The 115343-nt window shown below is 42.0% G+C and carries 85 protein-coding genes, 4 tRNA genes and 3 rRNA genes (2 of these 92 cut by a window edge); 59 read left to right on the top strand and 33 right to left on the bottom strand.

All coding sequences use genetic code 11. From position 1 onward, the window contains the following. From rpsK to Bovatus_RS13390, 6 genes are all read left to right on the top strand, one after another. Positions 1-386, top strand: partial view of a 30S ribosomal protein S11 gene (rpsK, locus tag Bovatus_RS13415; protein ID WP_004296327.1) — the 3' portion only. Its footprint begins 4 nt before the window's first position; only the last 386 of its 390 coding nucleotides appear in the window; its start codon lies beyond the left edge, outside the window; its stop codon occupies positions 384-386. A gap of 118 nt (positions 387-504) precedes the next feature. Beyond that, on the top strand, positions 505-1110 hold the full coding sequence (rpsD, locus tag Bovatus_RS13410) for a 30S ribosomal protein S4 (protein WP_004296326.1): 606 nt from the start codon (positions 505-507) through the stop codon (positions 1108-1110). An 11-nt stretch (positions 1111-1121) separates the two neighbouring features. Continuing rightward, entirely contained in the window at positions 1122-2114 is a 993-nt protein-coding gene (locus tag Bovatus_RS13405) for a DNA-directed RNA polymerase subunit alpha (RefSeq protein ID WP_004296325.1), read from the top strand. 3 nt (positions 2115-2117) lie between these two features. After that, positions 2118-2621, top strand: a complete 504-nt coding sequence (gene rplQ / locus Bovatus_RS13400) for a 50S ribosomal protein L17 (RefSeq protein ID WP_004296324.1) — start codon at positions 2118-2120, stop codon at positions 2619-2621. A 147-nt stretch (positions 2622-2768) separates the two neighbouring features. Beyond that, complete coding sequence (locus tag Bovatus_RS13395; RefSeq protein ID WP_004296323.1) at positions 2769-3164, top strand: hypothetical protein; 396 nt, start codon at positions 2769-2771, stop codon at positions 3162-3164. Between the two features lie 112 nt (positions 3165-3276). Next, entirely contained in the window at positions 3277-3819 is a 543-nt protein-coding gene (locus Bovatus_RS13390) for a hypothetical protein (RefSeq protein WP_004296322.1), read from the top strand. Positions 3820-3971: 152 nt separating this feature from the next. Here Bovatus_RS13390 and Bovatus_RS13385 read toward each other — a convergent pair whose 3' ends face one another. Then, positions 3972-5786 (bottom strand): MutS family DNA mismatch repair protein, encoded by a 1815-nt coding sequence (locus Bovatus_RS13385; protein ID WP_004296321.1) that lies wholly within the window; start codon positions 5784-5786, stop codon positions 3972-3974. 318 nt (positions 5787-6104) lie between these two features. Between Bovatus_RS13385 and Bovatus_RS13380 the strand changes: the two genes are divergently transcribed. From Bovatus_RS13380 to Bovatus_RS13315, 14 genes are all read left to right on the top strand, one after another. Further along, positions 6105-6749: a DUF6563 family protein gene (locus tag Bovatus_RS13380; RefSeq protein ID WP_004307524.1), complete on the top strand. Its 645-nt coding sequence runs from the start codon at positions 6105-6107 to the stop codon at positions 6747-6749. A 377-nt stretch (positions 6750-7126) separates the two neighbouring features. Next, positions 7127-9124: a urocanate hydratase gene (locus Bovatus_RS13375; RefSeq protein WP_004296319.1), complete on the top strand. Its 1998-nt coding sequence runs from the start codon at positions 7127-7129 to the stop codon at positions 9122-9124. Between the two features lie 165 nt (positions 9125-9289). Then, the gene (gene ftcD / locus Bovatus_RS13370) at positions 9290-10192 is read left to right on the top strand and encodes a glutamate formimidoyltransferase (protein WP_004296318.1); all 903 of its coding nucleotides are present in this window, start codon (positions 9290-9292) and stop codon (positions 10190-10192) included. A gap of 109 nt (positions 10193-10301) precedes the next feature. Continuing rightward, on the top strand, positions 10302-11555 hold the full coding sequence (gene hutI, locus Bovatus_RS13365) for an imidazolonepropionase (RefSeq protein ID WP_004296317.1): 1254 nt from the start codon (positions 10302-10304) through the stop codon (positions 11553-11555). Positions 11556-11601: 46 nt separating this feature from the next. Continuing rightward, positions 11602-12231 (top strand): cyclodeaminase/cyclohydrolase family protein, encoded by a 630-nt coding sequence (locus tag Bovatus_RS13360; RefSeq protein ID WP_004296316.1) that lies wholly within the window; start codon positions 11602-11604, stop codon positions 12229-12231. Then, positions 12228-13727, top strand: a complete 1500-nt coding sequence (hutH, locus tag Bovatus_RS13355) for a histidine ammonia-lyase (RefSeq protein WP_004296315.1) — start codon at positions 12228-12230, stop codon at positions 13725-13727. Before Bovatus_RS13360 ends, hutH begins: the two co-directional genes overlap by 4 nt. A 349-nt stretch (positions 13728-14076) precedes the next feature. After that, positions 14077-14727 carry a TetR/AcrR family transcriptional regulator gene (locus Bovatus_RS13350; RefSeq protein WP_004323670.1) on the top strand — a complete coding sequence of 217 codons (651 nt, stop codon included), beginning with the start codon at positions 14077-14079 and terminating at the stop codon, positions 14725-14727. Positions 14728-14782: 55 nt separating this feature from the next. Then, positions 14783-16129: a TolC family protein gene (locus Bovatus_RS13345; protein WP_004296312.1), complete on the top strand. Its 1347-nt coding sequence runs from the start codon at positions 14783-14785 to the stop codon at positions 16127-16129. Between the two features lie 33 nt (positions 16130-16162). Continuing rightward, positions 16163-17188: an efflux RND transporter periplasmic adaptor subunit gene (locus Bovatus_RS13340; protein WP_004296311.1), complete on the top strand. Its 1026-nt coding sequence runs from the start codon at positions 16163-16165 to the stop codon at positions 17186-17188. A 59-nt stretch (positions 17189-17247) separates the two neighbouring features. After that, the gene (locus Bovatus_RS13335) at positions 17248-20406 is read left to right on the top strand and encodes an efflux RND transporter permease subunit (RefSeq protein WP_004296310.1); all 3159 of its coding nucleotides are present in this window, start codon (positions 17248-17250) and stop codon (positions 20404-20406) included. Positions 20407-20418: 12 nt separating this feature from the next. Then, positions 20419-20712, top strand: a complete 294-nt coding sequence (locus tag Bovatus_RS13330) for a PG0541 family transporter-associated protein (RefSeq protein ID WP_004296309.1) — start codon at positions 20419-20421, stop codon at positions 20710-20712. A 115-nt stretch (positions 20713-20827) separates the two neighbouring features. After that, positions 20828-22219 carry an SGNH/GDSL hydrolase family protein gene (locus Bovatus_RS13325; RefSeq protein ID WP_004296307.1) on the top strand — a complete coding sequence of 464 codons (1392 nt, stop codon included), beginning with the start codon at positions 20828-20830 and terminating at the stop codon, positions 22217-22219. After that, complete coding sequence (locus Bovatus_RS13320) at positions 22206-23123, top strand: SGNH/GDSL hydrolase family protein (RefSeq protein WP_004296306.1); 918 nt, start codon at positions 22206-22208, stop codon at positions 23121-23123. Before Bovatus_RS13325 ends, Bovatus_RS13320 begins: the two co-directional genes overlap by 14 nt. Continuing rightward, positions 23110-24597: an MBOAT family O-acyltransferase gene (locus Bovatus_RS13315; protein ID WP_008997841.1), complete on the top strand. Its 1488-nt coding sequence runs from the start codon at positions 23110-23112 to the stop codon at positions 24595-24597. Before Bovatus_RS13320 ends, Bovatus_RS13315 begins: the two co-directional genes overlap by 14 nt. Before the next feature lie 86 nt (positions 24598-24683). Here Bovatus_RS13315 and Bovatus_RS13310 read toward each other — a convergent pair whose 3' ends face one another. From Bovatus_RS13310 to Bovatus_RS13285, 6 genes are all read right to left on the bottom strand, one after another. Then, on the bottom strand, positions 24684-27032 hold the full coding sequence (locus Bovatus_RS13310; RefSeq protein ID WP_052587835.1) for a glycosyl hydrolase 115 family protein: 2349 nt from the start codon (positions 27030-27032) through the stop codon (positions 24684-24686). 46 nt (positions 27033-27078) lie between these two features. Further along, on the bottom strand, positions 27079-28452 hold the full coding sequence (locus Bovatus_RS13305; protein ID WP_170834898.1) for a family 43 glycosylhydrolase: 1374 nt from the start codon (positions 28450-28452) through the stop codon (positions 27079-27081). A gap of 23 nt (positions 28453-28475) precedes the next feature. Continuing rightward, complete coding sequence (locus Bovatus_RS13300) at positions 28476-30167, bottom strand: polysaccharide deacetylase family protein (protein WP_004296302.1); 1692 nt, start codon at positions 30165-30167, stop codon at positions 28476-28478. A 116-nt stretch (positions 30168-30283) separates the two neighbouring features. After that, positions 30284-32335 (bottom strand): RagB/SusD family nutrient uptake outer membrane protein, encoded by a 2052-nt coding sequence (locus Bovatus_RS13295; RefSeq protein ID WP_052587834.1) that lies wholly within the window; start codon positions 32333-32335, stop codon positions 30284-30286. A 28-nt stretch (positions 32336-32363) separates the two neighbouring features. After that, the gene (locus Bovatus_RS13290) at positions 32364-35699 is read right to left on the bottom strand and encodes a SusC/RagA family TonB-linked outer membrane protein (RefSeq protein ID WP_004296300.1); all 3336 of its coding nucleotides are present in this window, start codon (positions 35697-35699) and stop codon (positions 32364-32366) included. 234 nt (positions 35700-35933) lie between these two features. Next, positions 35934-37892 (bottom strand): DUF4978 domain-containing protein, encoded by a 1959-nt coding sequence (locus Bovatus_RS13285; protein WP_004296299.1) that lies wholly within the window; start codon positions 37890-37892, stop codon positions 35934-35936. Positions 37893-38100: 208 nt separating this feature from the next. Between Bovatus_RS13285 and Bovatus_RS13280 the strand changes: the two genes are divergently transcribed. From Bovatus_RS13280 to Bovatus_RS13190, 19 genes are all read left to right on the top strand, one after another. After that, positions 38101-42156, top strand: a complete 4056-nt coding sequence (locus tag Bovatus_RS13280) for a hybrid sensor histidine kinase/response regulator transcription factor (protein ID WP_052587833.1) — start codon at positions 38101-38103, stop codon at positions 42154-42156. A 119-nt stretch (positions 42157-42275) separates the two neighbouring features. Further along, complete coding sequence (locus Bovatus_RS13275; protein ID WP_004296297.1) at positions 42276-43286, top strand: aldo/keto reductase; 1011 nt, start codon at positions 42276-42278, stop codon at positions 43284-43286. A 1287-nt stretch (positions 43287-44573) separates the two neighbouring features. Beyond that, positions 44574-44921: a hypothetical protein gene (locus Bovatus_RS13270; RefSeq protein WP_004296294.1), complete on the top strand. Its 348-nt coding sequence runs from the start codon at positions 44574-44576 to the stop codon at positions 44919-44921. A gap of 865 nt (positions 44922-45786) precedes the next feature. Next, a 16S ribosomal RNA gene (locus tag Bovatus_RS13265) occupies positions 45787-47311 on the top strand. A gap of 184 nt (positions 47312-47495) precedes the next feature. After that, a tRNA-Ile gene (locus Bovatus_RS13260) sits at positions 47496-47572 on the top strand. Between the two features lie 58 nt (positions 47573-47630). Then, a tRNA-Ala gene (locus Bovatus_RS13255) sits at positions 47631-47707 on the top strand. A gap of 157 nt (positions 47708-47864) precedes the next feature. Beyond that, positions 47865-50744: ribosomal RNA gene (locus Bovatus_RS13250) — 23S ribosomal RNA — on the top strand. 77 nt (positions 50745-50821) lie between these two features. Beyond that, positions 50822-50932: ribosomal RNA gene (gene rrf / locus Bovatus_RS13245) — 5S ribosomal RNA — on the top strand. Together the 16S, 23S and 5S rRNA genes with 2 tRNA genes alongside form the textbook arrangement of a ribosomal RNA operon. Positions 50933-51180: 248 nt before the next feature. After that, positions 51181-51618 carry a hypothetical protein gene (locus Bovatus_RS25685; RefSeq protein ID WP_004296289.1) on the top strand — a complete coding sequence of 146 codons (438 nt, stop codon included), beginning with the start codon at positions 51181-51183 and terminating at the stop codon, positions 51616-51618. A gap of 154 nt (positions 51619-51772) precedes the next feature. Next, a complete protein-coding gene (locus Bovatus_RS13235; protein ID WP_004296288.1) occupies positions 51773-52570 on the top strand; it encodes a MotA/TolQ/ExbB proton channel family protein in 798 nt (265 codons plus the stop codon). 33 nt (positions 52571-52603) lie between these two features. Then, complete coding sequence (locus Bovatus_RS13230) at positions 52604-53209, top strand: ExbD/TolR family protein (RefSeq protein ID WP_004296287.1); 606 nt, start codon at positions 52604-52606, stop codon at positions 53207-53209. Between the two features lie 15 nt (positions 53210-53224). Further along, on the top strand, positions 53225-53878 hold the full coding sequence (locus Bovatus_RS13225; protein WP_004296286.1) for an ExbD/TolR family protein: 654 nt from the start codon (positions 53225-53227) through the stop codon (positions 53876-53878). Between the two features lie 26 nt (positions 53879-53904). Continuing rightward, positions 53905-54720 carry an energy transducer TonB gene (locus tag Bovatus_RS13220; RefSeq protein WP_004296285.1) on the top strand — a complete coding sequence of 272 codons (816 nt, stop codon included), beginning with the start codon at positions 53905-53907 and terminating at the stop codon, positions 54718-54720. Positions 54721-54723: 3 nt separating this feature from the next. Then, complete coding sequence (locus Bovatus_RS13215) at positions 54724-55668, top strand: PstS family phosphate ABC transporter substrate-binding protein (protein WP_004296284.1); 945 nt, start codon at positions 54724-54726, stop codon at positions 55666-55668. A 21-nt stretch (positions 55669-55689) separates the two neighbouring features. Continuing rightward, positions 55690-57156: a tetratricopeptide repeat protein gene (locus Bovatus_RS13210; RefSeq protein ID WP_004296283.1), complete on the top strand. Its 1467-nt coding sequence runs from the start codon at positions 55690-55692 to the stop codon at positions 57154-57156. A gap of 173 nt (positions 57157-57329) precedes the next feature. Beyond that, positions 57330-58175 carry an ABC transporter ATP-binding protein gene (locus Bovatus_RS13205; RefSeq protein ID WP_004296281.1) on the top strand — a complete coding sequence of 282 codons (846 nt, stop codon included), beginning with the start codon at positions 57330-57332 and terminating at the stop codon, positions 58173-58175. Between the two features lie 6 nt (positions 58176-58181). Next, positions 58182-59003 (top strand): hypothetical protein, encoded by an 822-nt coding sequence (locus tag Bovatus_RS13200; protein ID WP_004296280.1) that lies wholly within the window; start codon positions 58182-58184, stop codon positions 59001-59003. Between the two features lie 11 nt (positions 59004-59014). Beyond that, positions 59015-59383, top strand: a complete 369-nt coding sequence (locus Bovatus_RS13195; RefSeq protein WP_004296279.1) for a GntR family transcriptional regulator — start codon at positions 59015-59017, stop codon at positions 59381-59383. Between the two features lie 17 nt (positions 59384-59400). Then, positions 59401-60207: a hypothetical protein gene (locus tag Bovatus_RS13190; protein ID WP_004296278.1), complete on the top strand. Its 807-nt coding sequence runs from the start codon at positions 59401-59403 to the stop codon at positions 60205-60207. A 145-nt stretch (positions 60208-60352) separates the two neighbouring features. Here Bovatus_RS13190 and Bovatus_RS13185 read toward each other — a convergent pair whose 3' ends face one another. From Bovatus_RS13185 to Bovatus_RS13175, 3 genes are all read right to left on the bottom strand, one after another. After that, positions 60353-61990 (bottom strand): alpha-galactosidase D, encoded by a 1638-nt coding sequence (locus tag Bovatus_RS13185; protein ID WP_004296277.1) that lies wholly within the window; start codon positions 61988-61990, stop codon positions 60353-60355. Positions 61991-62098: 108 nt separating this feature from the next. Then, positions 62099-62171 (bottom strand) — tRNA-Pro (locus tag Bovatus_RS13180). Between the two features lie 13 nt (positions 62172-62184). Beyond that, positions 62185-62257: transfer RNA gene (locus Bovatus_RS13175), tRNA-Phe, on the bottom strand. A gap of 199 nt (positions 62258-62456) precedes the next feature. On the opposite strand from Bovatus_RS13175, the gene Bovatus_RS13170 reads away from it, so the two are divergent. Next, on the top strand, positions 62457-63725 hold the full coding sequence (locus Bovatus_RS13170) for a sensor histidine kinase (RefSeq protein ID WP_004296276.1): 1269 nt from the start codon (positions 62457-62459) through the stop codon (positions 63723-63725). A gap of 231 nt (positions 63726-63956) precedes the next feature. Here the strand turns inward: Bovatus_RS13170 and gadC are convergent, their stop codons facing one another. Then, positions 63957-65684 carry a putative glutamine/gamma-aminobutyrate antiporter GadC gene (gene gadC, locus Bovatus_RS13165; RefSeq protein WP_004296275.1) on the bottom strand — a complete coding sequence of 576 codons (1728 nt, stop codon included), beginning with the start codon at positions 65682-65684 and terminating at the stop codon, positions 63957-63959. Positions 65685-65900: 216 nt separating this feature from the next. On the opposite strand from gadC, the gene Bovatus_RS13160 reads away from it, so the two are divergent. Then, positions 65901-66683 (top strand): potassium channel family protein, encoded by a 783-nt coding sequence (locus Bovatus_RS13160; protein ID WP_004296272.1) that lies wholly within the window; start codon positions 65901-65903, stop codon positions 66681-66683. Between the two features lie 410 nt (positions 66684-67093). On the opposite strand, the gene glsA is transcribed toward Bovatus_RS13160, so the two are convergent. Together glsA and Bovatus_RS13150 are read right to left on the bottom strand one after the other, a co-directional pair. Then, positions 67094-68059, bottom strand: coding sequence for a glutaminase A (gene glsA / locus Bovatus_RS13155; protein WP_004296270.1), 966 nt, complete (start codon positions 68057-68059; stop codon positions 67094-67096). Positions 68060-68067: 8 nt separating this feature from the next. Then, the gene (locus Bovatus_RS13150; protein WP_004296269.1) at positions 68068-69510 is read right to left on the bottom strand and encodes a glutamate decarboxylase; all 1443 of its coding nucleotides are present in this window, start codon (positions 69508-69510) and stop codon (positions 68068-68070) included. Positions 69511-69998: 488 nt separating this feature from the next. Here Bovatus_RS13150 and Bovatus_RS13145 point away from each other — a divergent pair, with 488 nt between their 5' ends. Both Bovatus_RS13145 and Bovatus_RS13140 read left to right on the top strand, forming a co-directional pair. Continuing rightward, entirely contained in the window at positions 69999-71255 is a 1257-nt protein-coding gene (locus tag Bovatus_RS13145; RefSeq protein WP_004296267.1) for an MFS transporter, read from the top strand. Between the two features lie 3 nt (positions 71256-71258). Beyond that, positions 71259-72158 carry a DMT family transporter gene (locus Bovatus_RS13140; protein ID WP_004296266.1) on the top strand — a complete coding sequence of 300 codons (900 nt, stop codon included), beginning with the start codon at positions 71259-71261 and terminating at the stop codon, positions 72156-72158. 73 nt (positions 72159-72231) lie between these two features. Here the strand turns inward: Bovatus_RS13140 and Bovatus_RS13135 are convergent, their stop codons facing one another. From Bovatus_RS13135 to Bovatus_RS13120, 4 genes are all read right to left on the bottom strand, one after another. Beyond that, positions 72232-73893: an IS1182-like element ISBf3 family transposase gene (locus tag Bovatus_RS13135; protein WP_004296258.1), complete on the bottom strand. Its 1662-nt coding sequence runs from the start codon at positions 73891-73893 to the stop codon at positions 72232-72234. 139 nt (positions 73894-74032) lie between these two features. Then, complete coding sequence (locus tag Bovatus_RS13130) at positions 74033-74425, bottom strand: HIT family protein (protein WP_004296262.1); 393 nt, start codon at positions 74423-74425, stop codon at positions 74033-74035. 51 nt (positions 74426-74476) lie between these two features. Beyond that, complete coding sequence (gene greA / locus Bovatus_RS13125) at positions 74477-74941, bottom strand: transcription elongation factor GreA (protein ID WP_032844195.1); 465 nt, start codon at positions 74939-74941, stop codon at positions 74477-74479. A gap of 181 nt (positions 74942-75122) precedes the next feature. Next, positions 75123-76274 (bottom strand): DUF4369 domain-containing protein, encoded by a 1152-nt coding sequence (locus tag Bovatus_RS13120; protein WP_004296260.1) that lies wholly within the window; start codon positions 76272-76274, stop codon positions 75123-75125. Between the two features lie 196 nt (positions 76275-76470). Here Bovatus_RS13120 and pnp point away from each other — a divergent pair, with 196 nt between their 5' ends. Further along, entirely contained in the window at positions 76471-78597 is a 2127-nt protein-coding gene (pnp, locus tag Bovatus_RS13115) for a polyribonucleotide nucleotidyltransferase (RefSeq protein ID WP_004323285.1), read from the top strand. A 94-nt stretch (positions 78598-78691) separates the two neighbouring features. On the opposite strand, the gene Bovatus_RS13110 is transcribed toward pnp, so the two are convergent. Both Bovatus_RS13110 and Bovatus_RS13105 read right to left on the bottom strand, forming a co-directional pair. After that, positions 78692-80353 carry an IS1182-like element ISBf3 family transposase gene (locus Bovatus_RS13110; RefSeq protein WP_004296258.1) on the bottom strand — a complete coding sequence of 554 codons (1662 nt, stop codon included), beginning with the start codon at positions 80351-80353 and terminating at the stop codon, positions 78692-78694. A gap of 556 nt (positions 80354-80909) precedes the next feature. Then, positions 80910-81173, bottom strand: coding sequence for a hypothetical protein (locus tag Bovatus_RS13105; RefSeq protein ID WP_004296257.1), 264 nt, complete (start codon positions 81171-81173; stop codon positions 80910-80912). A 219-nt stretch (positions 81174-81392) separates the two neighbouring features. Between Bovatus_RS13105 and Bovatus_RS13100 the strand changes: the two genes are divergently transcribed. Together Bovatus_RS13100 and Bovatus_RS13095 are read left to right on the top strand one after the other, a co-directional pair. Beyond that, entirely contained in the window at positions 81393-81866 is a 474-nt protein-coding gene (locus Bovatus_RS13100) for a helix-turn-helix domain-containing protein (protein ID WP_004296256.1), read from the top strand. A 29-nt stretch (positions 81867-81895) separates the two neighbouring features. Next, on the top strand, positions 81896-83653 hold the full coding sequence (locus Bovatus_RS13095) for an ATP-binding protein (RefSeq protein ID WP_004296255.1): 1758 nt from the start codon (positions 81896-81898) through the stop codon (positions 83651-83653). Positions 83654-83866: 213 nt separating this feature from the next. On the opposite strand, the gene Bovatus_RS13090 is transcribed toward Bovatus_RS13095, so the two are convergent. The 3 genes from Bovatus_RS13090 to Bovatus_RS13080 all read right to left on the bottom strand — a co-directional run bounded on the left by Bovatus_RS13090 (position 83867) and on the right by Bovatus_RS13080 (position 88612). Next, positions 83867-86149, bottom strand: coding sequence for a GH92 family glycosyl hydrolase (locus Bovatus_RS13090; protein WP_004296254.1), 2283 nt, complete (start codon positions 86147-86149; stop codon positions 83867-83869). Between the two features lie 416 nt (positions 86150-86565). Next, positions 86566-87627 (bottom strand): butyrate kinase, encoded by a 1062-nt coding sequence (buk, locus tag Bovatus_RS13085; RefSeq protein WP_004296253.1) that lies wholly within the window; start codon positions 87625-87627, stop codon positions 86566-86568. Between the two features lie 25 nt (positions 87628-87652). After that, positions 87653-88612, bottom strand: coding sequence for a phosphate acyltransferase (locus Bovatus_RS13080; RefSeq protein ID WP_004296252.1), 960 nt, complete (start codon positions 88610-88612; stop codon positions 87653-87655). Positions 88613-88791: 179 nt separating this feature from the next. On the opposite strand from Bovatus_RS13080, the gene Bovatus_RS13075 reads away from it, so the two are divergent. From Bovatus_RS13075 to Bovatus_RS13060, 4 genes are all read left to right on the top strand, one after another. Continuing rightward, a complete protein-coding gene (locus Bovatus_RS13075) occupies positions 88792-89595 on the top strand; it encodes a glycoside hydrolase family 16 protein (protein ID WP_004296251.1) in 804 nt (267 codons plus the stop codon). Positions 89596-89603: 8 nt separating this feature from the next. Further along, positions 89604-90512, top strand: coding sequence for a S66 peptidase family protein (locus tag Bovatus_RS13070; protein ID WP_004296250.1), 909 nt, complete (start codon positions 89604-89606; stop codon positions 90510-90512). Between the two features lie 70 nt (positions 90513-90582). Beyond that, the gene (locus Bovatus_RS13065; protein ID WP_004311944.1) at positions 90583-91578 is read left to right on the top strand and encodes a M20 family metallopeptidase; all 996 of its coding nucleotides are present in this window, start codon (positions 90583-90585) and stop codon (positions 91576-91578) included. A 109-nt stretch (positions 91579-91687) separates the two neighbouring features. Continuing rightward, a complete protein-coding gene (locus Bovatus_RS13060; protein ID WP_004296248.1) occupies positions 91688-92113 on the top strand; it encodes a SufE family protein in 426 nt (141 codons plus the stop codon). 13 nt (positions 92114-92126) lie between these two features. Here the strand turns inward: Bovatus_RS13060 and Bovatus_RS13055 are convergent, their stop codons facing one another. The 5 genes from Bovatus_RS13055 to Bovatus_RS13035 form a co-directional block, all read right to left on the bottom strand. Next, positions 92127-92906, bottom strand: coding sequence for a CPBP family intramembrane glutamic endopeptidase (locus Bovatus_RS13055; protein WP_004296247.1), 780 nt, complete (start codon positions 92904-92906; stop codon positions 92127-92129). 102 nt (positions 92907-93008) lie between these two features. Further along, the gene (locus tag Bovatus_RS13050; protein WP_004296246.1) at positions 93009-93956 is read right to left on the bottom strand and encodes a bifunctional riboflavin kinase/FAD synthetase; all 948 of its coding nucleotides are present in this window, start codon (positions 93954-93956) and stop codon (positions 93009-93011) included. A gap of 10 nt (positions 93957-93966) precedes the next feature. Further along, on the bottom strand, positions 93967-94590 hold the full coding sequence (locus Bovatus_RS13045; protein WP_004296245.1) for an HAD family hydrolase: 624 nt from the start codon (positions 94588-94590) through the stop codon (positions 93967-93969). Beyond that, positions 94580-97285 (bottom strand): calcium-translocating P-type ATPase, PMCA-type, encoded by a 2706-nt coding sequence (locus Bovatus_RS13040; RefSeq protein WP_004296244.1) that lies wholly within the window; start codon positions 97283-97285, stop codon positions 94580-94582. The genes Bovatus_RS13045 and Bovatus_RS13040 overlap by 11 nt, the downstream gene beginning before the upstream one ends. Before the next feature lie 90 nt (positions 97286-97375). Continuing rightward, positions 97376-98551: a sensor histidine kinase gene (locus Bovatus_RS13035; protein ID WP_004296243.1), complete on the bottom strand. Its 1176-nt coding sequence runs from the start codon at positions 98549-98551 to the stop codon at positions 97376-97378. Between the two features lie 222 nt (positions 98552-98773). Between Bovatus_RS13035 and rd the strand changes: the two genes are divergently transcribed. Then, entirely contained in the window at positions 98774-98938 is a 165-nt protein-coding gene (gene rd, locus Bovatus_RS13030; protein ID WP_004306971.1) for a rubredoxin, read from the top strand. Positions 98939-99053: 115 nt separating this feature from the next. After that, positions 99054-99776 carry a hypothetical protein gene (locus tag Bovatus_RS13025; RefSeq protein ID WP_032844196.1) on the top strand — a complete coding sequence of 241 codons (723 nt, stop codon included), beginning with the start codon at positions 99054-99056 and terminating at the stop codon, positions 99774-99776. Positions 99777-99865: 89 nt separating this feature from the next. Here Bovatus_RS13025 and Bovatus_RS13020 read toward each other — a convergent pair whose 3' ends face one another. Then, positions 99866-101563: a Na/Pi cotransporter family protein gene (locus tag Bovatus_RS13020; protein ID WP_004296240.1), complete on the bottom strand. Its 1698-nt coding sequence runs from the start codon at positions 101561-101563 to the stop codon at positions 99866-99868. 82 nt (positions 101564-101645) lie between these two features. Here Bovatus_RS13020 and Bovatus_RS13015 point away from each other — a divergent pair, with 82 nt between their 5' ends. Together Bovatus_RS13015 and Bovatus_RS13010 are read left to right on the top strand one after the other, a co-directional pair. Continuing rightward, the gene (locus Bovatus_RS13015; RefSeq protein WP_004296239.1) at positions 101646-103319 is read left to right on the top strand and encodes a nucleoside kinase; all 1674 of its coding nucleotides are present in this window, start codon (positions 101646-101648) and stop codon (positions 103317-103319) included. A gap of 217 nt (positions 103320-103536) precedes the next feature. After that, a complete protein-coding gene (locus Bovatus_RS13010; RefSeq protein ID WP_004296238.1) occupies positions 103537-103938 on the top strand; it encodes a hypothetical protein in 402 nt (133 codons plus the stop codon). Between the two features lie 4 nt (positions 103939-103942). On the opposite strand, the gene Bovatus_RS13005 is transcribed toward Bovatus_RS13010, so the two are convergent. Both Bovatus_RS13005 and Bovatus_RS13000 read right to left on the bottom strand, forming a co-directional pair. Further along, positions 103943-105253, bottom strand: coding sequence for an acetylxylan esterase (locus Bovatus_RS13005; protein WP_004323281.1), 1311 nt, complete (start codon positions 105251-105253; stop codon positions 103943-103945). 218 nt (positions 105254-105471) lie between these two features. Beyond that, positions 105472-106845 carry an aminopeptidase P family protein gene (locus Bovatus_RS13000; protein ID WP_004296235.1) on the bottom strand — a complete coding sequence of 458 codons (1374 nt, stop codon included), beginning with the start codon at positions 106843-106845 and terminating at the stop codon, positions 105472-105474. A 138-nt stretch (positions 106846-106983) separates the two neighbouring features. On the opposite strand from Bovatus_RS13000, the gene rpoN reads away from it, so the two are divergent. The 5 genes from rpoN to Bovatus_RS12975 all read left to right on the top strand — a co-directional run bounded on the left by rpoN (position 106984) and on the right by Bovatus_RS12975 (position 112059). Next, positions 106984-108471: an RNA polymerase factor sigma-54 gene (gene rpoN, locus Bovatus_RS12995; protein WP_004296234.1), complete on the top strand. Its 1488-nt coding sequence runs from the start codon at positions 106984-106986 to the stop codon at positions 108469-108471. A gap of 64 nt (positions 108472-108535) precedes the next feature. Next, the gene (locus Bovatus_RS12990) at positions 108536-109207 is read left to right on the top strand and encodes a phosphatase PAP2 family protein (RefSeq protein ID WP_004296233.1); all 672 of its coding nucleotides are present in this window, start codon (positions 108536-108538) and stop codon (positions 109205-109207) included. A 29-nt stretch (positions 109208-109236) separates the two neighbouring features. Then, positions 109237-109617, top strand: a complete 381-nt coding sequence (gcvH, locus tag Bovatus_RS12985) for a glycine cleavage system protein GcvH (RefSeq protein ID WP_004296232.1) — start codon at positions 109237-109239, stop codon at positions 109615-109617. Positions 109618-109708: 91 nt separating this feature from the next. Next, positions 109709-110218 (top strand): 5-(carboxyamino)imidazole ribonucleotide mutase, encoded by a 510-nt coding sequence (purE, locus tag Bovatus_RS12980; protein ID WP_004296231.1) that lies wholly within the window; start codon positions 109709-109711, stop codon positions 110216-110218. Beyond that, on the top strand, positions 110218-112059 hold the full coding sequence (locus Bovatus_RS12975; protein WP_004296230.1) for a 4-hydroxy-3-methylbut-2-en-1-yl diphosphate synthase: 1842 nt from the start codon (positions 110218-110220) through the stop codon (positions 112057-112059). The genes purE and Bovatus_RS12975 overlap by 1 nt, the downstream gene beginning before the upstream one ends. Positions 112060-112151: 92 nt before the next feature. Here Bovatus_RS12975 and Bovatus_RS12970 read toward each other — a convergent pair whose 3' ends face one another. The 3 genes in view from Bovatus_RS12970 to Bovatus_RS12960 are tightly spaced (at most 5 nt apart) and all read right to left on the bottom strand, a layout consistent with a single transcriptional unit that may run on beyond the window. Beyond that, the gene (locus tag Bovatus_RS12970) at positions 112152-114200 is read right to left on the bottom strand and encodes a glucosidase family protein (RefSeq protein ID WP_004296229.1); all 2049 of its coding nucleotides are present in this window, start codon (positions 114198-114200) and stop codon (positions 112152-112154) included. Between the two features lie 4 nt (positions 114201-114204). Continuing rightward, complete coding sequence (locus Bovatus_RS12965; protein WP_004323277.1) at positions 114205-114618, bottom strand: CBM35 domain-containing protein; 414 nt, start codon at positions 114616-114618, stop codon at positions 114205-114207. 5 nt (positions 114619-114623) lie between these two features. Next, positions 114624-115343, bottom strand: partial view of an alpha-galactosidase gene (locus tag Bovatus_RS12960; protein WP_004296227.1) — the 3' portion only. Its footprint extends 678 nt past the window's final position; the window shows 720 of its 1398 coding nt (coding positions 679-1398); its start codon lies beyond the right edge, outside the window — the gene reads right to left on this strand; its stop codon occupies positions 114624-114626.

Raw genomic sequence — 115343 nt, 5'->3', positions numbered from 1 at the left:
CAAAAAAAACAGTTGCAGCTAAAAAGAGAAATGTGAAAGTAGACGCTAATGGACAGTTGCATGTTCATTCATCTTTCAACAATATTATTGTTTCTCTTGCAAACAGTGAAGGGCAGATTATCTCTTGGTCATCTGCTGGTAAAATGGGATTTAGAGGTTCTAAAAAGAATACTCCTTATGCAGCGCAGATGGCTGCCCAGGATTGTGCAAAGATTGCATTCGATCTTGGCCTGAGAAAGGTAAAAGCATATGTGAAGGGTCCAGGTAACGGACGTGAGTCTGCTATTAGAACTATCCACGGTGCTGGTATCGAAGTTACTGAAATCATTGACGTGACTCCGCTTCCACATAATGGTTGTCGTCCTCCGAAAAGACGTAGAGTTTAATTTACCTTTAACTTACACAATGATCTTGATTTTGTTTTTGGATTACATTTAATTTCTCTCTGTAATCGCGGCTGCAACAAATTAAGTTCATGAATAAACAATTAAATATTTAAAAGAAATGGCTAGATATACTGGACCAAAATCGAGAATCGCCCGTAAATTCGGTGAAGGAATCTTTGGAGCTGACAAAGTTTTGTCAAAGAAGAACTATCCTCCCGGACAACATGGTAATTCAAGAAAAAGAAAAACTTCTGAATATGGTGTGCAACTTCGTGAAAAGCAGAAAGCTAAATACACCTATGGAGTTTTAGAAAAACAATTCCGCAATTTGTTTGAAAAAGCAGCTACTGCTAAAGGTATTACCGGTGAGGTACTCCTTCAATTGTTGGAAGGCCGTCTTGACAACGTAGTATTCCGTTTGGGAATTGCTCCTACACGTGCTGCTGCTCGTCAGTTGGTTAGTCACAAGCACATTACTGTAGATGGTGAAGTGGTAAACATCCCTTCATTTGCAGTAAAACCAGGACAATTGATTGGTGTTCGTGAAAGATCTAAATCTTTGGAAGTAATTGCTAATTCTCTTGCAGGTTTCAATCATAGCAAGTATGCTTGGTTGGAATGGGACGAAGCTTCTAAGGTTGGTAAAATGTTGCACATACCTGAAAGAGCAGACATTCCTGAGAACATTAAAGAACATTTGATCGTTGAATTGTATTCTAAATAATAATTAATTTCATGGCGATATTAGCATTTCAAAAACCTGATAAAGTATTAATGTTGGAGGCGGACTCCAGATTCGGTAAATTCGAATTCCGTCCGTTGGAACCGGGTTTTGGTATTACTGTAGGTAATGCATTACGCCGAATCCTTCTTTCTTCATTAGAGGGTTTTGCTATCACTACTATCAGAATCGATGGTGTGGAGCATGAATTTTCTAGTGTACCTGGAGTAAAAGAGGATGTTACCAACATTATCTTGAATCTGAAACAAGTGAGATTCAAGCAAGTAGTTGAAGAGTTCGAGAGCGAAAAAGTGAGCATCACTGTCGAGAATTCCAGTGAATTTAAAGCAGGTGACATAGGTAAGTATTTGACTGGATTTGAAGTGTTAAATCCGGAATTAGTTATTTGTCATTTAGATTCTAAGTCAACTATGCAGATTGATATTACAATTAACAAAGGCCGTGGTTATGTACCTGCTGATGAGAATCGCGAGTATTGCACGGATGTTAATGTAATTCCAATCGACTCTATTTATACACCGATACGTAATGTCAAGTATGCTGTAGAAAACTTCCGTGTAGAACAGAAGACTGACTACGAAAAGCTAGTACTTGAAATTAGTACCGACGGTTCTATACATCCGAAAGAAGCGCTGAAAGAAGCTGCAAAAATTCTGATTTATCACTTCATGTTGTTCTCTGACGAGAAGATCACGCTTGAAAGTAATGATACTGATGGCAATGAAGAGTTTGATGAAGAAGTATTGCACATGCGTCAGCTGTTGAAAACTAAACTCGTTGATATGGACTTGTCAGTTCGTGCCCTCAATTGCTTGAAGGCTGCTGACGTAGAAACTCTCGGCGACTTGGTACAATTCAACAAAACTGACCTGCTAAAATTCAGAAACTTCGGAAAGAAATCGCTTACCGAGCTTGATGATTTGCTGGAAAGTCTGAATCTGTCGTTTGGAACCGACATTTCTAAATATAAATTAGATAAAGAATAAAAAATGAGACATAATAAAAAATTCAATCATTTAGGTCGTACTGCTTCTCATAGAAGCGCTATGTTATCTAACATGGCTTGCTCTTTGATCAAGCACAAAAGAATCACTACGACTGTTGCAAAGGCGAAAGCTTTGAAAAAGTTTGTTGAGCCTTTGATTACTAAGTCTAAAGAAGATACTACGAACTCTCGTCGTGTTGTATTTAGCAACTTGCAAGATAAGATTGCAGTAACAGAGCTGTTCAAAGAAATCTCTGTTAAGATTGCTGATCGTCCGGGTGGTTATACTCGTATTATCAAGACTGGTAACCGTTTGGGTGACAATGCAGAAATGTGCTTCATCGAGTTGGTTGACTACAATGAAAACATGGCTAAGGAAAAAGTTGCTAAGAAAGCTACTCGTACTCGTCGTTCGAAGAAAGCTGCTGAAGCTACTCCTGCTGCTGTTGAAGCTCCTGCAACTGAAGCTCCTAAGGCTGAAGAACCAAAAGCTGAATCAGCTGAATAATTTTACAGTTATTCTTATAGATATAAAAAAGGCTACCCTCACAGGTAGCCTTTTTTGTTTGTCTGCCGTTTACTAATACTAAGATACATTAAAATATATCTTAATAGAACTTTTCATAGAGAGAATCTGTTATATTTGCAGGTGAATATGGCAAAATTTGTAAAGGTAATATTGTTTCTGTTGCTGACTGTTGCTTTTCATAGCATAGCAGGCAATGTTTCTACTGCGAAAGTGGTGGATGAACAGGAGCGTGCTATTACATATGCAATGAGACAGCATGGGGAAATCAGCGCACCGGATCTTCCTGGTAAGCCAGTGGCTGAACTGAACAACTTGCAAAGCCATCAGATATCTGTAACACGTATTCAACGTGTACAACTTGGAGAATATTTCTTTTCTTTAAAAAATGCGCTACAATGTTGTGCTGATCGTGATAACTCACTTTCACAACACTGGGGGCGGATTTATGGTACAACAACTTCCTATTATTGCCAGCCATCAAGTGAATACTATGTATATACTTTGAGGCGTATAATTATTTAGTAGTCTATTTATTGGTATTGTTTATTTTGTGGTTACTGGTATCTTCTGTAATACCGGTGACTATATCCTTTTTATCTTTATATTTTTACTAATAATTTAAACTTTAAATATTATGGCAACTACTCAAACGATTGATGCTACTATCTTCGCATCTTCACACCCCGATATCGCAAAACGTACAAGTGTTTCAGGAGTTTTAATTTCTTCTGTAATGTTATTGGTCGGTATTTTAGCTTTTGTTTCCACTTTCGAATTGGATGATAAGTCTTCTACGGTTAGTATGGCTTTGATGGTTCTGGGAACAGGTTTATTCCTTATGGGGATTTTCCGTCTCTTCTGGAAATCAAAAGAAGTTATTTATTTGCCAACCAAAAGTGTGGCTAAAGAGCATAGTATATTCTTTGATTTGAAACACATGGATGCTTTGAGGAATCTTGTGAATTCGGGTTCATTCTCAGCAGGTTCGCATATAAAGAGTGAGGCTAGTGGTAATATACGTATGGATGTAATACTTTCTGCTGATAAAAAGTTTGCAGCTGTACAGTTATTCCAGTTTATACCTTATACATATCAGCCAATAACGTCAGTGCAGTATTTCACTGATGAACAAGCTTCAGCGGTAATAGCGTTTCTGACAAAAAGTAAAATGCAGTAAAAGTATCTCTACAAAATCTGTTTGACTTAGTTTTTTCCGACACATTAAAACAGGTAGCTTGAAGTTTTATATTCAGTTTGCTGCTACTAAATAAAGCAGGTTTTGGATGTTACTACAATAGAAAACTTTGATTTTTATACAAGGAATGGGGATTAGTCGTTAATGACGGCGATCCCCATTTTCTTCATTAAGAAGCAGGCATTCATATTTTGCGCAACTCCGTTTCTCATTTGGTAAGAGAAGGTGAGTTCGTTGTTCGTAATGTCAGCTTCGAAACAGTAATTCCGGATATTTTGTGGGAAGGAGTCCACTAAAGTTCCTAGCAACAAGTCATGAGTGGCGATGATGCCATTGGTATTCATGTGCATGAATTGTTTGATGAGGGCGAAAGAACCTTTCTGTTTATCCATAGAGTTTGTACCTTTCAATATTTCATCAAGGATGATGAAAAGTTCTTCTCCTGCTTCAAGCTTATCTATGATTAATTTAAGTCGCTTGAGTTCGGCAAAAAAATAAGATTCGTTGTCGGTTAAGGAGTCACTGGTCCGAAGGCTGGTGACGAGGCGAGCCGGATATATTTCCATCCGCTTTGCCCAAACGGGAGCCCCTATACATGCTAGTAGATAGTTCACTCCTACAGTACGTAAATACGTGCTTTTTCCTGCCATATTGGCTCCTGTGATAATAATAAAGAAAGGACGTCTTTCAATGTCTATTCCGTTGCGTACACATTTGTTGCGATCCATTAAAGGATGCCCCAAAGCTTCAGCCTGCAGATGGAAAGATTGAGCAGCAATGGTAGGATAGATGTAATCCGGATGATTATATGCGAATGTTGCCAGAGAACAATAAGCGTCAATTTCTCCGATGGTTTCTATCCAGCGGGGAAGGTCAGATGCGTGGATTTCTTTCCACTTCTCGATTCGCATCACTTGGCGCAGCTCCCAGAATATCAGTCCATTGAGTATCGTGCTTATTAGCAGATTGCTTCGTTGATCGAGCGCGTTCATCAGTTTTGAAAGCTGGCGTACTGCTTGAGAAGCGGTTTGATTCTGACTTGTAAGTTCCGTTTTTAACTTTTGCAGTATATGACTTTGCATTTCTTTCTGTTCAGTGAGAAGAATCTGGTCAGCGTATGTCGAAAGAATTTGTAGCTTTTCTCCGTAGGTCGTTTGTAGTTTAGTGATTCCTTTAGAAAAAATAGTGCTGAATAATACAAAGCCAACAAACACTCCTCCTGCAATACTGGCCGAGATAATACCTAAAATGGCTAGACCTATACATAAGAAATTAATGATCGTTACCGCTGTCGGGAGGATGCGTAGAAGTGTACGCTTCCGATAATAACTTGGACTGTTTGCCCATTCTTTGATTTCGGTGGTATCGGCAGGTTTTCCTTTATAGAGTAAGCCGAGTAAGCGGATTTGTTGGCGATATTCTAAGTCTGTGGACAATTCATGTATAGCTTCCTGGCGATGTTCAATAGCTTCTTTGTTTTCCAGATGTGCATTGAACCAGTTTGCAAGATGCAGTTTGCCAATAGGCGTTGCAGTGCGGTTGATGTATTGGAAAAGAGAATGTTCGCCAAATACGTCTAAATCAAGAGTGTAGAGATGAGATGGATTAACAAATTCTTTTCCATCATCAAAATCAGAAAAGTCATATTGCATGGCACGTAGCTCCTGCTCATTGATTTCTATTTTCTTTTTCAGAAAGTCTTTTCGGTAGAACCAGAAATTATGGCGTTTTACCAGCCAGATGAATAAGATAAAAGGTAAGATAGCGAAAGCAGAGAGACATAGCCACCCATCAGACCAAAAGATAATGGCATTTGCTACAGCTCCTACGAATAAGATCAGGCGGAGAAGACTGATATAATAGATACGTTTCCGTGCATTCTGTAACTCCAGTTCTGTTTTCTGAATGATTTGCTGATATGTAGTAATGATCTGTTCTTGTTTTTCCATGACAAATTTAATTCTTTTCCACAAAGGTAATATAATTCATGACGGTCGGGATAAGAGCTTGTTTTTGTCGAGAGCAGATTTACTGTTTATTAACGGAAGATAGAAAGGAATAACAAGCTCATATTATGACTTGTCTGGATAATGCCTTTACTAGCTGTAAGGAATGGGGTATATAAGTTCTGTTTCCGTTTAATAAGAGTAGGGGGCATTTCCTGGTAGCAGCTTTTTTTCAATATTTCTTTCCTCATTCTTGCATTTATCCGCTAAAATTTATAACTTTCCACTCGAAAAGGCGTTAGACAGGAAAGGAGGATGCTTATGAAGAAAGGATGTATCTTATGTTTGCTGATAAGCGTGATTAGCCTTCCGTTAATTGCGCAGAATATTATTTATTCCAACCTGAAAGAGTTGCTGGCTCAACATGGTGATACAACAGCCGTGTTGCGTGTAGAAAAACGTTCCAGAAATCAGATTGTATTGACAGGAGGGGCTGATTACCGGATAACGGCCGGTGATGACGAGTCGATGTGTCGACGCTTGAAGAAGCGTTGTTTTGCCGTGCGTGACGAAAAAGGAGATTTATATTTGAATTGTCGTAAGTTGCGCTATAAAAAGTTACGCTTTGGAGCATGGTATGCCCCTGCCGTTCAATTGGGTAAAAATATCTATTTTTGTGCCATGCCTCTAGGTTCGGTTATCGGAGGAAACTTTGTAGAAGAGGATGACGTAAAACTGGGAGGGAATATTGGCGATGCTCTTGCCGCTTCAAGTTTGGTTACGAAACGCGTCTGTTATGAGCTAAATGGTGAAACAGGAAAAGTCGATTTTCTAGGAAAAGATAAAATGCTTCAATTATTGAAGAATTATCCGGAACTGAAACAGGCATATTTGAAAGATGATAGTCAGGAGGCGAAGCATACCTTTAAATATTTGTTGGAGTTGCGGAATAAACAAAAAAAGTAATTTTGTCGATCTCTGTTGGTATAGCAGAGAAAGAGTATGTTCATAATACAATCATGGTCATAGTGATATGATTAGGGTGCGGATTATGCAAATAACACAGAACTCATAGCTTTGATTTAATGGAAAAATCCGCTATCCATTTTAATAAAAGCCCTACTAGTCCGTTTGGATAAAAGACCTGCATTTGTATCTGTATAAAAGCATAAGAGACTCCTGACATTGCCTGTATCTTACCATTCTATTAAGCAGTAAATGTAATAATGCCTTTCTGATAATAAATCTGTTATTTCTCTTGTCTTTTATCTTCTTTTTTTCTATATTGCGAAGAGTTATAAGACTGTATTGCTTACAGTTTGTAATCCTTAATTCTGTTTATTATGAGAATAACTCTTGGCAACACGCTACCTCCTTATCCGGATTTTGTAGAAGGTATCCGGAGAGCTCCCGACCGTGGTTATACACTTACCCCGGCGCAGACCATCACAGCTTTAAAAAACGCTTTGCGTTATATTCCCTCCGAGTGGCACGAACAACTGGCTCCTGAATTTATGGAAGAACTACGCACTCGCGGGCGGATTTACGGATACCGTTTCCGTCCTGCCGGAGACTTGAAAGCAAAGCCGATTGATGAATATCAGGGGCAATGTATTGAAGGCAAAGCCTTTCAGGTAATGATTGACAATAACCTTTGCTTCGATATAGCCTTATATCCCTACGAACTTGTTACTTATGGTGAAACCGGGCAAGTTTGCCAAAATTGGATGCAATATCGACTGATTAAGCAATATCTGGAAGAACTTACCCAGGAACAGACACTGGTTATTGAATCCGGACATCCATTGGGGCTTTTCCGCTCCCGTCCCGATGCTCCCCGCGTTATAATTACCAATTCGATGATGATCGGACAATTCGACAATCAACATGATTGGCATATTGCCGCCCAGATGGGAGTTGCCAATTACGGACAGATGACAGCTGGTGGTTGGATGTATATCGGTCCTCAAGGCATTGTGCATGGCACTTTCAACACCCTCCTGAATGCCGGACGATTGAAACTCGGAATTCCACAAGACCAAGATTTGCGGGGACACTTATTTATTTCTTCCGGTTTGGGAGGAATGAGTGGTGCACAACCTAAAGCAGCCGAAATAGCAGGAGCAGTCTCCATCATAGCCGAAGTAGATCGTTCACGCATTGAAACACGCTACCGCCAGGGATGGGTAGGGCATGTGACTGCAGATATCATAGAAGCATACCGGATGGCAACTGAAGCAATGCGACGTCGTGAACCTTGTTCCATTGCCTATCATGGAAATATAGTAGACCTGCTCGAATATGCCGAGCGCGAAAAGATTTTGATCGAACTATTATCCGATCAAACCTCCTGTCACGCCGTTTACGAAGGCGGATACTGCCCAGCCGGACTGACTTTCGAGGAACGCACACGCCTTCTTCACGAATCGCCGGAGCAATTCCGTCACTTGGTAGACATATCTCTGCGCCGTCATTTCGAAGTCATCAAGAAATTGGTAGCCCGCGGAACTTATTTCTTTGATTATGGAAATTCTTTTATGAAAGCCATATACGATGCCGGAGTAAAAGAAATCTCCTATAATGGTGTTGATGAAAAAGACGGATTTATCTGGCCGAGTTATGTCGAAGATATTATGGGACCCCAACTCTTTGATTACGGCTACGGTCCGTTCAGGTGGGTCTGCTTGAGTGGTAAACACGAAGATCTGATAAAAACAGACCATGCGGCTATGGAGTGTATCGACGTCAATCGGCGCGGTCAGGATCTGGACAACTATAATTGGATACGGGATGCAGAAAAGAATCAACTCGTGGTGGGTACACAGGCACGTATTCTTTATCAGGATGCAGTTGGGAGAATGAAGATAGCCCTCCGTTTCAATGAGATGGTTCGCCGGGGTGAAGTAGGCCCTATTATGCTGGGACGAGACCACCACGATGTTAGCGGTACGGATTCTCCTTTCCGGGAGACGTCAAATATCAAAGACGGAAGTAATGTGATGGCAGATATGGCTGTGCAATGCTTTGCCGGAAATTGTGCCCGTGGGATGAGTCTGGTAGCCTTGCATAATGGAGGTGGAGTCGGTATCGGCAAAGTAATCAATGGCGGTTTTGGTATGGTATGCGACGGTAGCGAACGGGTAGATGAAATACTCCGTTCGGCAATGCTTTGGGACGTGATGGGAGGAGTAGCCCGCCGTTCGTGGGCGCGTAATCCGCATGCGATGGAGACGAGTGAAGCATTTAATGAGTCTCATGCTGGAGATTATCAGATAACAATGCCGTATGTGGCGGACGAAGAATTAATAAAGAAGATAGTTCCATCTATTGTAGGAAAGTAGTCTCACAATATAAGAGAAAGCGTTCCCATAATATGAAGGAATAAATTCCTACAATATATGGAACAGTTTAAACATGCAGTTATTTCGGATAAACGATGTGGCTATTTGATGTAAAACATATAGTTATTCAGTAAAGTATAACCTCTATAATAATAGATATTTGATATGAGTTGGAATAAGATTATTGAATGCGTCCCCAATTTTAGCGAGGGACGTGATTTGGAGAAAATAGATCAGATAGTAGCCCCTTTCCGTGGTAAAGCCGGAGTAAAACTGCTTGATTATAGTAATGATGAAGATCATAACCGTCTGGTTGTCACACTTGTGGGAGAGCCGGAAGCACTGTGTGAAGCAGTAGTTGAAGCCGTTGGTGTAGCTGTCCGTTTGATCAACCTGAATCAGCACACCGGGCAACATCCTCGTATGGGAGCGGTAGATGTAATTCCTTTCATCCCGATTAAGAACACCAGTATGGAAGAAGCCATCGAACTCTCTAAAAAAGTAGCAGCGAAAGTTGCGGAGCTATATAATCTTCCCGTCTTCCTGTATGAGAAGTCGGCTACTGCACCACACCGGGAAAATCTCGCCTCCGTTCGTAAAGGCGAATTTGAAGGAATGGCCGAAAAGATCAAACTACCCGAATGGCAACCTGACTTCGGACCTGCTGAACGACATCCGACCGCAGGTACCGTAGCAATCGGAGCCCGTATGCCACTCGTAGCTTACAATATTAATCTAAGTACAGATAATCTGGAAATAGCCACTAAGATAGCGAAAAATATCCGCCATATCAATGGAGGACTTCGTTATGTAAAAGCAATGGGAGTGGAACTGAAAGAGCGAAACATTACCCAAGTATCCATTAACATGACCGACTATACCCGTACCGCACTCTACCGTGCCTTCGAATTAGTACGTATCGAAGCCCGTCGTTACGGTGTTACGATTGTAGGTAGTGAAATAATCGGTCTTGTACCGATGGAAGCTCTGATTGATACCGCTTCCTACTATCTCGGACTCGAAAACTTTACCATGCAGCAAGTGCTCGAAGCTCGTATCATGGAATAGTCAATAAGAAAATAGAATGAATCACAATTGCTTTATGGCAAACATCATTCTAAAAAACGTCCCATTCATATCTCCATTTATTATATGAACTAATTATGATGAACTATTTATGAGTGAAAACCTAATCATATTTAACGCCCGTATCGTAACCCCCATCGGCTTTTCCGCCCGTAAAGGAGAGGAAATGTCTCAACTGCAAATCATAGAAAACGGAACCGTGGAAGTGACCAAAGGAATCATTACCTACGTTGGTGAAAACCGTGGTGAAGATCGGGATGGTTACTACCAGCACTATTGGCATTATAACGCTCGCGGACATTGCCTTTTACCCGGTTTCGTCGACTCCCATACCCATTTTGTATTTGGCGGAGAACGTTCCGAAGAATTCTCCTGGCGTCTGAAAGGTGAAAGCTATATGTCAATCATGGAGCGGGGAGGGGGAATTGCAAGTACCGTAAAAGCCACCCGGCAAATGAACTACCTTAAACTTCGTTCAGCCGCCGAAAGCTTCCTGAAGAAGATGAGCACCATGGGAGTAACCACCGTAGAAGGTAAAAGTGGCTACGGCCTGGACCGGGACACAGAATTACTACAACTAAAAGTAATGCGCAGCCTGAATAACGCTGAGCATAAACGCGTCGATATAGTCTCCACTTTCCTCGGCGCCCACGCCCTTCCCGAAGAATATGCGGGGAGAAGCGACGAATACATCGATTTCCTGATTCGTGAAATGCTTCCCCTTATCCATTCCGGTAAGTGGGCAGAATGTTGTGATGTCTTTTGCGAACAAGGCGTTTTCTCTATCGAACAATCCCGTCGCCTGCTTCAGGCAGCCAAAGAGCACGGTTTCCTGTTGAAACTCCATGCCGACGAAATCGTCTCTCTCGGCGGTGCCGAACTGGCAGCCGAACTCGGAGCACTGTCTGCCGACCATCTCCTGCACGCTTCCGATGCCGGCATCCGTGCAATGGCCGATGCCGGAGTAGTAGCCACTCTGTTACCTCTGACAGCTTTCGCCTTGAAAGAACCCTACGCGCGAGGTCGTGAAATGATTGACGCCGGTTGTGCTGTGGCACTTGCCACCGACCTGAATCCCGGCAGTTGTTTCTCCGGTTCCATCCCGCTGACCATTGCTCTGGCCTGCATCTATATGCAAATGAGCATCGAAGAAGCCATCACTGCTCTCACCCTGAACGGAGCCGCCGCCCTTCAACGAGCCGACCGTATTGGAAGTATCGAAGTAGGTAAACAAGGTGATTTCATCCTCCTCAATTCCGACAACTATCATATTCTACCTTACTATATAGGCATGAATTGCGTAATCATGACTATTAAAGACGGTATACTTTATCCCGTCGCTTAATAGTTGAGAAACTCTCATTCATTAATCACTTAAAAAACAGAATACCATGTTAGCAGATTTAACCGTAAAAGATTTCTTAGATAAAGTAGCTTGCAGTGACCCTGTGCCCGGTGGCGGTAGTATTGCCGCTTTGAATGGAGCGCTGGCTTCCTCCCTTTCTACGATGGTGGCACGGCTGACCGTAGGAAAAAAAGGATACGAAGTCAGTGAAGAAGTAATGCAGCACGCACAAACCATCACCCTCCGTTTGCTGGACGAATTTATGGCACTTATAGACAAAGATTCAGCTGCCTACAACGAAGTATTTGCCTGCTTTAAACTACCTAAAACAACCGACGAAGAGAAAGCCGCCCGAAGTGCCGCTATCCAGAAGGCAACCAAACAAGCCGCCCTCGTTCCGTTGGAAGTAGCCCGCAAAGCACTGGATATGATGTCCGTTATAGCAGATGTTGCCCGTCTTGGTAACCGGAATGCTGTCACAGATGCCTGTGTAGCAATGATGTCCGCCCGTACCGCCGTATTGGGAGCCTTACTGAATGTCCGTATCAACCTCGGTTCGCTCAAAGACAGAGATTTTGTCCTCCAGCTGCAAACCGAAGCCGATGCCATCGAGCAAACCGCCTGTCAGAGAGAAAAAGAATTGTTGGATGCCGTAAATCAAGACCTGCGCGTATGAGTAAGAATGTATACCATATCGGTTCCGGAGCACTGACCTTCGAAATCATCGAACGAATTATAAACGAAAACCTGAAACTGGAACTAGCTCCCGAAGCCAAGTTACGCATCCAGAAATGTCGCGACTACCTCGACCAAAAAATAGCTTCTTCCGAAGAACCATTATACGGCATAACAACAGGTTTCGGCTCTCTATGCACTAAAAATATATCTCCCGATGAATTGGGAACCCTCCAGGAGAACCTGATAAAAAGCCATGCTTGCAGCGTAGGCGAAGAAATTCGTCCTGTCATCATCAAACTGATGATGCTTCTCAAAGCCCACGCCCTCTCATTGGGACATAGCGGTGTACAAGTTATCACCGTGCAACGCATCCTCGATTTTTTCAATAATGACGTCATGCCAATTGTCTACGACCGCGGTTCCCTTGGAGCCTCCGGCGACCTGGCACCGCTCGCCAATCTTTTCCTTCCTCTGATAGGTGTCGGTGATGTCTACTATAAAGGAAAAAAGTGCGAAGCCATCAGCGTACTCGACGAATTTGGCTGGGAACCGGTCAAACTAATGAGTAAAGAAGGACTAGCCTTGCTGAACGGCACCCAATTTATGAGTGCCAACGGTGTGTTTGCTATGCTCAAAGCCTTCCGCCTCTCGAAAAAGGCCGACCTGATAGCCGCCCTTTCCCTCGAAGCCTTTGACGGCCGTATCGACCCGTTTATGGACTGCATCCAGCAAATTCGTCCCCATCAGGGACAGATTGAGACAGGCGAAGCCTTCCGCAAACTACTGGCAGGCAGCGAACTAATCGAACGCCACAAGGAACATGTGCAAGATCCCTATTCCTTCCGCTGCATCCCGCAAGTACATGGCGCCACCAAAGATGCCATCCGCTACGTTGCCTCCGTACTGCTGACCGAAATCAATTCCGTCACGGACAACCCCACCATCTTCCCTGATGAAGACCGGATCATCTCCGGCGGAAACTTTCACGGGCAACCGCTTGCAATCTCTTATGACTTCCTCGCCATAGCCCTGGCCGAATTGGGAAATATCTCCGAACGCCGTGTCTCCCAACTGATTATGGGACTCCGTGGACTACCTGAATTTCTCGTAGCCAACCCCGGTCTGAACTCCGGCTTCATGATTCCCCAGTATGCCGCCGCCTCCATGGTCAGCCAGAATAAAATGTACTGCTATGCAGCTTCGAGCGACTCCATCGTCTCCTCCAACGGACAGGAAGACCATGTAAGCATGGGTGCCAATGCCGCCACCAAACTCTATAAAGTGATGGACAACCTGGAACATATCCTTGCCATCGAACTGATGAACGCCGCACAAGGCATCGACTTCCGCCGCCCGCAGAAAACCTCTCCCGTTCTTGAGCGTTTCCTCCATGCCTATCGGAAAGAAGTGCCTTTTGTAAAAGATGACATCGTGATGTACAAGGAAATACATAAAACAGTCGCCTTCCTGAAGAGGACACAGATTGAATACTGACAATAAATTGACCCTTTTTCGCTTTTCGTTAATAATGGTGACTGTTATTGCCGGGTAAGTGTCGATTCTTATCGATATTTATCCGGCATTTATTGGCTCCTATCTCTTCTATTAGCGATAAAACTTTACTTCCTATATTCCCTCCTTTTACCTTTCCTCTGTGTTTGTTCCAAATTTCCTATTAACACTTGTTTTCATTTCACTCTATTGAATGATAATAAATCCCAAATGGACTATAAATAGCTGGAAACTTAATTTGTTAATTGAGTTTTCTGTATATCTTTGTTCCGTTTTTCCTTTGGAAATGAAGAGAAAACGAAAACTGCATTTTAATAAAATAGAAAAACGGATGATGACAGAGCATGGAAAGGACGCTTCCCAACGGGTAGAGTTAAGAGAACGGATCATAACGGCGGCAACAGAAGCTTTTACTTCGAAAGGCATCAAGAGTATTACAATGGATGACATTGCAGCAGCATTAGGAATTTCCAAACGTACGCTCTACGAAGTCTTTTCGGATAAAGAATCGTTGTTGAAAGAATGCATACTGAAGGCACAGGCAGACAGAGACAAGTATTTGCAGAAAGTCTTTGAACAGTCGCACAATGTGTTGGAAGTGATACTTGCAGTCTTTCAGAAAAGCATTGAGATGTTTCATCAGACGAACAAACGCTTTTTTGAAGACATTAAGAAATACCCCAAAGTATATGAGATGATGAAGAATCGGCAGGACAGCGATTCGATGAAAACCATGTCCTTCTTCAAAACAGGAGTAGAGCAGGGCATCTTTCGTTCGGATGTAAACTTCGCTATAGTCAATTTGCTGGTACGTGAGCAATTTGATGTGCTTTTGAATACGGACATCTGTAATGAATACCCTTTCATTGAAGTGTACGAATCCATCATGTTTACTTATATACGCGGTATCTCCACCGAAAAAGGAGCAAGGGTACTGGAAGACTTTATACAAGAATATCGCAAGAACCGCATCGAAGACTAGAGTAAAAGTGAGGTTCTATTGACAAACAATTAAGATTAAATTAGAAATTCAGTTTATGAACAAGATGAAAAGATTGACAGGTCGGAAGATCCTTCTGGTAGCTGTGGCATTCTGTGCATTTGGTTTTGCAAAGGCGCAGGACACGCAGACGGAGAAGAATACCCTAACCTTAACCTTAGACAAAGCCTTGGAAATTGCATTGGATGAGAATCCGACAATGAAAGTGGCAGCGGAAGAAATCGCCTTAAAGAAAGTTGCCAGCAAGGAAGCCTGGCAAAGTCTGTTGCCGGAGGCCAGCATTGCCGGTTCCTTAGACCATACAATTAAAGCGGCTGAAATGAAATTGAACGATATGTCGTTCAAGATGGGGCAAGACGGTTCGAACACCGCCAATGCCGGGTTGAGTATTAACCTGCCACTCTTTGTGCCGGGTGTTTACCGTGCTATGTCGATGACAAAGACGGATATTGAACTGGCAGTAGAGAAGTCACGTGCTTCCAAACTGGATCTGGTGAATCAGGTAAGCAAGGCTTATTATCAGTTAATGCTTGCACAGGATAGCTATGAAGTGCTTCAAGGCAGCTATAAACTGGCAGAAGATAATTACAATGTAGTGAATGCCAAATATCAGCAGGGAACTGTGAGCGAATATGACAAGATCAGTGCGGAAGTACAGATGCGCAGCATTAAGCCGAACCTGATTGCAGCAGCCAATGCGGTGACTTTGGCTAAATTACAGTTAAAAGTTCTGATGGGCATCACTGCCGATGTGGAGATAAAGATTAATGATAATCTGACTAACTATGAGACGACCATGTTTGCCAATCAGTTGAAAGAAGAGAATGTGAATCTGAACAACAATACCACCATGAAGCAGTTGGACTTGAACATGAAGTTGCTCGAAAAGAATGTAAAGTCTTTAAAGACGAACTTTATGCCGACTCTTTCCATGAGCTTCTCCTATCAATATCAGTCATTATATAATCCGAATATCAATTTCTTCGATTATAACTGGAGCAACAGTTCCAGCCTGATGTTCAATATCAGCATACCTTTATATAAGGCAAGCAATTTTACGAAAGTGAAATCTGCCCGTATCCAGATGCGCCAGCTCGATTGGAATCGTATCGATACGGAAAGACAGTTGAATATGCAGATTGTCAGTTGTCGCAATAATATGAGTGCCAGCACAGAGCAGGTAGTCAGCAACAAGGAAAATGTGATGCAGGCAAAGAAAGCGGTGGTGATTGCCGAAAAACGTTATGATGTAGGTAAGGGCACGGTGCTCGAACTGAACAGTTCCCAAGTGTCACTGACACAGGCGCAACTCACCTACAATCAGTCCATATACGATTACCTGGTTGCTAAGGCAGACCTCGATCAGGTTCTGGGAAAAGAATAAAGATAGACAACTAAAAAATTACAAGTAAGGAATATGAAAAGAAGTATCCAATTGGTAGCCCTGCTGTTAACTGTGTTTATGGGCTCATGTACAGGTGGAAAAGACAAAGCTGCTGCGGAACATGTGGACGCAAAGCCTATTGTGAAGCTGGCAGACGTAAAAGCCCGCCCCGTAGATCAAATACAGGATTACACAGCAACGGTGGAAGCCGAAGTAAAGAATAATATTGCGCCTTCGTCTCCCGTACGTATCGATCAGATTTTCGTAGAAGTGGGCGACCGCGTATCCAAAGGACAGAAACTTGTGCAGATGGATGCAGCCAACCTGAAACAGACGAAGCTGCAACTCGACAATCAGGAAATAGAGTTCAGCCGTATCGACGAACTATATAAAGTGGGCGGTGCGTCCAAATCAGAATGGGATGCTTCGAAGATGCAACTCGATGTGAAGAAAACCGCTTATAAGAATTTGCTGGAGAATACCTCTTTGCAAAGCCCTATCAATGGTGTAGTGACTGCACGCAATTATGATAACGGCGATATGTACAGTGGTGGAGAACCGGTTCTGGTAGTAGAGCAGATCACTCCCGTGAAACTCCTGATTAATGTGTCCGAAACCTACTTTACGAAAGTGAAGAAAGGTACGCCTGTCGACGTGAAACTCGATGTATATGGTGATGAAGTTTTTACAGGAACCATCAACCTGATTTACCCGACTATAGATGCTACTACCCGTACATTCCAGGTAGAGATCAGACTGGACAATAAAGACCAGCGTGTACGTCCGGGCATGTTTGCCCGTGCCACATTAAACTTCGGAACGGCAGAAAATGTCGTTGTTCCCGATTTGGCAATCGTTAAGCAAGCAGGTTCAGGCGACCGTTATGTATTCGTTTATAAAGACGGCAAAGTGTCTTATAATAAAGTCGAATTAGGTAGACGCATGGGTACAGAGTACGAGTTGAAATCCGGTGTACCTGATAATTCACAGGTTGTAGTTGCCGGACAGTCGCGTTTGGTGAACGGTATGGAAGTAGAGGTAGAAGCTTCTTCTAAATAGAAGGTGCAAACGACCTTTCGCCTAATGCTTTAATTAATTAACCAGATTTATAAAACAACATGAGTTTATACGAAGGTGCGGTTAAGAAACCGATTATGACCTCCCTCTGCTTCCTGGCAGTAGTGATTTTTGGTCTTTTCTCTTTGTCCAAGTTACCTATCGACTTGTATCCGGACATTGACACGAATACAATCATGGTGATGACCGCTTATCCCGGCGCAAGTGCCTCGGATATAGAAAATAATGTGACTCGTCCGCTCGAAAATACGTTGAATGCGGTGAGTAACCTGAAACATATTACCTCCCGTTCTTCCGAGAATATGTCATTGATTACATTGGAGTTCGAGTTTGGTAACGATATTGACGTGCTGACCAATGATGTGCGCGATAAACTCGACATGGTAAGCTCACAGCTTCCCGATGATGTCGAGAATCCGATCATCTTCAAATTTAGTACGGACATGATTCCGATCGTGTTACTTTCCGTACAGGCCAATGAAAGCCAGTCGGCACTTTATAAGATATTGGACGATCGTGTGGTAAACCCGCTGGCACGTATTCCGGGAGTCGGAACCGTGTCTATCAGTGGTGCACCGCAACGTGAGATTCAGGTATATTGCGACCCTAACAAACTGGAAGCCTATCATCTGACTATCGAAACAATCAGTTCCATTATCGGAGCCGAGAACAAGAACATTCCCGGTGGTAACTTCGATATTGGTAGCGAAACCTATGCACTGCGTGTAGAAGGTGAGTTTGATGATTCCCGTCAGTTGGCAGATGTAGTGGTGGGAACACACAATGGGGCGAATGTCTTTTTGCGTGATGTAGCCCGTATTGTCGATACCGTGGAAGAACGTGCACAGGAAACCTATAATAATGGTGTGCAAGGTGCTATGATTGTAGTTCAGAAACAGTCGGGAGCCAATTCGGTAGAAATCTCCAAGAAAGTGGCCGACGCGTTGCCGAGACTTCAAAAGAACCTGCCGAGCGACGTGAAGATTGGTGTCATTGTCGATACCTCGGACAACATTTTGAACACCATCGACAGTTTGACGGAAACCGTTGTTTATGCCTTGCTCTTTGTTGTCATCGTCGTATTCCTCTTCTTGGGACGTTGGCGTGCGACGCTGATTATCTGTATCACCATTCCGCTTTCATTGATTGCCTCGTTCATTTACCTGGCGGTTAGTGGAAATACAATTAATATCATCTCGCTTTCGTCACTTTCTATCGCTATCGGTATGGTAGTGGATGATGCGATTGTGGTACTTGAAAATGTAACGACTCATATCGAGCGTGGTTCCGACCCGAAACAGGCAGCCGTGCACGGAACCAATGAAGTGGCAATCTCTGTAATTGCTTCTACATTGACCATGATTGCCGTGTTCTTCCCATTGACGATGGTAAGCGGTATGTCCGGTGTACTTTTCAAACAGTTGGGTTGGATGATGTGTGCCATCATGTTTATTTCTACGGTCGCCGCACTATCCTTGACTCCAATGCTCTGTTCCCAATTGCTTCGTTTGCAGAAGAAGCCGTCGAAGATGTTCAAGCTCTTCTTTACTCCGATTGAGAAAGCGCTCGACGGACTCGATACTTGGTACGCGAAGATGTTGAACTGGGCTGTACGTCATCGTCCGATTGTGATTGTGGGATGTATCGTTTTCTTCGTTATCAGTTTGCTGTGTGCAAAGGGTATCGGTACAGAGTTCTTCCCGGCACAGGATAATGCCCGTATTGCCGTACAGTTGGAACTTCCAATCGGTACACGAAAAGAGATAGCGCAGGAATTATCTCAGAAGTTAACCAACCAATGGCTGACGAAGTATAAAGACATCATGAAAGTCTGTAACTATACTGTCGGTCAGGCTGACTCCGATAACACCTGGGCATCTATGCAGGACAACGGCTCACATATTATCTCGTTCAACATCAGTTTGGTAGACCCGGGCGATCGTAACGTTTCTTTGGAAACAGTCTGTGATGAGATGCGTGAAGATTTGAAAGCCTATCCCGAATTCAGTAAGGCGCAAGTAATTCTCGGAGGTAGTAATACAGGTATGTCCGCACAGGCAAGTGCCGACTTTGAGGTTTATGGATACGATATGACAGTAACCGATAGCGTGGCAGCCCGCCTGAAACGTGAGTTGTTGAAAGTGAAAGGCGTGACCGAGGTAAATATCAGCCGTAGTGACTACCAGCCTGAATATCAGGTAGACTTCGACCGTGAGAAACTGGCCATGCATGGTTTAAATCTTTCAACTGCCGGTAACTACCTGCGCAACCGTGTCAATGGTGCGGTAGCATCTAAATATCGGGAAGACGGAGATGAATATGATATCAAAGTGCGTTACGCACCTGAATTCCGTACAAGTCTGGAAAGTCTGGAAAATATCCTCATTTATAATGCACAAGGACAATCCGTTCGTGTGAAAGATGTCGGAAAGGTAGTCGAACGTTTTGCACCTCCTACCATCGAACGTAAAGACCGTGAACGTATCGTGACCGTTTCTGCTGTAATCTCCGGAGCTCCGCTGGGCGACGTAGTGGCTGCCGGAAATAAGGTGATAGATAAAATGGATCTTCCGGGAGAAGTCACTATCCAGATTTCCGGTTCGTACGAAGACCAGCAGGATTCATTCCGCGATTTGGGAACACTTGCCATCCTGATTGTCATTCTCGTATTTATCGTGATGGCAGCACAGTTCGAGTCACTGACTTATCCGTTCATTATCATGTTCTCCCTGCCGTTTGCATTTAGCGGTGTCTTGATGGCATTGTTCTTCACAGGCAGTACATTGAGTGTCATGAGTTTGTTGGGAGGTATCATGTTGATTGGTATTGTGGTAAAGAATGGTATTGTGCTTATCGACTACATTACCCTCTGTCGAGAGCGTGGACTGGCGGTTATCAATTCAGTAGTGACATCTGGTAAGAGCCGTCTTCGTCCGGTATTGATGACTACGGCTACCACTGTTCTCGGTATGATTCCGATGGCTATCGGTGGCGGTCAGGGTTCTGAAATGTGGAGCCCGATGGCGATTGCCGTAATCGGTGGTCTGACGGTATCTACTATCTTGACATTGATTTTGATTCCTACTTTGTACTGTGTATTTGCAGGAACAGGAATCAAGAATCGTCGTCGTAAACTTCGCCATCAACGCGAATTGGATGTTTACTTCCAGGAGAATAAAGACAGCATTATAAAGAAATAACAGAAAAGAAATATGAAATCAGTATTGATAACATTCGACCAGGCTTATTACGAACGAATCATGGCATTGCTCGACCGTTTGGGTTGTCGTGGTTTTACCTACCTCGAAAAAGTACAGGGACGTGGCTCGAAGACAGGCGATCCGCATTTCGGAAGCCATGCCTGGCCAAGTATGTGCTCGGCTATCCTGACAGTAGTAGACGACAGCAAAGTCGATCCGTTGTTGGACACCTTGCATAAAATGGACCTGGAAACACAACAATTAGGCTTGCGCGCATTTGTGTGGAACATTGAACGGACCATTTAAAAACGATCCGGTAGATAGATAAAAAGGAAAGGAGAATCTAATAAATAATGTAGATTCTCCTTTCTTTTTGTGGCTTTTGTCTATCTTTGCGGTCGTTTTGGATTTTAGGAACATTATGGAGATAATAAAGAATTATTTGAAATATTCGTTGTGGTTCGTACTGATTGTATTTGCAGCCTTACTCGGGCTTCATTGGCTTCCAGTATTGACTATTGACGGACACACGATGAGGCGTGTAGACCTTTTGAGCGATCTTCGTTACCCCGAATCGGAGACTGCTGCAGCTGATTCGGACAGCATCCCTTTGCCTTCTGTTGTAAAACCGGCTTTTGTAGATACCTGCCGCGCAGGCATGACCTGCATTGAAGATTACAGCGATTCCACCCTTCGGGGGATGACTCCTTTCTACAAAGCACTCGACCGTGTCTCTTCCACTGACTCTGATGACAAACAGGTACACATTGCCGTATTCGGAGACTCCTTTATCGAAGCGGATATATTTACAGCCGACTTGCGCGAAATGCTTCAGAAACAATTCGGCGGTTGCGGTGTAGGTTTTGTTACCATCACTTCCATGACAAGCGGTTACCGTCCTACGGTACGGCATACATTTGGCGGATGGTCCAGCCATGCAGTAACAGACAGTATCTATTTCGATAAGAAGAAACAAGGCATTTCCGGACACTATTTTGTCCCCCGGAACGGAGCTTATGTAGAACTACGCGGACAAAATAAATACGCCTCCCTGCTCGATACTTGCCAACGTGCTTCTATCTTCTTCTATAATAAAGATTCCGTTCTTCTTTCTGCCCGTGTGAACAAAGGAGAAAACAAGAATTACTCTTTAGGCCCTTCTGATGGATTACAACAAGTTCAGGTGGACGGACGCATCGGTTCTATCCGTTGGACAGTAGATCGTGCAGACTCTACCCTGTTCTATGGCTTGGCAATGGATGGAAAGAAAGGAATCATTCTCGATAACTTCTCGTTGCGTGGCAGTTCCGGTCTTTCCCTGCGCGGTATTCCGGTACAAACGTTGAAGCAGTTTAACCGCCAGCGTCCTTACGACCTGATTATCCTCGAATATGGCTTGAATGTAGCTACCGAACGGGGACGCAATTATGATAATTACCAGAAGGGATTGATTACAGCTATCGAGCATCTGAAAGAATGTTTCCCACAAGCGGGAATCCTGTTATTGAGCGTTGGCGACCGTGATTATAAGAACGAAAACGGCGAACTCCGTACCATGCCCGGTGTCAAGAATCTGATTCGTTATCAGCAGAACATTGCTGCTGAAAGCGGCATTGCATTCTGGAATATGTTTGAAGCAATGGGCGGAGAGGGCAGTATGGCAAAACTCGTCCATGCCAAACCCTCTATGGCGAACTACGATTATACGCATATAAACTTCCGTGGCGGTAAGCATTTGGCAGGATTGCTTTATGAAACCATGATCTATGGTAAGGAACAATACGACAGGAGGCGTGCTTATGAGAAAGAGTAACCTGCTGTCCATCTTTATTCTCATTCTCGCCGGTATGTTGAGTGTCCCTTGTTTTCTTACAGAAACAATCGCGCAAGACCGTATGCCTGTATGCTCTCCATTGGGAAAGACTGCAAAGCGGATAAAGCCTTTACGGGAAATGAACTGGGCGAATGATACGATCAACGTACAAGTAGCCTTCCCTGCTGCTTTTCGCGAAACCGGACGGAATGAGATTATTGACAGCATTGCTCTGCTGGCTCCCGTCTTTGAACATCTCCGTCAGGTACGTGCAGGACTCTCCGAAGATACAGTCCGCATCGTTCATATTGGCGATAGCCACGTGCGTGGACATATCTATCCCCAAACCACCGGTGCCCGTTTGACAGAAACCTTTGGTGCCATTTCTTATATTGATAAAGGCGTCAACGGAGCTACTTGCCTAACATTTACCCATCCGGATCGTATTGCCGAAATTGCTGCCTTGAAACCTGAATTGCTGATTCTCTCTTTCGGAACCAATGAAAGCCATAACCGGCGTTATAATATAAATGTGCACTACAATCAGATGGATGAACTTGTGAAACTGTTGCGCGACAGTCTTCCTAACATCCCCATTCTTCTGACTACCCCTCCCGGTTCCTATGAAAGTTTCCGGCAACGGAGGCGTAGACGCACGTATGCCATCAATCCCCGTACGGCAACAGCAGCGGAAACCATCCACCGTTATGCAAAAGACCATCGCCTGCTCGTGTGGGATATGTATGATGTAGTCGGAGGGAAGCGTCGTGCCTGCACCAACTGGACGGAGGCAAACCTGATGCGTCCCGATCATGTACATTATTTACCTGAAGGATACATCCTGCAAGGAAATTTATTATACCAAGCACTTATACAAGCATATAATGACTATGTTTCCCATTGATATAGATTTCAGTAGACTAAAAGAGGTACTTACCTACGATCCGCAAGCCCCGATGATATTCAGCAGCGGTATCTTCCTTTGGCTGTTCGCTGCTTTCATGGTAGTGTATGTGTTGTTACAACGTAAATACACTGCCCGTATCTTGTTTGTCACCCTCTTTTCTTATTATTTCTACTACAAGAGTAGCGGCACATACTTTTTCCTGCTTGCTATAGTCACCGTTGCCGACTTCTTTCTTGCACAGCTAATGGATCGTGCAGAGGGGTATTGGAAACGTAAAGGATTAGTAGTTTTGAGTCTGAGTATCAATCTGGGACTTCTTGTCTATTTCAAATATACCAATTTCCTGGGTGGAGTGATAGCGTCATTGATGGGAGGAGAGTTTACCGCTCTTGATATATTCCTGCCGGTCGGTATCTCCTTCTTTACTTTCCAGTCGCTAAGCTACACCATCGACGTTTACCGGAGGGACATAAAGCCATTGACGAATCTTTTGGACTACGCTTTCTATGTATCTTTCTTCCCCCAGTTGGTGGCAGGACCTATCGTGCGTGCCCGCGACTTTATCCCGCAAATCCGGAAACCTCTCTTTGTTTCGCAGGAGATGTTCGGCCGCGGAATCTTTCTGATCGTATCCGGTCTTTTCAAGAAAGCCATTATCTCCGATTATATCAGTATCAACTTTGTAGAACGTATTTTTGATAATCCTACTCTCTATTCAGGTGTTGAGAATCTGATGGGAGTGTATGGTTATGCTTTACAGATTTACTGCGACTTTTCCGGATATAGTGACATGGCTATCGGTATCGCTTTATTGTTAGGCTTTCATTTTAATCTCAACTTTAATTCTCCTTATAAGTCTGCCTCCATTACCGAATTCTGGCGTCGTTGGCACATCTCTTTGTCCAGTTGGCTGCGGGATTATCTGTATATTTCTTTAGGAGGAAACCGAAAAGGTAAGTTCCGGCAATATCTGAATCTTATCATTACCATGTTTCTGGGTGGATTGTGGCATGGAGCATCTTGGAACTTTGTTCTTTGGGGAACCTTCCATGGTGTTGCTTTAGCATTGCATAAAATGTGGATGACCATCACCGGACGTAAGAAAGGAGAACAAAGTCATGGTTGGCGGCGTGTGTTCGGAGTGATTATTACTTTCCATTTTGTCTGCTTCTGCTGGATTTTCTTCCGTAATGCCGATTTTCAGAACTCAATGGATATGCTGGGACAGATATTCACTACTTTCCGTCCGCAACTGTTCCCACAGTTACTTGAAGGATATTGGAAAGTATTCGCATTAATGTTGCTCGGCTTCCTGCTTCATTTTGCTCCCGATAGTTGGGAAAATGCAGCTTGTCGGGGAGTGACCCGTTTACCGTTCGTAGGAAAAGCAGTATTGATGGTAGCTTTGATTTACCTTGTTATTCAGATGAAGAGTTCGGAGATTCAGCCGTTTATCTATTTCCAGTTCTGATTGGTTTCTCTTGTGTGGAGATATGCAACAAAAGCTATGAGTAAATATCTCATAGCTTTTGTTGCATAAAGTAGAATCTCTTAATTCTATAGAGTATATACTTCTATTTGATCTAATACAATACCTTCATCCAAGGCTTTTATAGCTAATAGATGCTTTTTCTTCTCTTTCACAGGGAATGTTACCTGTCGGATAGCTTGATTGCGTAAAACATTCTCTTTCCATTCTTCGCTGCGTCCTTTGGTTTCATAAGATATGACTGAAGATTCTTTCTTATCTAGTGAAATAGAGAATCGTAGTTGCCCACTATTCATTGGATGATTGGGTAATAGCCGTATTTCTATCTTTATGGAGTCGGTCGGACAGTGATCAAAGTTGAAAATTAGCTCCTGACCTTTTTTCAACATTGCTGCTTTTCCTTCGTATCCTAGTTCTTCACAGAGAATCGGAGTACCTTCAGTACATTCTGAACCATTCCATTTATAGAGACTTTGCCCTCTTTCCGCTAGCGGCTCGCTAATATATGATCTGTCTACAGGTTCAAATACAGGCAGTCTGCGTGGTTGGTGGTCCATCATGCGATGCCATTTTCCATTGTTATTGATTCCTGTATTATAAATACGGGTTAATGATACAATGCTGTCATACGCGGCATCACTTTTGTCCCAGTTCATTTCGCCATGTCGTGCCAATTGAGCATATAGCATTTTCTTATTCATTTCAGCAGCAGCTTGTACCGGGTATTTCACTAAATGAAAATAAGTATCTTGCCTGTTTGGTTCGATTAGTGCAGTAAGGTTCTCTACTTTGTCGGATATGGACAGATAATCTTCCAAACGTTTGTTAATATATTGTTTGCTCCATGGCATGTCTTTGACTATCCGATAGGCATTGGTATGGTATTCTTCCTCCCGGGTATTTCCCATAAATTCAGGTTTACGGATATAGGCTAAGCGATAATGTTCCTGCATAACAGGAAGTAGCTTTTCCCCAATAGAATTACCAAATTCACGTTTCAGAAACTTTCCTAAATGGTTACTGATTCCTTTTTGAACGACTTCATCTATGTTCCATGCCATATCCAGAAAAAGCTCCGTTTGATATTCTATGGGTTTAATATCTCCTACGTTCAGTATCCACATTTTCTGTATGCCGTGCTCGTATGCCTCTTTCATTTGCTGGTATAATAAAGCCGGACTGAATGTTCCCAGCCAAAGATAATCGTGAGGGCGTCCCCAATAAGAAACATGATAATAAATTCCGTTCCCTCCTTTGCGGGTGCGTTCTTCGTCGCTTGGGAAGTGACGTATATAACCATAATTATCATCACACCACATTAATGTAATATCTTCCGGTACTTGTAATCCTGCACGATAAATGTCAAGTACTTCTTTATAAGGAATAAACACTTGAGGAACAGATGTTACATCTTTATTAACGTATTCTTGCAATAAATGGCGTTGATCTTTTAAAACACGTTCCAATATCACCTTTTGTTCTTCTATAGTTTTGGCACCTTGCATCTGACCATCATGCACTCCACGCATGCCAACAGTATAGAGAATCTCTTGCCCGGCTACTTCTTTTACCCTGTCTTCCCAGAAACGATATACCGAGTTGCTATTATTTACATAATCATAATCACCTTTTCCTCTGCGGCTCCATTCTCCGGCGGCATTACATGCCATAGGTTCACAATGGGACGAGCCGATGTAAATGCCAAACTTCTCGGCTATTTCGCGATTTCCTTTTGTCAGGAAGAAAGGAACGGTACATTCGTGCATGGCAGGCCAATATGTATTAGCACGTAATCGTAAGAGTAGTTCAAAGATACGCTCATTCGTACGCGGCCCGATACGACCTGCTTTATACCACGGTTCGTAATTTAGACTGCTCCATTGCATCATCCCCCAGTCTTCGTCGTTAATGAATATACCGCGATATTCTACAGAAGGAGATTGCAACATCTTAAAGCCAGCTTCCAACTGGAAAGATGCTCTTTTTTCCGGAATGGCATCTGCCCACCATTCCCACGGAGAAACTCCTATCAGTCTGGAAATCTCCATAATGCCATAGGCTGTCCCGTGCTTGTCACTTCCGGCTATGACTAGCTTTCCTTCTGCTGAAACAGTGAGTAGAAATGCCTGTTTCTTATTACTTAGAACAGAAGTGTCGATTCCATAGTCTGCAAACAATGAACTTTTTCCAACTGTACCGACAATGATGTCTCCCTTTTGAGTGTCTTTTGTTGTTGGTGATGAAAATACAGCCAAGCAATCACGTTTGAATAATTCCAAGGCGGTCTGTACCACTTGTTCTTCCGCCGGGTCACAAGCAATTGTGATTGTTTTTTCTGCTTGTAAATTAAAAGATGCCTGCGCCCAAATGTGTGGTGCGAGTACTAAACAGAGAAATCCTGCTAAGTATCTTTTCATGTGAAAATAATATTTATGTATCTTTTTAGATTTCATCATACTATAATTATTGGAAAGAAAGAATGCGATCTATCGTGACAAATGTATTGTCGCTTCCATAGATCGTTTTTGTTTTGTCTGTCCATACAGGCTTTATACCACTTACCTCAACCAACAAGGTATATTTGTCTTTGGTGAGTTTCGGGGTAATGATACGAGTAGCTTTTTCTGGATATTTACTGTAGAAATCCACTAATGAAGAATAGATCGTATCATTTTGGGTGTTTACTATACTCACTTTGGCGTAACCACTGTGCCTGTTAGATTCTCCGATAACGGCAACTTGACTTCCTTCGAAAGACACTTTCAGTATGCCTCCTTTTGTGTTTGAAACGAGTCTTCCTTTAGCCTCTTTCCAATCATTGGTAAACTTTATCTGTTTTACAGGAACAGTCTTTCCATGCGATAGAATATCTACAGGTTTTATGCTGTTAATATCCCAATATTGCCAGTATTCCGGTATGGATATTTGTGTCCCTTCCACTTCTATAGGCATCCATACGTAGGTAGCGGCCGAGGCTTGATGAGGATAAGACCATCGATCACCCATATACATTGGTATGGTATCATTTCCCCGTTTCAATGGGAAAACAAAAGTGCTTTGCGAGTTATATGTTAGTTTTCCTTCCGGACAAAATACTCCTTGTTTCGTCCATGGTCCTTCGATCTTTGGAGCTGTAAAATAAAAATTATCGTTTTTCTCCCAGCTTGTAAGGTTGGAGTATAGCATATAATACATGCCGTTTTTTTTGAACATGGCAGGTGATTCGCCTGAACCTTTGACATGGGCTACTTGTGTTTCTATAGAACGATAGTCGTCACTTAACTTATAGATAGGACCATGATGAATAAGTAGATAACCTTTACCGTCCGTGTCTTGAAAAGTACCCATATCCCAACGTTTGATAGGATTACCTTTATAAAGTAATGGTCCTTGTAGCTTGTATTCTCCGTTAATTGTTTTACAAGTAGCGTAACCAATATAGGGATCCTTATATCCCATATCATCGGCGTGCATGAACATAACATATTCACCAGTAGAGGGACATTTCATAACTTTTACACGTTCACCCACACGATTAGGACCTAATATTCCGTCGGGTTGCAAGGGTAATACCACCCGTTCAAATCTCCAGTTTACCAGATCATCCGACGAATAGCAAGAGAACCCCGGGAAAGCGTTGCTTTGGTCGGATTTCCATTCTCCGAAAAGATAATACCGTCCATTATCTTCTACGATGCAAGCTCCATGTGCATTGACTATATCACCATTGTTGTCAAACCAGGGAAGTCCATTACATACAACCTTTTCGGAGTTTTGTGCGAAACATATCGTTCCGGTTCCTCCAAAGAGGAATAATAATAAAAAAATGATTTTCATGATACTTACTGTTGCCATGTTAATTAAAAACTAATATCTATCACTCCACCGTACGGATTAAAGTCGAATAATATTTCATCTCCAACCATTTTTACGGTTAACTTTTTGTTATCTTGCTTTACTCTGATTTTTGTTTTACTGCCATCATTCTTTATCACCATTGTCAATGGTTCCGAGAATAATTCTGGTATCAATGCCAAATATGGAACTATTTTATAAGATGATTTCTCTTTCACAATACTCAGTTGGATATTCCTTCTTTCTTTGATGTAGGCTCCTACTTCGGCAAATGTTCCTGTCCAGATTTTATCTTCTTGTGCTTTCACCTTTTTTAGATGGTTCCAAAATATATCCGGTTGTGAGAAATTGTCGTATCCATGTGTTATTCCATGTGTCATACTGACACCCCAACCCTCTGCAATAAGAAGTTCATCAACCCATTTCTCCAATATTTCAGGTGTTCTTTTGCTTTTCTCTCCTCCCAAGGCATATTGCTCCGTACGTGTAGCTATTTTACCTTCAGACGCAATACTAAGTATTCTGTTGTCAAAATAATTTCCTGGATAGCAGAACGTTTTTGGTCTTTTCCCTATATAGAGTTGTATAATGCTGTCATTTTTGTCAATTTCTTCTCTTATTTTTTCATAACTAAGATGTTTGAAATTAGGATGCGACCAACTATGGTTGGAAATCTCATGTCCTTTGTCAGCCATTTCTTTCATCTGTTTCCAAGTCATGCGAGACTTTCCCAAGTTGGCCTCTTTATATTCGATAATTTTTCCACATATCCAGAAAGTTCCTTTTAATCCTAATTCTTCCAATTTAGGATATACCATGGTATAATGTTCTTCTAAACCATCGTCAAATGTATAACTGATAGCACATTTTTTATTATTTTTATAATCGGCTACATATATATCTGTATCGTAGTGACGGAGATATTTACCTAGATCCGGTACAGCTTTTCCTATTGCTTCTGCCGCTATCCGGGCAATGACTTTACTGCCGTATATGTTTAAATGGGTGTTGTCTGTCTTACCTTTCGGATAACGGCTATATTTGCCGATAGGTACCCACATGAATAGTTTTTTAGATTTTTCCGGTCCCATTTGCGAAACTAGATCATGCGTGAGCCGGGCCATATCTATAAACGGTACATTCATCTCTTTTGCCACTTTGCGTGGTGAGTTTATATATTCTCCGTGTGAATTGACAAGAATATTACCTTCCTTTTCATATACATATTGAAACTTTATGTTCGGGCTCGGAGGATAGTTACGTCGCACAATAGAATTCATTAAAATAGGTTTAGCGCCTTTATCACGTGATTCTCGGATAAATTTTCGTAAGTTATCATCGAATGAGCTACCGGGTAGAGTATGCAATGTCGTGTCTGTTTTTTCATCATTATGTCCGAACTGGATAATTACATAATCTCCGTCTTTTAATTTTTCGAGTACGGTTTGCCAGCGTCCTTCGTTAATGAAGCTTCGTGTACTACGGCCACATGCAGCATGATTGTCTATTGAAACGTCTTCTGTAAAGAAGCGGGATAGCATTTGTCCCCATCCACGTTCCAGGTTTCCTTCTCCGACAGTTCTGTCTGCCATGGTAGAATCGCCTATCATGAAAATGGTGACAGGCATATCTTTTTTCGGACTAAAGCTAGAAAGAAGAAGGAGTGCAAGTAAGGATAAAAATATCTTGGACTTCATTTTTTATAAATATGATCAGATTTAAAAGAGGGAGTGTACTCATGCATGAACAATTCAACAGATTGCTATTGAAATACACCCCCATTTTCCCAAAAAACATCTTACCTTAAATCTTTTTATTTTTCGGCAGGAAGATTGGCTGTTGTAGGCCAATAGGGATTTTGGTAGAGAGGTGACTGGCTAAGTGACTGCCCGTCTACAGATGTAATAAGAAGTTCTCCTGCTCCTATAGGTTCTAAGTAATGAGCCATTTTCCAAGTATAACCGTAATAACCGTTTTGTGTTTTGCGTACTTGGAACGGGCGCACATATTCGCTGTTGCTTGCCGGAGACATATTAGCTTTGGTAGAACCGTCGGTAATAAGTTTTCCACTGGCATACAAGCTTTCCATAGGAGTATTCCATAAATGAATTCCTTCTGGTATATAGGGCTTGCTGATGAGTTGGTCCATTGCACGCCAACGGCATAAATCCATATAACGAAACCCTTCGGAGAGTAACTCGCAGCGTCGTTCACGTCTTATGTTATAAAGAATTTTGTCAGTGAGCAGACTACCACCCGAATAAGCGCCCCAGTCATTTGCTGCTTCCTTATTCATATCCGTAGTCTCTATGGTCTTGTCAATATCATTGCTCATACCTGCATTGCGGGTTCTTATTAATCTCCAGTATTCTTTAGCCGTATCATCAAGACGTCCTCTAAGTTCATAACTCGCTTCTATATAATTGAGCAAAGCTTCTACCGAACGCATCATTATATAGCCTGTAGAACCTGAATTTATATCTGGATATTGTGCTGCATCTTGAGAACCTCCTTTACGTATGGTGTAGCCTGTCACGTAATGTTTCTGTCCGGTAGCATCGGTGAAATTGGGCGCAGGTACGGTTTTGTCTATACCAGCTTTCACAGTGCCTTTAACATTGGTTTGCCCATTCACTTTCAAGAAGAGAGTCAGCCGCGGATCGCGGTTTACCACTACAGTAGCCAACGTGTTATCTCCTTTGTAGAGGTCGGTGTTGGAAAGCGGCTTGCCATAGTCATCATTTTGAATATGCGTGTATACTGGCGTGCCGTCATTCATCAGGAAGTTTTGTACACATCCACGTGTTAGTCCAAGTCCCCAGTTGCCATCGGTGGCACCGGCATTTATTTGATGCATACGTACACCGGAAGCGAACTGTCGCCAGAAAAGCACCTCTTTTATACTTGAAAGGTTTACAGTACAATACATATTATAATAAGGATTTGTCACATTGGCATAAGCACCGTCCTGATAGTATCCTGTATTTTTTATAAGCTCATTTTTATATGCATCGCCCACTTCCTTTGCTGCATTCATGGCTTGCTCCAGAAACCAATTACTTTGAGCTTCTATGCTTCCTTTCGGGAATTGATAATCAGCACTGTAATCTTTCTTTTTACCGGGCCATCCTTCACCGCCGGGAACAAAAGCCGATCCTTTGAAGTATTTTAGCCATGTACCTTCATAGAGGGCTACACGACTTTTCAACAGCATCACTGAATGATAATTCAGACGGGTAGTGATAATATCGTTGCCCTGCATATAACTGGCGGCTTTATCGAGATCAGACATGATAAAACGGGCTACGCTATCTCTTGGCATTCGTTTACTCGCTTCTATCAGTTCTTCACGATTATCATTCAGAGGTTCTGTAATAATGGGGAAATCACCAAATTTCTGGTAAAGCCTGAAATATTCCACAGCTCTCAAAGCATACATTTCGCCTATCAGATGTTTTATATTTTTCAATGTTCCGGTAATAATATTCTCTGTTCCATTGATATCATTGCCATAGCGAGGCATGACGAAACTTAGGAATGCATTGATGCGATAGATGTCGGCAAAGTCCCAGTTCGCATTATCCTGTGCCACTCGCCAGCCACCCTCATAGTAGCGTTCGGGAGCAGTTTCGGGTATTTGGTCGTCACTAATGTCTACCTCTGTCTTCGGGTCATAATACCCTTTGCTCATAAGTGTAAATACACTTTCATAACTTTTCAGTGTATAAGCTTCAAGCTGAGATTCAGTTTTAAAATAAGCTTCCGGAGGAATTGTTGATGACGGTTCTTTGTCTAAATAATCATCACACGAGCAGAAACCTGCGACAATCAGCAATGTGAAAAAGAGTTTATATAAAGTTTTCATATTCGATAGATAAGTTATATAATAATTATTAGAAAGTGACATTCAGTCCGCACGACCATGTGCGTGAAAGAGGATAAGCATTACCACCGACGCCACCAGAACAGGTTTCCGGGTCAAACAGCTTGCTAAGCGAGGTGATGGTGAATACATTTTCTGCCGAGACAAATATGCGGCATTTCGAGATATTCATTTTTTCTATCCATGCTTTGGGCAATGTGTAGCCTAGTTGCAAGTTCTTTAATCGGACATAGGCGGCATTTTGCATATATCGGCTTTGTATATACTGATTTTTATATCCTTTTTCGTTATTGAAAAGAGGACGTGGGTAATAGCTGTCAAGATTTGCCGGAAGTTTATATCCGTCAAGACCTGTTTCTTCAGTGCGGAAATAATTCTGATGTTCCGTGAATCCGATAATCCAGCTCTCTCCCTGATTACCCGGTACTCCCCAAAACATTTGCCCTGGTCCCCATGAGGTACTATGATTCATAATGCTGTTACCTGCCGGCCAAAAATCATGTTTCAACACCCCTTGCCAGTAAGCCCGAATGTCAAATCCTTTCCATGAGGCGTTCATGTCAAGGCTGAAGAAGAAATGAGGATTACTGTCACCTAAGATTTTCAAGTCACCATGATCGCTGGTAGTCATAGCTCCCGGTGAAATTTGCCCGTCTCCATCAAGGTCTTTATACATAATATCGCCAGCTCCCCAGTTATCTCCTATAGCGCTCTGCCCACCATTAGGCAAAGAAGCGAGGTGTGCGTTCATTTCTTCCTGGCTCTTGGCTATACCAATCGTTTCATATCCCCAAATAGTGTTAATTTTGTAGCCTGATACATATTGCCAGAGGTCGTAAGTGCTGGAACTGTAGAATGATCCTGTCATATTTCCGGGATAACTGTCTATATAGGTTTGTTGGTCCGATAGTGAGAGTGTTATTCCATAATTGAACCCACAACGTAGTCTGTCTCTCCATGAAATCTGAAATTCCCAGCCACGTGTTTTAAGATCGCAATTATTGGTTTTTGGAGAAGAAACTCCGAGGGTAGCGGGCAATTCGGGGGCTGGTCCCACCATGTCTTCCGTTCGACGGATGAAGTAGTCAAAATATCCGCTAAGACGGTTGTTGAAGAAAGAGTAATCGAGACCTACGTTCCATGTTTTTACTTTTTCCCATGTCAGAGCAGAGCTAACAAGCGAGCCTATACTTGCTGTGTTGGGGGCTATACTGTTGTTTAACCATTGTCCGTTGAGAACCCCTATGGACATACTACGGTAAGTGGGATACCAACCAGATGTGTTTTGGTTACCGAGAACACCATAAGAGGCACGTAATTTTAGTTGGTCTATATTACTCCGCAGATTTTCAAAAAAAGGTTCCTCGGCCATATTCCATCCTGCCGAGAACGAAGGGGAAAGTTGCCAGCGATTGCCTCTACGGAAGCGGGAAGTTCCGTCATAACGCAAGTTACCTTCTACTAGATAACGGCTTTTGTAATCATAGTTCAGGCGTCCGAAGAAACCGGCAGTTGCCCAATCTTGACTATACCCTTTTACTTCGCTGCCTATGTCAGCATCTTTACTGTTTTTTCCCGTTGTAAGATCGAATTCAGGTCTTTCAGGATCTTGAAAACCATATTTTTTTGCATTGAAATCATGACGTTTGGTATTCTCTGTCTGGAATCCGGCCATTACTTTCATGTTATGGCTGTTATTGAATGTATGTGAATATGTACTGTGAATATTCAGGTTTAAGTAGTTGTTTTGGAAATATTCTTCCTTTAGATATTCATTCTTTCCACTTGCGCTATTTACTGCTGTAGCTACTCCTGTAGGACCGTATTGATAAGCAGTCAGCCGGTTCTCTTTGTTGTTCTGATGCTGGATGTTGTAGTTTAGTTCTACATTAGTCACCCAGTTTTTAATTGGTTCTATGGTTGCGGTGGCCTGATAATAGAATCTGTCGGTACGTTTGTTGGTTTCACCGCCATCACGCAATTGTAACGCCGGAGAGTAGTACAAGTTCCCATTGGGATCGTAAAGTGCCTGATATGGGCGTGCTGTCTGTATCAATTGAATGTAAAATGTATTGCCATGATCGAAATAGGTAGGGCGGAATACATCATTACGGGTAAGGCGTGTGGACAGGCTTAGTTTCAACCACTTTGTCACTGTTGCGGAAAGTTTGGCAGTGGCATTGAATCGGTGTATGCCGTCATCACCGAAATTGAGCAGCCCTCCCTGATTCAAATAATTGAAAGAACTGTAATAGGTTATGTTTTTGGAACCACCTGTCACAGAGACATTATGTTCCTGTGAAAAGACATTATCGCTATATATTTCATGAAAGAAGTCATTGTTGAAATAGGAGGTACCATCCCAAGCATCAGGATTTGATGAACTGGCTTTCCACCCCTCGTTGGTTCCTGCCTGATAATCCAGCATATTTTGCAAGGCAGTATCATTGAACCGTACACTCTTACTACTATTCAATCGTGCCTGATTGTAATAAAGGGCAAAGTTATAAGAGTCCATTGTATGTGGCAGATTTATCGGACTGGAGAAACGGAAACTATTATTGTAATTTACAGTAGCCTTTCCTTCTTTACCGTTTTTGGTTGTTATGAGGATAACGCCAAAAGGAGCACGTGAACCGTAAATGCTGGATGCAGCAGCGTCTTTTAGTACGCTGATTGTTGCTATGTCTTGAGGGTTGATCGTATTGATATCTCCTTCCATTCCGTCAATCAGAATCAGTGGAGAACCGCTTGAACCTTCACCTATGGTGCCTACACCACGTATGGATATATTCATATTTTGATCGAGAGCCCCGGTATTAGTGGTGATATCGAGCCCTGGTATCATACCTTGTAACGCTTGTGTGGCAGAGGCAACTGGACGGGCTTCCAATTCTTTGGCAGAAGCAATTCCCACCGAACCGGTCAGATTTATTTTCTTTTGCGTACCGAAGCCTACTACTACCACTTCGTTTAGCATTTCAGTGTCCTCTTTCAGTATGATATTAATAGATTTGTTTGCAGCAGCCTTCACTTCTTGTGTCTTATATCCAATATAAGAAATGATAAGCGTTGCATTAGGTTTTACTGAAAGAGAAAAATTACCATTAAAATCAGTGATGATGCCGTTTTTTGTGCCTTTTTCCAATACACTGGCTCCAATTACTGGCTCTCCGGTTGCATCTTTTACAATTCCGGAGATTTTTATTTGCTGTTGAACGACTTCAACACTTGTTTCATTGTCGATGGCCATCACTGTTAGAGGGTGACCTGCTACGAAACCGGTGCAGAGTAGGAAAGCGGTAATTACAGCTTTTCGGTTGTTTTTTAATGAATCTGATTTCATTGTTTTTCTTTTAAATTAGATACTGTGGTTAATTAATTCTCTTGTCTCGTCCTCTAATTAACGATGTGCAAATATAGGAGTCGCTTAGCCAAAGTATGGAGGGCAAATAGATAGAAAAAGCGGGGTAAAACGGTCATGAATAATTAGCCTTGTTTTTTGCTCGATTTCCCCCCTTTCTCATTGATGATGAAGGACCATCCTTTTTGTCTCTAATTGATTGAATTGGGATTTTATCTATCTTATTATTTGTAGTTCGTCTATATGTCCGGCCCCTGTCCATGTAGATTTCAGATAAATCACATTCTCTGTTCCCGGTTTAAGTTCGGTAGAGATTTCCGTTAAACTGTATTTGTTCCAAGAACCTGTAGGAGGAAGCTGAACCTGCTTGATGACACCATTGATAATTATCCGTGCGCTACATGTGTGATTGTCGCCGTTGGCATAGCGTAGACGGATCGTTTGTTTTCCTCCCTTCAGACCGTTAACTCCTCTCCATTCTGCATACCCTCCTGCAAGGGGGAAGTTAAGATATCCTTCGCCGGAAAAGCCTAGACATTGCTCAATATCGGCCTCTACTCTGACGCCATCTCCGTAACTTGCATGTTCAGCTTGTAAGATAATGTCCGGTTGTTTCTGCTTGTTGCGGATTAACCGTATCGTCTGCATGGCATTGATTTTCAAAGAGGTGACATGTTTCCTTGGGTTTGTCTGAAGTTCTACAGTGCCTTTGTCTTTCCATTTATTATTGCTGTCGAAGTAACCTTTGCTTGCAGAAATAATCTTTAATGTATCTGGCCAGAAAAATGTGCCTCCCTTGGAAGTAGATAAGACAATTTCATTGCCGTTGCGAAGAACGCTAATTGCTTGTGAATTGATATAGTTGGGGACGAAAGATATATTTTCTACTCCTATAGTTGGCATGAGTGAATTCCCTTTCCAGTTATGAACGAAAAGTCCATATCCACTGGCATTTAAAGCTATGTCTGTCATGGCGTTGTTCAACATCCTGTTAACAGACTTTACATCATCTTCTGTATAAGGACTCCGTGGTACAAAGTGTTTTTCTTTATCTTTTATAAATATACCACGTCCGTCGGGACCACAGAGTTCATAATAATTGAAGGCTGTATTGCCGGATAATGCAGCAACTTGCATTTGGGCAATATTTGTTTTTTCGGCTCCGGCTTCCATAATCATGCGATAGTTTTTTCCCATATAAGGTATGCAGGTGCGCATGCTTTCCGTGTATTCATCCATTTTATCAGGAGAACTACAATAACTGTCAATTCCAACAAAGTCGATATAGGTGCCATTGGCGGAACGAAGTTGTTCATTGCAATAAAGTACAGAGTAAAGATCGGGAAATGTACAGTTCATGCGTGTCCATACGGAATAGGGAGATTCTTTAACGGCACGTCCCAGTTCATTCATATATTCTATAATGATGTTGGAAGGGAAACTTCGAACTTCATTGTTCAGTTGAATACCTATTACTGTGTGTGCGGATCCCTGTTCAGTATCCCATTGAGCTATATGTTCCATCATCTTGCCTATTACATAAGCTTCCCGGTTTCGGAGCTTTTTATCCGTAAGATCAAGGGTATAATCGGATATATCGCGACGAATGACAAATTCACTGGTTGTTTCCTTGGAACTTCCTGTGGTGGAAAAAGACTGAAAGTTTCCGGCTTTGGGAGAGTACATAACATAATCTGGAGTGCGTAGACGATCAGGCTTTAACCATTGCACATGTCCGCCGCTGTTTTGTCCGAACCAGAGTAGTTCCACTTTAAAATGGAACTTTTGTGCCATGCCGAGATATAAGTCGAGTGTGCTCCAGTCGAACTTATCTTTTTCCGGTTCCACCTCTACCCAATGAATGGGGATGGATAGTGTATTAAATTCCAAAGCACTCGTCCGTTTGAGCAATTCTTCACAAATAGAAATGTCCCATCCCCAACGATAACGCAATTTGTCAAAGCGAACTTGTACATTGGTCATATAGAATGGCTTTCCATCCACTCTCAATACATATTTTTGTGAACCGTCAAGTGATGTGTCCACATAGGAGATCGTGTCTTTTGACTTTCTTTTTTCTTTAGCTATAATGGCCATTACCGGCAATAATAACATAAGAAAAATGATTGGTTTCAGATAAGATCTGGAATTTGTAGCAGAGATTTTCTTTCTCATGATATTTGAATTTTAATTGGAAAAACAAAGATTGATTTCGCTCTTGCAAAAATACTCTTTCTTGATGTGAAAGAATAGATCGCACTGCGATAAAAAGCAAGGGCAAATTGTTCAATAAGCATGGTAAGTTAGGCAAGATGCTGTAAAAAGGTATTTATGATAAAGATTTATTGTATTTTTGTGGCATAGATAAATTAAGATTTGATTCATGCGAACACACATGTTTTTACGGTTCTTATTGGGCCTGTTACTTTTTTCTATTCATGGTACGACGTGCGCACAATCTCTTTATACATTGCGTCATCTGGGGATAGAAGATGGTTTGTCGAATAATTATGTTAAGGATATTGTTCAGGATAAACAAGGATGTATCTGGGTGGCAACGGAGTTTGGGCTTAATCGTTTTGATGGATGTAAATTCACTGTTTACAAAAGCAGTAATTCACAGCTGATTAATGATGCATTGAATGTATTACTATATGATGAGGCTGAAAATGTGTTGTGGATAGGAGGAAAATTCCAAGGGGTAGGTAGATTGGACTGTTCTACCAATGAATTTAAGTATTATCAAGGACGAGGAAATCTGAAAATAGATAATATAGTTCATTTGGCACATGCAGCGGATGGTGGATTATGGCTGACGAAACACCATGGGGAGATTATCCACTATGATAAGCAAACCGGGATTTTCTCTTCTCTTTCAGATAAAGGTATCAGCCTTTCTGTCTCATCACATTGGTGCACCTACGATGATGGTACAGGACACCTCTATATAGGTCATGCACAAGGTGGCATGAGTGTTGTTGATTTAAAGAGAAAAGCTGTCCGTTATCTTCATAATCTTCCGGATAATCCACAGAGTTTACCAGGTAATAGTGTTTATACTATTTATAAAGATCGCCTCGAAAACATCTGGGTGGGAACCAATCGAGGGCTCGGATTATTCAATCCGAAAACGCAGGATTTTACAGTTTTCAAACATGAATATCAAAATCCGCATTCTTTAATAGCAGATCATATTTATGATATTAAAGAGATGGACGATGGTACGTTGTGGATAGCCAGCGATATTGGAGGTATTAGTATTTTAGATTTGCATAGCATCACTTTTAAGAACCCCGATAATGTACAATTCTATAATATTACTGCCGACAATAGCAAGCATGGTGTTTCATCTGGTAATATCCGTAATTTGCTGCAGGATTCTTTCGGAAACATCTGGATTGGTAATTATAGTAGTGGTATCGATTTTATTAGTCATACCCAGCCATTTTTTCATATTCTTCCTTACATGACAGAACATGGTAATATTTTGAAACAGAAACCTGTTTGGGGGCTTTACGAAGATGAAGAAGATCGGATTTGGCTTGGAGGAGAGAATGAGATAGCATTATTCAAGGATAATAAATTGGTGAAAAGTATTAATGTAACCAGCCGGTTGTCAAGACCGTACGGACAGGTCTTTTCAATTATAGGAGATGGACATGGTACTCTGCTGTTGGGAATATATGATGACGGATTATTGAAATTTGATACTCGAAGTGATCAGATTGAACGTATACCGCTTGATATGGAGAATGTGGATATAATAACTTTCTTCAAGGATGCCGATCAGAAAATATGGATAGGGGCAGAATATGGTATATACAGTTATTTTGAAGGGGTTCTCCGCAAGGAAGATGCTCTGACCCGGCAATTACGTGATAAGTCAGTATATGGAATTGTCCGTGACCGTCAGGGTAAATTGTGGGTGGGTACTTATGGAGGTGGCATTGCTATTTTTAATAAGGATGAACAGAAGGTACTTAGTCTGAATACGGATCAGAATTTTTTCTCTAATGCTATCAACAGCCTTTATATGGACCGTTTGGGTGGCATCTGGGTGGCAACACGACAAGGGCTTGGATATATCAAAGATACCAATTTGCCCGAACATTTTGAAGTATATAGTTATCAGTACGGTTTGGAGGATACCTTTGTACGTTCCATCAAGGAAGATATGTCAGGGAATATATGGCTTAGTACGAATGACAGGATTGCTTATTGGAATAAACAAAAGCGCAAATTTGAAAATTATGATTATCGCGATGGCATCCCTATGGGAAATTTTATTGAGGGTTCTGTTTGTCGGACTAAGGATGGCACTCTTTATTTCGGTTCATTGAATGGGGTTTGCTATTTTAGTCCCGAGAGTTTAATTGTCGAGCGGCAGGTCGCTCCGGTGCAAATCATTGAGTGTATGGGACTGGATGATCAGATAGAGAGCCGTGACGGAGAAACTATTATTCCGGCGTTGGACAAAGATATTGAATTGCCTTACAATCGGAATTCTTTTCGTGTATCTTTCTCTGTACCGGATTATTCACAAAGTCAGCAGGTAGAGTATGCTTATTTGATGGAAGGACTGACAAATTCATGGACAAATACGCTTGGTGAGAACCGGGTTACTTTCCGGAATATCTCTCCGGGTGAGTATATTTTTAAAATCAAGGCACGATTGAGAAATCAGGAGTGGGATGACAATCACATCGCTACCTTGAAAATCCACATTCATCCGCCTTTGTGGTCGACATGGTATGCAAAGATTTTCTATTTGTTATTATTGTCTGCTGGTGTTTTTGTCTGGTTTCGTTTTTATAAACGTAAACTTTTGTTGGAAAGCTCTCTTGAATTGGAGAAGAAGAAGAGTCAGAATGAACAGGAATTAAATAATGAACGTTTGCGTTTTTATACGAACATCACACATGAACTGCGTACTCCGTTGACATTGATACTCGGTCCGTTGGAAGATTTGATAAACGATTCTCAATTGCCTGATTTTTATAATAATAAGATCAAAGTCATACATGATAGTGCATTACGCCTGCTAAATTTGATTAATCAGATTCTGGAGTTTCGTAAGACAGAAACACAGAATAGAAAATTGACTGTGGTAAAAAGTGATCTTGCCAGTTTAGTAATGGAAATAGGACTACGCTATAAAGAACTGAACCGGAATGCGAAAGTGAAATTTCATATAAGTGTTGACACAGAGGAAAAAAGGCTCTATTTTGATGCGGATATTATTACTACTGTGTTGAATAATCTGTTGAGTAATGCACTGAAATATACACCGGAAGGAGAAATAAAACTTTTCATGCGTTCTGTGAGCGAGGGAGGAAACTGGTACACAGAACTCATGGTCAGTGATACCGGATATGGCATTGAGTCACAGTCGCTTCCACATATTTTTGATCGGTATTATCAAACAGAAGAGAAACATCAGGCATCGGGAACTGGAATCGGGCTTGCGTTGGTCAAGTCTTTGGCAGACTTGCACGAAGGAATATTGAACGTAGAAAGTGAAGTAGGGAAGGGGACGACATTCACCTTCCGTTTATTGACGGAAAATACGTATCCTGATGCTTTACATAAAGAGGAGAAAGAGGTAATCATTGTTTCGGAAGAAGAAGGAAATGTAGAAGATGAACAGGTAGATACGGATACTCGTCCAATGATACTTGTAGTAGAAGATAATGATGATATCCGTGAGTACATTGCTACTTCTTTTAGCACTAATTACCGGATTCTGACTGCTGCTGATGGTAAAGGAGGGTTGGAACAAGCACAAGAATTTATTCCGGATATAATAATTAGTGATATTATGATGCCGGTGATGGACGGTATTGAATTGTGTAAACAAATAAAGGAAGATGTTTGTACAAGTCATATTCCTGTGATTCTGCTTACTGCAAAAGACTCTATTCAAGATAAGGAAGAGGGATATGAAAGTGGTGCAGATTCATATCTGACTAAACCCTTTAGTGCTAAGCTGTTGAATAGCCGTGTGCATAATTTATTGGAATCACGAAAGAAGCTGGCGGTTTTGATAGCGGATCGTGCTAAAAAACTGGAGTCTGACAGTAGTGGACAGGAGGAGTCGATGAAGTTAAATAAGTTGGATGCAGATTTTATAGCCCGATTCACGAGTATTGTAGAGGCAAATATCGAAATGAATAAACTAGATATGGGGTTTGTAAAGGATAAAATGAGAATGAGTCATTCTACGCTTTATAGAAAAATAAAAGGACTTACCGGTATGTCCGGTAATGAATTTATTCGAAAGATCAAATTGAAGAATAGCTTGAGGTTATTGACCGAAGAGAGGTTAAATGTATCGGAAGCTGCTTATGCCAGTGGGTTCAACGATCTTGGCTATTTTCGTGCCTGTTTTAAGGAGGAGTATGGCATGGTGCCGTCGGAATATATAAGACAGCTAAAATAGGTTAGTGTATTGGCTAATATAAGTCTCAGATTGGGAGGGACTCCCTGAAGTTTTTTAGTGACTGATGAAGATTCTACAAAAAAATCTTTTTCTTTGTAGAAAGAAAAATAAAATGACTTATGCATAACTTATCTAATAACCATTATCAGCCGGCAGCCGATCGTTACGAACAGATGCCTTATAAATATTGTGGCAAGAGTGGCTTGCAGTTACCTCTAATCTCTTTGGGATTGTGGCATAATTTCGGTAGTGTGGACAATTTCAATGTAGCAACCGACATGATTAAGTATGCTTTCGATCACGGTGTTACTCATTTCGACTTGGCAAATAATTACGGTCCTGCTCCTGGAAGTGCGGAAGTAAATTTCGGACGAATTTTGAAAGAGAACTTTCAAGGCTACCGGGATGAAATGATTATCTCCTCCAAAGCCGGTCATGACATGTGGGCAGGCCCTTATGGCGGAAATAGCTCTCGTAAAAACCTGATGGCGAGCATTGACCAAAGTCTCTTCCGAACAGGTTTGGAGTATTTTGATATCTTTTATAGTCATCGTTATGACGGAGTCACTCCAGTTGAAGAAACCATCCAGACATTGATTGATATTGTGAAGCAAGGGAAAGCATTGTATATCGGAATTTCTAAATATCCTCCCGAACAAGCCCGTGTTGCCTATGAGATGATGGCAAAAGCCGGTGTTCCCTGTCTTATCAGTCAATATCGATATAGTATGTTCGATCGTGCGGTTGAGGCTGAATCACTTCCTTTAGCAGCGGAGTACGGTTCCGGCTTCATAGCTTTCTCTCCTTTGGCACAAGGATTATTGACCGATAAATATCTGAACGGCATTCCGGAAGGTTCCCGTGCTGCCCGTTCTTCGGGTTTTCTTCAACAATCTCAAGTGACGCATGAAAAGGTAGAAGCTGCCCGTCAATTAAATGAAATAGCCCGCCGCCGTGGGCAAACGCTGGCTGAAATGGCTTTGGCATGGGTGCTGAAAGACGAAAGAATGACATCAGTGATTGTAGGTGCAAGTTCTGTGAATCAGTTAGCCGACAATTTGAAAGCGCTGGAACATTTGGAGTTCACGGCAGACGAGTTGAAAGAAATAGAGCAAATTTTACCCGGATAAATTCAGCCTGATTCATAAGGAGGTGTCGTATTTACAATTTGAATTCAGCAGTCTCTGCTGAATTCAGCTTCTGCAAACGTTTTTTCATATTCATTTCTCATGTTCTCATAAATGATATGATAATAGTTTGTAAATCAATGATATAATACTATGAGAAATGAACTGTGAAATGGCATTTCTCATAGTATTTTCATCATTTACCCCTAAAAAAGATGCATTTCTCATAGGTTTCAAATCATTTCTCATCTTATTCTCATACTCCTTCTTATTTGTTTTGCTCATTTCTCATACATGATGGCTGCGGCTTTTCCCGGACTCTCGCCGGACTTACGATTATTCCTTTCCCTATGTCGTTTATTAATCAACTTCCTATTGTTTACTGCTTTCCTGTGTATCATTCACCTTATATCTTACTGTTTTCCCTTACTCATTGCCATTTCTTCCTGCTACTATCTGTATCGTTGCACTCGAGTGAACAGATCGTTCCACTCTAGTGGACGGTTCTTTCTACTCTAGTGCACAGGCCTGTCCACTGGAGTGGAACGATACAGATGCCGGTAGAAAAATATGCGGATGTCTGCTCTATATACTTTCAATAAGCGCTGATAATATATTGTAAATAGGTGCATAGTCTGGTATTCAACTTGGTCTTTAGCTTAGGATCTAGCTTGAGAATTTATAGGATAAATAGTCAAAATACTATGAGAAATACCTTGATAAGTTATGAGAAATAGGTTGTTTTATGTACAAAATGTGGGTCATACTATGAGAAATGCCGTTTTGAATTTTTATTCTCATTGTGTTATATTGTTGATTTACAGAAAAATATTGTGCGTGTTATGAGAATATGAGAAATGAAAAAGAAAAATTGTTTCTAGTAGGATATTGGGGTTGTGCTTTTTATGCGATATGGACTGAATTAATTGATCTATCATGTTTTTCCTGTCAAAATTGTTTGTTTAATAGATATTTATTTCTACTTTTGTGATAACTTACTTTCGAGCGAAGGAAGTAGTTTTTTAATAATTTTATTGAGAACGGTTATTTGTTGCATTCTATATAAAAATCCGCTAATTTTTTACTCCTGAATGACAATGAGTGACAGGTCTCACGCACACTTTTGTATATGTTATGTTTATATACTTAAATGGGCGTGGGGCTATCACTTATGTTCAGGAGAGGGTCTTAGCGGATACCTTATATAGAGCGTAAGTAGATAGTTTCCACGCTCTCTTTTTTTTATAACCCTCGCACCACCGGGAACTGATGCGGTAATAAACGCAACCTATGTACGGAGACTTTAATCGAATTGTTGTTCAGCTGACTCAGCATCCTGTTATGTACAAACCCCTCTCGGATTTAACCTATACGGAATGTGAACTAGCCTATGCTTTGATACGGGAGTTGATTGATTTGTCAATCGAAGGGGATTATACTTTATTGGACTATATCCAAATGGCCCGGCTGGAATACTATCTGGGTGAACTGTCTTGTAAGATAAGCTGTAGTAGGGAGGAGACTGCCCTTCATTATGCGGGCGCCCTTCATCTGTTAGAAAAAGGCGGCTTTGATTTGGGCATAAAGAAGTGGGTTGAACTTGTCAGCCTGCGAATAGAGAACTCTAAAAAAGAATGACATTCTGATTTTATAGTTAGAATCTGATTAGTACCCACTCTGTATTTATCCGATCTATACCTATGGAATAGTCAACCGTTAGACCGCTTAGAAAAAGTATTCTGACGGTTGATTCTAAATCCTCTTGCTTTTTTTTAATATCTATTTTCTTGTAGTTTTCTTTTTCGTCTTTTTCTTTTCATTCTCTTTTCACGCCTTTACGCGCCCGCGTGTGATATAATAATGTGTATCCCTCTCGTCATTTCCGCACACAATTCCCCCGTACTTGAAAAATATGTTCTACAACATCGTTATGCATCAGCACTTTAGCAAATGTATTCAAAAATAATTAGAAAAAATAGTTTGATATATTTGGAGTGTATACGAAAAGGGCGTACTTTTGCACCCGCTTTCCAAGAGAAGAAAGCCTTGATAAATTGACTTAGTGAAAAGCGGAATCATACTTAAAGAAAAGAACAAAAAACTTCCGAAAAAGTTTGGATTATAATAAATAAAGTTCTTATCTTTGCAGTCCGATTCGCAAAGAAAATTGGCAAGAGTTATTCTTTCATACATTCTTTCCCTTTCGCATAGAGAGCCAGAGAAATTGAGTAAAAAGAAAAACTAAAAAAAAACTTCCGAAAAAGTTTGGTAGTTAAAAATAAAGCCCTTACCTTTGCACCCGCTTTTAAAACGAAAGCAACAAGTTCTTTGAAATATTGATAAACAATACAAGTAGTACAAGTAAAAAAATAGAACCGTCAATACTTGTCTTATTCAGTAGCGATACAGTTAAGACTAATAGGTATTTGAATAAGGTCAATAAATTTACGACGTCCTGAACAGAGCAAAAAAGTCATCTTAACCGATGATAAAAAATACTTTTACAATGAAGAGTTTGATCCTGGCTCAGGATGAACGCTAGCTACAGGCTTAACACATGCAAGTCGAGGGGCAGCATTCTTCTAGCAATAGAAGAGATGGCGACCGGCGCACGGGTGAGTAACACGTATCCAACCTACCGATAACTCCGGAATAGCCTTTCGAAAGAAAGATTAATACCGGATAGTATACGAATATCGCATGATATTTTTATTAAAGAATTTCGGTTATCGATGGGGATGCGTTCCATTAGTTTGTTGGCGGGGTAACGGCCCACCAAGACTACGATGGATAGGGGTTCTGAGAGGAAGGTCCCCCACATTGGAACTGAGACACGGTCCAAACTCCTACGGGAGGCAGCAGTGAGGAATATTGGTCAATGGGCGCAGGCCTGAACCAGCCAAGTAGCGTGAAGGATGAAGGCTCTATGGGTCGTAAACTTCTTTTATATGGGAATAAAGTTTTCCACGTGTGGAATTTTGTATGTACCATATGAATAAGGATCGGCTAACTCCGTGCCAGCAGCCGCGGTAATACGGAGGATCCGAGCGTTATCCGGATTTATTGGGTTTAAAGGGAGCGTAGGTGGATTGTTAAGTCAGTTGTGAAAGTTTGCGGCTCAACCGTAAAATTGCAGTTGAAACTGGCAGTCTTGAGTACAGTAGAGGTGGGCGGAATTCGTGGTGTAGCGGTGAAATGCTTAGATATCACGAAGAACTCCGATTGCGAAGGCAGCTCACTAGACTGTTACTGACACTGATGCTCGAAAGTGTGGGTATCAAACAGGATTAGATACCCTGGTAGTCCACACAGTAAACGATGAATACTCGCTGTTTGCGATATACAGTAAGCGGCCAAGCGAAAGCATTAAGTATTCCACCTGGGGAGTACGCCGGCAACGGTGAAACTCAAAGGAATTGACGGGGGCCCGCACAAGCGGAGGAACATGTGGTTTAATTCGATGATACGCGAGGAACCTTACCCGGGCTTAAATTGCAAATGAATATGTAGGAAACTATATAGCCGCAAGGCATTTGTGAAGGTGCTGCATGGTTGTCGTCAGCTCGTGCCGTGAGGTGTCGGCTTAAGTGCCATAACGAGCGCAACCCTTATCTTTAGTTACTAACAGGTTATGCTGAGGACTCTAGAGAGACTGCCGTCGTAAGATGTGAGGAAGGTGGGGATGACGTCAAATCAGCACGGCCCTTACGTCCGGGGCTACACACGTGTTACAATGGGGGGTACAGAAGGCAGCTACACGGCGACGTGATGCTAATCCCAAAAACCTCTCTCAGTTCGGATCGAAGTCTGCAACCCGACTTCGTGAAGCTGGATTCGCTAGTAATCGCGCATCAGCCATGGCGCGGTGAATACGTTCCCGGGCCTTGTACACACCGCCCGTCAAGCCATGAAAGCCGGGGGTACCTGAAGTACGTAACCGCAAGGAGCGTCCTAGGGTAAAACTGGTAATTGGGGCTAAGTCGTAACAAGGTAGCCGTACCGGAAGGTGCGGCTGGAACACCTCCTTTCTGGAGCGATGTCGTAACTGTCACAAACGTGACAGCCACTTAAAGACTTTAAAGGTTCTGTTTTTTGTACTACTGGTACTTGTTTATTTATAATATATAGATCAACCATCTATAGAAGTATAGATAGAGATAAACAAGAGAAAAAAGAAGCCGAGTCTAACATACAGGTAGACAAGGTTGAACTAGTCCTATAGCTCAGTTGGTTAGAGCGCTACACTGATAATGTAGAGGTCGGCAGTTCAACTCTGCCTGGGACTACCAAGCTCAAGAACGAAGGAATGACGCGTCAGCGGAATGCAGCAATTCTTGATAACCTCTTGGGGGATTAGCTCAGCTGGCTAGAGCATCTGCCTTGCACGCAGAGGGTCAACGGTTCGAATCCGTTATTCTCCACCATCTCTGAAAAAGAGAAACGATCTTTGACATGATGTACAAAAAGTAAAATTTTAGTAAGAGCTAAAAGTATATATCAAACCGTACGTGTTCGAGTACGCAATATTGATAAAAGGAAGCAATTCCCATACCAATACCAGTATAAGAATAAAACGTTTGAAAGAAAGTAAGCAAGGGCGCATGGCGGATGCCTTGGCTCTCGGAGGCGATGAAGGACGTGATAAGCTGCGATAAGCTTCGGGAAGGTGCAAATAACCTTTGATCCGAAGATTTCCGAATGGGACAACCCGGCATTCTGAAGGAATGTCATCCAACCTAGTTGGAGGCTAACACAGGGAACTGAAACATCTTAGTACCTGTAGGAAAAGAAAATAATAATGATTCCCCTAGTAGTGGCGAGCGAACGGGGATTAGCCCAAACCAATGTTGTTACGGCAATATTGGGGTTGTAGGACCACGATATCGCAAGAAGTTTAGTGAGAAGAACCCTTTGGAAAATGGGACCATAGACGGTGATAGTCCGGTATTCGAAGCTAAACGAAGCGTAGTGGTATCCTGAGTAGCGCGGGACACGAGGAATCTTGCGTGAATCTGCCGGGACCATCCGGTAAGGCTAAATACTCCCGAGAGACCGATAGCGAACCAGTACTGTGAAGGAAAGGTGAAAAGCACTTCGAATAGAAGAGTGAAATAGTCCCTGAAACCGTGCGCCTACAAGCGGTCGGAGCAACTTCGGTTGTGACGGCGTGCCTTTTGCATAATGAACCTACGAGTTACTTTTTCCGGCAAGGTTAAGTGTCTCAAGACATGAAGCCGAAGCGAAAGCGAGTCTGAACAGGGCGATTAGTCGGAAGGAGTAGACGCGAAACCAAGTGATCTACCCTTGGTCAGGTTGAAGGTTAGGTAACACTAACTGGAGGACCGAACCGATAAGCGTTGAAAAGCTTCCGGATGAACTGAGGGTGGGGGTGAAAGGCTAATCAAACTTGGAGATAGCTCGTACTCCCCGAAATGCATTTAGGTGCAGCCTTGGGAATTACTACTGTGAGGTAGAGCGACTGATAAGATGCGAGGGCTTCACCGCCTATCAAGTCTTGATAAACTCCGAATGCGCAGTAGTTCGATCCCAGGAGTGAGGGCATGGGTGCTAAGGTCCATGTCCTAAAGGAGAAGAATCCAGACCATCAGCTAAGGTCCCCAAATAATTGCTAAGTTGAACTAACGAAGTCAGATTGCTAAGACAGCTAGGATGTTGGCTTGGAAGCAGCCATTCATTTAAAGAGTGCGTAACAGCTCACTAGTCGAGGAGTTTGGCGTGGATAATAATCGGGCATTAAGCAATTTACCGAAGCTATGGGATCCGTAAGGATCGGTAGGGGAGCATTCCACTCTGCGTCGAAGGTGAAGCGTGAGCTTTGCTGGAGCGTGTGGAAAAGCAAATGTAGGTATAAGTAACGATAAAGGGGGTGAGAAACCCCCTCGCCGAAAGACTAAGGTTTCCTGATCAACGCTAATCGGATCAGGGTTAGTCGGGTCCTAAGGCTCAGCCGAACGGTGAGGCCGATGGCAGAACAGGTTAATATTCCTGTACTACCTTAAAGAGTGACGTGGAGACGGAGGAGTGACAGCGCCGCGGACTGACGGAATAGTCCGTTGAAGGGTGTAGATGTTGATTATCCCAGGCAAATCCGGGATAAGAGTCGAACCTGATAGTATACCAAATTCCTCGGAATAAGGTAATAGTGCGTGTAAACATACTCCCAAGAAAATCCGCTAAACTTAATCTTTAAGGTACCCGTACCGTAAACGGACACACGTAGTCGGGTTGAATATACTAAGGCGCTTGAGTGATTCACGGTTAAGGAACTAGGCAAATTGACCCTGTAACTTCGGGATAAAGGGTCCCAACGAGAGTTGGGCGCAGAGAATAGGTCCAGGCAACTGTTTAACAAAAACACAGGGCTGTGCCAAATTGAAAGATTACGTATACAGCCTGACACCTGCCCGGTGCTGGAAGGTTAAGAGGAGATGTCATCGCAAGAGAAGCATTGAATTGAAGCCCCAGTAAACGGCGGCCGTAACTATAACGGTCCTAAGGTAGCGAAATTCCTTGTCGGGTAAGTTCCGACCTGCACGAATGGTGTAATGATCTGGACACTGTCTCAACCGTGAGCTCAGTGAAATTGTAGTATCGGTGAAGATGCCGATTACCCGCGATGGGACGAAAAGACCCCGTGAACCTTTACTATAGCTTAACATTGAATTTGGGTAATTGATGTGTAGGATAGGCCGGAGACTTTGAAGCAGGTACGCCAGTATTTGTGGAGTCGCTGTTGAAATACGGCCCTTTGATTATTTGAGTTCTAACTCGTAGAAACGAGGACACTGTTTGGTGGGTAGTTTGACTGGGGTGGTCGCCTCCAAAAGTGTAACGGAGGCTTCTAAAGGTGCCCTCAGGACGATTGGTAACCGTCCGTAGAGTGTAATGGCATAAGGGCGCTTGACTGGGAGACAGACAAGTCGATCAGGTAGGAAACTAGAGCATAGTGATCCGGTGTTTCCGTATGGAAGGGACATCGCTCAAAGGATAAAAGGTACTCCGGGGATAACAGGCTGATCCCTCCCAAGAGCTCATATCGACGGAGGGGTTTGGCACCTCGATGTCGGCTCGTCACATCCTGGGGCTGGAGAAGGTCCCAAGGGTTGGGCTGTTCGCCCATTAAAGTGGCACGCGAGCTGGGTTCAGAACGTCGTGAGACAGTTCGGTCTCTATCTATCGTGGGCGTATGAAATTTGCGTGGCTCTGACACTAGTACGAGAGGACCGTGTTGGACTGACCGCTGGTTTACCAGTTGTGCCGCCAGGTGCATTGCTGGGTATCTAAGTCGGGATTGGATAAGTGCTGAAAGCATCTAAGTACGAAGCCAGCCACAAGATTAGATTTCTTAGGGTCGTCAAAGACGATGACGTTGATAGGATGCAGGTGTAAAGGTGGTAACATCAAAGCCGAGCATTACTAATTGCCCGTTCACTTTCTTTCGAACATGTACCGGTTGGGTATATACGTTTAGCTTTCTAGACACTAGGATTTTACTTTTCATCATGTCATAACCTTATTCAGGTGGTTATAGCACGAGGGTTCCACCTCTTCCCATTCCGAACAGAGAAGTTAAGCCTCGTCACGCCGATGGTACTGCGTAACAGTGGGAGAGTAGGTAGCCGCCGTTTTAAAGAAGCCTCCCCTTCAGTAGAAATATTGGAGGGGATTTTTAATTTCTTAAAACTCTGTATATTCAGAGGAAATGTTTTTTTAACATATTAAGTCGTTAACTCATCGAACAAAACATATTGTAGCTTGTTTTTATAAAAGAGTTAAACTTTAATGTTTAAATGATGTGAACGACGATGAACATATACAATTTATTGCTACATTTGTGGCCGAATCTATTGTAATCGATTAAACAACTAAAAATACAATGAAACTTTCGCCGAAATTCATACTCGCTTTTCTTCTGCTGATGCTATCATTTAGCGTAAGCGGGAATACTGTGAATTTCTCTCCCCGTATTTTTAGTGACTCATCTTGTCAATTATCAGAATTGTCTTCTGACAGCAATCAACGCTCTTCTGTAGATGGGCAGTCTGTTAGCTATGATAGCGTCCGTTCTTTGTCTGTCTCTGACGTAGAATTAGGACTTAAACTCGTAACAGAATCAAACTCTAATAATTATCGTCTGCGTAGAATCATTGAAATCAATGACTCCTTGAAAGACGTTATGCAAAAGTTTCTCGTGTTAAGAGAAAACTCTTTAGTATTAGATCAAAGTAAATCATTTTATTCCGATAAGGATCCACATTACTCCATTACGTGTAGCGACTACTACGTGTTCGCTTTAAGACGCATCCTTATTTAGTCTTTTCCCCATTTTTATTCGTTTTTTTTCGTACTCTGTATGAAACTGTGTGACTTTACCTTTTAAAAGTTGCAGGGTCTATAGCGCAGTGTGTCTAATTGAAATATTTACTTCCTAAATAACTAAAATTAATTTCTTAACAAAAAAACTTATTATGGAAACTACTAAAAAAACTCAAGTTGTAGGTATAAAGAATGCCGGTATCGTAATCATCTGCTGTTTAGTAATAGCTGTATGTATTTATCAATTCCTATTAGGTAACCCGTCCAACTTTATGAACAATGACCCTAACAATCACCCGTTGAACATGTTGGGTACTATTTACAAAGGTGGTATCATCGTACCTATTATCCAGACATTGTTGTTAACCGTACTTGCTTTGAGCATCGAGCGTTATTTTGCTCTTCGTTCTGCTTTCGGCAAAGGTTCATTGTCTAAGTTTGTAGCTAACATCAAAGACGCTTTAGCTGCAGGTGACATGAAGAAAGCACAGGAAATCTGTGACAAACAACGTGGTTCTGTTGCTAACGTAGTAACTTCTACTTTGCGTAAGTATGAAGAAATGGAAAAGAACACAGCTCTTCCTAAAGAACAGAAGCTGTTGGCTATCCAGAAAGAACTTGAAGAAGCTACTGCTTTGGAAATGCCTATGATGCAACAAAATCTTCCGATCATCGCTACTATCACTACTTTGGGTACATTGATGGGATTGCTCGGTACTGTAATCGGTATGATCCGTTCATTTGCTGCTTTGTCTGCTGGTGGTGGTGCTGACTCTATGGCTTTGTCACAAGGTATCTCTGAAGCTTTGATTAACACTGCTTTCGGTATCTTGACTGGTGCATTGGCTGTTATCTCTTACAACTATTACACTAACAAAATCGATAAATTGACTTACGGACTCGACGAAGTCGGATTCTCTATCGTGCAAACTTTTGCTGCTACTCACTAATTCTGCGAACCCTTATAAAATCTATTATTAATCATGGGTAGAGCGCAAATTAAAAAGAAAAGTACGTTCATAGATATGACAGCTATGAGTGACGTTACTGTATTGCTTCTGACTTTCTTTATGTTGACTTCAACATTTGTGAAGAAAGAACCAGTACAAGTTACCACTCCGGCTTCCGTATCGGAAATCAAGATTCCGGAGACGAATGTACTCCAGATTCTGGTTGATCCGGAAGGGAAAATATTTATGAGCCTCGACAAGCAGCAGGATATGCAGGCTGTATTGGAGAGCATGGGTGAAGAGTATGGCATTAAGTTTACTCCGGAACAGGAGAAGAGATTTATCTTGTCTTCTACTTTTGGAGTACCTATCAGAAGTATGCAGAAATATCTTGATCTCCCGGAAGATCAACGGGATAAGATCCTAAAGAATGAAGGTATTCCATGCGATAGTGTTGACAATCAGTTTAAATCGTGGGTACGTAATGCACGTACTGCTAACGCTGATCTACGTATTGCTATCAAGGCAGACGCTACGACTCCATACTCAGTGATAAAGAACGTTATGAACTCACTTCAGGATTTGCGGGAAAATCGGTACAATCTGATTACTTCTCTCAAAGCAGAGTCTGAAAATTAAAAAGGAGGAAATACAATGAGTGCTGAAGTACAAGAGAGCGGCGGAAAAAGAGGAAAGAGCAAGCAAAAGAAAATGACTGTCCGGGTGGACTTTACACCGATGGTGGACATGAACATGTTGCTGATTACTTTCTTTATGCTTTGTACCACACTGAGCAAACCTCAGACGATGGAGATAAGCATGCCGAGTAATGACAAAGATATAACTGAAAACCAAAAGAGTATGGTGAAGGCTTCACAAGCAATTACATTATTGCTGGGAGCTGATAACAAACTCTATTATTACGAGGGAGAACCTAACTATAAGGATTATACCTCGTTGAAAGAAACTAGCTACGGCGCAGATGGACTGCGTGCCGTACTTCTTCAGAAGAATGCTGTTGCTGTCAATAAAGTAAGAGAATTGAAGCAGCAAAAACTTGATCTTAAGATCACGGATGACGAATTTAAGAAGCAGGTTTCTGAGATAAAGAGCGGAAAGGATACACCGACCGTGATTATCAAGGCTACCGATGATGCTTCTTATATGAATCTGATTGACGCGCTGGACGAAATGCAGATATGTAATATTGGTAAATATGTGATAACAGATATCGCTGAAGCTGATGAATTCTTGATTAAGAATTATGATGCGAAAGGTGAATTGTCACAAAACTTGGCCGATAATTGATGTAACACCTAAAAAAGAAAAGTAAAATGGCAAAATTAGATTTAGCTTCTTCGGAATGGTGTCAACTGATTTTTGAAGGCAAAAACCAAGCATACGGCGCATATAGAATGCGTGCCAATTCAACAAAACGACATAATGTCGCTATGTTGATTGTAGTGGTCATAGCAGCGGTTGGATTTAGTATCCCTACACTGCTTAAGTTGGCAACTCCGGAGCAGAAAGAAGTGATGACAGAAGTAACTACTCTGTCAAAATTGGAAGAACCTGAAATCAAACAGGAAGAGATGAAACGCGTAGAACCGGTTGCACCTCCTCCCCCTGCATTGAAGAGTTCTATCAAGTTTACAGCTCCTGTCATCAAGAAAGATGAAGAGGTGCATGAGGATGATGAGATCAAGAGCCAGGAAGATTTGAATGCAACCAAAGTATCCATCTCTATTGCCGACGTAAAAGGTAATGACGAGGCTAACGGTAAAGATATCGCAGACCTTAAGCAGGTGGTAACACAGGCTGCACCGGAACCGGAAAAGGTTTTTGATATGGTAGAACAGATGCCGACTTTCCCCGGTGGTCAACAGGAATTGATGGCTTACTTGGGTAAGAATATCAAATATCCGACTATTGCACAGGAGAATGGAACACAAGGTCGCGTTATTATACAGTTCGTTGTAGAACGTGATGGTTCTATTTCTGACGTGCATGTGGCTCGTGGTGTAGACCCTTATCTGGATAAGGAAGCTGTTCGTGTGGTAAAAAGCATGCCGAAATGGCTCCCTGGTAAGCAGAATGGAAAAGCGGTACGTGTGAAGTTCACTGTTCCGGTAATGTTTAGATTACAATAAAAGATGATGAAGAGACAATTTAGGCTGATAGGACTCGTAGCGTTGGTGGTCTTGAGTGCTTGTAACTCAAAATCAAAAGGACCGACGGATACTTATTCTTCCGGTGTGGTATCTATCGCAGCGGATGAGAGTTTCGAACCTATCATACAAGAAGAGATAGAGGTGTTTGAAAGCCTGTACCCTTTGGCCGGGATTGTCCCTCGCTACACAACTGAAGTGGAAGCGATAAATTTACTTCTGAAAGACAGTGTCCGGTTGGCTATTGCAACCCGGACACTGACTAAGGAAGAAATGAATTCATTCCACAGCCGTAAGTTTTTCCCTCGCGAGATAAAATTGGCTACGGACGGTCTGGCATTGATTGTGAATCGTGCTAATCCGGATTCTTTGTTGAGTGTACGTGATTTCCGCCGCATCCTTACCGGTGAGGTGAAAAACTGGAAAGAGGTTAATCCGAATTCCCGTTTGAAAGGAATTCAGGTGGTGTTCGATAATAAGAACTCCAGTACCGTACGTTTTGCAATGGACTCAATCTGTGGTGGAAAAGAGTTGGCTGAAGGTAACGTCAGTGCCTTGAAAACCAACCAGCAGGTGATAGATTATGTAGCGAATAATCCCGACGCTATGGGAGTTGTTGGAGTAAACTGGTTGGGGAACCGCAGTGATACAACCAATCTTTCTTTTCGCGAAGAGATCAGAGTGATGTCAGTGAGTGCAGAGGATGTGGCAACTCCTGCTAACAGTTATAAACCTTATCAGGCTTACCTGTTTTATGGTAACTATCCGTTGGCACGATCTATTTATGCATTGCTGAATGATCCTCGTAGTGGGCTGCCTTGGGGATTTGCTTCTTTTATGACATCCGATAAAGGGCAGAGGATTATATTAAAATCCGGACTTGTTCCGGCTACTCAGCCGGTGCGTATTGTCCACGTGAAAGACGAATAATAACTAAAATTAGAGACTATAATGAAAAGAGTACAAATGTTTTTAGCTGGAGCGTTTATAGCAGTAGGGTCGCTCTATGCGCAATCATCTGACGCCGAATGGCAGGCTGGGGTTGCGAAATTGAAAGAAACTATTCAGACGAATCCGGCACAGGCTGCTGAAGAAGCTGAGCATCTGATTAAAGGAAAAAATAAGAAAAATGTGGAATTGTTGGTGGCTATTGGAGACGCATATCTGAATGCTGACAAGATTCCCGAAGCGCAGGAGTATGCAGCTCTTGCCAGAAAAGCGAATGGTAAATCGGCTCTTGCTTCTGTACTGGAAGGAAATATTGCCGTAAAACAGAAAAATGCGGGTCTTGCTTCTCAAAAGTATGAGGAGGCAATTTATTTCGATCCGAAATGTACGGAAGCTTATCTGAAATATGCAGATATTTATAAATCAGCCAATGCAAGTCTTGCCATTGAGAAGCTGAACCAATTGAAGGACCTGGAACCGTCCAACACAGCTGTAGATAAAAAATTAGCCGAAATTTACTATTTAAAAAATGATTTTAATAAGGCAGTAGAAGCTTATGCAAATTTTGCAATGGGACCTACTGCTACGGAAGAAGATTTGGTGAAGTATGCTTTTGCTTTATTTTTGAACCATGATTTTGATAAATCACTCGAAGTAGCTAATATGGGATTGCAAAAGAATGCCCGTCATGCTGCGTTCAATCGTTTGGCAATGTATAATTATACTGACCTGAAACGTTTTGATGAAGCGTTGAAGGCTGCCGATGTCTTCTTCAAGGAATGTGATAAAGCCGATTATTCGTATTTGGATTATATGTATTATGGACATCTGTTGGAGAGTCTGAAAAAATATGATGATGCAGTAGTACAATATGAGAAAGCGGTAAAGATGGATCCGACGAAGACGGATTTATTTAAAAATATCTCTTCTGCTTACGAACAGAAGAACGATTATAAAAAAGCAATCAGTGCTTACCAGAAATATTATGCATCTCTTGATAAGGAAAAACAGACTCCGGACTTACAGTTCCAGTTTGGTAGACTTTATTACGGTGCTGGTACGCAACCTGATTCATTAGCAATCACTGTTGAAGAACGCAAGCAGGCGTTAATGTCCGCCGATTCTACTTTCCATGCAATTGCGGAAGCAGCGCCGGACAGCTATTTGGGTAACTTCTGGAGAGCACGTGCCAATTCTGCACTTGACCCTGAAACAACTCAAGGACTTGCGAAACCTTTCTATGAGGAAGTGGCCGCTTTATTGGAAAGCAAAAACGATCCTCATTACAATTCAGCTTTGGTTGAATGCTACAGTTATCTTGGATATTACTATTTGTTAGCTATCGAAAATCCGGCATTGAAAGCCGAAGCAAAGGCTAACAAAGATAAATCCATAGAATACTGGAGTAAAATTCTGGCTATAGACCCCGCTAATGCTACTGCTAAAAGGGCATTGGACGGCATCAAATAGTGAATAATTTTAGTTGTTTGTCGTGACAGGAGGAGTGGAGAGTGATCTTAGCTCCTCCTTTTTTTTGCACTTTTTTATCCTTTTCTATTGGAATATTCAAAAGATTGTCCACTTTTGTGGTGTACTATTACACTAATACACCTAAAGATCATTATTCATTAAACAGAAATACTATGATTACAGTAGAAAATCTTTCATTTACTTATCGTAAATCGAAGCGTGCGGTACTACGTGATTTTTCGCTTTCGTTCGAATCCGGCAGGGTATATGGACTGTTGGGAAAGAATGGTGCGGGAAAATCTACTCTTCTCTATCTGATGTCCGGCTTGTTGACTCCTAAAAACGGCAAAGTGATGTTTCACGATACAGATGTGCGCCGTCGGTTGCCGGTTACTTTGCAGGATATGTTTTTAGTTCCCGAAGAATTTGAGTTGCCTTCGGTTTCTTTGGTCAGCTATATTGAGTTAAACAGTCCTTTTTATCCTCGTTTCAGTAAGGAAGAGATGATTAAATATCTCCATTATTTTGAGATGGATATAGATATTGATCTCGGAGCGCTTTCTATGGGGCAGAAAAAGAAAGTGTTCATGAGTTTTGCGCTTGCTACGAATACCTCTCTTTTGTTGATGGATGAACCGACCAACGGGCTGGATATTCCAGGCAAAAGTCAGTTCCGCAAGTTTATAGCATCGGGTATGTCGGATGATAAGACGATTGTGATTTCTACACATCAGGTTCGTGATATCGACAAAGTGCTCGATCATGTGTTGATAATGGATGACAGTCGTGTGTTGCTCGATGAATCGACAAGTAATATTTGCGACAAACTTTTCTTTGTGGAGAGTGATGATCGGGAATTGGCAAAAAGTGCGCTTTTTGCAATTCCTACTATTCAGGGTAACTACCTGATCCTTCCTAATGAAAAGCAGGACGAGTCGGAACTAAACCTGGAACTTCTTTTTAATGCTACACTGGCTACTCCTGAAGAGATAGCCCGATTGTTTCACACTCAAAAATAAAAGACGATGATAAAAGATACTTTTTTCAGTTTGCCTCGTTTTATAAATCTCTGCCGTAAGGAGATGGTGGAGAATTGGAAATCGAATGTGCTTCGTATGGTGTTGATGTATGGAGTGATGGCAGTGGTAATGGTTTGGAATGGATATTTTGAGTATAGAGGTACTTATAATTATCAGGAAGATCCGGCGTGGATATTTCTTCTTGTCACTTTTATCTGGGCTCTGTGGGGATTCGGCTGTTTGAGTGCTTCGTTTACAATGGAAAAGATGAAAACGAAAACGAGCCGTACTTCCATGTTAATGATTCCGGCAACTCCTTTTGAGAAGTTTTTCTCCAGATGGTTTGTATTTACAGTTGTGTATCTGGTTGTTTTCCTGATATGTTATAAGTTGGCGGATTATACGCGTTTTACTATTTATTCTTTGGCTTATCCGGAGAAGGATTTTATTGCTCCTGTTGACTTGTCGCATTTGGTTGGTGATGAAAAATATTATACTTTATGCAGGCGAGGGTTGGAATTTGGAGCGCTGATATCAGGTTATTTCTTTGTTCAATCCTTATTCGTACTGGGCAGTTCGATTTGGCCTAAAAATTCTTTCCTGAAAACATTTGCGTCCGGAACCATTATTGGTATGGTATATTTTGCTGTCGGTGCTTTGGTGAGCAAAGTGCTGTTAGAAAGCGGCAGGTATTATTCAGGAGGTGTGCTGGAGTCGAAAGAAACCACTCTGTGGATTGTAATTGTTGCCGGCATCTTTTTTGCGTTGGTGAATTGGGTACTGGCTTATTTCCGCTTTAAGGAGTCTGAAATTATTAATAGAATGTAATACCTTAGCCTATGAATTTTAAAGAAAGTAAAGCTATTTATTTACAGATTGCAGATAGAATCTGTGATGAGATATTGCTGGGGCAATATCCGGAAGAGGAGCGGATCCCTTCTGTCAGAGAGTATGCTGCCATTGTGGAGGTGAATGCTAATACGGTGATGCGTTCCTTTGACTATCTTCAGGTACAAAATATTATTTATAATAAACGTGGCATAGGGTATTTTGTAGCTTCAGGAGCAAAAGAGCTGATTCATTCTCTCCGTAAGGATACCTTTCTGAAAGAAGAATTGGACTATTTCTTTCGTCAGCTGTATACGCTTGATATACCGATAAAAGAAATAGAGACAATGTATCATGAGTTTATAAAAAAGCAGAAATAGAATAAAGACGAAATATTATGAAACGTACTACTTATATATTTATAGGCCTTCTCGTTTCCGGATTGATTGTAATTGTGGCAACTATTATTTTCATATTTATGTCGGGGAAGCCTTATCAGGAAGATGGAGTCTTTTTGGGTAATGAACAGGTGAAAATGGATTTGAATGGCGTACATGTTATAAAGGTGTTTACCAGCCAGGATGGAGTATCTGAAACGAGACGTGTGTTTATTAGCGGCGAAATGAAAATAGGATCTACTGCCGCTTCGTCAGGGAAAGAACTGGTTTCATATCCGAAAGGAGACTATTTGAATGTTACCCAAAAGAATGATACTTTGTTTATGAAGTTAGATCTTAATGTGAACAATATTCCGGAAAAGTATCGGGACAGAGATTATATCTTTGTGAGTGGTTTTGATGTGAGTTTGGCTGTGGATTCACTGACCGGTATAGTTACCGGTGAAGAAGGTTTGAAATTGAATCTGATAGGTATTGAAACAGATTCATTGTTTGTCCGTGGTAATCGTTATAACATATCATTGGATTCTTGCCGGCTTGGCTCGTGTGATATTCAGGGAAATGGGCTGGACTTTCATGCAAAGGATAGTAAAATTGAAAACTTCTATCTGAATTTGGATGGTGTATGGAGATGGACATTTGAGAATACAGAAGTGGGGACGGAATATCTGAGTGGCAGCAATCAGCACTCTAATGATCTGCAGAAAGGAGAATGTAAGCGGGTGGTCTGGACACCTCTGACAGAAGATGCACGTTTGCAGGTGAATGTAAGGGAGAAAGCGGAAATTACGATAACACCGGAATAAACAGGAACAGGTATAAAGAGATAAAATAGGATACGAATTACTAGACAGTATCTAAACTAAAAAGGAGCAATAATGGATTTTAAAATGCCTGAGGCATATTTATTCCGTTATTGCTCCTTTTAATATATGAGGTTATATAGTCAAATTACAGCGCTTTCTTCAGAGTGAAGCAGTCGATGTCCGGTGCCCAGTTATAACTATTACCCATGCGAATAGTGTTGTATCCGGCTTTTAATTCAACGGGAACTGTGATTTGGTTATGACCATTATCCTCTCCCAGAGAGTCGATTTTGGTAATGATACCGTTTACGTCCAGTTCTATTTGTCGTCCTTTGCCATATAAATAATGGATGGTCATATCATAGCGTCCGCCATTTTCGCTATATACTTCCCGCCATTCGGCATAGTTTTCAGGTTGTCCGCCAAGGAAACCTACTTTCATTTTGCCGGAGGCTTCCTTATCATGGGCATAAATAATACCTTTAGGATTTTTGCCAAGGTCATTGAAAAGAGGTAGGTAAGCCCATTCCGCTTCGTAGAGGGTCGGTTCCAGACGTGTTTCGCCTTCTATGCGGAGGAACATGGCACTGTGTGCAGGAAGCGTTTGTTCGAAGGTACCGGAGAAGTTTCCTAAATCGCTATGTTTTACCAGATCACGTACTTTTACGTTTCCTCCAAATTCCAGTGAAGAGAACGGCACGGAAAAACTACAGATGGTATCAGAAGGATTGTAAAGAGCTACTGCACGTACATTCCCACGTTTCTGTTCAATATCTTTCACGAGTACATAACCTTCATTTTCATGTTGCGCTACATAAGCCTGTAAGCCCAGCGGATCTTGGTTGAGGGCGATCAGTTCTTTATTTGTCAGCAGTTCGAGCGAAGAATCCGGCATGTTTTCCAGATTGCATCCGATAAGCAAAGGAGAACTCATGATACACCACAAACCGAAATGAGCTTCTTCTTCTGTCGGAGTAAGACCTTGTCCACCTACTTTACTGTCGTTGCGGAATCCGATGACCATCATATCCATGTCATTATAATGTCCGTTTCCGGCATAAGCCGACAGGTAGAGATTCTTTCCGACTACATATCTTAATGATCCCCAATGTGCATTAATATCTCCACTGATACGCCAGGAAGTTGCCGCATCTTTAGCCCAAGTGCCCGGGAAGGCCCATCGGCAAATATTGATGGAAACATCTTTGTTTACTTTGTCTATACTGTTCCGGATGGAAGTGTAGCGTTCCTTTTCATTAAGTCCCAGCGCATCTCCTCCGCAGTAATCAATTTTGATAAAGTCGAAACCCCAGTCGCCAAAGTATAATTGGGCGTCTTGCGGTTCGTGTCCATAGATACCAGCTCCTACGCCTGCTGCATCATTGTCCCACATGGAGCCACATGTACTGTTGCCCGCATCGGTATAGAGACCGGCTTTCATTCCCAGGCCGTGAACGTAATCCGCAATCGGTTTCATCCCATTCGGGAAACGTTGTTCGTGGGTATGCATAATCCCGTTTTCATCGCGCTTTCCGAAATAGCCGTCATCAACATTGACATAATGATATCCGGCATCTTTCAGACCTTTTTTCACCATCAGGTCGGCTTGATGCTTGATGATGTCTTCGCTAATGTCTACGCGAAATGCATTCCATGAACTCCATCCCATGATGGGAGGATTGACTGTCTTTTCATTCTCGGAGAGGGTAGTTTGAGTCTTTGTACAACTGATGCACATAAAAGAAGCTACTGCTACTGTAAAGAGATAAATCCTGTTTTTCATGATATAATAGGTTGTGTTTTATTACATATCCGTCCTGAATTTGTTCAAGTGACTGAATAGAAATAAAGGGCAACTTACTGTACTCCAGAAAGCTACCCTTTATTTTTGTCGGAATGAGGCGACTCGAACGCCCGACCCCTACGTCCCGAACGTAGTGCGCTACCAACTGCGCTACATTCCGATTGCTTAAGAAGTGGTGCCACCAGGAATCGAACCGGGGACACAAGGATTTTCAGTCCTTTGCTCTACCAACTGAGCTATGGCACCTTTCTCGTTTGCGGGTGCAAAGATAAGTATATTTTTTAATACCGCAATAACTTAAAGGGAAATTTTTACCAATTTCTGACTCGTGGAAATATAAATGCATTTTTGTTAGAATAAATATGTAGATAAACAGCTATTTATGCGACATATTTTATAAATTTACGCACTGAAACGATCAAAACAATATAAACACTCTATTACTATGTCATCACTGGCGATTATTGTTATAATAGTTTTGTTAGCTGCCTTCATCTATATGTGGGCAAAGTGCCAGTCACTCCAGAAAGAGGTGCATTCGAAGGAAAACAAAGAGAATGAACTTAAAAAGTTGGCTCTGGTTTTGCAGAACATCAATGCTTACTTCTTATTGATTGACAAGGATTTTGTGGTTTGTGACACCAATTATTATTCTTTAAACCGTCTTCCGATTCAGGTAGGTGGAGTTACCAAAAGAGTCGGGGATTTGCTGCATTGTAGAAATGCGATTGCAGCCGGTGAATGTGGCCAGCATGAACAATGCAAACTATGTTGTATCCGTGCGTCTATCGGAAAAGCTTTTTACAAGAAGGCAAGTTTTAAAAATCTGGAAGCTTCCATGAAGTTATTAAGTGAGGATGAAACGAAGGTGACTCCTTGCGATGTATCGGTATCGGGTACTTATTTGAATATTCATGGTGAAGATTATATGGTGTTGACTGTTTATGATGTGACGGAGCTGAAAAATGCGCAAAGGTTGCTGTCTATTGAAAGAGAACATTCCATTTCTGCTGATAAATTGAAATCTGCCTTTATTGCTAATATGAGTCACGAGGTACGTACACCGCTAAATGCGATTGTCGGATTTTCCGGTTTGATGGTATCGGCTTCCAGTGAAGAGGAACGAAAAATGTATGCTGATGTTATTGCAGAGAATAATGAACGCTTGTTGCGCCTGGTGAATGATATTTTCGATCTTTCTCAAATAGAATCGGGAACAGTAGATTTTGTTTATACGGAGTTTGATGCCAATGATTTACTAAGAGAGTTGGAGGGAATTTTTAAGACGAAATTGAATAACTCGTCGGTGGAATTGGTTTGTGAGGCACACATACAACCTATAATGATGTATTCGGAACGGGAACGTATTATTCAGGTATTGTCCAACCTGTTACATAATGCAATGAAATTCACCGAATCGGGTGAAATTCGTTTGGGTTGCAGCCTGAAAGGAACGGAAGAGGTTTGCTTTGTTGTGTCCGATACAGGCATTGGCATACCGAAAGAGGAACAGAAAAAAATATTCTCACGTTTCATAAAACTTGATCGTGAAATGCAGGGGACAGGACTTGGACTGACTCTTTCGCAAACGATCATCCAAAATCTGGGTGGAAATCTTGAACTTGATTCGGAAATTAACCGGGGATCTACTTTCAGCTTTGTGTTGCCAAGGGTGATAAAGCCGGAACTGATAAAGCCACAGGCAATAAAGTAATCTCCAATCGCTAGGTATTGTATCTATTAAATGATGATTGGCATACTTCTAAATAAGAGGGCCTGCAAAAATCCCTAAAATAAATTACCCTCACTACAACCGTGAAGTGCATCCCAAAGGTTTTATAACCGACTTTAGGGGAGCACTTCACTGTAGTGAGGGTAATTTTATAAGTTCAAAGCTGTTTGAATAGCCTCTTACTTTTTTGTGAACAGGATGAACACTTAGTCTTTACGACTTAGGTGCATCCTTATCTTTGTCTCCGGTTCCCGGAGATGCCTTGCCGGAAGTAGAATTTCCGCCGGATGTAGCAGAACTGCTGCTTGATGGAGTAGCACCGGAAGCGGTGGCACCAGAGGATGCCGCATCAGGAGCTGCTGCATTAGAAACGGTTGCACCAGGCTTAGCTGTACTTGCCCCGGTTGCTCCTCCTGTATGTGCGGAAGTTGCGGTAGGACGGGCAGCATTAGCGTTACTTGCACTGACATTGACAGTGGCAGGTTGAGCCTGAACTTCCCAGTGGAACGGTTCGAAATTGGAGTTTGGATCTACCCAAGACGGTTTCTTGGAAGCATAGATAATAAACGGAGCAATAACAACGATAATGGCACCGATAATCAGTACGGAGAACCAAACGGTGTTGCTACCTGTAGAGATCTGGCTGGGCGGGATGAAGCTGAGGATAAAGGCAAGCAATGATCCGCAGAAACCAAGACCACCAACAAACCACATCAAACCGTTACCTGACTTACCGATACGGAACGGACGGTTGAGTTTCTTCATCTTATAACGCAATGCGATAGCTCCGGAGAACATCAACAAGTACATAATCAGATAAAGAATAACTGTCAGCTGTGACAGAATCTGATAGAAGCTCTGTACGGACGGCATAACGACGAACAACAGACTTAATACAGTTACAGCGATACCTTGTACGAACAGGATATTCTTCTGTACACCCAGTTTGTTTGTTTTCTGGAAGAACGGAGGCATATAACCTGCTTTACCTACGGCAAATATACCTTTTGACGGACCGGCAACCCATGTTAATACACCTGCCAGTACACCAAATGCAAGAGCGACAGCAATGATTGGTGACAACCAGGAAGCATGAATATATCTGAAATAGTTGTCGAAGCCGACGAGTAGACTTTGAGTCAGGTTGATATCTTTTGCAGGGATAATCACACCTAATGCAAAAGTACCCAAAACGAAGATCAACACTGTGATAAGTGCACCGATGAATACGGCTTTCGGATAGTTTTTGGAAGGGTTCTCTACGTCTTTTACGTGGATACCACCCATTTCCATACCGGCATAAAACAAGAAGATACTGGCAGCAAGAACAACATTATCAAAGTTGGTAAAGTCGGGGAAGAAGCTGCTGTTGAAATCCATATTGGAATGTCCGCCGCTTGCCAGATAAATGATTCCCAAGATAATCAACAGGGCAGCCGGGATAATTGTACCGACCATACCACCGATTTTGGCAACTTTACCTACCCAGCTCATACCTTTCAGGGAAATGAAAGTAGCCAGCCAGTAGATGATAAGCACTACGACGAGCGTATAATACTTATTGTTTGCCAGTGACATGTCATGTACGTCATTCATTCCGATGAAAGCGATAGATACGGCACCAAACGTTAACACTGTCGGATACCAGATCGTACTTTCGATCCATTGTACCCAAATGGCGAGGAATCCCAGTTTTTTGCCGTAGGCTTCGCCTACCCACCGGAACACACCACCCTGCTTATCCTGAAACATCGCCGCCAACTCTGCTGCAACGAGCGATGTAGGGATTAGAAAGACAATAGCTGCAAAAAGATAATAGAAGGCCGAACTCATTCCATATACGGCCTCGGCTGGTAGTCCACGCAAGGATACTACTGCCGTTACATTCATGATAGCCAGGGTAAACACACCCAGCTTCACTGCATTTTTAATATTCGCCATAAGTTAAGGTTTTAAGTGAAAAATATTTTAAAGTCAGTGTTATAACAACATTTTGCGTGAGATGTTTCCGCAATCTCTTTCAAAGTTCGTTAATTAACATCCCCGAAATGGGAGATTGTAAACCCGGATTTACTTCTTCCGAAACAATCGCTTTCTCCGATTGTTTTTAAGCAATCTAAATTATAAATGAATCATTTTATTATAAACTAAGTAGTTATGAAATCAGCGTTTTCAGATTTTATTTCCGGGAAAAAGGGAATCTACGGTATTCTTCACATTATTATATTAGTAATGTCCCTATTCCTGGTTATTAGTATCTCGGTGGATACTTTTAAGGGAATTCCTTTCTATACACAGTCTTCGTACATGAAAGTACAGCTATGTATCTGTCTTTGGTTTCTTTTTGATTTTGTATTGGAGTTCTTTCTGGCAAAACATAAGGGACGTTATTTGCGGACACATTTTATCTTTTTATTGGTGGCGATTCCTTATCAGAATATTATCGCCTATTATGGGTGGACATTTTCGGATGAGATTACCTATCTTCTCCGTTTCATTCCTTTATTGAGAGGAGGATATGCACTTGCCATTGTGGTCGGCTGGTTGACCTACAATCGTGCTTCGAGTTTGTTTGTCTCTTATCTGACGATGTTGTTGGCAACGGTCTATTTTTCCAGTCTGGCATTTTTTGTGCTCGAGCATCGGGTGAATCCCTTGGTGAATGGTTATGGAGATGCTTTGTGGTGGGCTTTTATGGACGTTACTACCGTCGGTTCGAATATCATAGCGCAGACGGTGACCGGACGTGTGCTTTCCGTTTTGTTGGCTGCCCTGGGTATGATGATGTTCCCTATCTTTACGGTTTATATTACAAACCTGATTCAGCGATCCAACAGACGTAGAAAACAATATTACGAAGAGGAGGAACTAGAGAAAAAGGCTTCCGAGAAAAAAGAATTGGCAGAAAAAGCAGCCGCACAGAAAGCAAGCACATCATAATGTACTTGCGGATAAGATGAAAAAACAGATGAAGTGATGATGAAAGTAAAGTGTTGAAAACTAAAGATGAATTACTTTTCTTAATACTATAATTACTTTTCTTTATAAGCGGGGAAGGAAAAGAGGTGGAAAAGAGGTATTACTTTCTATCTTTGTTGAGAAGAGACAAGACACGACGCTGTTATAACCGTTATTGAATGAATCAAACTTTACCTTATCCGGGTTAATAACAGCTATCTCATTTTAATAACTAGAGTTGTTCAGGGGTAAGTTCAATTTGTAGCATTTGAAAAATGATGCCGTTTGTATTGAAACATTGGCGGGAAATCAAGAGGGTAAGGGGAATAGAAAAAGGTTACTATCAATAGATAGTAACCTTTACCTTTCTTATAAAAGAGATTGAGAGAATTTTAGTCAACAACGGTGATATGGTTGTTGCTAAATACATTCAATTCCAGCTTGTTCATGATGTATTGAATAGCTAACTGCGCTTTCACGGAGTTGCCCGAACCATCCAAAGGAGGAGCAAATGCGGCAATACCGAACTGTCCGGGCAGTACGCCCATCACACCACCACCTACACCTGTTTTAGCAGGAATACCGGAAGTGTACATCCAGTCGCCGGTATGTTCGTAGAAACCTACGGCGGCAATCATGGCAGTGATTTTAGGAGCCAGGACGGCATCAAAAACTTCTTTTTTAGTCACAGGGTTCACACCACCGTTGGCGATTGTACCGGCTGCGATGGAAAGCTGCAATGCAGTAACTCCCAATGAACACTGGCGGGTGTAAAGGTCTAATGACATATCCGGGTCATCATAAATCCGATTGTAATTCTTCAGCAGCCATGCGATAGAACGGTTGTTGAAGTTGGTGTCCGATTCCGACTTGTACAATTCATCAATCAGTTGCGGGGCACTGCCGCATAGGTCTGTCACATTTCCTACGATGGCATCCCATTTCTTGGCAGAGTCACCGATAGGTTGCACCATACTGCAGGCAGAGATGGCTCCGGCATTTACCAGTGGGGTAGACGGATGATCGTTCTCCAACAAGATAGCGATGATTGAATTGAAGGGCAAGCCTGTTGCGTCGGCTCCAATCTTGTCCAGAATTTCTTTAGCACCGTATTGACGCAGTGCCAGGATAGCCGTATGTACTTTGGATACGGATTCTATACCGAAGCGATAGTCAGTATCTCCCACATGGATGGTCTGCCCGTTGAGCAGGCAGACACTGATTCCAAAGAGATCCTTGTTGACATTTGCCAGATAAGGAATATAGTCGGCATTCTTGCCGCCGGTATTGGTCTTTACCTGATCGTATGCCTCCTGTACCACTTCTTTCAATTGAGCGAGTGTTACTTTTTTATCCATAGATCATTTTATTTTTTTACGGTTTTACGACGACCACCGTGGTTGAACATCTTGACTTCTACCGGAAGATTCTTTTCTTGAGCCATACGGGTAGGAGTTGGATATTCCAGTTTTTCCAGTTCGGCGATGGCATTGTTGATGTCGCCCAGAAGCATATCTGCCATGTCACGGCTGAATCCCTGACGAACAACGACACGCATCACTACATAATCTTCCAGTTTAGAAGGCAATGTATAAGCAGGAACCATCCAACCATGTTGAGACAGTTTATCTTGCAAATCATACAAAGTCCATTTGGCGCTTTTTGCATATTCCGGTTTCAGATACCAGATGAATAGCGGGTTCACAACATCTTCTGAGTAGTTAACGAACGGAACCATCTTGGCTATTTCACTATGGATATATTTGGCAATTTGCAGGGAGTTGTACTGCACTTCTTTGTAACCCTGGAATCCTAAGCGGATGAATTGATAATATTGTCCCAGAATTTGTGCGGCCGGACGAGAGAAGTTCAAACCTACCTGTGTAATGTTGGCGCCCAGATAGTTGACGCTGAATGACATTTCTTCGGGCAGATATTCTTTGCCTTTCCAACAAACCCATCCGAGTCCCGGATATACCAAACCAAACTTGTGGCCGGATACACTGATAGAAAGTACCCATTTCAAACGGAAGTCCCATTTCTTTTCCGGATACAGGAACGGAAGGATGAAACCACCACTGGCGGCATCTACGTGGATAGGAATGTCATAACCGGTCTTGGCATTGTAAGCATCCAGAGCTTTATCCAATGCTTCGACATCATCATTCAATCCAGTCCATGTAACACCTTGAATCGGTACGATACAGATGGTGTTTTCATCACACATTTTCAAAGCTTCTTCGGGGTCAAGAGTGGTTTTTTCAAGTGTCAAAGGCACTTCACGCATTTCAATCTGCCACAACTGTGCAAACTTTTCCCAAACAACCTGGAAACCTGTAGAAATAACAAAGTTTGGTTTATCAAATGGTTTGCCCTGTGCTTGTCTTTTCTTACGCCAACGCAACCAGGCAGCTACACCACCCAACATACATGCTTCTGAAGAACCGATAGCCAAAGCACCTGTTTTCCAAGTATCTTTTTCTGGAGAGTTCCACAAGTTGGCAACGATGTTGATACATTTACCGTTCATCACAGCGATACGCGGATATTCTGTTTCATCAATGTAGTTGATGTTGATGGCCTCATTCATCAGCTTGGTAGCATATTCGTCCATATAAGTGGTAACGAAAGTAGCCAGATTCAAACGAGGCTGCGTTTGAGCAAATGTTTCATCTTTCACCATTTGATAGGCGACTTCAGGAGTAGTAGGTCCATCAGGTATTTTCTCTACCGGAGAGGGTTGTAACATTCTGTCTGAACCAAATACATCGGTTTTTGCATCACCTTTTCTGAAATTTAAATCTTCCATACTAATTTGTTTTTTTAAAGGTTTAGGGCGATGGGGATTTTCCCCGTCGAATTTCCCACAACAACAGCAGATAGGTTTGAAAGTTTCCGGCTTTTACATTATTTGGCGTTTATTAAGGGGCGGGTTTTCCTGTATGGAAGAGCTTCCCGGCACATTGGCAGTTGTTGCTTTGACTTCCTCCTAACAAAGGAACATTCTCATCGCAATGAGAAAAAATTCTCACTACGATGAGAAATTATTCTCATTACTATGAGAATTTTTTCTCAAAGGGATGAGAATGGTTTGAGAATAGAATCCTGCTCGTAGCACCTTGTAGCATCATAATCCACTGATAACGGTTGACTGTTTTTTTATCTTATTCCTGAATTTTATTGATTCAAAGAATGGTTTTGATGCTTTTAAAGCAATAAAGTCCGGATATACGTCTTTTGAACTTTATAAGAAGACTATTGTTTTCTTCAAACCTAAACTTTTAACGAATAAGCATTATGAAGATACAGACGGGACGGGGAACAATTCCTCTTATTACTTTAATTGCCATCTGGTCTATTTCGGCATTGACTTCATTGCCGGGACTGGCTGTTTCACCTATATTGGGTGATCTTACGAAGATATTTCCGAAAGCTACGGATCTGGACATACAGATGTTGACTTCGCTGCCATCACTGCTCATTATTCCTTTTATATTGCTGGGTGGTAAACTGACAGAGAAAGTCGATTATGTCCGTGTATTAAAAGTCGGACTCTGGCTTTTTGCCGCGAGCGGTATTTTGTATCTGATTTCCAATCGAATGTGGCAATTAATTGTGGTAAGTGCTTTGCTCGGTATCGGTTCCGGTTTGATTATCCCTTTATCTACCGGATTGGTTTCCAGATACTTTGTAGGAACCTATCGGGTGAAACAGTTCGGATTAAGCTCCGCTATTACTAATTTCACGTTAGTGATAGCAACTGCCGTAACGGGCTATCTTGCAGAAGTCAGCTGGCATCTGCCTTTCCTTGTCTATCTCCTCCCATTGATTTCCATTCTGCTGGTAGGACATTTGAAAGAAGACCGGACGGGAGAAGTCGCTTATACACCCTCTCCTTCCTCTTCTGCAGATATTACAAAAGACAACGAAGCCTCCGAACAATCTACTTCCATAGATATAGGAGGCAGCAAATACGGTATTCACATCAAACATCTGATAGAGTTGATGCTCTTCTATGGCGTGATAACATATATCGTGGTAGTAGTGATCTTCAATCTACCTTTCTTAATGGAAAAGCATCACTTTTCCAGTGGCAATTCCGGATTGATGATTTCACTTTTCTTTCTGGCCATCACCGCTCCGGGGTTTTGTCTGAATAAAATTGTAGCCCTGCTGAAAGGACGTACGAAAGCATACAGCCTGCTGTCTATAGCGTTGGGACTGTTGTTAATCTGGATAGCTCCAATCGAATGGCTGATTATTCCCGGATGTATCCTGGTTGGCTTGGGATATGGCATTATCCAGCCTATGCTTTATGATAAGACCACCCAGACCGCACTGCCGCAAAAGACCACATTGGCTTTGGCGTTTGTGATGATGATGAATTATCTGGCTATCTTGCTTTATCCCTTTATTGTCGATTTTTTCCAGTGGATATTCCATACCCAATCACAGGAGTTTCCTTTTATCTTTAATCTTCTGATAACTATTGTTACTCTTTTCTGGGCATATCGGCGCCGTAATACCTTTTTGTTTAACGACCAATTAAAATAGAAAATGAAGAATAAGAAACTGGAAGCCAATCTTAGCATGGCTGTCTCGAAAGTATTTAGCGGTTTAAATATGAATGCCTTAAAGTATCTTCTGCCTTTGTGGATGAGTCCATTGACAGGAGCCACGCTTCGTTGCACATTTGCAGCAGCTGCTTTTTGGGTGATCGGGTGGTTTATGCCTCCGGAGAAATCGTCAACCAGAGATAAATGGCTCCTCTTTCTGTTGGGGGCTTTGGGACTTTACGGCTTTATGTTTCTCTATTTGGCCGGATTGAGTAAAACAACTCCTGTCTCCAGTTCCATATTTACCAGTCTCCAGCCTATTTGGGTTTTTCTTATCATGATATTCTTTTATAAAGAGAAGGCGGGCGCTAAAAAAATAATAGGAATTTCTATTGGTCTGATAGGAGCGTTGGTTTGCATCCTAACCCAGCAAAGCGATGATTTGGCCTCTGATGCTTTTACGGGGAATATGCTTTGTCTTCTAAGTTCTGTGGTGTATGCTGTCTATCTGATTCTTAGTCAGCGCATCCTCACGGCCATTGGAGCGATAACGATGTTGCGATATACCTTTTCCGGTGCTGCCGTGTCTGCCATTATAGTCACGTTTATTACAGGATTTGATGCCCCGGTATTCTCCATGCCGTTCCATTGGACGCCTTTCCTTATTCTGATGTTCGTATTGATTTTCCCGACCACTATCAGTTATATGCTGCTGCCTGTCGGTTTGAAATATCTGAAGACAACGGTCGTCGCTATCTACGGTTATCTGATTCTGATTGTGGCGACCATTGCCTCCCTTGCTCTCGGACAAGACCGTTTTAGCTGGACGCAGACATTTGCAATCATTTTTATCTGTATTGGAGTTTACCTGGTTGAAGTGGCCGAAAGTAAAGAAAAGTAAAGAAAAAGAGGTTGTGTCAAAACGTTGGCACAACCTCTTTTATATTTTACAGTTCTGCTATATTTTCTTTTGGCTATGCTGCTTTTTCCTCATGCATTTGGCAACAAGTTGCTATATTCCAATTATATCGGGTTATAAATAGTCCCATAAACATATATTTGGCAACTGTAATGAGCCCCTTTCCTTCTTTTATCAGTTTAGCACACATTTTTTTGATATTAAAGGCTATAGCAAAGAAAGCAAAGTCCATTGTAACCTTGTCTTCTCCCACATGCCGGAATCTTCTGTATGCCATGTTGTATTTCATTTGTCCAAACACAGCCTCTGGTTCTATACACCTCCTGCCTCTATGCTTGATACCTTCTTCTGAGAGCAACCTTTCCCGTGCCTGCCGTTTGTATTGATTTAATCGGTGGTTGACTTCTATAATACGGTTCCCCCGAGCTTTAAAACAACTGCCACGCAAAGGGCAACCTTCGCATCTTTTTGCTTTATACCGGGCACTTTCGATGATGTATCCGCTCGCTGTCTTGTCACGTTTGGTTCCTATACGGTTCATGTGCTGTCCCATAGGACAAACGTAATAATCCTCTTGGGCATTGTAATGGAGACTTTCGGCATGGAATGGGTTGGGAGTATAACGAGGACGCTGTTCTTTATGGAAGTAATTATACTTGATGAAGGCTTCTATCCCATTCTCCTGCATGAACCGGTAATTTTCTTCCGAACCGTAACCGGAGTCTGCCACACAGATATTCGGTAAACGGTTATAGCGGTACTGGAAAGAGTGGAAAAAAGGTATGAGGGTCAGTGTATCGGTAGGGTTGGGAAACAGACGGAAGTCTGTGATGAATTGGTTTTCAGTACCTATTTGCAGATTATATCCGGGTTTGGTCTGCCCGTTCTTCATGGCATCTTCTTTCATGCGCATGAATGTGGCACCAGGATCGGTCTTGGAATAGGAGTTACGTTCTCCAAGGGTATCAAGGTGATTGTCGTATTCTATCAGCTTGTCACGATACCCTTCAAGTTCCATGACCTGCTTCTTCTTTTTGCGCAGGGCTTTCTTTTCTTCCTTATCCTTTGTTGCAGGCTGGCGTTCCAGGGCTTCTTTAAGTTCATCCACTATGTCAGAGAGCCTGCAGGGAGTAAACTCCACGGATGTGTCTTTTATAGAGTTCTCCTGTGCAATGGCTTCATCCACCTGTTCCAAGAGAATACGGATTTTATCCATTAGTCTCGTACGGTTCCGTTCGACTGTCTTGCGCCAGACAAAAGTATATTTGTTGGCTTTGGATTCAATCTTGGTGCCGTCGATATACTCCACATCAAGGCTGATGAAACCTTTATCGGCAAGGACAAGAACCAACTGGGTAAATACATTATTTATTTCCTCCTTTACACGGTTACGAAAACGGTTGATCGTGATAAAATCCGGATGCTCATTACCGGCAAGCCAAATATAATGAATGTCACGAAGGAGGTGCTTCTCTATTTTACGGCAAGAATAGATATTATTCATGTAGGCGTAGATTATCACCTTAAGCATCATTTTAGGATGATAAGGACAACGGCCCGTTTCCTTATAAAGCTTCTTGAAACTCTCAAGATTGAGATTGTCAATAACAGCATTCACGATGCGGACCGGGTCGGTCGCAGCTATGTTTTCATCAATTCTTTGTGGAAAAAGAACGGTTTGGTTGGGAATGTAAGGACGAAAATGTAACTTTGCCATAACGAAAAACTTTATACCTAAAGATACGAAAACTTTGGGTAATAACAAAGCCCGGGCTTGAGAAAGTCTGGGCTTTGCGCATAAAAAAAGGCTGTGTCAGCGTTTTGACACAACCTCTTCATTATTTCATCATCATGTTTTATAGAGAGGAGTTGATTGCTTGCGCTATGGACTTGAATTCTTCATCCGACAATTTCAGTTTCGGATTCGAAAACAACATATCCGATTCCTTTTGAATAGGAATTAAATGAATATGTGCATGAGGTACTTCCAGTCCGATAACAGCTTCGCCTACCTTTTGGCAAGGGAATGCTTTTTTAATGGCACAGGCTACTTGCTTTGCAAACACATGCATAGCAGCCAGGTCTTCATCGCTCAAATCGAAAATATAGTCTACTTCCTGTTTGGGCACTACCAATGTATGTCCCTTTACCAACGGATTGATATCGAGAAAAGCAAAAAACTTGTCGTTTTCCGCCACCTTGTAGCAGGGGATTTCTCCTGCGATGATTCTACTGAATATTGTTGCCATAACTTTTATTGATAAATTAAGGCAAGCCCCACACGGAGACCTGCCTTTACGTTAAATTGATATGTTTACTACTTCCAGTGCAATTTTACCTTGTGGAACAGTAATTTCTGCTACATCACCCACCTTCTTGCCAAGCAGCCCTTGTGCGATCGGGGTGTTAACGGAAATCTTTCCTTCCTTCAGGTTAGCTTCACTTTCTGAAACGATGGTATAAATCATCTTCATGCCATTCTTTACATTCTTCAGTTCCACCTTATTTAAAATCTGTACGGAATCTGTTTTCAATTTAGATTCATCGATGATTTTTGCATCTGCAATGGTAGCTTTCAATTTGTTGATACGCATTTCGAGCATACCTTGCGCTTCTTTTGCTGCATCGTATTCAGCGTTTTCAGACAAGTCTCCTTTATCTCTGGCTTCGGCTATTGCCGCAGAGATCTTCGGGCGTTCCACTGTTTCCAGTTCCTTCAGTTCCGCCATCAGTTTCTTGTAACCTTCTTCTGACATATAAGCCATGATGTTTTCCTCCTTTAATTGTTTTAAATGGTCATATAAACAAAAAAGAATTCCAACATGAGCCATGTTGGAACCCTCTTTTCATTATTTCTTTGCAAAGATAGCCTTTTAAGTGATACGTGTCAAGTGAAAAAAGATGCTATGTAACATATTTAAATGAAATATGCTAAATTATAACAACTTAGAGTAATGACTTGACAGCTGCTTCCAAATCCTTAATATCTTCGCCACGAAGCTTCAATTCGTTGTTACGATTAATCAAAAAGATAGATGGAACCTGACGAACATTATATACAGCTACGTTGGTAGAGTAAACTCCGTTTCCATCGCGCACACAGACCCATGGAAGGTTGTCTGCCGCTGTTTTCCAGTAGTGTTCGTCCGCGTCGAGAGATACCTGGTATATTTCCAGTCCTTCTTTAGCGTATGTATTATACAGTTCGCGGAGCATCAGGTTGTGAGGAGCTCCGGCAGGCGACTGGAATACAGAGAAATCGAGCAAAACCACTTTGCCTTTCAGGTCGGTCAGCTTGCGCACATTTCCTTTCACATCACGCAAGGCAATGTCGATAATACCGGTTTCTACGATTTTATCCTGCGGAATTTCCAGAGCTTTCGTTTGCGGCTGGCGCGTATTCTTCATTCCTTTGATTACAATATTATAAAGGTTCTTGGAACGTATCGCATGAGGGAACGCGTTGTTGAGGCTCGTAGCAACAGCTGCGAAGCATTTCACATCGTCTTTATTGTTCAACGGATCGAATATCAGATAATTATTGAGTTTCTGGAACAGGGCAAAGTAAGCTGCCGCCGTGTTGGGAGCAGCAAAAATATAGTTCACTTTGACATCTTCCTTATAGTTATTGAGCAATGTTGCCAGGCTGTCTTCAAACACATCATGCCCTATTCCGTTGCTGCGCAGGGATGCCAGTAAATTGTCCACCTCTTTTTGAAGGCGAATCTGCTTCAACGTCAGTTCTTTTATCTTATTGCTGTTTTCCGAACCTTCCACCGTATAAGTAGTAGAGAAATCCACATACGGAGCTTTGATTTGAATCGTTTCGATAGAATCTACAGAAAAATTGATGATTTTGTCGTCGATCCGCAAACGGTAAAATTCGGGTGACTCGGGACGAGGCTGCTTGAAACTGAATGTACCTTCCCCTTTCAGCTTCACTGAATCGAGCGGAACAATACCTTCCAGACCGGAAGCTTCGAGATAAAGCATTTTACCGTCGGCTCCTGATACATCCCCGTTCACCTGGAATTTAGGGCCGGAACTACAAGCAGTAATAGTAAGTGCGGCGAGCGCTGCAAAAGTAACCTTTTTCATATAGTGTGTGTTATTAACGAGATGCAAATATACTTCTTTTCGAGATTAGTCAAAGCATTTTGCTGTGTTCTTCATCCTAATTTTGAAAAAAAATCAGTTCGCCACTAACTTTTTACCTCATTTCCACCTAATTACCACGATAAATGTATATCTTTGCAGGAATTTTGAAAGAAAAAGTATAGATAAAACAATTTTTATGATTAACCCAATTGTTAAGACAATCGAGTTACCTGATGGAAGAACCATCACACTCGAGACGGGAAAGTTGGCAAAACAGGCAGACGGTTCTGTAATGCTCCGCATGGGAAACACCATGTTGTTAGCTACTGTTTGTGCCGCTAAAGATGCAGTTCCCGGAACAGATTTTATGCCTTTACAGGTAGAGTACAAAGAAAAATTTGCGGCATTCGGCCGTTTCCCTGGTGGTTTCACCAAGCGAGAAGGTAGAGCTTCTGATTATGAGATTCTCACTTGCCGTCTTGTCGACCGTGCTCTCCGTCCTTTATTCCCCGATAATTATCACGCAGAGGTATATGTGAACATCATCCTCTTTTCTGCTGATGGTGTGGATATGCCGGATGCATTGGCAGGACTTGCCGCTTCTGCAGCACTTGCCGTTTCAGATATTCCTTTCAACGGACCGATTTCTGAAGTACGTGTAGCACGTATCGACGGTCAGTTCGTTATCAATCCTACTTTTGAACAACTGGAAAAAGCTGATATGGATCTGATGGTGGCCGCTACTTATGAGAACATCATGATGGTAGAAGGTGAAATGCACGAAGTATCCGAAGCTGAATTGCTGGAAGCAATGAAAGTAGCTCATGAAGCTATCAAGGTTCATTGTAAAGCACAGATGGAGTTGACTGAAGAGGTTGGAAAAACAGTGAAACGTGAATACAACCATGAAGTGAACGACGAAGATTTGCGCAAGGCTGTTCGTGAAGCATGCTACGAAAAAGCTTACGCTGTTGCCGCTTCCGGAAACAATAACAAACACGAACGTTTTGCTGCTTTCGAAGCTATCCGTGAAGAATTCAAAGCTCAATTCTCTGAAGAAGAGTTGGACGAAAAGGGTGCGTTGATCGACCGTTACTACCACGATGTAGAAAAAGAAGCCATGCGCCGTTCTATCCTTGACGAAGGTAAGCGTTTGGATGGTCGTAAGACTACTGAAATCCGCCCGATCTGGTGTGAGGTTGGTCCTCTGCCTGGTCCTCACGGATCTGCTATCTTTACTCGTGGTGAAACACAATCACTGACTTCTGTTACTCTGGGTACCAAACTGGATGAGAAGATCATTGACGATGTTTTGGAACACGGAAAAGAACGTTTCTTATTGCATTATAATTTCCCTCCTTTCTCTACAGGTGAAGCAAAAGCACAACGTGGTGTAGGTCGTCGCGAAATCGGTCACGGTCACTTGGCTTGGCGTGCTTTGAAAGGACAGATTCCTGCTGACTATCCGTATGTAGTACGTGTGGTTTCAGATATTCTCGAATCTAACGGCTCTTCTTCTATGGCTACTGTATGTGCCGGAACATTGGCATTGATGGATGCTGGTGTGAAGATCAAGAAACCGGTATCAGGTATCGCTATGGGATTGATTAAGAATCCGGGCGAAGAAAAATATGCTGTATTGTCTGATATTCTGGGTGACGAAGACCACTTGGGTGATATGGACTTCAAAGTAACGGGAACAAAAGATGGTATTACGGCTACCCAGATGGATATCAAGGTAGACGGTCTGTCTTACGAAATTCTGGAACGTGCTTTGAATCAGGCAAAAGAAGGACGTATGCACATTCTGGGTAAGATTACTGAAACAATCGCTGAACCACGTGCTGACCTGAAAGAACATGCTCCACGCATTGAAACGATGACAATTCCTAAAGAATTTATCGGTGCTGTAATCGGCCCTGGTGGAAAAATCATCCAAGGTATGCAGGAAGAAACCGGTGCTGTGATTACTATCGAAGAAATTGATGGTATGGGACGCATCGAAGTTTCCGGAACAAACAAAAAATGTATTGATAATGCAATGCGCATGATTAAAGCAATCGTTGCTGTTCCTGAAGTGGGCGAAGTTTATAAAGGTAAAGTTCGTTCTATTATGCCTTACGGTGCATTCATCGAATTCTTGCCGGGCAAGGATGGTTTGCTGCACATCTCTGAAATTGATTGGAAGCGTCTGGAAACAGTAGAAGAAGCTGGAATTAAGGAAGGTGATGAAATCGAAGTAAAACTGATTGATGTTGACCAGAAAACTGGTAAATTCAAACTTTCAAGAAAAGTGTTGATGCCAAGACCAGAAAAGAAATAAGAACGCGATAGCGTCTATATATAAAGAAGAGGTTGTGTCAAAACGTTGGCACAACCTCTTTTATATTTTACAGTTCTGCTATATTTTCTTTTGGCTATGCTGCTTTTTCCTCATGCATTTGGCAACAAGTTGCTATATTCCAATTATATCGGGTTATAAATAGTCCCATAAACATATATTTGGCAACTGTAATGAGCCCCTTTCCTTCTTTTATCAGTTTAGCACACATTTTTTTGATATTAAAGGCTATAGCAAAGAAAGCAAAGTCCATTGTAACCTTGTCTTCTCCCACATGCCGGAATCTTCTGTATGCCATGTTGTATTTCATTTGTCCAAACACAGCCTCTGGTTCTATACACCTCCTGCCTCTATGCTTGATACCTTCTTCTGAGAGCAACCTTTCCCGTGCCTGCCGTTTGTATTGATTTAATCGGTGGTTGACTTCTATAATACGGTTCCCCCGAGCTTTAAAACAACTGCCACGCAAAGGGCAACCTTCGCATCTTTTTGCTTTATACCGGGCACTTTCGATGATGTATCCGCTCGCTGTCTTGTCACGTTTGGTTCCTATACGGTTCATGTGCTGTCCCATAGGACAAACGTAATAATCCTCTTGGGCATTGTAATGGAGACTTTCGGCATGGAATGGGTTGGGAGTATAACGAGGACGCTGTTCTTTATGGAAGTAATTATACTTGATGAAGGCTTCTATCCCATTCTCCTGCATGAACCGGTAATTTTCTTCCGAACCGTAACCGGAGTCTGCCACACAGATATTCGGTAAACGGTTATAGCGGTACTGGAAAGAGTGGAAAAAAGGTATGAGGGTCAGTGTATCGGTAGGGTTGGGAAACAGACGGAAGTCTGTGATGAATTGGTTTTCAGTACCTATTTGCAGATTATATCCGGGTTTGGTCTGCCCGTTCTTCATGGCATCTTCTTTCATGCGCATGAATGTGGCACCAGGATCGGTCTTGGAATAGGAGTTACGTTCTCCAAGGGTATCAAGGTGATTGTCGTATTCTATCAGCTTGTCACGATACCCTTCAAGTTCCATGACCTGCTTCTTCTTTTTGCGCAGGGCTTTCTTTTCTTCCTTATCCTTTGTTGCAGGCTGGCGTTCCAGGGCTTCTTTAAGTTCATCCACTATGTCAGAGAGCCTGCAGGGAGTAAACTCCACGGATGTGTCTTTTATAGAGTTCTCCTGTGCAATGGCTTCATCCACCTGTTCCAAGAGAATACGGATTTTATCCATTAGTCTCGTACGGTTCCGTTCGACTGTCTTGCGCCAGACAAAAGTATATTTGTTGGCTTTGGATTCAATCTTGGTGCCGTCGATATACTCCACATCAAGGCTGATGAAACCTTTATCGGCAAGGACAAGAACCAACTGGGTAAATACATTATTTATTTCCTCCTTTACACGGTTACGAAAACGGTTGATCGTGATAAAATCCGGATGCTCATTACCGGCAAGCCAAATATAATGAATGTCACGAAGGAGGTGCTTCTCTATTTTACGGCAAGAATAGATATTATTCATGTAGGCGTAGATTATCACCTTAAGCATCATTTTAGGATGATAAGGACAACGGCCCGTTTCCTTATAAAGCTTCTTGAAACTCTCAAGATTGAGATTGTCAATAACAGCATTCACGATGCGGACCGGGTCGGTCGCAGCTATGTTTTCATCAATTCTTTGTGGAAAAAGAACGGTTTGGTTGGGAATGTAAGGACGAAAATGTAACTTTGCCATAACGAAAAACTTTATACCTAAAGATACGAAAACTTTGGGTAATAACAAAGCCCGGGCTTGAGAAAGTCTGGGCTTTGCGCATAAAAAAAGGCTGTGTCAGCGTTTTGACACAACCTCTTCTTTTTTTATTAGTATCATCCGGGGTTGAACTGTTTTATATATAGAGTTAGTATATATTAGATTTATTCAGTTTATTAAAACCTTTAAAAAGATGAAAGACACCTTGTTATATCCTCCCCAAAAAAAGAATCGGAAAGTACCCCCATACTTCCCGATTCGAAACAGTCAAAAATCGACCTTAATCAATTTATTAACTTAACACGTCGCAAAGATATGAGAAAAATTTCTTTGAAAGAGCTTTTTTATTTAAAAAGTTTATGATACAGGCAAATATACCTGTTAATAAGGTCGTTTTTCTTGCTTTAAAACCAAAGCTTCACTCCTTTTAAAGGAACGACCCCTTCCTTTAAAAGGAAGAGGTCGTTGGTTTTAAAGAAACCGGTGGGGTGTTTATATAGAGATTAGGATTAATGATTTTTCGATTATATAGATCCGTTTACAAGTTTGTTTTATACTCCTCTTTTATTCGTTTTATGTGTGCGAAGTTCTTTTCCAGTAATTCATTTAACTCATAATCTGAAAAACAAGCTCCTAAATAGATCGTGCTTTCTGCTTCAAAATCAAATGATTCGTTGTCTTCATTCACCACAATCTCAATTTTCCCTTGCGCATCTGTAGAGATCACCGCATTGTATTTAATCATCAATTCTTTGAGCCCTTTTATGAACCTGTATTCTTTATTTGTCAATATTCTTTTCATGTCCGTAAGCTCTTTTGTTTTGTTGCCCTTTCGTGCGGTAAAGTTCGTGATAATTTAACACATTATGCGCTGTTTGAAGTATTCATTTTATTCTATTTGTCAGGTTGTAATATTCCTTTTATCCATATTATCACATCTATTCGTTTTTTTCGTATATTTGCTTCGAGCGAAACTTTTCATTTGTATATTTGTTGGATTTTAAAAAGAAAGAAAATAAAAATGGAAACAGAAGAATTGACAATTGGGAGAGTCCATCACGGACGCAATATACGTCGTACCCGTATTGAAAAGGATATGAACCAGGAGGGTTTGAGTGAATTAGTACATCTCTCACAACCTGCTGTTTCTAAATATGAGAAGATGAAAGTGATTGATGATGAGATGTTGCAACGTTTTGCACGTGCATTGAATGTCCCTTTCGATTATCTCAAGACTTTGGAGGAGGATGCACAGACGGTGGTGTTTGAAAATAATACGGTGAATAATTCAGAACAAAGTGCAGGTGGGGCAAACATCAGCATGGGTATAGTTAAGTCTGATACCGAAGATAGTATTAATGATAGTCGAGTTAACAACTTCAATCCTATCGACAAAATCACTGAACTCTACGAGCGTCTTTTAAAAGAAAAGGATGAAAAGTATGCTGCGTTAGAACGCCGTTTGCAGAATATTGAAAAAAGTCTGCAGAAATAAGGGACAGATAAATTGAAAGGAATCGCAATATGATGAAACAAATACCTTACGGAATAACTGATTTTAGCCGAATTCAGAAAGAGAATTATTATTATGTAGATAAGACAATGTTCATTGAAAAAATAGAGATGCAACCGCCTTATCTGTTTCTGATACGTCCCCGTAGATTTGGGAAGAGTCTGACTTTGGCTATGTTAGAGGCCTATTATGACGTAAATCATGCTGAACAGTTTGACGAGTTGTTTGGTCAGCTATACATAGGTCAGCATCCGACGAAGCTCCACAATCAGTTTCTCATCATGCGATTTAATTTTTCGGAAGTGAGTTCCAATGTCAATGAAGTAGAACTATCGTTTAAGCTGCATTGTTGTAGCAAACTTAAAGATTTTGTCTTTAAGTATGAAGATTTGTTAGGAAAAGAAATTTGGGATGTTCTTGATGAGAAAATACAAGAAGAACCCGGTGCTTTTCTGTCTGCGATTAATTCCTATGCTACCCGTAAGAAAAATATTCGTATTTATTTACTCATTGATGAATATGATAATTTCACCAATACCATTCTTTCGACTTACGGTACGGAATTTTATAGGAAAGCAACGCATGGCGAAGGTTTTATTCGTGGCTTCTTTAACGTGATAAAATCCGCTACTACCGGAACCGGAGCTGCTCTTGAACGGTTGTTTATTACCGGAGTGAGTCCGGTGACGATGGATGATGTGACTAGTGGCTTTAACATCGGAACCAATATAACGACTGATCCTTGGTTTAATGATTTAGTTGGTTTTAGTGAGAAAGAATTGCGTGAAATGCTGACTTATTATAAAGAACAAGGAGTGTTGATACAATCTGTAGATGAAACTGTTGTCATGATGAAACCTAATTATGACAATTATTGCTTTAGTAGAAGTAGATTGGTGGACTGTATGTTTAACTCTGATATGGTACTTTATTTTATGAAGTCTTTTGTTTTACATGGGGAAAAGCCTGAAGAAATCGTAGATCCCAATATTCGCACTGACTTTAACAAGTTGGCATACTTGATAAAGCTAGATCACGGGTTGGGAGAGAATTTTTCCGTTATAAAGGAAATAGCCGAGCAAGGAGAAATCACTACTGACATCGTTACTCATTTCTCTGCATTGGAGATGACGGACCCCAGTAATTTCAAGTCTTTATTATTCTATTTCGGACTTCTTTCCATCAAAGGTGTGGACATGGTGGGAAGACCCATTTTACATGTACCGAATTTGGTTGTAAGAGAACAACTGTTTAATTTCTTGATACAAGGCTACATCAAGCATGATATCTTTAAAATTGACATGAACAGGATGAGTGCTTTATTTGAGAATATGGCTTTCAGGGGAGACTGGAAACCTTTGTTCGATTTTATCGCCAATGCTGTTCGTGAGCAAAGTCGTATCCGTGAATATATTGAAGGTGAAGCGCACATTAAAGGCTTCTTGCTTGCCTATTTAGGAATGTATCGTTATTATCAGCTCTATCCGGAATACGAATTGAATAAGGGTTTTGCAGATTTCTTCTTCAAACCTAGTCCGTCGGTTCCTGTACTGCCTCCTTTCACCTATCTGCTTGAGGTGAAATATGCAAAAGCCGGTGCTTCGGAAAAAGAAATACGTGCCCTTGCTGATGAGGCGCGCGAACAGTTACTTCGTTATAGTGAAGATGAACTGGTGGCAGAAGCCAGGGCGAAAGGTGAACTGAAGTTAATTACTATTGTTTGGCGTAGTTGGGAGCTTGCTTTATTGGAAGAAGTTACTCTTTCTTAAGAGAAGTAGCATACATGTTGCTATAAGGTGTGTGGCTCCTCTATCTTTTTCTGATTTTTGAAACGTTGATGAATAAGGAGATCACTTTTTCCTTTTAATGAATATCCCTAATAAGTCTTGAAGAATAAAATTTGCCTCTGCTATGGATTCCCATAATAGAGGCAAACTTATCAACATGAGACTTAGTTAAACAGTCTCTTGTTTTTTATGAATTTAACGAATCTTTTTTAGGACTTTAGAGAAGGAGTAAGGAAAGCTTTCCTCTTCCGTTCCTCTGTTTAAATTGGGCTGGCTTCCCATTTGGAAGTTAATGTTTCCTCCTTTTAATAAGTCTTCATGGCGTAGATAGTTCTTTTTATATTCTGTGCCGTTCAGATTCATTGTTTGAATATACATATTCTTCTTGTTGTTATCGGTTGCATGGATGATGAGGCTGTTACCGTTTTCAAGATGTAAGGTTGCTTTTTTAAAAAGAGGAGCTCCAACGACGTATTCGTCGGTTCCCGGACATACGGGGTAAAAACCTAATGCGGAGAAAACATACCATGCCGAAGTCTGCCCATTATCTTCATCTCCACAATATCCGTCAGGGCCCGGTGTGTACATTCTATCCATGACCTGGCGTAGCCAATACTGCGCTTTCCAGGGTTGACCGGCATAGTTGTATAGGTAGATCATGTGTTGGATTGGTTGATTGCCATGCGCGTAATTCCCCATATTCATGATTGTCATTTCACGAATCTCATGAATAACCTGCCCGTAATAACTCTCATCAAAGACAGGAGGTACGGAAAATACAGAATCCAGCATAGTGATAAACATATCTTTTCCTCCCATTAAGTCAATTAATCCTTGTGGATCGTGGAATACAGACCATGAGTAGTGCCAGCTGTTTCCTTCGGTAAATGCATCTCCCCATTTCAATGGTGAGAATGGAGATTGGAATGTTCCATCTTCATTTTTTCCTCGCATGAGCTTGGAGTCTTTATCGAATACATTCTTATAGTTCATCGCCCGTTTGGCAAAGAGCTGTATTTCTTTTTCCGGTCGCTTTAATTCTTTGGCTAATTGATAGATACACCAGTCATTGTAGGCATATTCCAAAGTTCTGGCTGTGTTTTCATTGATTTTTACGTCATAAGGGACATAGCCTAACTTATTATAATATTCGTATCCGCGTCTTCCTGTGGAAGATACGGTGGGATGTACGTTCTTTGTTCCGTGTATTAACCCTTCGTACAAAGTTTTCACATCTTCTACTTTAATACCTTTTAAATAAGCATCTGCCAGTACGGAAGCCGAATTATTTCCTATCATGCAGTCTCTGTGTCCGGGGCTGGCCCATTCGGGGAAGAATCCGCTTTCTTTGTAGGTATTGATGAGCCCTTCCTGCATTTCTTTATTCATCGACGGATACATCAGATTCAGTAATGGGAAAAGACACCGGAAGGTATCCCAAAATCCGGTGTCGGTAAACATATATCCCGGTAGAACTTGCCCGTTATAAGGGCTGTAATGAACAGGTTTTCCGGCTTCGTCCAGTTCGTAGAATTTTCGGGGGAAAAGTAACGAACGGTATAAGCAGGAGTAGAAAGTGCGGTATTGATCGAGGTTTCCTCCTTCCACTTCGATTTTTCCCAGTACTTGGTTCCATGCTTTCTGTCCCTTTTGTTTTATCTGCTCTAGATTGTCATTTCCTAATTCTTTCATATTTCTTGCAGCCTGTTCGAAGCTGATAAAGGAAGAGGCGATGCGTGCATGTACTTGTTCTCCACGTTGAGTTTTAAAACCTATAATGGCTCCTGCATGGTCAGTTGTCTGTTCGGTTGCATTTTCTTGAATATTTCCATTATTTACAGTGGCTTTATAGGTGAAAGGCTTATCGAATTGAATAATAAAATAGTTCTTGAAGTTTTCGGGAACTCCTCCGCTATTGCGTGTACTATAACCGATAATTTTGTTTTCTTCTGGGATAATCTGAATAAAAGAACCTTTGTCAAATGCATCGACTGCAATATACGAATGTGCGTTTTCCGGGAAAGTGAACCGGAAGAGAACAGCACGTTCGGTCGGAGACATCTCCGTGACAATATCGTATTCGGCCAGATACACCTTGTAGTAATAAGGAGTTGCTTCTTCTCCTTTGTGTCCGAACCAGCTAGCCCGCTTTTCTTCGTCGAATTCAGGTTTACCCACCATCGGCATAATGGAGAACTGTCCGTAATCGTTTATCCATGGGCTGGGCTGATGAGTTTGTTTGAATCCACGGATTTTATTGGCTGTATAGACATATTGCCATCCGTCTCCCATTTTTCCGGTCTGTGGGGTCCAGAAATTCATTCCCCAAGGGCGGGCAATGGTGGGGTAGGTGTTACCTGTTGATAATTCAAAAGATGATTGTGTTCCCATTAACGGATTAACGTATTGTGTCCAGTCTTTGGACTGGGCAAGAAGCGTGCAGCTAAGCACTAAAAATAATAACCAACATTTCTTCATAATTTTCTTTTTGAGTTTATAGCTTGCGAAGTAATCACAGCGTTTTCATGTGTTGCCAATGTTGAATGTTCCCACGGGTTGAGACATGGCAAAGGTATAGCTTCGTGGTTAAGGTCGTGGTTAAAATCGTGGTTAATGCGATGGCTAATAGGCGCTTTTTTTATTAACCCCGCTAAAGAAACTATCGCAAAAGTACTTTTTTACTATGTTATTCAACTATCTATGTGAAATAGACAAATATACCTTACTGTTATTATTTGTATTAGTGTTCTTTTTGGTCGAACCATTTATGTGCTCAAGACTTTATATTAGCAGGCATTGTGAATGATGCTGTACAGTTAGCCGTTTCCAATTAGAAACAGAAACTATCAGATTGCTTGGTGATTGGTAACTGAATAGCCTTTTTGTGCGCCCGCCTATTTATAGATTTGTATCGGCAATTCCCCCTTTAGTGCTCCTATGGCATTAAATGCTAGTGACTCCATTTCATTCTCTCCGGGATAAACGTAGATGGGGGCCAGGAAAGAGATTCTTTTTTTCAGTCTTGAAATCACATAGTCCGAATAGGCGATACCTCCTGTCAGAAGGATGGCATCTATCTTCCCGCAAAGTACGGTGGCACTGGCTCCTATCGCTTTTGCAACATTGTAAATCATGGCATCCAGTATCAGTTCCGCTTTCTTATCTCCTTCTTCGATAGATTGTATAATGGCGGGAATATCGGTTGTACCTAGATGGGCGGTCAGTCCAGCGCGTCCGGAGATACGTTTTTTCAATTCGTCTTTGGTGAGTTGACCGCTAAAACATAGGTCGATCAGTTGACCGGCGGGAAGTGTACCGGCACGTTCCGGTGAGAAAGGACCTTCACCGTCCAATGCATTGTTGGCGTCAATGGCTCGTCCGTGGTGATGGACTGCGACAGAGATGCCACCTCCCAGATGGCAGATAATTAAATCCAGATTTTCGTATTGGGTTCCCTGCTCTTTGGCAAAGCGGCGGGCGATTGCTTTCTGGTTTAATGCATGCCAGATGGTGATCTTCGACATTAAGGGAGAACCTGTAATGCGTGCTATATCTTCCAGTTCATCCACCACTCCCGGATCAGCAATGAAAGCCGGACAGTCGGGTAATGTGGAGGCCAGTTCGCTGGCAATCAATCCTCCTAAGTTACAAGCATGGGTACGCATAGCATGCACTGTATCACGTTTCATGGCCTCATTTACTTCATACACTCCGCCCGGTATCGGTTTCACTAAACCGCCGCGTCCGATGATTGCATCAAAAGAAAAAGGTATCTTATTGTTTTCCAATTCTTGTAACACCAGGTTTTTCCGGAATTCAAACTGGTCTATCACCTCGGGAAAAGCGGATAGTTCTTCTACAGAATGTTTTATATTACTGACAAACAGCGGAGTTTCATTTTCGTAAACTGCTATTTTAGTAGAAGTAGAACCGGGGTTGATAACCAGAATTTTCATGAATAGTAGGCTTTTAGTGGTGAATTTAGAATGATGAGCCGGTGACTTGGCTGACTTGTTTTCTGCATTTGCAATCTCCTGACACTTGTAAGCATGCCATTGCAATGCTGTAATATTTGGACAAGCCGGAATCACTACGCGATGGAAGTACTACAGGGCAAATAGGACCTTGCAGCAATCCTGCCATTTCTGCCTGTGCAAACAAAGAGACGGATTTGTAGAATGCATTACCCGATTCAATGTTCGGGAATATCAAGACATCTGCCTGTCCGTTGATAGGAGATACAATCCCTTTAATATCACCACTTGCTTGTTCGCAGGCAGTACGTACATCCAGCGGGCCGTCAATAATCACATTTCCGAATTCTCCCGCTTCGGCAAGTTCTACGATATTCACATAATCTAGTGAATGAGGGAACTTGGCACTCACTTTTTCTGTGCAGTGAATCAATGCGACACGCGGTTGTTCGATACCAAAGTGACGGCAGGTGCAGATAGCATACCAAATCATTTCTATACGTTGCTGTAAAGTAGGACGCGGAATGACGGCGGCATCCGAGAAGAAAAGCAGTTTATGGTAAGTAGGAATTTCCATTACTGCCAGATGCGTGAGGATTTTCCCTTTCGGTAACAAACCTTTTTCTTTGTCGAGTATGGCATGCAGTAAGTTGTCCGTATTGATAATCCCTTTCATCAAAATATCCGCTCCTCCTTCACGCACAATGCGGACAGCTTCGCGCGCCGCTTCATCCGGATTTTCTATGTGGATGGTTTTTACGTATTCAGGATATTGTTTGAGCGTGGGATATTTCTTCAGAATGGTAGAATCTCCAATCATCAGAAATTCTGCAATCCCTTCTTCCAAAGCACGGGAGATGGCATATTCAGTGTTAGGATCGTTCGCACAGACCACGGCAATTCGTTTTCTATGGTTTAGTTTTTTAAGATGAGCCGTTAACTGGGCAAAATTTAGAATAGGTTCCATAACGTTAGATTTTTAGCAAATATCAGAAAAATGATTGAAAAAATAATGATTATAACCCGAAAAATTACATCCATTATGTAACATTTTGCTATATTTTATTTGTTTTGGCTGTTGGATGTGCATGGAACCGTTTTTTCCTGTATTTTTGCAAATAAATCCCCCAATAAAATAAAAGCACCATGAAACAGTTTAAAAATCTATTATTTCTTAGCTTAATTCTCCTTTGTTGGACGCTTGTTTCCTGTAAAAGCAGCAAGACGTCTTCCGGTTGGTCTTTGATCTGGGAAGAGAACTTTAATCAGAAAAAGAGTTTCGATTCACAGGTCTGGAGCAAGATTCCACGAGGTAAGTCAGACTGGAATAACTATATGACAGACTTTGATTCCTGCTATGCCATGCGTAAAGGCAAACTGGTGTTGAGAGGTATTGTCAATCATACCCAACGCAATGACACTGCCCCTTATTTGACAGGCGGTGTGTATACAAAAGGCAAAAAGGCTTTTACGAACGGGCGTATTGAGATTTGTGCCAAGTTGAATGCGGCGGGAGGAGCATGGCCTGCCATCTGGATGTTGCCTGAAGGAGCGGCATGGCCATCCGGCGGTGAGATTGATATCATGGAACGTTTGAATAACGATTCTATTGCTTATCAGACAGTTCATTCCCATTACACTTATACGCTGGGGATCAAGGATCATCCGGTATCACATTCTACGGGAGTGATTCACCCTGACCGCTACAATATTTTTGCAGTCGAAATGTATCCGGATAGTCTTTCATTTTATGTCAATGATGTACATACGTTTACTTACCCCCGCATACAAACGAAAGAAGAAGGACAATTCCCTTTTAATCAGCCCTTTTATCTGCTGATTGATATGCAGTTGGGAGGTTCGTGGGTGGGAGCAGTCTCTCCCGAGGATCTTCCGGTAGAAATGGAAGTGGACTGGGTGCGTTTTTATCAACGAAAGTCAATAAAATAAGAACATATATGGATATTCAATTTCCTCCCTTTTTGCAGAAAGGTGATAAAGTGGTTATTGTATCACCTTCGAGTAAGATAGACCAACAATTCCTAAAAGGAGCCAAGAAACGGATGGAATCATGGGGCTTGAAAGTGGCTATAGGAAAGCATGCCGGAAGTTCATCCGGAAGATATGCCGGGACAATCAAGCAGCGGCTGAAAGATTTGCAGGATGCGATGGACGACCCTAAAGTGAAGGCTATTCTTTGCAGCCGTGGAGGGTACGGGGCGGTACATTTGATCGATAAAATTGATTTTACGGCCTTTTGTGAACATCCGAAATGGTTACTGGGCTTTAGCGATATAACCGCTTTGCACAATCTGTTTCAGAAAAATGGATATGCTTCCCTTCATTCATTGATGGCACGTCATCTTACGGTGGAACCGGAAGACGATCTTTGTGCGAACTATCTGAAGGATATTCTATTGGGAAATATTCCTTCTTACATGTGCGAGAAGCATAAACTGAACAAGCAGGGGACGGCACAAGGCGTTTTGCATGGCGGTAACATGGCGGTAGCCTACGGTTTGCGTGGCACTCCTTATGATATTCCGGCGGAAGGCACTATACTGTTTATTGAAGATGTTAGCGAACGTCCGCATGCCATCGAACGTATGATGTATAATTTGAAACTGGGGGGCGTGTTAGAAAAACTGTCCGGATTGATTATCGGTCAATTTACAGAATATGAAGAAGACTGTTCGTTGGGCAAGGAACTGTATGCTGCTTTGGCAGATTTAGTAAAAGAGTATGATTATCCCGTCTGTTTCAATTTCCCGGTGGGGCATGTGACTCATAATCTCCCGCTTATCAACGGTGCAAAAGTAGAGCTTGTGGTGGGAAAGAAAAATGTGGAACTAAAGTTTATATGTTAATAATCCATTCCATCTGAACGATGCTGTGGTGAAAATGACTAATTTTGAGGCTTTAATAGATAAAAGGACGATGAAAAAGAAAACTATGATAGTATTAATGAGTGCCTTTTTGTTATTATCAGCATTCTCTTGCGGTGGAGGTAACAAGGCAAATAGTACGAGTGAACAAGACGAAAAGACAGTTGTGAATGTACCTCAGTTTGATGCGGATAGTGCTTATTTGTATGTAAAGAATCAGGTAGATTTCGGACCTCGTGTTCCTAACACTAAAGAACATGTTGCCTGTGGCAATTACCTTGCCAGTCAATTAGAGGCTTTCGGTGCTCAAGTGACTAATCAATATGCTGATTTGATTGCTTATGACGGTACGTTGTTGAAAGCGAGAAACATTATCGGTTCTTATAAGCCGGAAAGTAAAAAGAGAATCGCTTTGTTTGCACATTGGGATACACGCCCATGGGCTGATAACGATCCTGACGAGAAGAACCATAAAACTCCGATTCTGGGTGCAAATGATGGTGCCAGTGGGGTAGGAGCTTTGCTCGAAATAGCTCGTCTGGTCAATCAGCAACAACCGGAATTGGGGATTGATATCATTCTGTTGGATGCAGAGGACTACGGTGCGCCACAGTTTTATACAGGAAAGCATAAGGAGGAATTCTGGTGTCTGGGATCGCAGTATTGGGCACGTAATCCTCATGTACAAGGATATAATGCACGTTTTGGTATCCTGCTCGATATGGTAGGAGGTGAAGGCAGTGTGTTTATGAAAGAAGGGTATTCGGAAGAATTTGCTCCGGACATAAATAAGAAGGTTTGGAAAGCGGCAAAGAAAGCGGGTTACGGAAAGACTTTCATGGATGGAAACGGAGGATTTGTAACAGACGACCATCTGTTCATAAATCGTCTGGCACGTATTAAAACGATCGATATCATTCCCTACAATCAGGAAGGTGATTTTACCCCGACATGGCATACTGTCAATGACAATATGGAACATATTGATAAGAATACGTTGAAAGCAGTCGGTCAGACGGTATTGGAAGTGATTTACAATGAGAAATAATAGAATTGAGAAATAATATAATAAGGTGTTGATAGATTGGTATGCCGGTTTTAAATACGGCATCTGCTATTCGCACATTGGTATATTGTCTAATTAAATAATTACTATAATGTCAATTAATGAACTACAAGATGAAGTGATTGCGGAATTCAGTGACTTCGACGATTGGATGGACCGTTATCAATTACTTATTGATCTGGGAAATGAACAGGAACCACTTGAAGAAAAATATAAGACGGAACAAAATCTGATTGAAGGATGCCAGAGCAGGGTATGGCTTCAAGCGGATGATGTGGATGGTAAAATCGTTTTTAAAGCAGAAAGCGATGCTTTGATTGTAAAGGGGATTATTGCCTTGTTGATTAAAGTCTTTTCCGGACATACTCCTGATGAAATCTTAAATGCAGATCTTTATTTTATAGACAAGATCGGACTGAAAGAGCATCTATCGCCAACGCGTAGCAACGGTTTGCTGTCGATGGTAAAACAAATACGAATGTATGCATTAGCATTCAAAGCGAAAGAGGGGAAGTAAAAACTTCCCTTTTTTATTGCTGCTTTTGGGAAGTCAGGTGGTTCATGGTCAGTATGATACCGATAAACAGGAGGATTGACCCGAATAGGACGATGAGATACGGGGTACCGTTAATCAGGTCGTCCATATTTTCTGCTTCGGGGTATTTGATGCTAAGATAGACTGACAATGAATTGTTTAGTACATGCATCAGTATACAAGGTATCAGACTGCCTGTTTTGTAATAAGTCCATGCCAGCAGGATACCGATCAGAAAAGCCGGAAGGATCTGGGCGGGATTTATATGAAAGACACCGAACAGAAGTGCGGAAATCAGAATTGCTTTAGTCGGATTGTATTGCTGAAGTAAAGCGTGGGTGATGGCTCCGCGAAACAATAACTCTTCAAGTACGGGACCTACGATGGCTATTGCAAGAATGCCGCCCCAACCGGATTGGAGAATGTTGAAAGATTGTTCCATGATATTGGGAATCCAATCCAGCAGGCTCATTAGTGAGGAAACTGCAAACCCGCAAGTTAGGATTGCAATGGCACTACAGACCAGATAAGGGGCTGACACAGGTAACCATGTTGCCTTCTTTTTACTGATATAACCGGCTTTCCATAGATAAATACCCATCATAATCTGACCGGCTAGTTGTGCCGGGATCATAATCATTTGCGTCAGAGTGACTTTATCCAGATTTCCCGTGGTGACGAACAAATAGATCGTACAGGGAATCATAATCAGGATTGGAGCAATAATCTGCGCAATGAGAAGGTCTATTAATACTAATTTGATAGCCGTTTTCATGTTTTTTTATTTAGTGGTAAAGAAACTATAGATAAACATAGCTAACATGGATATAGCTATTACCACCAAAGAGATGCTCATAAATGACTTTTGCATAAGAATCTATTTTTTAAGAATTGTTTCTGTCTCTTCAGCATCCTTATGGAGCTGTGTTATTAACTCGTCGATACTGGAGAATTTCAGTTCGGGACGTGTCCGTTTAACAAAAGTAAGCCGGATGAATTTATCATATATGTCAGAATGGAAGTGGAGGATATTCACCTCAATCGTCCGGTTCGGACCATTGTCAATCGTCGGGCGGACACCTATATTCAGCATCCCCATATACGTTTTCCCGTCAAATGTTACCCATACGGCATATACGCCATCGGCAGGAATTAGTTTATCGGGATCATCCACCCGTAAATTGGCCGTTGGGAAACCTATCTTTCTGCCTACCTGATAGCCGCCTACTACGATCCCGTCAAGGAAATATTCATATTTCAGACAATGGGCGGCCAGGCTAACTTCTCCTTCATGAAGAAGTTTGCGGATCAGGGAAGAGCTCACCGGAATGTTGGGTTCGTTCCCTATTTCTATATTGCTGGTATACGCTTTGGCGCGAATTACTTCTATGCCAATTTCTTTTCCATAACGTACATAATCCTCGAAACCTTCGCTGCGGTTATGTCCGAAACGATGGTCATAGCCGATAACCAGATATTTTACCTGATAACGCTCTTTTAGCAACTGTGTCATAAACTCCCGGGCAGTGAGCCGGGAAATTTCCGGAGTGAAATCAAGCATCAGGCAGTAGTCTACCCCGATGTCTGCAAGCAGACTTATTTTTTCTTCGGGGGTAGTCAGAAGTTCCGGACGATACTCCACATTCATCACTTTTCGGGGATGAACGGGAAAAGTAACCAATGCAGAGCGTAGACCTTTGGCGGCGGCTATCTCTTTCACTTGCTGAATCAGATAGCGATGTCCTGCATGTACTCCATCAAAGAAACCGATGGTAGCTACGCAGGGTTCCGGGGTAATTGCCGATGTGTCACGTATAATCTGCATATCTCTAAAATTATTTGAGGTTGAAAAGATGGCTCCAGTCTTCGCCTACTTTCGCTGTATAGGTAGAAATTCCTAAATTTTGGGCTGTCTTACAGTTCATTTCAGAGTCATCAATAAAAAGCGTTTCTTTCGGCTCGATACCGGCATCCTCTATGATTGCCTTGAATATCTCCGGTTCGGGCTTGGCCATTTTCATTTCAAAAGAGAGGTACGTTTTTTCAAAATAATCTTCCACCTTAAAGGTGCGGTAAGGAAACAAATGAGCACATGTCCATTCCCAATGAATTTGGTTGGTATTGCTCAATAAATAGACGACATATTTCTCACGTAATTTTAATAATAAATCCAGTTTCTGTGTGGGTATATCTACCAGAAAACTATTCCAGGCTGCATCTATTTGTTTGTCGCTAACTGCTTTGCCTATCATTTTACGAACTCCGTCACGGAATTCGGCAGGTGTAATCAATCCTTTTTCCTGTTGCATCAGGAGTCCGTCCTGGTTCTGGATATCCAGCAATGCATCTACGTTTTGGAGCCCTAACTTCTGAAAGTGCTCAATGCAACGTTGGCGGTCGAGATTGATAAGTACACCACCTAAATCAATAAGAAGGTTTTTTATTCCTTTACTTTTCATTTCTGTCTTTTTTGTGAATAATACGTTGAACAAGGCGAACAAGTTCTCCAACCCATAACACCGTGGACGAAACGCCTATAATAAGAAGCCAGGTTTGCCAGTCGAGCGGTTCCGTGCGGAATACGGCTCCACCGAATTGTACGATGAGGAATTGTCCGGCAAGAATAGCCAGTACAATAAGCTCCATCCCATACGATTTGGAAAGTCCCTTGAATGCCGAATTGGTAGTACCGAATACACGGGCATTGAACAGATTCCAGAATTGCAGCATGACAAAGAAGGTGAAGAAAATAGTCAGGTTGTGTACATTCATTCCTTGCGTACTGTGGTCGAAATAATAAATCATTCCGAGCAATACGATGAGGAAGATAGAGCCCACACCTATTATATTAGACCGCATTGCCTTACTGATAATAAAATCGGTACTGCGACGAGGTTTCTCAAGCATCACCGTTTCGCTGGGTGGAATAGAGGCAAGAGCCAAAGCGGCAAAAGTATCCATAATCAGGTTCACCCATAACATTTGTGTTACAGTCAGCGGAAGTTCCGTACCGATTACGGAGCCTAGCAGAACGATAAGCAATGCCACAAAGTTGATCGTTAGCTGGAAAACGATGAAACGCTGGATATTCTTATACAGTGAACGTCCCCACATAACAGCGGTTCCGATACTGTTGAAGGAGTCATCGAGCAATGTAATATCACTGGCTTCTTTAGCTACAGAAGTACCTGTACCCATTGACAAACCTACTTGAGCATGATTCAAAGCCGGGGCATCATTCGTTCCGTCTCCGGTTACCGCTACCACTGCTCCTTTTTGTTGAAGCAGTTGTACCAGACGTTGTTTGTCTGTCGGACGGGCGCGAGACATGATTTTTAAGTCCATCACTCTGTCTAGTGCTTCTTCATCGCTCAATTCGGCAAATGCAACACCGGTGATTCGATTTCGTTCCGTATCAGTTTCAGAGTTCCAAAGACCTATCTGGCGTGCGATTTCCGTGGCAGTTCCCGGAGTGTCACCGGTCACGATCTTGATACCGATACCTGCAGACTGGCATTTCGCAACCGCAGCAGGTACATCCGGACGAATCGGGTCGGAGATGGCAACCACTCCCAAGAAATTGAGGTCGTTGGCTGAAACAAGTTCTGTGCAATCGTTCGGCTCATTTTCTCCGACAATCTTGAATGCAAATCCAAGTGTACGCATAGCCATATTCTGATAGCTCAACAGTTGTGCTTCCACTGTAGAACGATACTCTACCGCATCCACTTGCCGTCCATCCAGAACAACTTCTTTACACTTACCCAAAACAATTTCAGGAGCTCCTTTTATATAAAGTATTTTTTTTCCGATCAATGGGGATTCAACAAGAGTCGCCATGAATTTCCGTTCGGTAGAGAAGGTGAGTTGATCGAGAACATGAGCTTGTTCGCGGAGTTGCAGGTAATCTCTTCCCTGTTTGTTAAGCCAGAGCAATAAAGCCACTTCGGTTGGATTTCCTACGCCTTTGGGTTTTTCTCCATTGGTTGATTCTTCAAGAAAAGCTGTTGAATTGGCGCTGATTCCTTCTGCGATAAGTGCGCTAATATCGTCATCAGACAAGTCACTGCCATTTTTTATACCATAGAAATTGGGTTCGTGCACTTGCATCAGATTTTGAGTCAGTGTACCGGTTTTATCCGTACAAATCACGGTGATGGCTCCCATTGTTTCGCAAGCATGCATTTTCCGCACCAGATTGTTGGTAGAAAGCATACGACGCATGTTCAATGCCAGACTAAGCGTAACACTCATTGGCAATCCTTCAGGTACAGCTACTACAATCAGCGTAACTGCCATCATAAAATATTTCAGTGTCCGTTCGAAAACCGGAAGCCACTCATGCCATCCGTTCAGCGAACCGAAATCAAAATATAGCACTACATCCTTCACGAAGAAAATAAGGAAAGCCAGACCGGCAACGGTGAAACCTATCTTTCCGATTAGATTTGCGAGTTTGGTGAGCTGTATGTTCAGCGGGGTGGGTTCGAGGTTATCCTCTGTACTCTGCCGGGCTACTTTTCCGATTTCAGTAGCATCTCCCACATGCAGCACGCGCATGGTACCATGTCCATCCACCACTGTAGTGCCACGCATCACCAGATTGGAGGCATAAGTCGCTTCTTCATCAAAATCAGCTTCTACAATAGTTTTATTAATAACAGGTTCTCCGGTCAGATTGGATTCGTTCACTTGCAGAGAAATAGCTTCCAGCAACTCTCCATCAGCGGGAATTTCTTCACCTGTTTCCAGAATGACGATATCACCTACCACTATGTCTTTACGAGGGATTTCCTGTACGCGTCCGTTTCGGACCACTTTTACCAGGGTTTCTTCATTGACTGCATTCAGCAGATCGAACTTCTTACTGGCATCATATTCGAAGAAGAAACCAATTCCGGTAGCCAATAAGATAGCGGCTATGATTCCGATTGTTTCGGCATATTCGTTTTCGATGATGGAGATAATTAATGAGAAAGCGGCTGCTACTAATAATACACGGACAACCGGGTCTTCAAATTTTTCCAGATAAAGTTTCCAGAGAGAAGGACGCTTGGGGGGCGTTAACAGGTTAATACCATTTTTCTCCCTGCTTTGTAGGACTTCGTCATCAGTAAGTCCTAAATGATAATAGTCATTTTTATTTGTACTCATGCAGATACATGCGTTTAGTTTGAACCGCAAAAATACAACATAAAATTGTGATAGAATGTTTAATTAAAACTTTTTATGAAGTCGAATTTGTTAGCGTGGTTTACCACATGACCGATAAGGAATTGTAAACCAGAATGTAGAGCCTTCACCTTCTACGGAATTCGCTCCGATTTGACCGCCAAGTTTGGCGACAATAGTTTGAGATATGGAGAGTCCCAGTCCGGCTCCTTTTTTATCTTTATTCAGTTTCACGAAGCGCTCGAATACATCCGGTAATTTCTCTGCTGGAATTCCGGTTCCGGTATCCTTGACATAAAAGTAAAGCTCGGTATCTCTAGCTTCATAGCCGAGGCGGATGCTACCTTTATGGGTGAACTTAATGGCGTTGCCGGCAAAGTTTGAAAGCACTTGCGCCACTCGGTTCCGATCTGTTTGAATCATGCAGGAAGAACGGGATGATTCCGCTATAATTTGTATATTTCCTCCGGCGTCATCGACTCTCATTTGAAAAAGTTGTTGTAAATCTGAAAGTAACTGATTGACGTCAACTGTTGTCTGCACAAATTCCAATGTTCCGGCTTCGATTTTTGACATATCGAGAATGTCGTTGACCAGTTGCATCAGGAGGTCGGCATTCATTTTTATGATTTCTTGATATTGGGCCTTTTCCTCTTCTGTAGTTGCACTGCCTAATACCTCTGCAAATCCGGTAATAGCATTGAGAGGGGTACGGATTTCATGGCTCATGTTGGCTAAAAAGGCAGATTTTGAAATATCGGCTTTTTCTGCTTTTTCTTTGGCTAGCCGTAACTCCTTTTCAGCTTGTTTTCGGCGGGTAACATCGTGTACGGTGATTACCATGTTCTCTTCTTCATTCAGAAGGAAGTAAGAACCGGATATTACTGCATCACATTCCACGGTAGTATTATCAGATGTAACTACGGATAAAGTGGCTTCAAGATCCGTGAAGTTTCGCCTCTGTTCGAAAGCTTGTCGTATGGCGGTACGTATCGGGCAAGAACCGCAGAAACTATGTGTGCCGCAACCTCCTTCGGCTGCCAATGCATTGCGACATTGCAACAAGTCGCCCACTCTTTTCTCTTCTGTTCCTTTTCTGGTTCCGGTTTTTTGGTAATAGTTAGTTTTCAGTACCTTGAAATCATTGTCTATTAATAGGATAAAGGCATGCACATTTTTCAAGATGGCGCCGGCAATATGGCTGGTGCGTTCCAACTTTCTGGATTCACGGAACAATCGTTGTTGCATCCGCAGACATTTCCTACGTTCCAATAAAAAACTGATTAGTAGGACTGCGCATAAAACTATTAAGGTAGACAATAGTGCTATAAGCATAGTATAATATTGTTGTTTTAGCTTGATAATATGACTACAAAGATAGTTTTTTTCTTTAGTTTAAAAATAGTGTTGAACAAATATCTTGCTATTTGTGTTATATTATTTAGAAAACCAATTAAAAATACGAACGTTATGAAAAAGTACATTTGCACGGTCTGTGAATATATTTACGACCCCGAACAAGGAGATCCGGAAAGTGGAATTGAACCAGGAACAGCATTTGAAGATATTCCTGATGATTGGACTTGTCCATTATGTGGAGTCGGAAAAGAAGACTTTGAACCGTACGAAGGATAAAACCAAGAGAGAGAATTATTAAGAGGAGAATGACTGGGTGTATAAATATATACCCGGTCATTTTTTATTTTTATGGTTGGAAATTATTCTGCTGATTATAAATGTGATATCTTTGATGCAAAAAACGGAAGTTATGTATAATAGAGCAACCGTCATAACCGATCTAAGGTATCTATCATACCCTGTAATCTTTGTATTATTGATATTCAGCCTTTTGATGGCTGGTTGTAGCGACGATGAGAATGAAGAGCAACCTCCTGCTCCGGATGTTCCGAATTATAGCACGCTTGTAGTAAAAGATATACAGAATATACCTGCGGACTTCACATTTGACCGGGTTGAGGTGAAAGTGACGGGTGTTGATTGGCAAGTGATTGAGACTCTTAGCTTTCCTTATGAGAACGGGCAAATAGTAATGACACTTCCCACTAGTTTTTCTTCGGAAAAGCTTCAGACAGTAGACCAGCGTAATGGTATGGGTGGTTACTGGACCGGAACCTCAGATGATGCGGACGCTCTTGTGGCGACGTTAGGAGATTTCTTTGTTTTTAATGGAGATAAAAGGGTGGGGCGAATTGCTATTTCCAACTGGTCAGGTAAAGGGTCTTCTGCCGGAAAAGCTACATTGGTGAGTTATCAGTATGCCGACCGTTCTTTTACATTGACAGGCAGTGACAAATCATACTATTATAGTAACTGCTCTTTTTATAAGGGATGGAATATTTTTGCCAATATAAATCCGGCCTCGGAAGGCGGGACTGCAAAAGTGCTTCGTACAACTACTGTTCCGGAATCTACATTGTTCTGGCGTTTGGCTGAATCATACGTATATAATTGATTTTATAAAAGATACTATTAGATATAAAAAGGAGAATCAGGTATGTATTGATACTACTGATTCTCCTTTTTTATTCTTTATTTTATCTGTTAAGAAGCTCTTTTCTCTTTCACATCACTGCTGGCTTCCACTACATTCACTACATAGTCACCAAGTTTCTCGCATTCGGCGATAATATCCATGTAGTAAACTCCCATCTGATAATCATATTCTTTGTTGTTCACATCCAGAATATTCTGATTCTTCAGTTGGTTACGATAATTATTAATTTCGTTTTCGATGTTGAAGGATTTGTTGATGTCAATGCTCTGATGCTCCGGTTTTTCTACTACCACAATCATTTGGGCAAGTGCATCGTTAGTCAACTTCATCATGAAATGAATATGCTCATATTGTTTCTCGGTAAAGTCTTGATTAGTCTGACGTTTCCGGTTGATGGTACGTGCCAGATTATAGCAGCTGTCGCCAATACTTTCAATTTCTGTCACTTCACGCAACATGGCGCGTATCTGTAACTTACTTTCAGAACTCAAACGGCCTTCGGACACCTGATTCAGGTAGTTGGCTATTTCAAGTTCCATATTGTCGCTGATATTTTCATATTTCTCTATCCGGCTGAACAGCTTATTGAAATCGTCATCCTTTTCCGTATGCAACAGATCCTGCACCATGCCGAACATCCGGTGGGTACGTTCTGCGAAAAGATGGATTTCCTTACGTGCCTGAAGGATAGAAAGTTCAGCGGTAGAAAGCATACCACCGGTGATAAACCGCAAACGGGGCTCTTCGTCCTCTTCTTTGGGGTGGATAAGAGCACATACGGTACGTTCAATCAGTTTAACTGCCCATATCAAGATACATACGTTACAGATATTGAAGATAGAGTGGAAAGCAGATAGCTTGTAGGAAATAGCAACCTCAGGATTACTGCTTTGAAAGAAGGTGTCTACTACCCAGTTTACTAGATCCATGAAAGGATGGAAGACAATCAATACCCAAATGACCCCAAACACGTTAAAAACAAAATGGGCCAATGCTGCCCGCTTAGCCTGTGTGTTGGCTGTAAGTGCGGCAAGATTGGCCGTGATAGTCGTTCCGATGTTTTCTCCCAATACGAGTGCTGCTCCCAGTTCCAGGCTGATCCAGCCGTTGGCACACATAATTAATGTGATTGCCATGGTAGCTGCAGAGGCTTGCACAATCATGGTCAATATTGTACCGATGAGCAAGAACAGAATAATGGAAAAGAATCCCATATCCGTGTAGTTCTGTACGAAGGCAAGCATTTCCGGATTGGCATTCAGGTCGGGGGCGTTTGCTTTCAGATAAGAGAGCCCCATGAAAAGGAAAGAAAAACCAAAAATGAATTCACCGATGGATTTGCGGTTGCTTTTTCCAGAAAAGATGAGCGGGAGGGCAATGGCTAAGAGGGGAAGAGCGAAAGCAGCCATATCGACCTTAAATCCGAAAATTGAAATGATCCAGGCAGTTACAGTAGTACCGATGTTGGCACCCATAATAACGCTGATGGATTCGGCAAGTGTAAGTAACCCGGCATTCACGAAACTAACGACCATCACCGTCGTTGCTGAAGAAGACTGGATAAGGGCTGTAATCAACACTCCTGTTAGAACTCCCGTTACCCGGTTGGTGGTCATTGCCGTTAGAATACTTCGCAATCTATCACCCGCGACCTTTTGTAAGCCCTCGCTCATGATTTTCATTCCGTAGAGGAAGAGTCCCAATGAGCCTATGAGCTTTAAAAAATCATAAAAAGAATATTCCATCTATAATATTTTTAATGGTTATTTGTTCTCAATCTGATTATAAGTATATTAGTCCCAAATTATTCACCTTTTAACGAACTCGATGAAACAGATGTTACAAATATGTTGCAAAAATAACAATAATTCCAAAGAATTCCCTATCGGAAGCTCACTTTTGGATATTTATTACGGTTTTAATCTTAATTTTCCTTATCAAGTAGTGAGTGCCAAGGTCAATAATCGCTCCGAGGGACTTAATTTCAGAGTATATAATAATAAGGATGTAGAGTTTCTGGATGTGAGAGATCAGTCCGGTATGCGTACTTATGTCCGTTCGCTTTGTTTTGTCTTGTTTAAGGCTGTCACGGAACTCTTTCCCGAGGGAAAATTGTTTGTGGAACATCCTGTTTCAAAAGGTTATTTCTGCAATTTGCGGATTGGACGCCCCATTGAACTCGAAGATGTGACGCGTATCAAGCAACGGATGCAGGAGATCATTGCAGAAAATATTCCTTATCACCGTATTGAATGTCATACGGCGGAAGCGGTACGGGTTTTCAGCGAGCGGGGGATGAATGATAAAGTGAGATTACTTGAAACTTCCGGTTCTCTTTATACCTATTATTATACATTGGGTGATACAATTGATTATTATTATGGTAATCTGCTTCCCAGCACCGGATATCTTAAATTGTTCGATATCGTGAAGTATTATGACGGGTTGCTACTCCGGATTCCGAGTCGTGAAAACCCAAGTATGCTCGAAGAAGTTGTGAAGCAGGAAAAAATGCTGGATGTCTTTAAAGAATATCTGAACTGGAGTTATATCATGGGGCTTAATAATGCCGGAGATTTTAATCTTGCCTGTGAAGAAGGACATGCCACTGACTTGATTAATGTGGCGGAAGCATTGCAGGAGAAAAAGATAGCGCAGATAGCCGATACTATCTTCCATCGTGGTGAAAACGGCAACCGGGTAAAACTGGTATTGATTGCCGGCCCGTCTTCTTCGGGAAAGACAACATTCAGCAAACGGCTTTCTATTCAGCTGATGACAAATGGCTTGAAGCCATTCCCGATCTCTTTGGATAATTATTTCGTAGACCGTGAAGAAACCCCTTTGGATGAAAACGGAAACTATGATTATGAATCACTTTATGCACTCGATCTGGAATTGTTTAATCAACAGCTGCAGGCGCTTCTTCGTGGCGAGGAGGTGGAATTGCCCCGTTTTAATTTCTCTCTTGGCAAAAAGGAATATAAAGGTGATAAACTGAAAATAGAAGATAATACAATTCTGATTCTGGAAGGTATTCATGCCTTGAATCCGGAACTGACACCGCATATACCAGCCGAACGGAAATTCAAGATTTACGTTTCAGCATTGACCACTATTTCGTTGGATGACCATAACTGGATTCCAACTACTGACAACCGTTTGTTGCGCCGCATCATCCGCGACTTTAATTATCGGGGATATTCTGCACGTGAAACCATATCACGCTGGCCTAGTGTACGTGCCGGTGAAGACAAATGGATATTCCCTTATCAGGAAAATGCTGATGTCATGTTTAATTCAGCGCTACTTTTTGAGTTTGCCGTACTTCGTTTGCACGCCGAGCCTATTCTGATGGGTGTTCCGCGTAACTGTCCTGAATATTGTGAAGCCTACCGATTGTTGAAGTTTATCAAATATTTTGTTCCGGTACAGGATAAAGAAATTCCGCCTACTTCTTTGTTGCGTGAATTTTTAGGAGGAAGCAGCTTTAAATATTAAGCAGAAAAATTAGGATATATTCGTGAATTGTGTTTCCTTTGCAGAAAATACAAATAAACCTTTTGTTGTAGTGAAGCAAGGGAACACAAAAATAAACAATATTTGAGTGATATTTAGGGAAAGAATGTTATGGTTGTTATGCAAAACTTTAAAATATTGAACCTTTAATTACTTTTGCTGTTAAGAAGGGACTACATGCAACAAAAAAAATGTGAATATGATTTTTTATAATAGTCTTTTAGCAAAGTGGTTCTTAGGAAAAGGGAAGAAGCACTATTTTATGTTAGGCTGGTTTTTCTTTACCCGCTATAAATATCTGGAAGTCTGGGAAGATATGGAACTCCGAATTCATGCCAGACAGTATTGGGAATGTTTTTCTTTAACCCTGATACCAGCACTTATTTTATCGTTACTGCTTTCATGGTGGTGGATGGTGTTACCATTCGTGACTTATCACATACTTTATTGGTTTGAAAAGATCATCTGTCACCATTCTATCTTTAATTGGGAGGCGATGAAACATTGTGGCGATACGCTTTATCTCAGGAAGAGGAAAGCGTATGCCTGGAAAAAAGGTTACGGGAAAAAAGAATTGCCCGCATCCAGATGGAATGATTAAAACTTCACTTTAAATGCTTCTTTATCCAAAGCAGATGTCCATACTCGGTATCGTTGGAAGTCCAATGCTCATTAATGGGAGTAATCAGTGCTTCTTTCGGACAGTTTAGTACATTGTATACGATGTAGCTGGTTGTCGGAGGACATACATCATCGTTGAATCCCCATGTCATGTAGGTATCTACTTTGATTAATTTCGCAAAGTTCACAACATCATAATAGGCCATTGTCTTTATTTTTTCAGGAGTATCCATATCTACCGAATTCCTGAAGAAATGAGGATATCCGCCGGCACGTCCGGCTTTATAGCCTGCCATATCGCTTAATGCAGGATGATTGGCGACACAAGCTGTCACCCGTTCATCCAGTCCGGCAGCGATTAATGCCAGGGCGCCTCCCTGACTACCTCCTTGTGCGATTACATTTTTGCCATCCCATTCCGGTAGGGAAGTTAGAAAGTCGATACCGCGTACACAGGCCAGATATACTCGTTTCATATAATAATTATCACGACTGTCGAGCCCGTTGGTCAGATAGCCGTTTTCTCTGCCATTGAAAGCGTTGCTGATTTCTTTAAATTCTTCATCAGTCATTTCCGGATTCAGGCCGTGTATCTCGAATTCAAAACGGATGCATCCTTGTTCCGCATAATATTTATGGCGTAGAGGTTCTTTGATGGTTTTGATTCCTGCTCCCGGAGGGCATAAGACAACCGGGAACTTTCCTTCTTTTTTCGGATAGAATAAATATCCGTAGACGCATTGTCTACGTTTGTTCAGTTGCAATTTTACGAGATAACAGTCTATTTTATCAGTGGAATATTTTTCGACATGTTCTTTGGTATACGTTAGGGGAAACTCCTTTTGTTCCGCTTTAGCCTTTTCCCAAAATTCCTTGAAATCGGAAGGCATGGTTGTATATGGGCGAAGTTTCTCCGGTGAAAATCCTACTTTGATATGATGTGAATAGGTCTTTCCATCTACGGTTGCTTTCAGGCGGCAGTCGCGGAATCCCGGCTCTTTCATTGTGCCCACAGGAATCACCCCCCTGCCATTCTTTAAAGTTATACTTCCTTTTGTATCGGCAACAGGCATCATATCACCGCCAATTTCATAAGTGACGGTTACATTATCCCTGGGGATGCCGTATTTATAGAATTGTACTTCTACAGTTACTTTTTCTCCGGTTTTATAAAGCCAGTCGGCATGATTGGGTACGGTGACCCAAAGCACATCGCTTTTATAAGGATAGTTTTCAGCTACGGCGGACAGTAAGGAAAGTGACAATAGCCATACAGATAAAAGTAGTCTCTTCATGGTGTTATTCATTGTTTTTATATCATTAAAAAGTGAATTATTTTAATTCTGTTGCAATATTACGCAAGATTCGGGAAAAGAAGGGTAGAAAAAATGTGATTTTAGATGGACTATTTGGTACTTTGACAAAAATAGCGGAAGTTTTTCATCCGGATGAAAAGCTTCCGCTATTGATTTTGAATAGAAGAAAGGTTCTTCTTTTATTTTGATGAGGCTTTTTATCTTAAAGCTTCCACCTCTTCCGGTGTCAAAGGAATCTTCTTGCCTAATCGGCGGGCACCGGTTTCTGTAATCAGATAATCTTCCTCATTGCGGATACCACCGAAGTCCTTATAAGTCTCCACTATCTCGTAGTTGATAAAATCGGTAAATTTCTTTTCTGCTTTCCACATGTCGATCAGTTCCGGAATAAAATAAATACCCGGTTCTACCGTGTGTACAAAACCCGGTTCCAATGGAATAGCAAGGCGTTGCGATTTGCGACCGAACTGTGTGCTCTTCGGTTGACCGTTGTAACCTACCCATATCTCTCCCAGATTCTCCATATCATGTACATCCAATCCCATCATGTGACCTAGTCCGTGCGGATAGAACAACGCATGGGCACCTTCGCGTACAGCATCCTCGGTATTTCCTTTCATCAATCCGAGCGTCTTCATACCGTCCACCATGACGCGGGCTGACAGTTCGTATACGTCCATATAAGGAATACCCGGACGGAGAGCCTTTACGGATTCCAGATGCATGGCGTTCTGAATCTCGTATACTTCACGCTGACGGGTGGTGAACTTCTTATCGGCAGGAATGGTAGACGACATATCACCCGCATAACCTGACTCTACTTCTGCACCGGCATCGATTAAGAACAAATCACCCGGCTTCACTTTATTTCCGTGATAATGATTGTGCAGAGTCTGCCCGTTGATAGTGGCAATTGTAGCGAATGATAGCTGGCAGTTATTAGATTCGGCCACCCGGTTCATTTCAGCTACCACTTCATATTCGTACATACCCGGACGAAGTACTTTCATAGCTGTAATATGCATATCGGCAGTTACATCGCAAGCCTTTTCTATTTCTACGATTTCTTCTGCAGATTTATAGTTGCGTTGAGCGATCACGGCACGGATGAATGGAACAGAACCTTCCTGATGTGCGGGAGGAATACCCAGCCAGTCCATCAGTTTCAGTTTATGTTCAGGGCGGTAAGGAGGCAGATAGTGAATTGCTTTCCCTTTCTGTACACACTGATGGAGGTAGCTTACAATGTCAGCAGACGGCATCAGATTTTTTACGCCTACACGTTCGCATTTTTCGTGCAACGTCGGCTGTGATCCCATCCATACGATTGCGTCGATAGACAACTCATCACCAAAGATAATTTCTTTGTCTTCATCTATATCGATAATAGCCGAAAGTCCGGCACATGAAAGTCCGAAATAATAAAGGAAAGTGGAATCCTGACGATAACGGAATGTGTTATCTTCGTAATTCAGTCCGCACTCGTCATTTCCGAGAAATAACAACACTCCGGAGCCTAAGTTCTTTTTTAGCAGGGCTCTCCGCTGCATATACGTTTCTTTGGCAAACATATTGTCCTAGTTTTTAAGTTCGTGCAACAAAGATAACGAATTTTGTGTTATAGGATTAAAAATTATCTCCCTAATCTGTGTAATCTCTCGTTAAAAAGTTACTTTTGTAGCGAGAAACAGTAGAAAGCAAAAACGAATATGGCACAAGGTTCCCGTCAAATACAATCTCAGGCGCAACAGCAGGTACAGACGCTCTCGCCCCAGCAGATTCTGGTCGTGAAACTGTTGGAGCTTCCCGCAGTAGAGTTGGAAGACCGTATCCATGCTGAACTGCTTGAAAATCCGGCACTTGAAGAAGGTAAAGAAGAGAATGCTACGGATAATGAATATTCCGATACCGAGAATGCAGAGGATGGCATGGATAGCGATGCCAATGACTATGATTCTTTGAGTGACTATCTGACAGAAGACGATATTCCCGATTATAAATTGCAAGAGAACAACCGTTCGAAAGATGAACAAGCGGAGGATATTCCATTTTCCGACTCCACCTCTTTTTATGAAATCCTGAAAGAACAGTTGCGTGAACGCAACCTGACAGAGCACCAGTGTGACTTGGTGGAATACCTGATCGGTTCATTGGATGATGACGGATTGCTTCGCAAATCTTTGGAAAGTATCTGCGACGAACTGGCGATTTATGCCGGTATCGAATCGACCGAAGAAGAACTGGAAGAAGCATTGAACATCTTACAGGACTTCGATCCGGCAGGTATCGGTGCGCGTAGTCTTCAGGAATGTCTGTTGATACAGATTCGCCGGAAAAAAGAAGAAGAGAAAACTCCCAGTCCTATCTTGAATCTGGAAGAAAGGATTATCAGAGAATGTTACGAAGAATTCACCCGTAAACATTGGGAGAAGATTATAAAGAAACTGGATATTGATGAAGAGACTTTCCAGGAAACCATTACTGAAATAACCAAACTGAATCCACGTCCGGGTGCTTCTTTAGGAGAAGCAATTGGCAGAAATCTCCAACAAATAGTTCCTGACTTTATTGTGGAAACGTATGATGACGGAACCATCAATGTAAGTCTCAATAACCGCAATGTTCCCGAACTCCGTATGAGTCGTGACTTCACGGAAATGGTGGAGGAGCATACAAAAAACAGGGCTAACCAGTCTAAGGAATCTAAAGAAGCGATGATGTTTCTGAAACAGAAAATGGATGCGGCACAAGGATTTATCGATGCTGTCCGTCAGCGTCAGAATACCTTGATGGTTACCATGCAGGCGATTATCGACCTGCAACGTCCTTTCTTCTTGGAAGGAGATGAATCGCTATTGAAACCGATGATTCTGAAAGACGTGGCGGAACGTACGGGATTGGATATTTCGACAATCTCCCGTGTGAGTAACAGTAAATATGTACAGACGAATTACGGTATCTATCCGCTCAAATACTTTTTCAGTGACGGATATACCACAGAAGATGGCGAAGAGATGTCTGTCCGTGAGATTCGTAAGATCCTGAAAGAGTGTATTGAAGGCGAGGACAAGAAGAAACCCCTGACCGATGATGAATTGGCGGATATATTAAAGGAGAAAGGTTATCCCATTGCCCGCAGGACAGTAGCCAAATACCGTCAACAACTGAATATTCCCGTGGCGAGACTGCGGAAATAATGGATAATTGACAATGAAGAATGAGAATTGTAATTTATAATTAGTAACTAGTAATCAAAGAAGAGTGGACAGAGAGAGAGAACATATCATAGCGGATAAGACGATGTTGCAGGTGGCGAGAGTCACTTCGATGGTCTTTACTCCATTTTCTATTCCGTTTTTATCGTTTCTGGTGTTATTCCTGTTTTCTTATCTTCGTATCATGCCGATACAATATAAGTTGATAGTGTTGGGAATCGTTTACTGCTTCACCATACTGACACCTACTATTACAATTTTCTTGTTTCGTAAAATCAATGGGTTTGCCCGTCAGGAGTTGAGTGAACGTAAGAAGCGTTATGTACCTATTCTACTGACCATTATCTCGTATGTGTTCTGCCTGCTGATGATGCGTAGGCTGAATATCCCGTGGTATATGACTGGTATCATTCTTGCTTCCCTGGTAGTGTCTATCATTTGCATTGCAGTAAACCTGAAATGGAAGTTGAGCGAACACATGGCAGGAATGGGCGGGGTGATCGGAGGCTTGATTTCTTTCAGTGCCTTGTTCGGTTACAATCCGGTCGGATGGCTATGCCTGTTTATTTTGATTGCCGGTATATTGGGTTCTGCACGCATTGTTCTGGGACATCACACACTGGGTGAGGTGCTTTCCGGTTTTGCTGTCGGTCTGATATGTGCCCTTTTGGTACTTCATCCGGTGAGTAACATCTTATTTCGAGTATTTTTATTTTAAAACAGTATAAATCCTAAAAACTAATCATTATGAACTTTCCACAGAATTTGAAGTACACGAACGAACACGAATGGATTCGCGTTGACGGAGACATTGCATACGTTGGTATCACCGATTATGCACAGGAACAATTGGGCGATATTGTGTTCGTAGATATCCCGACTGTTGGTGAAACGTTGGAAGCCGGTGAAACTTTCGGAACGATTGAAGTAGTGAAAACTATTTCCGATCTTTTCCTGCCGATAGCAGGTGAGGTGCTCGAACAAAATGAAGCATTGGAAGAAAACCCGGAACTGGTTAATAAAGATCCCTATGGCGAAGGTTGGTTGATTAAAGTGAAGCCGGCGGATGTAAAAGCGGTGGAAGATCTACTGGATGCCGAAGCGTATAAAGCCGTGGTAAACGGATAGTGCAAACAGAAATATAACTAATATAAGTTGAATGTAGCTGAACCCCCTCTCTTCGTGAAAGGGCTGTGAAGAGGCTTTTAATTTTTATTCTATGACTCCAATTGTAAGTATTATCATGGGCAGCACGTCCGACCTTCCTGTTATGGAGAAGGCTGCACAGCTACTGAATGATATGCATGTACCGTTCGAAATGAACGCTCTTTCTGCTCACCGCACGCCCGAAGCTGTGGAAGAGTTTGCGAAGAATGCCCGCAACCGTGGCATTAAAGTAATTATCGCTGCTGCCGGAATGGCTGCCGCCCTTCCCGGTGTAATTGCGGCTAACACTACATTGCCGGTGATCGGAGTACCTGTAAAAGGTTCCGTGCTCGATGGTGTGGACGCACTTTATTCTATCATTCAGATGCCTCCGGGCATTCCTGTAGCAACGGTTGCCATCAACGGAGCGATGAATGCCGCTATCCTTGCCATCCAGATGCTGGCATTGAGCGATGAGAAACTGGCAGAAGCTTTTGCTGCTTACAAGGAAGGACTGAAAAAGAAAATCGTAAAAGCAAACGAAGAACTGAAAGAAGTGAAGTTTGAATATAAAACGAACTAATGGATCTATTCAATTATTTTCGAAGAGAAACCACAGAAGTAAATATTGGGGCTGTGCCGTTGGGCGGCCCCAATTCTATTCGTGTCCAGTCGATGACAAACACGTCTACGCAGGATACACAGGCTTGTGTGGAACAGGCGAAACGTATTGTTGATGCAGGTGGAGAGTATGTACGCCTCACAACCCAGGGCATCAAAGAAGCCGAAAATCTGATGAACATTAATATCGGACTGCGTAGCCAGGGATATATGGTTCCGTTGGTTGCTGATGTGCATTTCAATCCGAAAGTGGCAGACGTGGCTGCTCAATATGCGGAAAAGGTGCGAATCAATCCGGGAAATTATGTAGATGCTGCTCGTACTTTTAAGAAACTGGAATATACAGACGAGGAGTATGCGCAGGAAATACAGAAAATCCATGACCGGTTTGTCCCGTTCCTGAATATCTGTAAAGAGAATCACACGGCTATCCGGATCGGAGTAAATCATGGCTCTCTGTCCGATCGTATCATGTCCCGTTATGGCGATACTCCCGAAGGAATGGTGGAATCCTGTATGGAATTCCTTCGTATCTGTGTAGCGGAGGACTTCACAGATGTAGTGATTTCCATCAAAGCCTCCAATACAGTGGTAATGGTGAAGACTGTTCGTCTGTTGGTGGACGTCATGGAAAAAGAGGGGATGACTTTCCCGCTCCACCTTGGGGTGACAGAAGCCGGAGATGGAGAAGACGGACGTATCAAGTCCGCCCTTGGCATCGGTGCGCTGTTGAGTGACGGATTGGGAGATACCATTCGGGTCTCTTTGAGCGAAGCTCCTGAAGCTGAAATCCCGGTGGCCCGTAAACTGGTGGATTATGTTCTGTTGAGGCAGGATCATCCTTATATCCCGGGATTGGAGGCACCGGAATTCAATTATCTGTCTCCCGAACGTCGCAAGACAAAAGCCGTCCGTAATATCGGAGGTGAACATGTACCTGTGGTTATTGCCGACCGTATGGATGGGAAGACAGAGGTAAACCTGCAATTCACACCGGACTATATTTATGCCGGAAGAACCTTGCCCGATCAACGGGAAGACGGAGTAGAATATATTCTTGATGCGGATGTATGGCAGGGAGAAGACGGAACCTGGCCTGCATTCAATCATGCACAGCTGCCGTTAATGGGAGAATGCAATGCAGAGGTTAAATTCCTGTTTATGCCCTACATGGCACAAACGGACGAAGTGATAGCCTGCCTGAAACATCATCCGGAAGTAGTGATTGTTTCCCAAAGCAATCATCCGAACCGTTTGGGTGAGCACCGTGCACTGGTACATCAACTAATGACGGAAGGTTTGCAAAATCCGGTTGTCTTCTTCCAGCATTATTCGGAAGATGATGCGGAGAATTTGCAGATAAAGTCCGCAGTCGATATGGGAGCCTTGATTTTTGACGGTCTTTGTGATGGCATCTTCCTGTTCAATCAGGGTAACTTGAGCCATGCCGTCGTTGATGCTACTGCTTTCGGAATCTTGCAGGCCGGACGTACCCGTACCTCCAAAACAGAATATATATCTTGTCCCGGTTGCGGCCGTACACTTTACGACTTGGAAAAGACTATTGCCCGTATTAAGGTAGCCACTTCACATTTGAAAGGGCTGAAGATCGGCATCATGGGGTGTATCGTGAATGGTCCCGGTGAGATGGCAGATGCAGACTACGGCTATGTAGGAGCAGGACGGGGGAAAATCAGTCTCTATAAAGGCAAGGTGTGTGTGGAGAAAAATATTCCTGAAGAAGAAGCGGTAGAACGACTTCTGAAGTTTATTCGGATAGACCGAGAAGAAAACCAACAATGATATTGATTAGATATGGATTACACGGATGAATACGGATTTAGTTAAAATCAGGAGTAGGAATCCGCATAGTCCATATCTAAATAAAAGCCATTTTAGAAGGTAATATTTATATCTTTCCCATTCTCTGTGTGATATGTTTTCACGGGCTTTCCATTACGTAGCACATAGGTCTTTATTTTATTTCCTTGTCGTTCAACGATTATATCAAACGGCGAAAATGCAAATGCCGAAACATTATTCAATCTCATCGAATTCCATTTATCAGGTAGTTGTGGACAGAGTGAGAATGAATTAAATCCTGTCGGACGAATACCAAAAATACCTTCGGTTACTATACGGCAATACAAAGCACTTTCGGCTGACAAATGCCGTTGGTTTCCTTCGGGCCAGGCCTCGATAGGATATGGAACATGTTCCCCAAGCAGGCGTTGCTGTGAGTAATATGCCATGTGTTCCATTGCCCTCTCCCTTGCTCCTGCGCTATACACTCCTCGTAGAGCGTAAAGAGTAGATCTGTCCCAGAAAGTATCTGTTCCGGCTTGTGTCAATAAGCCGTCTTTGCTCCACAAACGGGGAGAGAATAATGCTTCGACGGTTCCTGTCTTCTTTTCAAAGATCCCGACTGTCAGAGGGATAGCTATCCATGAACGTAAAATATCATTGCCTTCATAATAGCGGTAACTGTCGAACCCTTCTATACGGCTACCAAAATAATTGTTTATATTATTTTTTAATACTTTCGCCTGCCGGGCATATTCTTTTGAAACAGAAGACTGCTTGCCAAGTTCTTTGGCAAGATAGCTTGCCGATACCAGAGCGTCATAATACAAACTTGATGTACAAAGGTTTGCGTTACCTGCTGGAAAGCGTCCTTCAAGCTCATCAGCATCTGAAGTCACAATTCCGGAAGCATTTATTTTTCTTTTGCAGTATTCCAGACACCACTCAATCAAGGGCCATAACTCTTGTGCTTCCTTTTTATCTGCTTTGGCTAGTGCATAACGGGCGGCCCCATAAGCTATCATCGCTGCATCGCCACGATCGCCAGCCCCGTTCCAGGTATCCTTCCCCTCGGCAATGATAGAGCTGGGTATGGGTTTGTAATCAGAATTCATGAAGCGGGCAAAAAGCCTGAATGAGTTTAATGCGGACGCGTTTCCGATATCATAACCCAAAAAGGGAAAGAAAGGATTGGCATACTCCGCTTGGTCATTCGCCCAAACAGCTGCATAATATGATTCTCCTCCAGGACTGTGCATGAATCCTCCTCCGGTAGCAAAGATACTCTCTGCTGCTCTTACTTTAGCAAAAGCAAATGCTGTATTTACTACCGGATCAGGGGAGACAAAGCTAAGATTGTTCCATATCTTGTCGACAAAGGCCATTCGTTTATGTTCCTCGTCTGCTATATCGACTATCAATTCTTTCTCTCCTTTTTTATAAGCCTGAACAGAAGCGTCGAAAGTCAATGATTCTTTAGGAGCAATAGTGTATAAACAGTCTTCCTTATTTTGTATAGAGGTAACTATAGTGTATGATCCATCCACTCCTTTTACAGGATCGGTTTTGTAAACGGCTTTTTGAAAAGGTACAATAACAGAAATAGGTTTTGATGAGATATTCTTGACCGTATAACGTTCACAAAGCATCGGTTTGTCTGTTGAAGGAAAGAATGATCTCGTAAGTTCGACTACAGGTACTGGCTCTCTATTGCGTGCCGTACCTGTATTCTGGTATCCAATAGCAAAAAGGCTTACTACCGTGAGTCGTCCGTCGATACATATCGATTTCACTTTTTCATTGTTGAGAGCCATACCATTAACTAACAACAAAGAAGCGTAATCAATTGCAAATCGTTGCATCAGGCTTGCATGTGTATTGTTGGGTATCGTCCGCAACATAGGCCATATCATTGAACGTTCCATCACAAATTGCCCATCGCCGTTTACGCCATAACGTAATACCGCTGAAACCTTTAAACCGCTCATTTCAATATGGTCATAATGGGGGAGCCGACCGTCTATTTGCCATTCTATCGCTCCACTATCCAGAATACGCCAGCGAGGTGTAGCATTAGCATTATCTGCAAGGCAGAACAATACAAAAAGCAATAAAACGATTTTCATCTTTCTGGTAAACATACTATTAGTCTATTTCTATGTAATCGAGATAAAACTGTCCGTTATCACCAGCGTCCCGTTGAAAGGCTATTTGATTTATGCCGGCTGCCAACGATACCTGAACTACTTTTTCGCTCCAGTTGGATTGTTCCTGAAATCCAAGTTGCGATTGTTTTTGACCGTTGACATATAAGCTACACGTAGCTGTCCCTTTGGAATAGTTGTAGCCCATGACATGCAATGTATATGTACCGGCGGCATCAACCTCTACATCAAACTCAACACATGCATTTACGTTTTCAAGCCCTTTGACATAAAAGCCTTCGACTTTAACATGCTGGTTGTTATCGTCTTCTGTCTCACCCTCATTGCTACAACCTGTGCAAACCAGTAATAGGGCGAGAACTACAAACCATAAATATTGAGGGTATCCTTTCATAATCATTATCTATTTATAACTGCACCATTTCTGAGTGAGGCAACAGCCGCTTTGTATCTCTTTGAATTGGGTTTGATACGTAAAACCTTACATGAATGTGGTTCAAGTCGCACCGAGTATCGGCCCGACATTGCGCCTAAATCCTGATGCAGCCACAAATCACGTACATTCTTCACCTTTCCACCTTTAATTCCCAGTTCCTTTTCAAAATCAATACCATATTCAAGCACTGTCGATTCTCTATTGAACAGCCCGACAATCCAATCTCCATCAGGAAGTTGTCCTATCCATCTCGAACTGTTTTGTTTATCCCATATACTGGTACTAAGTGGCTTACCTACAAAACCGAGTTTATTCAATTCCAGCATCTCTGTGTTTTTGTAGAATTTGGCGCAATCACCAATCGTATTATATTGATCGGTGATACCAATTGGAGAACCGCTAACCAGCAACATTGAGATATGAAACTCTCTTTCGGCATCGCTTGCCAATGTGTTGAGTTGAACAAAATCGGGATCCATTATAGTTTGTCCTTTCACCCCGATAATATCAGCCCATCCGATTAATCCATCAAAAGCACTTCGGTATTTATCACCTTGTCCGCTTTCGTTAACCTGTCCGCGCTCTTTGTCGCTGATAAACCACCATCCGCCACCGTCACAGTCAGTACTTATGCGAATCATATCCGCATAAATAATCTCGTTGCGGGCATCGTTGCGACAATT

The sequence above is a fragment of the Bacteroides ovatus genome (assembly GCF_001314995.1).
Taxonomy (GTDB): Bacteria; Bacteroidota; Bacteroidia; order Bacteroidales; family Bacteroidaceae; genus Bacteroides; species Bacteroides ovatus.
Note: the sequence above shows the minus strand (reverse complement) of the source record. Positions and strands in the feature narration are given on the sequence as shown.

Bases quoted from the DNA above. Each gene is read 5' to 3' on its own strand.
- rpsD (WP_004296326.1), top strand. From the start codon at position 505: ATGGCTAGATATACTGGACCAAAATCGAGAATCGCCCGTAAATTCGGT.
- Bovatus_RS13405 (WP_004296325.1), top strand. From the start codon at position 1,122: ATGGCGATATTAGCATTTCAAAAACCTGATAAAGTATTAATGTTGGAG.
- rplQ (WP_004296324.1), top strand. From the start codon at position 2,118: ATGAGACATAATAAAAAATTCAATCATTTAGGTCGTACTGCTTCTCAT.
- Bovatus_RS13395 (WP_004296323.1), top strand. From the start codon at position 2,769: ATGGCAAAATTTGTAAAGGTAATATTGTTTCTGTTGCTGACTGTTGCT.
- Bovatus_RS13390 (WP_004296322.1), top strand. From the start codon at position 3,277: ATGGCAACTACTCAAACGATTGATGCTACTATCTTCGCATCTTCACAC.
- Bovatus_RS13385 (WP_004296321.1), bottom strand. From the start codon at position 5,786: ATGGAAAAACAAGAACAGATCATTACTACATATCAGCAAATCATTCAG.
- Bovatus_RS13380 (WP_004307524.1), top strand. From the start codon at position 6,105: ATGAAGAAAGGATGTATCTTATGTTTGCTGATAAGCGTGATTAGCCTT.
- Bovatus_RS13375 (WP_004296319.1), top strand. From the start codon at position 7,127: ATGAGAATAACTCTTGGCAACACGCTACCTCCTTATCCGGATTTTGTA.
- ftcD (WP_004296318.1), top strand. From the start codon at position 9,290: ATGAGTTGGAATAAGATTATTGAATGCGTCCCCAATTTTAGCGAGGGA.
- hutI (WP_004296317.1), top strand. From the start codon at position 10,302: ATGAGTGAAAACCTAATCATATTTAACGCCCGTATCGTAACCCCCATC.
- Bovatus_RS13360 (WP_004296316.1), top strand. From the start codon at position 11,602: ATGTTAGCAGATTTAACCGTAAAAGATTTCTTAGATAAAGTAGCTTGC.
- hutH (WP_004296315.1), top strand. From the start codon at position 12,228: ATGAGTAAGAATGTATACCATATCGGTTCCGGAGCACTGACCTTCGAA.
- Bovatus_RS13350 (WP_004323670.1), top strand. From the start codon at position 14,077: ATGATGACAGAGCATGGAAAGGACGCTTCCCAACGGGTAGAGTTAAGA.
- Bovatus_RS13345 (WP_004296312.1), top strand. From the start codon at position 14,783: ATGAACAAGATGAAAAGATTGACAGGTCGGAAGATCCTTCTGGTAGCT.
- Bovatus_RS13340 (WP_004296311.1), top strand. From the start codon at position 16,163: ATGAAAAGAAGTATCCAATTGGTAGCCCTGCTGTTAACTGTGTTTATG.
- Bovatus_RS13335 (WP_004296310.1), top strand. From the start codon at position 17,248: ATGAGTTTATACGAAGGTGCGGTTAAGAAACCGATTATGACCTCCCTC.
- Bovatus_RS13330 (WP_004296309.1), top strand. From the start codon at position 20,419: ATGAAATCAGTATTGATAACATTCGACCAGGCTTATTACGAACGAATC.
- Bovatus_RS13325 (WP_004296307.1), top strand. From the start codon at position 20,828: ATGGAGATAATAAAGAATTATTTGAAATATTCGTTGTGGTTCGTACTG.
- Bovatus_RS13320 (WP_004296306.1), top strand. From the start codon at position 22,206: ATGAGAAAGAGTAACCTGCTGTCCATCTTTATTCTCATTCTCGCCGGT.
- Bovatus_RS13315 (WP_008997841.1), top strand. From the start codon at position 23,110: ATGTTTCCCATTGATATAGATTTCAGTAGACTAAAAGAGGTACTTACC.
- Bovatus_RS13310 (WP_052587835.1), bottom strand. From the start codon at position 27,032: ATGAAAAGATACTTAGCAGGATTTCTCTGTTTAGTACTCGCACCACAC.
- Bovatus_RS13305 (WP_170834898.1), bottom strand. From the start codon at position 28,452: ATGAAAATCATTTTTTTATTATTATTCCTCTTTGGAGGAACCGGAACG.
- Bovatus_RS13300 (WP_004296302.1), bottom strand. From the start codon at position 30,167: ATGAAGTCCAAGATATTTTTATCCTTACTTGCACTCCTTCTTCTTTCT.
- Bovatus_RS13295 (WP_052587834.1), bottom strand. From the start codon at position 32,335: ATGAAAACTTTATATAAACTCTTTTTCACATTGCTGATTGTCGCAGGT.
- Bovatus_RS13290 (WP_004296300.1), bottom strand. From the start codon at position 35,699: ATGAAATCAGATTCATTAAAAAACAACCGAAAAGCTGTAATTACCGCT.
- Bovatus_RS13285 (WP_004296299.1), bottom strand. From the start codon at position 37,892: ATGAGAAAGAAAATCTCTGCTACAAATTCCAGATCTTATCTGAAACCA.
- Bovatus_RS13280 (WP_052587833.1), top strand. From the start codon at position 38,101: ATGCGAACACACATGTTTTTACGGTTCTTATTGGGCCTGTTACTTTTT.
- Bovatus_RS13275 (WP_004296297.1), top strand. From the start codon at position 42,276: ATGCATAACTTATCTAATAACCATTATCAGCCGGCAGCCGATCGTTAC.
- Bovatus_RS13270 (WP_004296294.1), top strand. From the start codon at position 44,574: ATGTACGGAGACTTTAATCGAATTGTTGTTCAGCTGACTCAGCATCCT.
- Bovatus_RS25685 (WP_004296289.1), top strand. From the start codon at position 51,181: ATGAAACTTTCGCCGAAATTCATACTCGCTTTTCTTCTGCTGATGCTA.
- Bovatus_RS13235 (WP_004296288.1), top strand. From the start codon at position 51,773: ATGGAAACTACTAAAAAAACTCAAGTTGTAGGTATAAAGAATGCCGGT.
- Bovatus_RS13230 (WP_004296287.1), top strand. From the start codon at position 52,604: ATGGGTAGAGCGCAAATTAAAAAGAAAAGTACGTTCATAGATATGACA.
- Bovatus_RS13225 (WP_004296286.1), top strand. From the start codon at position 53,225: ATGAGTGCTGAAGTACAAGAGAGCGGCGGAAAAAGAGGAAAGAGCAAG.
- Bovatus_RS13220 (WP_004296285.1), top strand. From the start codon at position 53,905: ATGGCAAAATTAGATTTAGCTTCTTCGGAATGGTGTCAACTGATTTTT.
- Bovatus_RS13215 (WP_004296284.1), top strand. From the start codon at position 54,724: ATGATGAAGAGACAATTTAGGCTGATAGGACTCGTAGCGTTGGTGGTC.
- Bovatus_RS13210 (WP_004296283.1), top strand. From the start codon at position 55,690: ATGAAAAGAGTACAAATGTTTTTAGCTGGAGCGTTTATAGCAGTAGGG.
- Bovatus_RS13205 (WP_004296281.1), top strand. From the start codon at position 57,330: ATGATTACAGTAGAAAATCTTTCATTTACTTATCGTAAATCGAAGCGT.
- Bovatus_RS13200 (WP_004296280.1), top strand. From the start codon at position 58,182: ATGATAAAAGATACTTTTTTCAGTTTGCCTCGTTTTATAAATCTCTGC.
- Bovatus_RS13195 (WP_004296279.1), top strand. From the start codon at position 59,015: ATGAATTTTAAAGAAAGTAAAGCTATTTATTTACAGATTGCAGATAGA.
- Bovatus_RS13190 (WP_004296278.1), top strand. From the start codon at position 59,401: ATGAAACGTACTACTTATATATTTATAGGCCTTCTCGTTTCCGGATTG.
- Bovatus_RS13185 (WP_004296277.1), bottom strand. From the start codon at position 61,990: ATGAAAAACAGGATTTATCTCTTTACAGTAGCAGTAGCTTCTTTTATG.
- Bovatus_RS13170 (WP_004296276.1), top strand. From the start codon at position 62,457: ATGTCATCACTGGCGATTATTGTTATAATAGTTTTGTTAGCTGCCTTC.
- gadC (WP_004296275.1), bottom strand. From the start codon at position 65,684: ATGGCGAATATTAAAAATGCAGTGAAGCTGGGTGTGTTTACCCTGGCT.
- Bovatus_RS13160 (WP_004296272.1), top strand. From the start codon at position 65,901: ATGAAATCAGCGTTTTCAGATTTTATTTCCGGGAAAAAGGGAATCTAC.
- glsA (WP_004296270.1), bottom strand. From the start codon at position 68,059: ATGGATAAAAAAGTAACACTCGCTCAATTGAAAGAAGTGGTACAGGAG.
- Bovatus_RS13150 (WP_004296269.1), bottom strand. From the start codon at position 69,510: ATGGAAGATTTAAATTTCAGAAAAGGTGATGCAAAAACCGATGTATTT.
- Bovatus_RS13145 (WP_004296267.1), top strand. From the start codon at position 69,999: ATGAAGATACAGACGGGACGGGGAACAATTCCTCTTATTACTTTAATT.
- Bovatus_RS13140 (WP_004296266.1), top strand. From the start codon at position 71,259: ATGAAGAATAAGAAACTGGAAGCCAATCTTAGCATGGCTGTCTCGAAA.
- Bovatus_RS13135 (WP_004296258.1), bottom strand. From the start codon at position 73,893: ATGGCAAAGTTACATTTTCGTCCTTACATTCCCAACCAAACCGTTCTT.
- Bovatus_RS13130 (WP_004296262.1), bottom strand. From the start codon at position 74,425: ATGGCAACAATATTCAGTAGAATCATCGCAGGAGAAATCCCCTGCTAC.
- greA (WP_032844195.1), bottom strand. From the start codon at position 74,941: ATGGCTTATATGTCAGAAGAAGGTTACAAGAAACTGATGGCGGAACTG.
- Bovatus_RS13120 (WP_004296260.1), bottom strand. From the start codon at position 76,274: ATGAAAAAGGTTACTTTTGCAGCGCTCGCCGCACTTACTATTACTGCT.
- pnp (WP_004323285.1), top strand. From the start codon at position 76,471: ATGATTAACCCAATTGTTAAGACAATCGAGTTACCTGATGGAAGAACC.
- Bovatus_RS13110 (WP_004296258.1), bottom strand. From the start codon at position 80,353: ATGGCAAAGTTACATTTTCGTCCTTACATTCCCAACCAAACCGTTCTT.
- Bovatus_RS13105 (WP_004296257.1), bottom strand. From the start codon at position 81,173: ATGAAAAGAATATTGACAAATAAAGAATACAGGTTCATAAAAGGGCTC.
- Bovatus_RS13100 (WP_004296256.1), top strand. From the start codon at position 81,393: ATGGAAACAGAAGAATTGACAATTGGGAGAGTCCATCACGGACGCAAT.
- Bovatus_RS13095 (WP_004296255.1), top strand. From the start codon at position 81,896: ATGATGAAACAAATACCTTACGGAATAACTGATTTTAGCCGAATTCAG.
- Bovatus_RS13090 (WP_004296254.1), bottom strand. From the start codon at position 86,149: ATGAAGAAATGTTGGTTATTATTTTTAGTGCTTAGCTGCACGCTTCTT.
- buk (WP_004296253.1), bottom strand. From the start codon at position 87,627: ATGAAAATTCTGGTTATCAACCCCGGTTCTACTTCTACTAAAATAGCA.
- Bovatus_RS13080 (WP_004296252.1), bottom strand. From the start codon at position 88,612: ATGGAACCTATTCTAAATTTTGCCCAGTTAACGGCTCATCTTAAAAAA.
- Bovatus_RS13075 (WP_004296251.1), top strand. From the start codon at position 88,792: ATGAAACAGTTTAAAAATCTATTATTTCTTAGCTTAATTCTCCTTTGT.
- Bovatus_RS13070 (WP_004296250.1), top strand. From the start codon at position 89,604: ATGGATATTCAATTTCCTCCCTTTTTGCAGAAAGGTGATAAAGTGGTT.
- Bovatus_RS13065 (WP_004311944.1), top strand. From the start codon at position 90,583: ATGAAAAAGAAAACTATGATAGTATTAATGAGTGCCTTTTTGTTATTA.
- Bovatus_RS13060 (WP_004296248.1), top strand. From the start codon at position 91,688: ATGTCAATTAATGAACTACAAGATGAAGTGATTGCGGAATTCAGTGAC.
- Bovatus_RS13055 (WP_004296247.1), bottom strand. From the start codon at position 92,906: ATGAAAACGGCTATCAAATTAGTATTAATAGACCTTCTCATTGCGCAG.
- Bovatus_RS13050 (WP_004296246.1), bottom strand. From the start codon at position 93,956: ATGCAGATTATACGTGACACATCGGCAATTACCCCGGAACCCTGCGTA.
- Bovatus_RS13045 (WP_004296245.1), bottom strand. From the start codon at position 94,590: ATGAAAAGTAAAGGAATAAAAAACCTTCTTATTGATTTAGGTGGTGTA.
- Bovatus_RS13040 (WP_004296244.1), bottom strand. From the start codon at position 97,285: ATGAGTACAAATAAAAATGACTATTATCATTTAGGACTTACTGATGAC.
- Bovatus_RS13035 (WP_004296243.1), bottom strand. From the start codon at position 98,551: ATGCAACAACGATTGTTCCGTGAATCCAGAAAGTTGGAACGCACCAGC.
- rd (WP_004306971.1), top strand. From the start codon at position 98,774: ATGAAAAAGTACATTTGCACGGTCTGTGAATATATTTACGACCCCGAA.
- Bovatus_RS13025 (WP_032844196.1), top strand. From the start codon at position 99,054: ATGCAAAAAACGGAAGTTATGTATAATAGAGCAACCGTCATAACCGAT.
- Bovatus_RS13020 (WP_004296240.1), bottom strand. From the start codon at position 101,563: ATGGAATATTCTTTTTATGATTTTTTAAAGCTCATAGGCTCATTGGGA.
- Bovatus_RS13015 (WP_004296239.1), top strand. From the start codon at position 101,646: ATGAAACAGATGTTACAAATATGTTGCAAAAATAACAATAATTCCAAA.
- Bovatus_RS13010 (WP_004296238.1), top strand. From the start codon at position 103,537: ATGATTTTTTATAATAGTCTTTTAGCAAAGTGGTTCTTAGGAAAAGGG.
- Bovatus_RS13005 (WP_004323281.1), bottom strand. From the start codon at position 105,253: ATGAAGAGACTACTTTTATCTGTATGGCTATTGTCACTTTCCTTACTG.
- Bovatus_RS13000 (WP_004296235.1), bottom strand. From the start codon at position 106,845: ATGTTTGCCAAAGAAACGTATATGCAGCGGAGAGCCCTGCTAAAAAAG.
- rpoN (WP_004296234.1), top strand. From the start codon at position 106,984: ATGGCACAAGGTTCCCGTCAAATACAATCTCAGGCGCAACAGCAGGTA.
- gcvH (WP_004296232.1), top strand. From the start codon at position 109,237: ATGAACTTTCCACAGAATTTGAAGTACACGAACGAACACGAATGGATT.
- purE (WP_004296231.1), top strand. From the start codon at position 109,709: ATGACTCCAATTGTAAGTATTATCATGGGCAGCACGTCCGACCTTCCT.
- Bovatus_RS12975 (WP_004296230.1), top strand. From the start codon at position 110,218: ATGGATCTATTCAATTATTTTCGAAGAGAAACCACAGAAGTAAATATT.
- Bovatus_RS12970 (WP_004296229.1), bottom strand. From the start codon at position 114,200: ATGTTTACCAGAAAGATGAAAATCGTTTTATTGCTTTTTGTATTGTTC.
- Bovatus_RS12965 (WP_004323277.1), bottom strand. From the start codon at position 114,618: ATGAAAGGATACCCTCAATATTTATGGTTTGTAGTTCTCGCCCTATTA.